The sequence below is a fragment of the Janthinobacterium sp. AD80 genome, assembly GCF_002878455.1.
In the GTDB taxonomy this organism is placed as follows: Bacteria; Pseudomonadota; Gammaproteobacteria; order Burkholderiales; family Burkholderiaceae_D; genus Janthinobacterium.
Genome location: NZ_NRDQ01000020.1, coordinates 55,911 through 171,253 on the forward strand (window position 1 = coordinate 55,911; position 115,343 = coordinate 171,253).

Annotated in this window: 99 protein-coding genes and 4 pseudogenes (2 of these 103 cut by a window edge); 53 read left to right on the plus strand and 50 right to left on the minus strand. The window is 63.5% G+C overall.

Annotation, left to right across the window (positions count from 1 at the left end; translation table 11 throughout):
• From JaAD80_RS04925 to JaAD80_RS04940, 4 genes are all read right to left on the minus strand, one after another.
• Positions 1–1,009, minus strand: the 5' portion of a protein-coding gene (locus tag JaAD80_RS04925) for a sensor domain-containing diguanylate cyclase (RefSeq protein WP_258002811.1). The gene continues 551 nt to the left of window position 1, outside the view; the window shows 1,009 of its 1,560 coding nt (coding positions 1–1,009); the start codon lies at positions 1,007–1,009; its stop codon lies beyond the left edge, outside the window.
• 194 nt (positions 1,010–1,203) lie between these two features.
• The gene (locus JaAD80_RS04930) at positions 1,204–1,761 is read right to left on the minus strand and encodes an NADPH-dependent FMN reductase (RefSeq protein ID WP_102293145.1); all 558 of its coding nucleotides are present in this window, start codon (positions 1,759–1,761) and stop codon (positions 1,204–1,206) included.
• A gap of 84 nt (positions 1,762–1,845) precedes the next feature.
• Positions 1,846–2,961, minus strand: a complete 1,116-nt coding sequence (gene alr / locus JaAD80_RS04935) for an alanine racemase (RefSeq protein WP_258002812.1) — start codon at positions 2,959–2,961, stop codon at positions 1,846–1,848.
• Between the two features lie 13 nt (positions 2,962–2,974).
• Entirely contained in the window at positions 2,975–4,264 is a 1,290-nt protein-coding gene (locus tag JaAD80_RS04940; protein WP_102293147.1) for a D-amino acid dehydrogenase, read from the minus strand.
• Positions 4,265–4,368: 104 nt separating this feature from the next.
• On the opposite strand from JaAD80_RS04940, the gene JaAD80_RS04945 reads away from it, so the two are divergent.
• The 3 genes from JaAD80_RS04945 (at position 4,369) to JaAD80_RS04955 (ending at position 6,062) form a co-directional block, all read left to right on the plus strand.
• Positions 4,369–4,869 carry an Lrp/AsnC ligand binding domain-containing protein gene (locus JaAD80_RS04945; protein ID WP_102293148.1) on the plus strand — a complete coding sequence of 167 codons (501 nt, stop codon included), beginning with the start codon at positions 4,369–4,371 and terminating at the stop codon, positions 4,867–4,869.
• Between the two features lie 148 nt (positions 4,870–5,017).
• A complete protein-coding gene (locus JaAD80_RS04950) occupies positions 5,018–5,365 on the plus strand; it encodes a hypothetical protein (RefSeq protein WP_102293149.1) in 348 nt (115 codons plus the stop codon).
• Between the two features lie 130 nt (positions 5,366–5,495).
• Positions 5,496–6,062: a carboxymuconolactone decarboxylase family protein gene (locus JaAD80_RS04955; RefSeq protein ID WP_102293150.1), complete on the plus strand. Its 567-nt coding sequence runs from the start codon at positions 5,496–5,498 to the stop codon at positions 6,060–6,062.
• An 89-nt stretch (positions 6,063–6,151) separates the two neighbouring features.
• On the opposite strand, the gene JaAD80_RS04960 is transcribed toward JaAD80_RS04955, so the two are convergent.
• The gene (locus JaAD80_RS04960; protein ID WP_102293151.1) at positions 6,152–7,816 is read right to left on the minus strand and encodes a methyl-accepting chemotaxis protein; all 1,665 of its coding nucleotides are present in this window, start codon (positions 7,814–7,816) and stop codon (positions 6,152–6,154) included.
• A gap of 26 nt (positions 7,817–7,842) precedes the next feature.
• Positions 7,843–9,003 (minus strand): GGDEF domain-containing protein, encoded by a 1,161-nt coding sequence (locus tag JaAD80_RS04965; RefSeq protein WP_180979304.1) that lies wholly within the window; start codon positions 9,001–9,003, stop codon positions 7,843–7,845.
• Between the two features lie 326 nt (positions 9,004–9,329).
• On the opposite strand from JaAD80_RS04965, the gene JaAD80_RS04970 reads away from it, so the two are divergent.
• Positions 9,330–11,246 (plus strand): sensor histidine kinase, encoded by a 1,917-nt coding sequence (locus JaAD80_RS04970; RefSeq protein WP_180979305.1) that lies wholly within the window; start codon positions 9,330–9,332, stop codon positions 11,244–11,246.
• Positions 11,239–11,883, plus strand: coding sequence for a response regulator transcription factor (locus tag JaAD80_RS04975; RefSeq protein WP_102293154.1), 645 nt, complete (start codon positions 11,239–11,241; stop codon positions 11,881–11,883). Before JaAD80_RS04970 ends, JaAD80_RS04975 begins: the two co-directional genes overlap by 8 nt.
• On the opposite strand, the gene JaAD80_RS04980 is transcribed toward JaAD80_RS04975, so the two are convergent.
• Together JaAD80_RS04980 and JaAD80_RS04985 are read right to left on the minus strand one after the other, a co-directional pair.
• Positions 11,884–12,822 carry a DMT family transporter gene (locus tag JaAD80_RS04980; RefSeq protein WP_102293155.1) on the minus strand — a complete coding sequence of 313 codons (939 nt, stop codon included), beginning with the start codon at positions 12,820–12,822 and terminating at the stop codon, positions 11,884–11,886.
• A 58-nt stretch (positions 12,823–12,880) separates the two neighbouring features.
• Positions 12,881–13,645 carry an AraC family transcriptional regulator gene (locus JaAD80_RS04985; protein ID WP_102293156.1) on the minus strand — a complete coding sequence of 255 codons (765 nt, stop codon included), beginning with the start codon at positions 13,643–13,645 and terminating at the stop codon, positions 12,881–12,883.
• 150 nt (positions 13,646–13,795) lie between these two features.
• Here JaAD80_RS04985 and JaAD80_RS04990 point away from each other — a divergent pair, with 150 nt between their 5' ends.
• Positions 13,796–14,656 carry a tetratricopeptide repeat protein gene (locus JaAD80_RS04990; RefSeq protein WP_146012257.1) on the plus strand — a complete coding sequence of 287 codons (861 nt, stop codon included), beginning with the start codon at positions 13,796–13,798 and terminating at the stop codon, positions 14,654–14,656.
• Here JaAD80_RS04990 and JaAD80_RS04995 read toward each other — a convergent pair.
• Positions 14,633–15,630: pseudogene (locus tag JaAD80_RS04995) on the minus strand (GlxA family transcriptional regulator). The gene JaAD80_RS04990 and the pseudogene JaAD80_RS04995 sit on opposite strands and share 24 nt — an antisense overlap.
• A gap of 112 nt (positions 15,631–15,742) precedes the next feature.
• Here JaAD80_RS04995 and JaAD80_RS05000 point away from each other — a divergent pair.
• Entirely contained in the window at positions 15,743–16,378 is a 636-nt protein-coding gene (locus tag JaAD80_RS05000; RefSeq protein ID WP_102293158.1) for a cysteine hydrolase family protein, read from the plus strand.
• 8 nt (positions 16,379–16,386) lie between these two features.
• Here the strand turns inward: JaAD80_RS05000 and JaAD80_RS05005 are convergent, their stop codons facing one another.
• Complete coding sequence (locus JaAD80_RS05005; protein WP_102293159.1) at positions 16,387–16,896, minus strand: hypothetical protein; 510 nt, start codon at positions 16,894–16,896, stop codon at positions 16,387–16,389.
• A gap of 153 nt (positions 16,897–17,049) precedes the next feature.
• On the opposite strand from JaAD80_RS05005, the gene JaAD80_RS05010 reads away from it, so the two are divergent.
• On the plus strand, positions 17,050–17,616 hold the full coding sequence (locus JaAD80_RS05010; protein ID WP_102293241.1) for a YdcF family protein: 567 nt from the start codon (positions 17,050–17,052) through the stop codon (positions 17,614–17,616).
• Positions 17,613–17,975 (plus strand): hypothetical protein, encoded by a 363-nt coding sequence (locus tag JaAD80_RS05015; RefSeq protein WP_146012258.1) that lies wholly within the window; start codon positions 17,613–17,615, stop codon positions 17,973–17,975. Before JaAD80_RS05010 ends, JaAD80_RS05015 begins: the two co-directional genes overlap by 4 nt.
• A 4-nt stretch (positions 17,976–17,979) precedes the next feature.
• Here the strand turns inward: JaAD80_RS05015 and glpK are convergent, their stop codons facing one another.
• From glpK to glpD, 8 genes are all read right to left on the minus strand, one after another.
• On the minus strand, positions 17,980–19,473 hold the full coding sequence (gene glpK / locus JaAD80_RS05020) for a glycerol kinase GlpK (RefSeq protein WP_102293161.1): 1,494 nt from the start codon (positions 19,471–19,473) through the stop codon (positions 17,980–17,982).
• A gap of 86 nt (positions 19,474–19,559) precedes the next feature.
• Complete coding sequence (locus tag JaAD80_RS05025) at positions 19,560–21,287, minus strand: ABC transporter substrate-binding protein (protein ID WP_102293162.1); 1,728 nt, start codon at positions 21,285–21,287, stop codon at positions 19,560–19,562.
• A gap of 71 nt (positions 21,288–21,358) precedes the next feature.
• Entirely contained in the window at positions 21,359–21,634 is a 276-nt protein-coding gene (locus JaAD80_RS05030) for a DUF2160 domain-containing protein (protein WP_180979313.1), read from the minus strand.
• 31 nt (positions 21,635–21,665) lie between these two features.
• A complete protein-coding gene (locus tag JaAD80_RS05035; protein WP_374755226.1) occupies positions 21,666–22,472 on the minus strand; it encodes a carbohydrate ABC transporter permease in 807 nt (268 codons plus the stop codon).
• The gene (locus JaAD80_RS05040; protein ID WP_102293165.1) at positions 22,469–23,356 is read right to left on the minus strand and encodes a carbohydrate ABC transporter permease; all 888 of its coding nucleotides are present in this window, start codon (positions 23,354–23,356) and stop codon (positions 22,469–22,471) included. Before JaAD80_RS05040 ends, JaAD80_RS05035 begins: the two co-directional genes overlap by 4 nt.
• Positions 23,353–24,456: an ABC transporter ATP-binding protein gene (locus JaAD80_RS05045; protein WP_102293166.1), complete on the minus strand. Its 1,104-nt coding sequence runs from the start codon at positions 24,454–24,456 to the stop codon at positions 23,353–23,355. The genes JaAD80_RS05040 and JaAD80_RS05045 overlap by 4 nt, the downstream gene beginning before the upstream one ends.
• A gap of 1 nt (position 24,457) precedes the next feature.
• Positions 24,458–25,561, minus strand: coding sequence for an ABC transporter ATP-binding protein (locus JaAD80_RS05050; protein WP_102293167.1), 1,104 nt, complete (start codon positions 25,559–25,561; stop codon positions 24,458–24,460).
• An 81-nt stretch (positions 25,562–25,642) separates the two neighbouring features.
• Positions 25,643–27,211, minus strand: a complete 1,569-nt coding sequence (glpD, locus tag JaAD80_RS05055) for a glycerol-3-phosphate dehydrogenase (protein WP_102293168.1) — start codon at positions 27,209–27,211, stop codon at positions 25,643–25,645.
• A 194-nt stretch (positions 27,212–27,405) separates the two neighbouring features.
• Between glpD and JaAD80_RS05060 the strand changes: the two genes are divergently transcribed.
• Positions 27,406–28,167 carry a DeoR/GlpR family DNA-binding transcription regulator gene (locus JaAD80_RS05060; protein WP_102293242.1) on the plus strand — a complete coding sequence of 254 codons (762 nt, stop codon included), beginning with the start codon at positions 27,406–27,408 and terminating at the stop codon, positions 28,165–28,167.
• 365 nt (positions 28,168–28,532) lie between these two features.
• Positions 28,533–29,036 (plus strand): MarR family winged helix-turn-helix transcriptional regulator, encoded by a 504-nt coding sequence (locus JaAD80_RS05065; RefSeq protein WP_102293169.1) that lies wholly within the window; start codon positions 28,533–28,535, stop codon positions 29,034–29,036.
• A 55-nt stretch (positions 29,037–29,091) separates the two neighbouring features.
• On the opposite strand, the gene JaAD80_RS05070 is transcribed toward JaAD80_RS05065, so the two are convergent.
• On the minus strand, positions 29,092–29,427 hold the full coding sequence (locus tag JaAD80_RS05070) for a hypothetical protein (RefSeq protein WP_102293170.1): 336 nt from the start codon (positions 29,425–29,427) through the stop codon (positions 29,092–29,094).
• A gap of 152 nt (positions 29,428–29,579) precedes the next feature.
• Between JaAD80_RS05070 and JaAD80_RS05075 the strand changes: the two genes are divergently transcribed.
• Positions 29,580–30,497, plus strand: coding sequence for a pyridoxal-phosphate dependent enzyme (locus JaAD80_RS05075; RefSeq protein ID WP_102293171.1), 918 nt, complete (start codon positions 29,580–29,582; stop codon positions 30,495–30,497).
• Between the two features lie 3 nt (positions 30,498–30,500).
• On the opposite strand, the gene JaAD80_RS05080 is transcribed toward JaAD80_RS05075, so the two are convergent.
• The 7 genes from JaAD80_RS05080 to JaAD80_RS05110 form a co-directional block, all read right to left on the minus strand.
• Entirely contained in the window at positions 30,501–32,510 is a 2,010-nt protein-coding gene (locus tag JaAD80_RS05080; RefSeq protein ID WP_102293172.1) for a diguanylate cyclase domain-containing protein, read from the minus strand.
• Positions 32,507–33,043, minus strand: coding sequence for an adenylyl-sulfate kinase (gene cysC, locus JaAD80_RS05085; protein WP_102293173.1), 537 nt, complete (start codon positions 33,041–33,043; stop codon positions 32,507–32,509). Before cysC ends, JaAD80_RS05080 begins: the two co-directional genes overlap by 4 nt.
• A gap of 62 nt (positions 33,044–33,105) precedes the next feature.
• Entirely contained in the window at positions 33,106–35,775 is a 2,670-nt protein-coding gene (locus tag JaAD80_RS05090) for a nitrate reductase (protein ID WP_102293174.1), read from the minus strand.
• A gap of 22 nt (positions 35,776–35,797) precedes the next feature.
• Complete coding sequence (locus JaAD80_RS05095) at positions 35,798–37,036, minus strand: NAD(P)/FAD-dependent oxidoreductase (RefSeq protein ID WP_258002813.1); 1,239 nt, start codon at positions 37,034–37,036, stop codon at positions 35,798–35,800.
• The gene (nirD, locus tag JaAD80_RS05100; protein ID WP_102293176.1) at positions 37,033–37,386 is read right to left on the minus strand and encodes a nitrite reductase small subunit NirD; all 354 of its coding nucleotides are present in this window, start codon (positions 37,384–37,386) and stop codon (positions 37,033–37,035) included. The genes JaAD80_RS05095 and nirD overlap by 4 nt, the downstream gene beginning before the upstream one ends.
• A gap of 12 nt (positions 37,387–37,398) precedes the next feature.
• Positions 37,399–39,951, minus strand: a complete 2,553-nt coding sequence (gene nirB / locus JaAD80_RS05105; protein WP_102293177.1) for a nitrite reductase large subunit NirB — start codon at positions 39,949–39,951, stop codon at positions 37,399–37,401.
• A 10-nt stretch (positions 39,952–39,961) separates the two neighbouring features.
• Positions 39,962–41,257 (minus strand): MFS transporter, encoded by a 1,296-nt coding sequence (locus tag JaAD80_RS05110; protein WP_102293178.1) that lies wholly within the window; start codon positions 41,255–41,257, stop codon positions 39,962–39,964.
• 467 nt (positions 41,258–41,724) lie between these two features.
• Between JaAD80_RS05110 and JaAD80_RS05115 the strand changes: the two genes are divergently transcribed.
• Positions 41,725–43,509 carry a CehA/McbA family metallohydrolase gene (locus JaAD80_RS05115; RefSeq protein ID WP_102293243.1) on the plus strand — a complete coding sequence of 595 codons (1,785 nt, stop codon included), beginning with the start codon at positions 41,725–41,727 and terminating at the stop codon, positions 43,507–43,509.
• Here JaAD80_RS05115 and JaAD80_RS05120 read toward each other — a convergent pair.
• Positions 43,451–44,446 (minus strand): LysR family transcriptional regulator, encoded by a 996-nt coding sequence (locus JaAD80_RS05120; RefSeq protein ID WP_102293179.1) that lies wholly within the window; start codon positions 44,444–44,446, stop codon positions 43,451–43,453. The two genes, JaAD80_RS05115 and JaAD80_RS05120, sit on opposite strands and share 59 nt — an antisense overlap.
• Before the next feature lie 144 nt (positions 44,447–44,590).
• On the opposite strand from JaAD80_RS05120, the gene JaAD80_RS05125 reads away from it, so the two are divergent.
• The 3 genes from JaAD80_RS05125 to JaAD80_RS05135 all read left to right on the plus strand — a co-directional run bounded on the left by JaAD80_RS05125 (position 44,591) and on the right by JaAD80_RS05135 (position 48,638).
• A complete protein-coding gene (locus JaAD80_RS05125) occupies positions 44,591–45,016 on the plus strand; it encodes a RidA family protein (RefSeq protein ID WP_102293180.1) in 426 nt (141 codons plus the stop codon).
• 215 nt (positions 45,017–45,231) lie between these two features.
• Positions 45,232–47,337 carry a prolyl oligopeptidase family protein gene (locus tag JaAD80_RS05130; RefSeq protein WP_102293244.1) on the plus strand — a complete coding sequence of 702 codons (2,106 nt, stop codon included), beginning with the start codon at positions 45,232–45,234 and terminating at the stop codon, positions 47,335–47,337.
• A gap of 341 nt (positions 47,338–47,678) precedes the next feature.
• A complete protein-coding gene (locus JaAD80_RS05135) occupies positions 47,679–48,638 on the plus strand; it encodes a transposase (protein ID WP_102293181.1) in 960 nt (319 codons plus the stop codon).
• A gap of 101 nt (positions 48,639–48,739) precedes the next feature.
• Here JaAD80_RS05135 and recG read toward each other — a convergent pair whose 3' ends face one another.
• Entirely contained in the window at positions 48,740–50,842 is a 2,103-nt protein-coding gene (recG, locus tag JaAD80_RS05140) for an ATP-dependent DNA helicase RecG (RefSeq protein ID WP_102293182.1), read from the minus strand.
• A 199-nt stretch (positions 50,843–51,041) separates the two neighbouring features.
• Here recG and queA point away from each other — a divergent pair, with 199 nt between their 5' ends.
• From queA to JaAD80_RS30565, 9 genes are all read left to right on the plus strand, one after another.
• Positions 51,042–52,097 (plus strand): tRNA preQ1(34) S-adenosylmethionine ribosyltransferase-isomerase QueA, encoded by a 1,056-nt coding sequence (gene queA, locus JaAD80_RS05145; protein ID WP_102293183.1) that lies wholly within the window; start codon positions 51,042–51,044, stop codon positions 52,095–52,097.
• A 1-nt stretch (position 52,098) separates the two neighbouring features.
• Entirely contained in the window at positions 52,099–53,238 is a 1,140-nt protein-coding gene (gene tgt, locus JaAD80_RS05150) for a tRNA guanosine(34) transglycosylase Tgt (protein WP_034745502.1), read from the plus strand.
• A 195-nt stretch (positions 53,239–53,433) separates the two neighbouring features.
• Positions 53,434–53,763, plus strand: coding sequence for a preprotein translocase subunit YajC (gene yajC, locus JaAD80_RS05155; RefSeq protein WP_102293184.1), 330 nt, complete (start codon positions 53,434–53,436; stop codon positions 53,761–53,763).
• Between the two features lie 103 nt (positions 53,764–53,866).
• Positions 53,867–55,732: a protein translocase subunit SecD gene (secD, locus tag JaAD80_RS05160; RefSeq protein WP_102293185.1), complete on the plus strand. Its 1,866-nt coding sequence runs from the start codon at positions 53,867–53,869 to the stop codon at positions 55,730–55,732.
• Between the two features lie 90 nt (positions 55,733–55,822).
• Complete coding sequence (gene secF / locus JaAD80_RS05165) at positions 55,823–56,845, plus strand: protein translocase subunit SecF (protein WP_102293186.1); 1,023 nt, start codon at positions 55,823–55,825, stop codon at positions 56,843–56,845.
• A gap of 73 nt (positions 56,846–56,918) precedes the next feature.
• A complete protein-coding gene (locus JaAD80_RS05170; protein ID WP_146012259.1) occupies positions 56,919–57,668 on the plus strand; it encodes a hypothetical protein in 750 nt (249 codons plus the stop codon).
• Positions 57,665–58,366, plus strand: coding sequence for a YafY family protein (locus tag JaAD80_RS05175; RefSeq protein WP_180979306.1), 702 nt, complete (start codon positions 57,665–57,667; stop codon positions 58,364–58,366). The genes JaAD80_RS05170 and JaAD80_RS05175 overlap by 4 nt, the downstream gene beginning before the upstream one ends.
• Positions 58,367–58,453: 87 nt before the next feature.
• Complete coding sequence (locus JaAD80_RS05180; protein ID WP_102293188.1) at positions 58,454–59,080, plus strand: glutathione S-transferase family protein; 627 nt, start codon at positions 58,454–58,456, stop codon at positions 59,078–59,080.
• Positions 59,081–59,294: 214 nt separating this feature from the next.
• Positions 59,295–59,459, plus strand: a complete 165-nt coding sequence (locus JaAD80_RS30565; RefSeq protein WP_180979307.1) for a hypothetical protein — start codon at positions 59,295–59,297, stop codon at positions 59,457–59,459.
• On the opposite strand, the gene JaAD80_RS05185 is transcribed toward JaAD80_RS30565, so the two are convergent.
• From JaAD80_RS05185 to JaAD80_RS05195, 3 genes are all read right to left on the minus strand, one after another.
• Complete coding sequence (locus JaAD80_RS05185) at positions 59,456–60,304, minus strand: HDOD domain-containing protein (protein WP_102293189.1); 849 nt, start codon at positions 60,302–60,304, stop codon at positions 59,456–59,458. The two genes, JaAD80_RS30565 and JaAD80_RS05185, sit on opposite strands and share 4 nt — an antisense overlap.
• Before the next feature lie 198 nt (positions 60,305–60,502).
• The gene (locus tag JaAD80_RS05190) at positions 60,503–60,787 is read right to left on the minus strand and encodes a hypothetical protein (RefSeq protein WP_034778933.1); all 285 of its coding nucleotides are present in this window, start codon (positions 60,785–60,787) and stop codon (positions 60,503–60,505) included.
• Positions 60,784–61,263 (minus strand): MarR family winged helix-turn-helix transcriptional regulator, encoded by a 480-nt coding sequence (locus JaAD80_RS05195; RefSeq protein ID WP_180979308.1) that lies wholly within the window; start codon positions 61,261–61,263, stop codon positions 60,784–60,786. Before JaAD80_RS05195 ends, JaAD80_RS05190 begins: the two co-directional genes overlap by 4 nt.
• Before the next feature lie 130 nt (positions 61,264–61,393).
• On the opposite strand from JaAD80_RS05195, the gene JaAD80_RS05200 reads away from it, so the two are divergent.
• The 10 genes from JaAD80_RS05200 (at position 61,394) to JaAD80_RS05245 (ending at position 76,401) form a co-directional block, all read left to right on the plus strand.
• Positions 61,394–62,338 (plus strand): GlxA family transcriptional regulator, encoded by a 945-nt coding sequence (locus JaAD80_RS05200; protein WP_102293191.1) that lies wholly within the window; start codon positions 61,394–61,396, stop codon positions 62,336–62,338.
• A gap of 140 nt (positions 62,339–62,478) precedes the next feature.
• Positions 62,479–63,720 carry an acetylornithine/succinylornithine family transaminase gene (astC, locus tag JaAD80_RS05205; protein WP_102293192.1) on the plus strand — a complete coding sequence of 414 codons (1,242 nt, stop codon included), beginning with the start codon at positions 62,479–62,481 and terminating at the stop codon, positions 63,718–63,720.
• Between the two features lie 85 nt (positions 63,721–63,805).
• Entirely contained in the window at positions 63,806–64,837 is a 1,032-nt protein-coding gene (locus tag JaAD80_RS05210) for an arginine N-succinyltransferase (protein WP_102293193.1), read from the plus strand.
• A gap of 12 nt (positions 64,838–64,849) precedes the next feature.
• Complete coding sequence (astA, locus tag JaAD80_RS05215; RefSeq protein ID WP_102293194.1) at positions 64,850–65,914, plus strand: arginine N-succinyltransferase; 1,065 nt, start codon at positions 64,850–64,852, stop codon at positions 65,912–65,914.
• Positions 65,907–67,403, plus strand: coding sequence for a succinylglutamate-semialdehyde dehydrogenase (gene astD, locus JaAD80_RS05220; RefSeq protein WP_102293195.1), 1,497 nt, complete (start codon positions 65,907–65,909; stop codon positions 67,401–67,403). Before astA ends, astD begins: the two co-directional genes overlap by 8 nt.
• Before the next feature lie 25 nt (positions 67,404–67,428).
• A complete protein-coding gene (gene astB / locus JaAD80_RS05225; RefSeq protein WP_102293196.1) occupies positions 67,429–68,769 on the plus strand; it encodes an N-succinylarginine dihydrolase in 1,341 nt (446 codons plus the stop codon).
• A gap of 148 nt (positions 68,770–68,917) precedes the next feature.
• On the plus strand, positions 68,918–73,630 hold the full coding sequence (locus tag JaAD80_RS05230) for an NAD-glutamate dehydrogenase domain-containing protein (protein ID WP_102293197.1): 4,713 nt from the start codon (positions 68,918–68,920) through the stop codon (positions 73,628–73,630).
• Positions 73,630–74,655 carry a succinylglutamate desuccinylase gene (locus JaAD80_RS05235; protein ID WP_102293198.1) on the plus strand — a complete coding sequence of 342 codons (1,026 nt, stop codon included), beginning with the start codon at positions 73,630–73,632 and terminating at the stop codon, positions 74,653–74,655. Before JaAD80_RS05230 ends, JaAD80_RS05235 begins: the two co-directional genes overlap by 1 nt.
• 150 nt (positions 74,656–74,805) lie before the next feature.
• Positions 74,806–75,792, plus strand: a complete 987-nt coding sequence (locus tag JaAD80_RS05240) for a DUF2167 domain-containing protein (protein WP_102293199.1) — start codon at positions 74,806–74,808, stop codon at positions 75,790–75,792.
• A 99-nt stretch (positions 75,793–75,891) separates the two neighbouring features.
• Entirely contained in the window at positions 75,892–76,401 is a 510-nt protein-coding gene (locus tag JaAD80_RS05245) for a DUF1993 family protein (RefSeq protein WP_102293200.1), read from the plus strand.
• A 6-nt stretch (positions 76,402–76,407) separates the two neighbouring features.
• Here JaAD80_RS05245 and JaAD80_RS30570 read toward each other — a convergent pair whose 3' ends face one another.
• Entirely contained in the window at positions 76,408–76,527 is a 120-nt protein-coding gene (locus JaAD80_RS30570; RefSeq protein WP_180979309.1) for a glycine zipper 2TM domain-containing protein, read from the minus strand.
• 269 nt (positions 76,528–76,796) lie between these two features.
• A pseudogene (locus JaAD80_RS31350) lies at positions 76,797–77,117 on the minus strand (carboxymuconolactone decarboxylase family protein); the annotation flags it as partial.
• Between the two features lie 104 nt (positions 77,118–77,221).
• Here JaAD80_RS31350 and JaAD80_RS05260 point away from each other — a divergent pair.
• Entirely contained in the window at positions 77,222–78,709 is a 1,488-nt protein-coding gene (locus tag JaAD80_RS05260) for a PLP-dependent aminotransferase family protein (protein WP_102293201.1), read from the plus strand.
• Here the strand turns inward: JaAD80_RS05260 and JaAD80_RS05265 are convergent.
• The 5 genes from JaAD80_RS05265 to trxC all read right to left on the minus strand — a co-directional run bounded on the left by JaAD80_RS05265 (position 78,678) and on the right by trxC (position 81,465).
• Positions 78,678–79,271, minus strand: a complete 594-nt coding sequence (locus tag JaAD80_RS05265; protein ID WP_102293202.1) for a DUF1287 domain-containing protein — start codon at positions 79,269–79,271, stop codon at positions 78,678–78,680. The genes JaAD80_RS05260 and JaAD80_RS05265 overlap by 32 nt on opposite strands.
• Before the next feature lie 64 nt (positions 79,272–79,335).
• A complete protein-coding gene (locus tag JaAD80_RS05270; protein WP_102293203.1) occupies positions 79,336–79,671 on the minus strand; it encodes a DUF6616 family protein in 336 nt (111 codons plus the stop codon).
• A gap of 18 nt (positions 79,672–79,689) precedes the next feature.
• Positions 79,690–80,436, minus strand: coding sequence for a HEAT repeat domain-containing protein (locus JaAD80_RS05275; protein ID WP_258002815.1), 747 nt, complete (start codon positions 80,434–80,436; stop codon positions 79,690–79,692).
• Positions 80,433–80,942 (minus strand): MarR family winged helix-turn-helix transcriptional regulator, encoded by a 510-nt coding sequence (locus JaAD80_RS05280; RefSeq protein ID WP_374755227.1) that lies wholly within the window; start codon positions 80,940–80,942, stop codon positions 80,433–80,435. The genes JaAD80_RS05275 and JaAD80_RS05280 overlap by 4 nt, the downstream gene beginning before the upstream one ends.
• A gap of 70 nt (positions 80,943–81,012) precedes the next feature.
• Positions 81,013–81,465 (minus strand): thioredoxin TrxC, encoded by a 453-nt coding sequence (gene trxC, locus JaAD80_RS05285; RefSeq protein ID WP_102293205.1) that lies wholly within the window; start codon positions 81,463–81,465, stop codon positions 81,013–81,015.
• Positions 81,466–81,604: 139 nt separating this feature from the next.
• Between trxC and JaAD80_RS05290 the strand changes: the two genes are divergently transcribed.
• Positions 81,605–83,041 (plus strand): coniferyl aldehyde dehydrogenase, encoded by a 1,437-nt coding sequence (locus JaAD80_RS05290; protein ID WP_102293206.1) that lies wholly within the window; start codon positions 81,605–81,607, stop codon positions 83,039–83,041.
• Here the strand turns inward: JaAD80_RS05290 and JaAD80_RS05295 are convergent, their stop codons facing one another.
• The gene (locus tag JaAD80_RS05295) at positions 83,042–83,647 is read right to left on the minus strand and encodes a LysE/ArgO family amino acid transporter (RefSeq protein WP_102293207.1); all 606 of its coding nucleotides are present in this window, start codon (positions 83,645–83,647) and stop codon (positions 83,042–83,044) included.
• A 203-nt stretch (positions 83,648–83,850) separates the two neighbouring features.
• Here JaAD80_RS05295 and JaAD80_RS05300 point away from each other — a divergent pair, with 203 nt between their 5' ends.
• Complete coding sequence (locus JaAD80_RS05300) at positions 83,851–84,768, plus strand: LysR family transcriptional regulator ArgP (RefSeq protein WP_102293208.1); 918 nt, start codon at positions 83,851–83,853, stop codon at positions 84,766–84,768.
• Between the two features lie 93 nt (positions 84,769–84,861).
• On the plus strand, positions 84,862–85,824 hold the full coding sequence (locus JaAD80_RS05305) for an alpha/beta hydrolase (RefSeq protein WP_102293209.1): 963 nt from the start codon (positions 84,862–84,864) through the stop codon (positions 85,822–85,824).
• Between the two features lie 370 nt (positions 85,825–86,194).
• Here the strand turns inward: JaAD80_RS05305 and JaAD80_RS05310 are convergent, their stop codons facing one another.
• The 6 genes from JaAD80_RS05310 to JaAD80_RS05335 all read right to left on the minus strand — a co-directional run bounded on the left by JaAD80_RS05310 (position 86,195) and on the right by JaAD80_RS05335 (position 90,781).
• Positions 86,195–86,848, minus strand: coding sequence for a phasin family protein (locus JaAD80_RS05310; RefSeq protein WP_102293210.1), 654 nt, complete (start codon positions 86,846–86,848; stop codon positions 86,195–86,197).
• A 272-nt stretch (positions 86,849–87,120) separates the two neighbouring features.
• Positions 87,121–87,459, minus strand: coding sequence for a hypothetical protein (locus JaAD80_RS05315; protein WP_102293211.1), 339 nt, complete (start codon positions 87,457–87,459; stop codon positions 87,121–87,123).
• Between the two features lie 36 nt (positions 87,460–87,495).
• Positions 87,496–87,867, minus strand: coding sequence for a VOC family protein (locus JaAD80_RS05320; protein ID WP_180979310.1), 372 nt, complete (start codon positions 87,865–87,867; stop codon positions 87,496–87,498).
• A gap of 72 nt (positions 87,868–87,939) precedes the next feature.
• Positions 87,940–88,545: a pyridoxamine 5'-phosphate oxidase family protein gene (locus tag JaAD80_RS05325; RefSeq protein WP_102293212.1), complete on the minus strand. Its 606-nt coding sequence runs from the start codon at positions 88,543–88,545 to the stop codon at positions 87,940–87,942.
• A 12-nt stretch (positions 88,546–88,557) separates the two neighbouring features.
• Positions 88,558–89,832 carry a YncE family protein gene (locus tag JaAD80_RS05330; protein WP_102293213.1) on the minus strand — a complete coding sequence of 425 codons (1,275 nt, stop codon included), beginning with the start codon at positions 89,830–89,832 and terminating at the stop codon, positions 88,558–88,560.
• A 55-nt stretch (positions 89,833–89,887) separates the two neighbouring features.
• Complete coding sequence (locus JaAD80_RS05335; protein WP_102293214.1) at positions 89,888–90,781, minus strand: creatininase family protein; 894 nt, start codon at positions 90,779–90,781, stop codon at positions 89,888–89,890.
• Between the two features lie 427 nt (positions 90,782–91,208).
• Here JaAD80_RS05335 and JaAD80_RS05340 point away from each other — a divergent pair, with 427 nt between their 5' ends.
• Together JaAD80_RS05340 and udk are read left to right on the plus strand one after the other, a co-directional pair.
• Positions 91,209–91,868, plus strand: a complete 660-nt coding sequence (locus tag JaAD80_RS05340) for a hypothetical protein (protein ID WP_258002816.1) — start codon at positions 91,209–91,211, stop codon at positions 91,866–91,868.
• Positions 91,869–91,953: 85 nt separating this feature from the next.
• Positions 91,954–92,595, plus strand: coding sequence for a uridine kinase (gene udk, locus JaAD80_RS05345; RefSeq protein ID WP_102293216.1), 642 nt, complete (start codon positions 91,954–91,956; stop codon positions 92,593–92,595).
• A 173-nt stretch (positions 92,596–92,768) separates the two neighbouring features.
• Here the strand turns inward: udk and JaAD80_RS05350 are convergent, their stop codons facing one another.
• The 3 genes from JaAD80_RS05350 to JaAD80_RS05360 form a co-directional block, all read right to left on the minus strand.
• Positions 92,769–94,415 (minus strand): methyl-accepting chemotaxis protein, encoded by a 1,647-nt coding sequence (locus JaAD80_RS05350; RefSeq protein WP_102293217.1) that lies wholly within the window; start codon positions 94,413–94,415, stop codon positions 92,769–92,771.
• 97 nt (positions 94,416–94,512) lie between these two features.
• Entirely contained in the window at positions 94,513–95,634 is a 1,122-nt protein-coding gene (locus tag JaAD80_RS05355) for a patatin-like phospholipase family protein (protein ID WP_102293218.1), read from the minus strand.
• 313 nt (positions 95,635–95,947) lie between these two features.
• A complete protein-coding gene (locus JaAD80_RS05360; protein WP_102293219.1) occupies positions 95,948–96,880 on the minus strand; it encodes a LysR family transcriptional regulator in 933 nt (310 codons plus the stop codon).
• A 211-nt stretch (positions 96,881–97,091) separates the two neighbouring features.
• Between JaAD80_RS05360 and JaAD80_RS05365 the strand changes: the two are divergent.
• The 11 genes and pseudogenes from JaAD80_RS05365 to JaAD80_RS05420 all read left to right on the plus strand — a co-directional run bounded on the left by JaAD80_RS05365 (position 97,092) and on the right by JaAD80_RS05420 (position 112,602).
• Positions 97,092–98,566, plus strand: a pseudogene (locus JaAD80_RS05365) (MFS transporter).
• A 277-nt stretch (positions 98,567–98,843) separates the two neighbouring features.
• Complete coding sequence (locus tag JaAD80_RS05370) at positions 98,844–100,061, plus strand: carbohydrate porin (protein WP_102293220.1); 1,218 nt, start codon at positions 98,844–98,846, stop codon at positions 100,059–100,061.
• A gap of 440 nt (positions 100,062–100,501) precedes the next feature.
• Positions 100,502–101,514 (plus strand): annotated as a pseudogene (locus JaAD80_RS05380) (substrate-binding domain-containing protein).
• Positions 101,515–101,805: 291 nt separating this feature from the next.
• Entirely contained in the window at positions 101,806–103,446 is a 1,641-nt protein-coding gene (locus JaAD80_RS05385) for an alpha-amylase family glycosyl hydrolase (RefSeq protein WP_102293222.1), read from the plus strand.
• Between the two features lie 220 nt (positions 103,447–103,666).
• Entirely contained in the window at positions 103,667–104,752 is a 1,086-nt protein-coding gene (locus tag JaAD80_RS05390; RefSeq protein WP_102293223.1) for an ABC transporter ATP-binding protein, read from the plus strand.
• A gap of 110 nt (positions 104,753–104,862) precedes the next feature.
• Complete coding sequence (gene malE / locus JaAD80_RS05395) at positions 104,863–106,083, plus strand: maltose/maltodextrin ABC transporter substrate-binding protein MalE (protein ID WP_180979311.1); 1,221 nt, start codon at positions 104,863–104,865, stop codon at positions 106,081–106,083.
• A 162-nt stretch (positions 106,084–106,245) separates the two neighbouring features.
• On the plus strand, positions 106,246–107,757 hold the full coding sequence (gene malF, locus JaAD80_RS05400) for a maltose ABC transporter permease MalF (RefSeq protein WP_102293224.1): 1,512 nt from the start codon (positions 106,246–106,248) through the stop codon (positions 107,755–107,757).
• A gap of 10 nt (positions 107,758–107,767) precedes the next feature.
• Positions 107,768–108,658, plus strand: coding sequence for a maltose ABC transporter permease MalG (gene malG / locus JaAD80_RS05405; RefSeq protein WP_102293225.1), 891 nt, complete (start codon positions 107,768–107,770; stop codon positions 108,656–108,658).
• A gap of 1 nt (position 108,659) precedes the next feature.
• A complete protein-coding gene (locus JaAD80_RS05410) occupies positions 108,660–110,312 on the plus strand; it encodes an alpha-amylase family glycosyl hydrolase (RefSeq protein ID WP_102293226.1) in 1,653 nt (550 codons plus the stop codon).
• Complete coding sequence (locus JaAD80_RS05415; RefSeq protein WP_102293227.1) at positions 110,309–111,220, plus strand: carbohydrate kinase family protein; 912 nt, start codon at positions 110,309–110,311, stop codon at positions 111,218–111,220. The genes JaAD80_RS05410 and JaAD80_RS05415 overlap by 4 nt, the downstream gene beginning before the upstream one ends.
• Positions 111,221–111,315: 95 nt before the next feature.
• A complete protein-coding gene (locus tag JaAD80_RS05420) occupies positions 111,316–112,602 on the plus strand; it encodes an O-acetylhomoserine aminocarboxypropyltransferase/cysteine synthase family protein (RefSeq protein WP_102293228.1) in 1,287 nt (428 codons plus the stop codon).
• Here the strand turns inward: JaAD80_RS05420 and JaAD80_RS05425 are convergent.
• Positions 112,599–113,408 (minus strand): SDR family oxidoreductase, encoded by an 810-nt coding sequence (locus JaAD80_RS05425; RefSeq protein ID WP_102293229.1) that lies wholly within the window; start codon positions 113,406–113,408, stop codon positions 112,599–112,601. The two genes, JaAD80_RS05420 and JaAD80_RS05425, sit on opposite strands and share 4 nt — an antisense overlap.
• A 241-nt stretch (positions 113,409–113,649) precedes the next feature.
• Here JaAD80_RS05425 and JaAD80_RS05430 point away from each other — a divergent pair, with 241 nt between their 5' ends.
• Positions 113,650–114,207, plus strand: coding sequence for a TetR/AcrR family transcriptional regulator (locus tag JaAD80_RS05430; protein WP_102293230.1), 558 nt, complete (start codon positions 113,650–113,652; stop codon positions 114,205–114,207).
• A 121-nt stretch (positions 114,208–114,328) separates the two neighbouring features.
• Here JaAD80_RS05430 and JaAD80_RS05435 read toward each other — a convergent pair whose 3' ends face one another.
• On the minus strand, positions 114,329–115,343 hold the 3' portion of the coding sequence (locus JaAD80_RS05435) for an AAA family ATPase (protein WP_102293231.1). Its footprint extends 26 nt past the window's final position; the window shows 1,015 of its 1,041 coding nt (coding positions 27–1,041); the start codon falls outside the window, past its right edge; it ends in the stop codon at positions 114,329–114,331.

Below are 115,343 nucleotides of genomic sequence, written 5' to 3' on the forward strand. Positions count from 1 at the left end.
TCTGCGCCGCTTCCACATACCAGGAGCGGATGGCGGCGATGTGCTCGGCCGTGCCGGGCGCATCCATGCGCCGCGCGCCCTCGGCCAGCTGCACCAGGGGCCGCGAAATCAGGTTCGCCAGCCACCAGATGAATGGCAAGCTCAGCAGGGCGATCGGCAGTGACTGCCAGACCGTATTGGCCATCAGCTGGTTCAGCGGCGCCAGGGTCATGGCCGTCGGGCGCTGCGCCACGATGCCCCAGCCCGTCGATGGCATGACGGCATAGCCGGCCAGCATGTCCACGCCCAGGCTGTTGTCCATGCGCCGGTTGCCGCCGCCCTGCCGCGCGATGATGGCATCGATGACTTCATTGCTGCCGGCCAGGTTGCCCAGGCGCGCCGGATCGGGGTGGTACAGCAGGCGCCGCTTCTGGTCCACCACATACAGGTAGGAACCGTCGCGGTAGTAATGCTGGCCCAGCATGGTGTACAGGATATTTTTCTGTTTCAGGTAGATGCTGCCCCCCACATAGCCGAGGTAGCGCCCATCCTTGCCGACGATGGGGTGCGAGATGAACACCACCAGGTTGCCTGCCGAGGAAATGTAGGGCTGCGTGACCAGGGGACGGCGTTCGCGCAGCGCCTGCGCGGCGCCGGCCGAATCGAGGTGGCGGTGCTTGAGGGCCAGGGTTTCCGGCGAGACGCCCAGCACCTTGCCCTGGGCATCGACGATCAGCACGGAATTAAAACTGTTGGTTTGCAGGCGCAGGCGCTGCGCCTCGTCCGTCAGCCAGGCGTCGTCGTCCATGCGCGACGGCAGGCTGCCTGCGCTATAGGCCAGCTGCTGGCGCGCCGACTGCAGAAAATCCTCGGCCGTGCTGGCCAGCTTGCTCGCGTACGCGTGGTTCGCTTCCAGCGTGGTATCGATCAGCAGCTGGCGCTGCACGCGGTAGCTGGCATAAAAAGTGTTCGCCAACGACACCAGGGCGCTGGCGAAGGCCACGAGCACGATCAAACGGCGCAAGTTCATGCGCAGAACAGGTTTAGTCCACATGGCGTCAGCAGAGAATGGAAAGTATTGCGCTAAAGAAAGGGCGCATTATACCGAGTAAAACGTGCCAAAATGGAAATTCTGACAGCCAGGCAAGAGGATTGTGTACAGGCGGCAACGGCATGCGTTGCCGCCTTGATATGCATCAAGGGTGACGCTTCAGGCTACCTGCATCAGGCGTGGATGGCATGCTTGCGCACCCAGTCGACATAGCGCTGCATCCAGCCCTGGAAGAAGCCCAGGCTGGCGGGGCCGATGTTGCCGTGCTCGTCAAACAGGCCATCCTTGGCCTGGATAAACATCTCCGGCTGGCCCAGCAGCGGCACGTCGAGGTAGGCCAGCACATTGCGCAAATGCTGCTGCGCCAGCGCCGTCCCGGTGGCGCCCACGGACACGCCCAGCACGGCGCCAGGCTTGCCGCCCCACACGCTCTGGCCGTACGGGCGCGAACCATGGTCAAGCGCATTTTTCAGCACGCCGGGAATCGAGCGGTTGTATTCGGGGGTGAGGAAAAGCAAGGCTTGCGAGGCGGAAATGTCCGACTTCAGGCGCAGCACCTGCTCTGCCTGCGCGCCATCGTCGTCCTGGTTATACAGGGGCAAATCGCCAATTTCAATATGCTTGAAGGAAAATTCGGGTGGCGCCAGCTTGACAAGCGCGTCGGCCAGTTTGCGGTTGAAGGAATCCTTGCGCAGGCTGCCGACGATGATTGCAACGTTATATTGACTCATATAAATCCCCGATATGGTGAAAAAATAGCCCTGGAGTGAAGCTCACTACAGGGCTATCTTGCCATACGCATCAGATTTACGCTTCTAGCGTGCGCCGGCCAGGCCCTGGTATTCGCGGTAATAGCGCCCGCCCAGGTTCGTCAACACCTCGTAGCCGATGGTGTTGGCCATGGCCGCCACGGCGTCGACCGGGTGTTCGGCACAGATCAGGTCGACCAGGCTGCCCGGCGCCACGCGTTCGCCGGCGATGGCGCTGACGTCCAGGGTGATGGAATCCATGGAAATGGCGCCGATCTGCGGCACCTTGACGCCATCGACGATGGCCAGGCCCTGGTTGCTCATGCTGCGCAGCCAGCCATCAGCGTAGCCGACGGAAACAGTGGCCACCTGGCGCGGTTCGCTGGCCGTGTAGCGGCGGCTGTAGCCCACGTGGTCGCCGGCGGCAATCGTGCGCGTCTGCAAGATCTTGCCCTGCAGGCGCACCACGGGACGCAGCGGATTTGGCGCGTCGGCGTGCGGCGCGATGCCGTACAGGGCCGCGCCCGGGCGCACCAGATCGAAGTGATAATCGGGCGACAAAAAGATGCCCGATGAATTGGCCAGGCTGGCGCGGTATTGCGGCAAACGGGCACGGATGGCCGTGAAGCGGGCCAGCTGCTCGCCATTCATCGGGTTGTGGCGTTCGTCGGCGCAGGCCAGGTGGCTCATGATGTAGCGCACCAAGATACCGTCAAGGAAATGTTCGTCGGCCAGCCAGCCATCGATTTCCCGCGGCGACAAGCCCATGCGCGACATGCCCGTGTCCACCTGCACGATGGCGTCCAGGGTCGTGCCCAGCGCCTGCGCATGCTTGCGCCAGCCCGCCACCTGCGGCTCGCTGTTGAGCACGGGTGTCAGGCCATGCGACGTGAATTCGCCTTCCGTATCGACGGGCGGACCATGCAATACGAAGATGGCCGCGTCGGGCGCCACGTGCGGACGCAGGCTGATGCCCTCTTCCAGGTGGGCGACGAAGAAATGGCGGCAGCCTTCTTCATACAGGGCCGCGCCCACTTGCGCGGCGCCCAGGCCATACGCGTCGGACTTCACGACGGCCGAACAGGCGGCCGGATGCGCCTTGTCGCGCAGCAAGCGGTAGTTGGCGCGCACGGCATCGAGATCCACCGTCAGGATGGCGCCGCTACGCTCTTTCGGAGGCATGCTGGCCGCCATCTCAGGCCACCGCGTGTTGCAGTTTGGTATTGCCCTGCGCGCCGCTGTAGCGGCTGACGGACAGGTCGTCGGCCAGGATGGCCGGCTTTTTCGACGACATCAGGTCTGCCAGCAATTGCGCCGAACCGCAGGACATGGTCCAGCCCAGCGTGCCGTGGCCCGTGTTCAGGAACAGGTTGCGCAGCGGCGTGCGGCCGACGATGGGCGTGCCGTCCGGCGTCATCGGGCGCAAGCCCGTCCAGAAGGTTGCTTCGGCCGTGTTGCCGCCGCCGGGGAACAGGTCGTTGACGACCATTTCCAGGGTTTCGCGGCGGCGCGGATTCAGGGCCAGGTTGTAGCCGGCGATTTCCGCCATGCCGCCCACGCGGATACGGTCGTCGAAACGCGTCACGGCGATTTTATACGTTTCATCGAGGATGGTCGACACGGGCGCCTTGGCCGCGTTGACGATGGGCACGGTGATCGAATAGCCCTTCAATGGATACACGGGAATGTCCAGCAAGGGCTTGATGAAGCCCGTCGAGTAGGAACCCAGTGCCACCACATAGGAATCGGCCTTGACGATTTCCGCGCCGCACTGCACGCCGGCGATCTCGTCGCCCTGCGTCAGCAGCGCATCAATGGACACGCCATAGCGGAACTTCACGCCCAGCGCCACGGCCATTTCCGACAGGCGCGTGGTAAACAGCTGGCAGTCGCCCGTTTCATCGTTCGGCAGGCGCAAACCGCCAAACAGCTTGTCCTTGACGGCTTCGAGGGCCGGTTCCGCGCGCGACAGCTCGTCGCGCTGCAGCACTTCAAACGGCACGCCCGCATCCTTCAGCACTTCGATGTCTTTCGACGCGTCGTGGTACTGTTTTTCGGTACGGAACAATTGCATCGTGCCTTGCTGGCGGCCTTCGTAGCTGATGCCCGCCTCGGCGCGCAAGACCTTGAAGCAGTCGCGGCTGTATTCGGCCAGGCGTACCATGCGTTCCTTGTTGACGGCGTAGGCTTCCGGTGTGCAATTACGCAACATCTGCCACATCCATTTGAGCTGGGCGGCGCTGCCGTCGAGCGAGATGGCCAGCGGCGCGTGGCGCTGCATCATCCACTTCACGGCCTTCAAGGGAATGCCGGGGGCGGCCCACGGCGAAGCGTAGCCGGGCGAGATCTGCCCTGCATTGGCGAAGCTGGTTTCCAGTGCCGGGCCGGGCTGGCGGTCGATGACGGTCACTTCATGTCCTGCCTTGGCCAGATAGTAAGCACTGGTGACGCCGATGACGCCGCTACCCAGAATCACAATACGCATAGTTTCCTCAATTATATTTATGGCTAGTGCCAGATTAACCGCTATCATATTGGGAAAGAGCCAGTATTTGTTCACGTATAAATCGAGATATTCAGCAATAAATCATGAGAATCCTTAAAGAATCGGCACGTGGCCTCGACAAGCTGGACCGCCACATCCTGCGCATCCTGCAACAGGACGGCCGCATCTCGATGAAAGACCTCGGTGAACAGGTAGGCTTGTCCATCACGCCCTGCATCGAGCGGGTCAAGCGCATGGAGCGCGACGGCGTCATCACCGGCTACCACGCCAAGGTCAACCCGGCCGCGCTGGGCGCCAAGCTGCTGGTCTTTGTCGAGATTACCTTGAATCAAAAATCCGCATCCGCCTTCGAGCAGTTCCGCCGCGAAGTGCTGCAGATTCCCGAGGTGCAGGAATGCCACCTGGTGTCGGGCGACTTCGATTACCTGATCAAGGCGCGCATCCACGAAATGGCCGAGTACCGCAAATTGCTGGGCGACATGCTGCTGCAGCTGCCCGGCGCCGCGCAATCGAAAAGCTATGTGGTAATGGAAGAAATCAAGGAAACGCTGGCGCTCTCGACCGAGGTGCTGCAGAAGCGCTGAACGTACCGTCTGCCAGTACCGATGGCATCGCATTTTGCGACTTTGTATAATCTGGTAGCACATTGCCTGCTTCGCAAGCACACTCCAGTCCTGACATCACGCCCGTCCCCTCTGAGATTGGAAGCAGTGATGCACACTGGGAGTCCGTATGAACACATTCATGAAACTGGCATTTTCCTGCCTTGCGGGCCTGGCTGTTGCCATGTGCACCGCCAGTGAATACAAAGTCAACCGCGCGCCGGACAATGGCGCCATCTATCAGAACATTACCGTCGGCAAGACCACCCGCCTCGACCTCGATGCGGCCCTGGGCAACGCCACCGTGGTCAGCTTCGATCCCGGCTATGAAGTCTGGGTCTACAAGAACCAGCTGCAAACGCCCAACGTGACGCGCCTGATCCCCCTGCTGGGCCAGAAAGGCACGCGCGAAGTGGCCGTCATGTTCGACCAGGCGGGCATCGTCAGGAAATTCCGCATACACGAGCCGAGAAAGTAGCTGCCCATCGGCGCAGGCCTGGGGCGGGCGGTGGTCCGCGCACGACAGCGCAAGCACGCTGCCAGCCAGGCTGGCTATACTGGTTGCGGCTCCGGCGTCCCGCCGTCCACCACCCCAGCAAGGAGTTTGCATGCGCCTGCCCCTGATCGCTCCGCAAGACCTGACACCAGAACAACAGCCGCTGTATGACGCCATGCGCCTGGGCATCAGCAGCAATTTCAACGATTTCATCGCCGTGCGCGACGACGGCGCCCTGATGGGTCCGTGGAATCCGTGGCTGCACGAACCGGCCATCGGCAAGGCCATCTGGGACCTGACCCTGGCCATGACGGCCAATGCCAGCTTGCCCGAGAAGGTGCGCCAGATCGCCATCCTGGTGGTGGGCGCGCGCTACAACGCGGCCTATGAAATCTATGCCCACATCGCCGTCGCGGAGCGCGAAGGCATGCCGGCCGAACGCCTGGCCACCTTGGTGGCCGGCGTCAAGCCGGTCGACCTGGACAAGCAGGAAAGCATCGCCTACGACCTGGCCTATGCGCTCAGCGGCGGCGGCACCTTGCCGGAGCCGCTGTACCGGCTGGCACTGGCGACCTTTGGCCAGCACGGCACCAACGAGCTGATCTATCTGGTGGGCCTGTATGCGCTGGTCTCGACCACGCTGAACGGTTTCAACGTGCCGGTGCCGGAGCGCGACTGAAGCGTCTCGCCCTTCCCCCGCCACGACAGGGCCAGCAGCGTCGCAAGCGCCCGGGTCGTCGCCGCGCCGGCCAGCAGCGTCCATGACAATCAGCCAGCCTGTGGCGCGGCGACGGCGCCAAGCCCGAGCTGGCGCGCGCCACTGCTCCTGGCAACCGCCTTGAGCGCCCCGCCCTTCCCATCATGCACATCGTCGCCGATCCTGAACGTGCCAACCAGCGCCGCCATCTGTATGGCCTGGTCCTTCAGCTGATCGGCGGCCGCCGCCGTTTGCTCCACCATCGCCGCATTCTCCTGCGTCATGCGGTCGAGCTGGCTCACCACCACATTGACCTGGCCGATGCCATCGCTCTGCTCGCTGGCAGAAGCGCTGATTTCGCCGATGATGGCCACCACATGGCCGACGCTATCGACGATTTCATCCATTGTCACGCCTGCGTCCTGCACCAGACGGCTGCCAGACGCCACGCTGGCCACGGAGGCGTCAATCAAGACCTTGATTTCCTTGGCTGCCACCGCACTGCGCTGCGCCAGGTTGCGCACTTCGCTGGCGACCACGGCAAACCCCCGTCCTTCCTCACCCGCGCGGGCCGCCTCGACCGCAGCATTCAAGGCCAGGATATTAGTCTGGAAGGCAATGCCGTCGATGGTACCGAGAATATCGGCAATGCGTTGCGAGCCAGCATTGATCGCAGTCATGGTCTGCACCACCCGGGCGACCACGTCGGCACCACGGCTGGCCACTTGCGATGCGGACGTGGCCAGTTCCGCAGCCTTGCTGGCCGCGTGCGCAGTGTTGCTGACCGCGCCCGTCAATTCCTCCATTGACGCCGCCGTCTGCTGCAGGCTCGATGCCTGCTCCTCGGTACGCAAGCTCAGGCTGGTATTGGCCATGGCGATTTCCGCGGACCCCGTAGAGATCGTCTGCGATGCCTGCCGCACCTGCCCCACCATCGCCGCCAGGGCAGCCTGCATCGCCACCAGCGAATGCATGACGCTGCCGGCCGGTGCCACGGCATGGTCAACGGCCAGGCGCAAATCGCCGTCGGCGACCTTTTGCGCCGCGGCGCCCAGCAGTGCCGGCTCGCTGCCCAGCGAGCGGAACAAGGTGCGGGCGATCCACACGCCAGCGGCGCCGGCGGCAATAAATGCCAGCAGGCAAACGCCCACGAGTATGTTGCGCTGGCTGGCAAACGCCTGCTTGCCTGCCAGCAAGCGCACTTCGGCCCGGCTCTCGGCATAGCGCGCATATTCACCGGTAGTCTTTTCCAGGCGCATGAGCAGCGGCTGGCATTCGCGGTTCAGCTTGTCGATGGCGGCAGCCTGCTGGCCCGTTAAGGCCAGCTCGACAATGGACAGGGCCACCGGGCCATACTGGGCTTCCACCGCTTCCATTTCGCGTATCAGCCGGGTAGCTGTCTCTGTAATTTCCGTCGATTGCGCCGCACTGCGCTGCAATTGCCCCAACGACGCTTGCACCCGGGCATGAGCGTCGGCAACCCGATCTTTTTCCTGTGCGATATCTTGCGCATTCGTAAACAGCAGCAGATTGCGCGCGGAAATCGCCCGGTTGTCGACCGCCTCCTGCAATTTGGTGACCAGCACCGAGCGGGCATTCGTTTCGCTCAGGTAGGAATCAAAACGCGCATTCGCATCGAGCAGCGATGTGATGGAAAGCCCGGAAACGGCCAGCACCATCAGCGCCAGTCCGGCGAACGCCATGGCCAATTTACCCTTGATCGTACGGATGTTCATATCATTTTCCCTGTGTGGAGCGGCGGTTACCCGCCTGATTTCTGATGCATTTCCCTGCCTGCGCTGGCCTGCCCCTGGCCGGACGCGCCGCCATGAAAGACGACGCAATCCTTGCCGGACAATTTCGCTTCATACAGCGCCTCATCGGCGTGCCGGAAGCTGTCCGCCAGGACAGGCCCCTGTACACGCGCGATGCCGACGCTGATGGTCACGCCCCGCTGGACCACGGCCAAGCGCCGCACCGCCTCCAGCAGCTGTTCCGCCACGCGCGCCACGCAGGCCAGGTCGCCATCGATGAGCATGGCAAACTCCTCGCCGCCGATGCGCCCGTGCGGAAAAGTGCCCGCCGCCGCGGCAATAATCTGCCCCAGTTCGCGCAAGACGATATCGCCTGCCTCGTGTCCCAGTTCATCGTTGATCTTTTTAAAATCATCGACATCGGCCATCAGCAGATAACCGTGCGGGGGCTTGCCATCATTCATGACCGCATGCAGCGCATCGAGAAAACAGCGGCGGTTCGGTATGCCTGTCAGATAATCGCGGTAAGCCATATCTTCGAGGCGCGCCGTGGCGACATGATTCGAATAGCGCAATCGAAAAAAACAGCTGCTGAAAAGCAAACCGGTCACCACCGCCGCTGCCGCATACAAGAGCGACCAGTCGCCGCTGGCCAGCAGCGCCTGCTCGAAACCACCCAATCCCAGTAACAGCCACGCCACCAGGATCAGGATCAGATAGGTCAAGGGATCGCTGGCGATGGCGGAAATGGACAAGGTCATCAGTACACCCAGGGGGAAGACCCAGTAATCGCCGAGACCGCTGGCCGACAGCAGCATGCGAAAAGCGATGGATGAAAAAATGGTGGTCACCAGTCCGCCGACATTCAAATAACGCAAATTGCGCGCCATGCTGCTGATTGCAATTCCCAGCAAAACACCGGTGACACAGACAACAAATTCCATTCCCAGCGCATACAACAAGCTGCTGGCCATGGCATAAGTTGCCAGCACGCCAATCAAGGCCATGCATTGCAATGCAAGACTCGGCGACTTTAATTCCCGATGAAAATATCGTTGCTGCGAAGTATCATGTGCGCCGGCATGTACCACCCTGCCTATTTCCGCCATCTTCCTGTGCAATGCACGCATCCCAACTCCCCGCATGGTCATGATCGATAACAAAGCCATACTTCCCATTTAAGCAAGCATGTATTTAAGTAAATTAAATTTTATTAATATTTTCTTATTCACCATAGCCAGAAAATATTTCCACTTGGAAATTCAATTACTACACGGTACATTTGTCATCAATTAAGTGGTACTACACCTTGGTTCTATTGATAAAGGCACACGGAAGCCGTACGATCACACGCTGAGCTTTCAGCTAAATCGCTTCATGCATGGGAATAAATACAATGTTGCTTTTTAGGGAATGCAAGGAAAATACCTGCAATAAAAATTACCGCCTGCTTATTCGTTGCTTCATCTTTTATCTACTGATCGGCATATGCGCTTTGGCGGCGCATGGCCGGGTGCCGGAAGCGGCCTCGCTGGATGTCGCGCAAGCGGCGGACCTGGGCAGGCTGCGGCATTACCAGGTGCTGGAAGACAAAACATGCGAGCAACAATTCGATGAGACCAGGCACAGCGCCCACTGGACCACGGTGACGGGCCAGGCGTCCAATTTCGGCTTCACCGGCGCCTGCTGGTGGATCAGGTTCAATCTGGACAACTCAGGCCAGCAGGCGCTGCCAGTGACCATCGACCTGGGCACGCCCCTGCAGGACTACGTAGACTGGCATGTGCTGGACCGGACCGACGGGCGGCTACTGACAAGCGTCCGCAGCGGCGACAGGCGCGATTTCAATTTCCGCTATCAAAAATCGCTGACCTTGTCACTGCCCTTGACGATGGCGGCCGGGCAACGACTGGCCGTATATGCGAGGCTGGCCAGTTTTGACGGCTTTCAGGAACCCCTGAACCTTGCCGTGCAGACCAGCGATGCGTTTTCCCTGGAAAAGTCCAGGGAGCACCTGTTGACAGGCATGTATTTTGGCTGCCTACTGGCCTTCTGCATTTACAGCGTGTTTCTATTTATTTCAACCAAAGAGAAAATCCACATTATCTACGCAGTGTTTCTCATGCTGCTGATTATTAACACCTGCGTTTATTATGGCGTCAGCACGGAATTCATTCATCCAAAACAACCGGATTTCAATAATCCCCTGCTGCCATTCTCCTTTGCGCTATGCATGTTCTTCTTTTTTGTTTTCGCAAAAATATACCTAAAAATGTCGGAGCAGCCGCCCAACATTCTGATGGAAATTTATCACATCATTACCATCATACTGTTGCTCATCTCCCCGCTGGCATTCCTGCTTGGCCATGCGGCGGGCCATGCTGCCAATGCCGTGCTAGTGCTATTTAATATCGGCATCTTGCTGATACTCACCATACGCCTGTGCCTGGATAAAAATACGCATGCCATTTTCTTGCTGGTCGCCTTTTTGCCGCTCGGCACTTCGCTGTCATTAAAACTGCTCAGCCTGGATAATCTCTTCAGCTCCCAGCATTTGTTTGAACGTAATTTCTACCTGGCGGAAAGCACGATTTTTTCCGTGGTCGCCCTGAGTTTCTCCATCGCCCATGCCATGAAAACCATGCGGCGGGAGATGGAACTGGCCAGGTCGCGCGAACTGGAATCGACCATCGCGCTGCAGGACAACGAACTCAAGCTGCTGCACCTGTCGCGCGTCACCCTGGCCGGTGAATTGTGCGGCGCCATCGCCCACGAGTTAAGCCAGCCGCTCACGGCGATCCTCAGCAATGCCCAGGCGACCGAGTTCATGCTCAGGAACCGGCATTTGAATGAATCGGCGCAGCTGGCCATCACGCGCGACATCATCGACCAGGCGAAGCTGGCTGCCACGGTGATCACGAAAATCAGGCGCCTGCTGTACCCCGGCAAACGCGTGACCGGCAGCATCCCTGTCAATGATGTGCTGGCCAGTGCGCGCCAGTTTCTGCAGCATGACTTGCGCCTCAAAAACATCCGCCTGAGCGAATATGGCGACCATGCGCTCTCCATCAGTGGCGACCTGGTGCAGATTCAGCAAGTCATGATCAATTTGCTGTCGAATGCGATTGAAGCGGTCAAGGACCAGCCGGACGAACGCAAATGCGTCTACCTGTCGGTCCGCCGCTATCTGGGGAAATATGCGCTGTTTACCGTCAGCGATACGGGCGTCGGCTTGCCGCCCGAACATCACGAGAAAATATTCGATGCCTTCTACACCACCAAGGAGGGCGGCATGGGGCTGGGCCTGAACATCTGCAAGAAAATCATCGTGGCCCATTATGGCGAGATCTGGGCCCGCGCCTCTTACCCCTTCGGTTCCATCATTGAATTCACCATTCCCACCGATGAATAACGCCGCCACCGCCACGCCCTGCGTTTTCCTCGTCGATGACGACCCGTTCATTTTGCGGGCGCTGGAAAGAATCCTGTCGTGCGGCAGCTACCATGTCCAGGCATGTTCTTCGGCGGAAGATTTTCTCGCGAGCGCCGACTTGCAGCAAGCGGGCTGCATTGTGCTTGACCTGTCCATGCCCGCCATGTCCGGTTCCCTGTTGCAAGAACACCTGCTACGTTGCGAGTCGCTGCTGCCGGTCATTTTCCTGACTGGCGATGGCGACGTGGCCAGCAGCGTCAAGGCCATGAAACTGGGCGCGTTTGATTTTCTGACCAAACCCGTCGACGCCCTGCGCCTGCTCGACGCCGTGAAACTGGCGCTGGCGCTAAACCGCAGGCTGATCGCGGATCAGGCGCTGCTGCGCTCGATCGAATTGCGGCTGGGCAGCCTGACAAAGCGCGAACGCCAAGTCATGGAACTGGTGGTATCCGGCCGGCTGAACAAGCAGATCGCAGCCGAACTGGGCACTGTGGAGCATACGGTCAAATTGCACCGCGCCAGCGTCATGCGCAAGATGCACGCCGAGTCCTTCTCCGACCTGATGACCACCATCACGACGCTGCGCCTGCTGAACGCGCATGGCAGCGGACGCTGATCACGGGCAGACAGCTGCGGCCGGCTGCTCCACCCGATGCGCCAGCGCGCACGCCAGCACGCCCGCCAGCAGCAGCATCGCCGCCGCCGCTTCCACCGGCGTGGGCCAGCGCTGCTCCCAGACATAGCCATACAGCAAGGCAAACAGGAATTCGAAGACGATCATCTGCCCCACCATCGTCAGCGGCAGCAGGCGGCTGGCATGGTTCCACAAGCCGTTGCCGACCACGGAACACAGCAGCGCCACGCCCATGACGACACCCGTAAACCGCAGCCAGGCCGTGGCGCCATGCTGGCCGGTGGCCGCCATGGAGACAGGAATGGCCAGCAGCAGCGCCACGGCGCCCGTGACCACGCCCGTCAACAGATTCCATTCCTGCGCCGAGACCGCGCGCAGCTGCCCCAGCCAGCGGCGATTGCCGACCGCATACACCGTCCACGACAGCAACGCCGCCAGCGCGCACAGCAGCCCCAGCCAGGATGCATGGCCGGGAGCGGCCAGCGACTGCCAGCTGATGCAGGCCAGCCCGCCCGCGCTCAGCAACAGCGAAGGGATCAGTTTGCTCAGCGGCACGGCATGGCGCTCGCGGCTGCCGACCACGGTGACGACCAGCGGCAGCAGGCCGATCACCATCGACGTCATCGCCACCCCGCCCGTCTGCACGGCGCTGGCCAGCAGCACGTAATACACGATATTGCCTGTCAGGCTGAGCCAGACCAGTGCGCGCCACTCGCGCCAGGTCAATGTGCGCAGCAGACGCCGCCATGCCGGCGCGATCAGCGCGGCCGCGATCAGGCCGTACGCCAGGTAGCGTCCCACCGATAATTCCAGCGGCTGGAAGGCGGGAAGCAGTGCCGGCGCCAGGAACACCAGTCCCCACAGCGCGCCCGCGCCGATGCCGGCCATGATTCCCAGCCCGGTCTTGTTCTCTTGAATCATTTTCTATCTCCTGAAAAGGAGATTGTGGCGGGTCCGGCGCGCCGTTTCTTGGCGGAGTCTACTGCGTTTTTGACGGCGTCTCGCGAGATTGGCGCCGGTAGGCGGCCGGCGTGGCATCGATGCTGTCGCGCATGGCCCGCGTCAGCGCGCTCTGCTCGGAAAAGCCGGTGGCCAGCGCGATCTCGGCAATGCTGGCGTCGCTTGTCGCCAGCAAGTCGCAGGCGCGCGCGACGCGCTGCTGTTGCAGCCAGGCATGCGGACTGGTATCCATTTCCTCGCGGAACAGTGCATGCAAGCGGCTAATACTGAGGTTGGCGAAACGCGCCATCGATGCCGTCGACCACGGCAAGCCCGGCTCGGCCTGCACGCGAACCATCAGCGCAGCCAGCCGCGAGCGGGCCTGCGGCCCTGGCAGCAGCAGGGTATCGAGCAGCAGCGGCGTCCAGCCATGGATGACGGCCGGCGTCAGCGCCTGCTGCTGCGCCATCAGGCCCAGATATTCGATCAGCTTGCGGGCGCCTGGCCCGATCGCCGTGTAGGGCCCCTCCAGCAAGCGCTGCCAGCCGCCGCGCGCCACGGCCGCCGCCCCCACGTCGAGGATGATGGAGTGGTTGGCCACCTGGCTATGCTGCGCGTGCCAGGTGCTGGCGGCGATCACCACGCCCCGCTGCGCATCGATTTTCCCCTGCCTGCCGTCGATGTCCAGCTGCAACTGGCCGTACACGGGCAGCACCAGTTGCACGAAGTCATGCCGGTTCGGCGCGCCGATGTCCCGATAGCTGCGAAAGCTGAGGTCAATTGCTGGGTGTGCTGTGCTGGACATGGGGAATTCGCCTGGCGCGAAGAAGCCCGTATTTTAGCAGTTCAGCCATCGGCCATCGGCGCGGCGCCGCATGCCGCCATGCCTTGCCATGGGGAACGCCGGTGAGCGCGCACTTGTTTTACACTGGCATTTTTTTCACACCCGACCTCCATGCAACTCCCTGCAAACCTGGCCCACATTTCGTTGGAGCAAGACTGGCAATACAGCACCGCCTACCCGCCGCTCGGCTTCATTCCCTTTGCCGAAGGCGCACTGGGCAATGGCGACACCTTCGGCCTGTACTGGCCCATCGGCCGCGAGGCCAGCGAACCGATCGTGGTCGAAACGTGGCACGACGAATGGCGGCTGCAGCCGCATTTTTCCAGCCTGGCCGCCTTCCTGCAAGGCTATGCGGCAGCGGACGACGAGTATGTCGGCACGCCAACGCTGGCCGACGACCCCGCCTCGCCGCGCGGCGCCTGCCTGGCAGCGAAAGAATGGATTGCGCAGCAAAACCCGGCAGCCGCCATCGCGCTGCTGGAAGCGGCGCTGGCCATCTTGCCCGAATACACGGAAGCGCTGGTGCTGCTGCACGGCCAGTACGTGCGCGCGGGAAGAATGGATGACGCCGTCAGGGTAGCCATCCAGGCCATCATTTCCCCCCCATCGTTTGGCGGCCCGCCGTTGAAAGCCCTGCAATGGCTGCGCACGCAAACGTTGCCGGACACGGCGACTGATCCCATCTGGCGCGCCTGCGGGCAGCTGTCGTTCCACTTTGGCGGCAGCAAGGAAAACGCGGAGTATCGCGTGCTGCTGGCCGCCATCGACACCTATCTAGAGCAAAACAATGTGCGCTGCGCCTTGACCCTGATGCAAACCTATGCGGAACTGATGGGCGCGGAAACTGTCTCGTTCCAGGAACGCTACGGCTACGATGCGGCCACCTTCCTCGCGCGCCAGATCGCGGTCAGCGCGCAGCTGGCCGAAGGCGGCCGTGACCCGGCACGGCTAGCTTTCCCCGACCGGCCCTAGCTGCTGCCGGAACAGCTTGCGGTAGGCCGACGGCGAGGTCTGCAAGTGCGCGCGGAAATGCTGGCGCAGCGACAGGGCCGTGCCGAAGCCCGCCTCCTGCGCCACCACATCGATGGAGGCCGCGCTTTTTTCCAGCAGGCCCTGCGCATGCGCCAGGCGCTGGTTCAGCAGCCATTGCTTGAAGGACGTGCCCGTCGCCTGGCGGAAATGGCGGGTAAAGTTGCGCCGGCTCATGGCGGCCCGCTCGGCCAGCGCATCGATGCTGTGCGCCTGGCCCAGGCTGGCCGTCACGCCGGCCAGCACCTCGGCGAAGCGCCCTTCGCTGCCGGACACGGGCAGCGGCGCTCGATGAACTGCGCCTGTCCGCCCTGCCGGTGTGGCGCCACCAGCAAGCGCCGCGCCACCCGGTTGGCCACCTCGGCGCCGGCCAGCTGGCGCAGCAGGTGCAGACAGCAATCGAGGCCGGCGGCCACGCCAGCCGACGTCAGCACGCCGCCATCGTCCACGTACAGCACCTGGCGCGCGACCTTGACTTTCGGATAGCGTGCCGCCAGCTGATCGGCCATGCCCCAGTGCGTAGCCGCGCTCTTGCCGTCCAACAAGCCCGCCTGCGCCAGGGGAAACGCCCCCAGGCACAGGCCCACCATGCGCGCACCGCGCGCGCTGGCCGCTTGCAAGGCCGCGACCAGGGCTTCCGGCGCCGCGCTGCAATCGTCGCGCCAGGCCGGCATGATGACGATATCGGCGCCATGCAAGCCTTCGAGGCCGAACTCGGGCGTGATGTTGAAACCCGCAGGCGTGCGCAGCGGCAAGGCATCGGCCGCGCACACCCGCACGCTGAAGCGCGGCAAGCCAGGCTCGTCAAATTGTTCGCCGAACACCAGGCAAGGCACGGACAGATGAAATGGCGTCATTCCGTCGAAGGCGATCACGGCCACGGTCAGGGGGGCGCTAGGGGCAAGAAAGGTAGGCATGGCCCAATTTTATCGCAGATAGGCCTTCGGGCCACTTTTTGTTTGCGCCGCGCGGGCCGAAAATGGCTGTATCGAGGAGCTGTTTCCTCTTTCAACCACTCAAGGAGAACCCATGTCCAGCACCCCACGCCGCGCCCTGCTCGTCATCGACGTGCAAAATGAATACTTCACGGGCGACATGCCCATCGAATATCCGTCCGTCGACATTTCCCTGCCCAACATTGTGCAAGCCATGGCCGCCGCGCGCGCCGCCGGCGTGCCCGTGATCGTCGTCCAGCACGATGCGCCGGAAGCCTCGCCCATCTTTGCCAAAGGCAGCGATGGCTGGCAGCTGCACCCGCAAGTGGCCGCCTTCCAGGCTGACCACCACATCAACAAGGCCATGGGCAGCGCCTTTGCGGGCACGGACCTGCGCGCCTGGCTGGAGGGCCGCGGCATCGACACATTGACGGTGATCGGTTACATGACGCACAACTGCGACGCTGCCACCATCTACCAGGCCGCGCACGATGGCTTGCAGGTGGAATTCCTGCAGGACGCCACGGGCACCCTGTCGTACGCGAATGCGGGCGGCACGGCCAGCGCCGAAGACATCCACCGCGTGTTCAGCACCGTATTCCACTCGAATTTCGCCGCCGTGGCCAGCACGCAGGACTGGCTCGTTGCCGTGCGCGAAGGCAAGCCGCTGGAAATGGACAATATTTATCTGTCGAACCAGCGCGCGCGCAAGGCTGCTTCCGCTGTCTGATAGCGTGACTAAAAGCGCCGGTGCCCGTCATCGGCGTCGCAGCGCCCGCTGAACTTGATCATGCCGTCGACCGTGATCACGCCGCTGCGGCGGTTGATCACCACGGTGGGACGGTTCAGGCTATTGAGCTGGAAACGGCCACGTATCTCGTCGTGGCCGACGACCAGGTCCATCAAGTCCCACCAGCCATTGTTGCTGTCGCCGTGGATAGGCGGCACCAGCTGTTTCGGCAAGCGGATCTGCGCCGCGCTGCCCTGTACGCTGACATTGACGGCCGTATCGAAATGACTCTTGCCTGTCTCCAGGGTGGATTTCTGCACATACTTGTGCTTGTCGTCATCCCATTCCATGCCGGAATGGTTTTCCAGTGTGGTCTTCTCCGCCTCGCCGTAACACACAAGCTGGATATCCTCGCCACGCTGCGCCCGCTCCTGGCGCTCATCCTGGCCCGCAGCTTCGTACTGGCCCGACTGTGCGGCAAAGGCCATGGCGATCAACAGGCTGGAAATGGCTGTCATGCGGGTTCTCCAATGCTGGGTGGGCAGGCCAAGCTTGCCTGATCACCAAGCTTGGCACGGAAGGCAGGCCGTTTGCGCCGGCTTGGGAACAGTCAAACCGGCACGCGATCTGCTACAGTCGCGCTCACGAAAAAACTTGCCGGATGCATGACGATGCGTAGATTGATAATAGGCGCCCTGCTGGCGCTAATGATTTTCCTGCTGGCCACCGCCACCCTGGTGCTGGCAGGACTCAACGACAAGGAAGCCCCCGCCGACGTCATCGTCGTGCCGGGCAACACCATCATGCCGGACGGCACGCCCAGCCCCCGCCTGCAGGCGCGGCTCGACGCGGCTGTAAAGCAGTTCCAGGAACACAGGGCGCCGCGCATCCTCGTCAGCGGGGCGACGGGCAAGGAAGGGTTCGACGAGGCCGCTTCCATGGCGCGCTACCTGCGGTCGCGCGGCGTACCGGCCAGCGCCATCATCGAGGACAATCAAGGCTGGACCACGGAAGCCACGGCGCACAACGCGGCCATTCTGATGCGCGCGCAGGGCTGGCGGACGGCCATGGTGGCCACGCAGTATTTTCACGTCCCACGCTTCCGGCTGGCCTTGGAACGGGCCGGCATCGCCGTCAGCGGCAACGTGCACGCGCCCTACTTCGAACTGCGCGACCTGTATTCCGTGCCGCGCGAAACCGTCGGCTATGCCGTCTACTATGTGAAAGCAGGAAGATGAGACCACTGTTGTTTGCCGCCGGTTTTGCCGTGGTAGCGGCCTGCGCCGTACCGTCGATGGCCGCCACCGATGCGGAGCCGATCGGCGCCGCTGCCACCCTGTATCTATTTGGCGCGCTGGTGCTGGGCATATGCATCGCCGCCTTTGGCACAGTGGCGCAGCGCCGAAATGCAACAATCGGCCGCCTGCCATCGGCCTGCGCCGGTGCGCTGTGCGGCGTGGTGCTGTACGGCAGTTTCGTGCTGGCATTTGCCACGCCGTCGATCACGCCGATCCTGGCCTACGCCGCCAGCGCTCTGTGCGCCAGCGGCGCGGCCCTGCTGCTGCCGCGCCTGTTAAAAGCCGTGGCACGCCAGTAAGCTGTCACTCGCTCCAGTCGCGCGAGCGTTCCACGGCGCGCTGCCACTTGTGCAGCCGGCTCAAGCGTTCGTCGGCCGCCATGGCCGGTTCGAAACGGCGGCCCACCTGCCATTGGGCGGCGATTTCTTCTTCCGACGCCCAGAAGCCCACGGCCAGGCCCGCCAGGTAGGCGGCGCCCAGGGCCGTCGTTTCCGTCACCACGGGGCGCACCACGGGCACATTTAATATGTCGGCCTGGAACTGCATCAGCATGTCGTTGCGTGCCGCGCCGCCATCGACGCGCAGTTCGGAAAGCGCGATGCCCGCATCGTCCTGCATAGCGGACAAGACGTCGACGTTCTGGTAGGCCACGCCTTCCAGCGCCGCGCGCGCGATGTGCGCCTTGCCCGTGCCGCGCGTGATGCCGATCAGGGTGCCGCGCGCATACGGGTCCCAGTACGGCGCACCGAGGCCAGCGAACGCCGGCACGAAAACCAGGCCGCCCGAATCGGGCACGCTGGTGGCCAGCGCTTCCACTTCCGACGAATCGCGGATGATGCCGATACCGTCGCGCATCCATTGCACGGCGGCGCCGGCGATAAAGGCGCTGCCTTCGAGCAAGTAATCGGTCTGATTGGCAGCGGCACCCAGGCTCCAGCCCACCGTCATCAACAGGCGGTTTTTCGACTGCAGGGGCCGCTTGCCGACGTTCATCAGCATGAAGCAGCCCGTGCCGTAGGTATTCTTGGCCATGCCCGGTTTCAAGCAGGCCTGGCCGAAGGTGGCCGCCTGCTGGTCGCCCGCGATCCCGGCAATGGGCACGGACACGCCCAGCAAGGCCGCATGCGTGTACGCGGCCACGCCGCTCGATGGCACGACGTCGGGCAGCAAGGACGCGGGAATGTCCAGCAGCGCCAGCAAATCCGTGTCCCACTGCAGGGTGTGGATATTGAACAGCATGGTGCGCGCCGCGTTGCTCGTGTCCGTCAAGTGGGCGCCGCTCATCTTGTATATCAGCCAGCTATCGACGGTGCCGAAGGCCAGCTCGCCCCGTTCGGCGCGCGCGCGGGCGCCGGCCACGTTGTCGAGCAGCCATTTGAGCTTGGTGGCGGAAAAATACGCGTCCAGTACCAGGCCCGTCTTTTGCTGGATCAGCTCCACCTTGCCCTGTTCGACCAGCTGTTCGCAGAAGGCGGCATTGCGGCGGTCTTGCCAGACGATGGCGTTGGCGACGGGTTCGCCCGTGGCACGGTCCCACAGCACCGTCGTCTCGCGCTGGTTGGTGACGCCGATGGCGGCCACGTCGGCTGCGGCCACGCCGCTGTCGCGCAAGACCTGGTGCAGCACGCCCTCTTGCGAGGCCCAGATTTCAGCGGCGTCATGCTCGACCCAGCCCGGCTGGGGGAAAATCTGGCGGAACTCGCGCTGTGCGCTGGCGTGCGGCCGGCCCGCATGGTCGAACAGGATGGCGCGCGAACTGGTGGTGCCCTGGTCTAAAGCAAGTATGTATTTGGTCATGGTCTGGTGATGCGGGATTCGGTAAAAACAGGCACGGAGCCATAGCGCTCCGTGCCTCAGGACAACGGCGGCAGAAGTTTACACGACTACCGCACCTTGCCTTCCTTCCAAGCCTGCAATAATTTATCGTAGGCAATCGTTTCACCCTTCGGCTTTTCATTCGCCAGCTTTTTCCATGGGGCGTGCTGGTCCGACAGATACTGATTCGGATCAACCTTCGGATTGAGCTTGGGCGCGCACGCCTTCATGCCGGCCCGCTGCAGCCGCGCCATGACCTGGTCCATTTCCTCGGCCAGGTTGTCCATGGCGGCCTGCGGCGTTTTTTCCGCCGTGATGGCCGTGGCCACGTTTTTCCACCACAGCTGGGCCAGCTTCGGATAGTCGGGCACGTTGTTGCCTGTCGGCGTCCACGCCACGCGGGCCGGGCTGCGGTAGAACTCGATCAAGCCGCCGTATTCGTTCGCATGTTTCGTGAAGTAATCGTGGCGGATGTCGGAATCGCGGATAAACGTCAGGCCGACAATCGATTTCTTCAGCGACACGGTTTTCGACGTGACGAATTGCGCGTACAGCCAGGCGGCGGCCTTGCGGTCATCCGGCGTGGACTTGAACAGGAACCAGGAACCCACGTCCTGGTAGCCGTTCTGCATGCCCTCTTTCCAGTACGGACCGTGCGGCGACGGCGCCATGCGCCATTTCGGCGTGCCGTCCTTGTTCACCACCGGCAAGCCCGGTTTCGTCATGCCGGCCGTAAATGCCGTGTACCAGAAAATCTGCTGGGCGATTTCACCCTGCGCCGGCACGGGACCCGATTCCGAGAAATTCATGCCGTTCGCCTGCGGCGGCGCGTATTTCTTCATCCAGTCGATATATTTCGTCAGCGCAAACACGGCCGCCGGCGAATTGGTGGCGCCGCCGCGCGACATCGAGGCGCCAACGGGCGTGCACTTGTCGGCCGCCACCCTGATGCCCCATTCATCGACAGGCATGCCGTTCGGAATGCCCTTGTCGGCCGCGCCAGCCATCGACAGCCACGCATCGGTGAAGCGCCAGCCCAGCGACGGATCTTTCTTGCCGTAATCCATGTGGCCATAGACTTTCTTGCCGTCCAGTTCCTTCACGTCATTCGTGAAGAAATCGGCGATATCTTCATACGCGGACCAGTTTTGCGGCACGCCCAGCTCGTAGCCGTACTTGGCCTTGAACTTGGCCTGCAAATCCTTGCGCGCGAACCAGTCGGCGCGGAACCAGTACAGGTTGGCGAATTGCTGGTCGGGCAATTGATACACCTTGCCATCGGGCGCCGTGGTAAAGCTGATGCCGATGAAGTCCTTCAGGTCCAGGCCAGGATTGGTAAATTCCTTGCCCTTGGCGGCCATGTAGTCGGACAGCGGCTCGACGGCGCCGTAGCGGTAGTGGGTGCCGATCAGGTCGGAATCGGAAATCCAGCCGTCATAGATGCTCTTGCCCGACTGCATGGAGGTCTGCAGCTTTTCCACCACGTCGCCTTCCTGGATGATGTCGTGGCGCACCTTGATGCCCGTGATTTCCTCGAATGCCTTGGCCAGGGTCTTCGATTCGTAGACATGGGTGTCGATGGTTTCCGAGACAACAGAAATTTCCTTGATGCCCTTGGCCTTCAGCTTGGCGGCCGCATCAATGAACCACTGCATTTCAGCAAGCTGTTGCTGCTTGCTCAGGCTGGATGGCTGGAATTCCTTGTCGATCCAGGTTTGCGCCTGCTTGGCGTCAGCCAGGGCCGCACTCGACACGAGCATGGCCGCAGCCGCGAAGACCGTGAACTTCAATTTCATCGTGAATCTCCCTTATAGTTATTGCCGGATGCCTGCTGGCGATCCGGCCTCCATCAACACCGGCAAGCCGGTCATCCCCAACGCATCAAAATCAACAGCAGCACAAAACTGATGGCGGCACCTATCGACTGCTGCATTTCCGTGAATCCCGCCCACGCCAGGTTCACATACGCCGCCGTGAGCAGCCCGATGAACAGGCGGTCGCCGCGCGTCGTCGGCATCGGCAGGAAACCCTTGCGCTCGATGCTGGGCGAGCGGATTTGCCAGATCGTCATGCCGGCCAGCATCAGGCCGATGCAAATGAAAAAGACGGCCACTTCCGGCGTCCACGCCATCCAGCCGAACAGGCTGGCTGTGCTATCCGTATTGTTTTCCATGTCACACCCTCCCCATCGCGAAACCCTTGGCTATGTAATGCCGCACGAACCAGATCACCAGCGCGCCAGGCACGATAGTCAAGACGCCGGCCGCCGCCAGCACGCCCCAGTCCATGCCGGCCGCCGATACCGTGCGCGTCATGGTGGCGGCGATCGGCTTGGCGTTGACGGATGTCAAGGTGCGCGCCAGCAGCAATTCCACCCAGCTGAACATGAAGCAGAAGAAGGCCGTCACGCCCACGCCCGACTTGATCATCGGCAGGAAGATGCGGATGAAAAAGCGGGGAAAGCTGTAGCCGTCGATATACGCCGTCTCGTCGATTTCCTTCGGCACGCCGGACATGAATCCTTCCAGTATCCATACGGCCAGCGGCACGTTGAAGACCATGTGCGCCAGCGCCACGGCCAGATGCGTATCCATCAGGCCGACAGTCGAATACAGCTGGAAGAAGGGCACGAGGAAGACGGCAGGCGGCGTCATGCGGTTGGTCAGCAGCCAGAAGAACAGATGCTTGTCGCCGACAAAGTTGTAGCGCGAGAACGCATACGCGGCCGGCAATGCCACCGTGACCGACATGACCATGTTCAGCGCCACGTAGATCATGGAATTGATGTAGCCGCTGTACCACGACGGGTCCGTAAAGATGGTCTTGTAGTTGGCGAACGTCAGCTGCTCGGGCCACAGGCTCAGCACGCCGACGATTTCCTCGTTGGTCTTGAGCGACATATTGAGCATCCAGTAGATGGGCAGCAAGGAACCCAGCAGGAAGACGATCAGGATGACGCCACTGATTTTGCGGTTCATCATTTCTGGTCTCCCGTGCCGACGCGCTGCATCCACGTGTACAGCACAAAGCAGAACAGCAGGATGATGAGGAAATAGATCAGCGAGAAGGCCGAGGCCGGTCCCAGGTCAAACTGGCCTACGGCCTTTTGCGTCAGGTACTGCGACAAAAAGGTGGTGGCATTGCCCGGACCGCCGCCCGTCAGCACGAATGGCTCCGTGTAGATCATGAAACTGTCCATGAAGCGCAGCAAGACGGCGATCATCAAGACATTGCGCAGTTTCGGCAGCTGGATGTAGCGGAACACGGCCAGGCGCGAGGCGCCGTCGATGCGTGCCGCCTGGTAATACGCGTCGGGAATGGCGCGCAAGCCCGCATAGCACAGCAGCACCACCAGCGGCGTCCAGTGCCAGATATCCATCACCATCACCGTCAGCCACGCGTCGAGCGAATTGCCGTTGTAGTTGTAGTCCAACCCCAGCTGGTTCAGGGTATAGCCCATCAGGCCGATGTCGCCGCGGCCAAAGATTTGCCAGATGGTGCCAACCACGTTCCAGGGGATCAGGAGGGGCAGCGCGATCAGCACCAGGGCCAGCGACGCCTTCCAGCCATCGGCCGGCATGCACAGGGCGATCAGGATGCCCAGCGGAATCTGGATCGCCAGCACGGAACCGGAAAACAGCAGCTGGCGCAGCAAGGCGCTGTGCAGGTCGCCATCGAGCATGACCATGCGGAACCACTCGGTGCCGACGAAGACCTTTTGCGTGGGGCTCAAAATATCCTGCACGGAATAGTTCACCACCGTCATCAGCGGCAGGATGGCGGAAAAGGCCACGCACAGCAGCACGGGCAAGATCAGCAGCCAGGCGCGGCGGTTGTTATCGGTTTTACCGTTATTGATCATCATGCCACCCGCTTATCGTTGACGTAGTACAAGGTGCGTTGCTGGGGAAAGCGCAGCCGCACATCCGCGCCCGCCACGGCATCGATGGCGCGCAGCTTGGCCGCCACGGTGGCACCGCCCAAGCGAAACTCGGCCAGGTAGTGCGTGCCCATGTTGCGCACGGCGCTGACGGTGGCGGCCAGGGTATTTTCCGCATCCGCTTCGCCGCCCTCTCCCGTCGCCAGGCATTCGACGAATTCGGGCCGCACGCCGACCGTGATTTTGCCTTGCGCGCCCGACAGCGCCGCGCGGGCGGCAGCGGACACGGCCAGCAGTTGCCCCGCCACGCGCACGCCGCCATCGTCCACCGTGCAATCGAGCAGGTTCATGCCCGGATTGCCGATGAAATAGCCGACAAACGTGTGTTCGGGTTCTTCGAACAGCGCCTGCGCGCTGCCCGTCTGCACCACTTCGCCCTGCGTCATGACGACCACCTGGTCGGCAAAGGTCAAGGCTTCCACCTGGTCGTGCGTGACGTAGATCAGCGACAGTTTCAGTTCGTGATGGATTTCCTTTAACTTTCTGCGCAACAGCCATTTCAGGTGCGGGTCGATCACCGTCAGCGGTTCGTCGAACAGCACGGCGGCCACGTCGGGACGCACGAGACCGCGTCCCAGCGAAATCTTTTGCTTCGCGTCCACGGACAGGCCGCTGGCGCGCAGCTTCAGGTCGCCCGTCAATTCCAGCATCTGCGCCACCTGCTGCACGCGCTTGCGCACTTCGGCCTCCTTCCAGCCGCGATTGCGCAGTGGAAACGCCAAATTATCATGCACGGTCATGGTGTCGTAAATGACGGGAAACTGGAACACTTGGGCGATATTGCGCGCTTCCGTGGGCAGTTGCGTCACATCCTTGCCGTCGAACAGCACCTTGCCATGCGATGGTTTCACCAGGCCGGAAATGATGTTGAGCAAGGTCGTCTTGCCGCAGCCGGACGGCCCCAGCAAGGCATACGCGCCACCGTCATGCCACGCCATGCTCATCGGCCGCAGCGCGTAGTCGGCCGGTGCCGCCGGGTTCGGTTTGTAGGCGTGGGCCAGGTCGAGCAGTTCAATTCGCGCCATGTCAGGCTCCCCCTGCCGTGGCGTGCACGGGCGCATACAGGAGCGCGCCATCGTCGCCGAAAATCAGCAAGGCATGCGGCTGGCAATACACGGTGCAGGCGCTGCCGATTTCCAGGTTGTGCACGCCACCGAGCTGGGCCACCAGCGCCAGCTCGCCACGGCGCGCATGCACATAGGTTTCCGAGCCGCTGATTTCCGCCAGGTCCACCTGCGCGGCGATGGGCACGTCGCCATCGGACTGGGGCGACAGATGCAGGCTGTGCGCACGCACGCCGAGGATCACGTCTTGCCGCCCGCCCAGGCGCGCGCGCTGTGCGCCGCTCAAGTGGATTTCCAGGCCGTCCGCCGCCTGCGCCACGCCGTGCGCATCGACGCGCGCGGCGATCAGGTTGATGGGCGGATCGCTGAAGGTGCGCGCCACGGCGATGGAATTGGGCGCATTGAAGACATCCAGGGTCGGCCCCTGCTGCAGCAAGCGGCCTTCATGCAGCACGGCAACGTGGCCGCCCAGCTGCAGTGCTTCCAGCGGTTCCGTGGTGGCGTACACGACCGTCGTGCTGCCACTGGAAAACAGTTCCGTCAATTCGCGGCGCAATTCCTCGCGCAATTTGTAGTCGAGGTTGACCAGCGGTTCATCGAGCAGCAGCAATGACGCATCCTTGATCAGCGCGCGCCCCAGCGCCGTGCGCTGCTGCTGGCCACCGGACAGCTCGCCCGGCGTGCGCTGCAGGTACGGCGTGATATGCAGGCGCTCGGCCAGCGCCTGCACCTTGCTGCGGATCTGTTCCTCGGGGACCTTGCGCAGGCGCAAGGGCGAGGCGATATTGTCGTAGACGGTGAAGGCCGGATAGTTGATGAATTGCTGGTACACCATGGCCAGGTTGCGTTTGCTGACGGGCACGCCCGTCACATCCACGCCATCGGCCGTGACCGTGCCGCTGCTGGGCTTGTCCAGGCCCGCCATCACGCGCATCAGGGTCGTCTTGCCGGCACGCGTGGTACCCAGCAGCACATTGATGGCGCCCGGCACGAGGGCCAGCGACATCGGATATAAATAGTCGTCAGCACCCTGCTTCCTGCTGATCTTGTCCAGTACCAGTTGCACGCGCTTCTCCTCCAGTGATGTGTTCTTATTCTTCGCCGCGTCCTCTGCGGGAAGCGGTCGCCAGCACGATCTTTTCTCGGGCTACAACGGGTGCCGCGCCAGCCAGGCATCGAGCGTGTCCGCCGTCGCGCGCGGCAGGTGCAGGCCCAGCTTCGAGCGCCGCCACAGGATGTCGGCCGCGCTGACGGCCCATTCATGGCGCCGCACATAATCGACTTCCGCCGCGTACAGCCCGGTGGCGATTTCCTCGCCCATGGCCGCCACGTCCTTTCGCCCGTCCAGCAGCACGTGGATGCGCGTGCCATACGCGCGCGCATAACGGGCCACCAGCGGCGCCGGCAGCCACGCGTATTGGCGCTGCACGCCTTGCACGAACTGGCCGAATTCGCGCACGGCGCGGTTTTGCGGCGCACTGCCGAACAGGTCGCCGCCAGGCAGGCAAGCCTTGGCCGTCCACGCGCCCCGCGTTGTACCCTGCTGCAACAGCGGTGCCAGCACATCCACCGCCTCCTCGGCCAGCTTGCGAAACGTGGTGATCTTGCCGCCGAAAATGCTCAGCAAAGGCGCCCCATCCTGCTCCAGCTCGAAACGGTAATCGCGCGTCACGGCCTTGGCATCGGCCGCCGCATCTTCCACCAGCGGGCGCACGCCCGCATACGTCCAGACCACGTCGGCAGGATCGACAGGCTTGCTGAAATAGTAACTGGAAAGTTCGCACAAGTAACGAATTTCCTCGTCGTCAATTTCCACCTTGCCGCTGTCGCCCTGGTAATCGAGGTCGGTGGTGCCGATCAGGGTGAAATCGTGCTCATAGGGAATGGCAAACACGATGCGGCCATCGGGATGCTGAAAAATGTAGGCATGATCATGCGCGAACAGGCGCTTGACGACGATATGGCTGCCCTTGATCAGGCGCAAATGCCGGTGCGGCGCGGCGGGCGCCGCCTGGCGCAGGAATTGCGCCGTCCACGGCCCGGCCGCGTTGACGACGCTGCGCGCGCGCACGGCCGTTTGCTTCCCGTCGGCATCTTGCAAGGTGGCCAGCCAGGAAGCGCCCTCCCCCTCGCCTTCGCGCGCCAGGGTCGTGCAGCGCGTGCGCGTCAGGATGGTCGCGCCGTGCTCCGCCGCATCGATGGCATTGAGCACCACCAGGCGCGCATCGTCGACCCAGCCATCGGAATACACGAAGCCGCGCTTGAACTTGGGTTTTAAGGGTTGGCCCGCCGCATGGCGCGCGAGGTCGATGCCGCTGGAGGCGGGCAAGAGTTCGCGCCGCGCCAGCATATCGTAGAGAAACAGGCCGGCGCGTATCAGCCAGGCGGGACGCTGGCCTTTGGCGTGCGGCATGACGAAGCGCAGCGGCCACATGATGTGCGGCGCCGAGCGCAGCAGCACTTCGCGTTCGATCAGCGCCTTGCGCACGAGGCCGAACTCATAGTATTCGAGGTAGCGCAGGCCGCCGTGTATCAGCTTGGTCGAGGCGGACGAGGTGTGCGCGGCCAGGTCATCCTTTTCGCACAGCAGCACGGACAGGCCGCGCCCGGCCGCGTCGCGCGCGATGCCGGCGCCGTTGATGCCGCCGCCCACCACCAGCACGTCGCATGCGAGCGTGCCGCCTGCCGCTTCCTCGTCCTGCAGTGCTGCCGCCATCGGGACTCCGTCACTGTGAAGTACCGGTGCGCCAGGAAAGACTAGGCACTGCCGGCAACTGCCGTTAAGATCAAGTTTGATGTGATACGCATGCAATATGAATAAGGTTACGCCAGAATACGAAAACATAGCAACATATTTTCAATACTATTTGTTCGTTTCTGTTCGTTTATGATTTTAAAAGAGACATGCCCATGAATTTGAATCCCCGCCAGCGCCGCCTGCTTGAAGTGGTGCGCCAGAAGGTCACGATGTCCGTCGAAGAGCTGGCCCAGCAGCTGGAAGTGACGCCGCAGACCGTGCGCCGCGACGTCAAGCAGATGGAGGCAGCGCGCCTGCTGGCCCGCTACCACGGCGGCGTGGGCTTGCCCTCGTCCGTGGAAAACATCGATTACAGCCAGCGGCAAGTGTTCAACAGCGAGGCCAAGCGGCGCATCGCCGCCGCCGTCGCCGCGCAAGTGCCGCACGGCTGTTCACTGCTGATCAATATCGGCACGACCACCGAGGAAGTGGCGCGCGCCCTGGGCCGCCACACGGGCTTGCACGTGGTGACGAACAACCTGAACGTGGCCGCCATCCTGGCTGACAACGCGGCCTGCGAAGTGATCGTGGCCGGCGGCGTGGTGCGCGGGCGCGACCGCGGCATCGTGGGCGAAGCCACCATCGACTTCATCCGCCAGTTCAAGGTCGACATCGGCATCATCGGCATTTCCAGCATCGACGAAGATGGCAGCCTGCGCGACTTCGATGCGCGCGAAGTGAAGGTGGCGCAAGCGATCATCGAGCAGTCGCGCGAAGTGTGGCTGGTGGCCGACCAGCATAAATTCGGCCGCAAGGCACTGGTACGCCTGGCCGACCTGGCGCAAGTGGACATCCTGTTTACAGATGCGCCGCCGCCGCCCCGCTTTGCCGAAGTATTGCGCGACGCGCGCGTCAAGGTGCTTGTCGCGGCGTGAGGCGCACCGGGGCGGCGTGGCACGGCAGCTGTCGCGAGGGCAAGACGCCTTATGTGGGAAAGCACACTGAATGATATGAAATATTTATCTATTCACCAGAAATGCTGTTACCATTGATGCAACATGCGTTATTTTTTTAATCTTCCTCTCCGGCAGTACGATTATTCGCCTGATATTGCTTTTTATGCACTTAAAGCAATAGAATGAAGAAGACCGCGAAGACGAGCGCATTGCAGCTAAATGATTTCCAGTGAAAACAGTGTTAGAACTACCTCACGCAAGACGATTATTCCCCAACAAACCACTCGACAGCAAGCGCCAAGGCCTTAACCATGCCGGCAGCGCCGCCCAGTGAAGGAAAAGAAATGAGCCATAATTTTGAAGCGGCCGCCATGCCGCAAGCCTCCCATCCCAACAGCGCTCACGTCAGCGAACTGGAAGCACATCTCGGTTACTGGCTGCGTTTCGTTTCCAACCATGTTTCTCACAGCTTCCAGAAGAAGGCCGAAGCCAATGGCGTGACGGTATCCGAATGGGTGGTGCTGCGCGAAATGTTCCGTCTCGGCTGCACCTCGCCCACCGTGCTGGCGCAGGTAGCCGGCATGAGCAAGGGCGCCGTCTCGAAACTCATCGACCGCCTGGAAAGCAAGGGCATGGTCAGCAAATCGATCCTGCTGGCCGACCGCCGCCAGCACTCGATCGAGCTGACCACCGAAGGCGAGGCCCTGGTGCCCGTACTGGCCGGCATGGCCGACCAGAACGACGAGGAATTCTTCGGCAAGCTGCCACGCCAGCTGCGCGACGACTTGCTCGAAGCCATGAAGGAAGTGGCGCGCGCACATCAGCTCAAGAGCGCGCCGCTGAACTGACGGGCGATAAAAAAAAGGCGCCGCAGCGCCCTTGGAGGAATCGCCAGCCGATGGCTCAGGCAGTCGGCGATGGCAGGGCGATGCCGATGGCAGCGGCCGCTTCTGCATTTTCGCTTGGCGAACCTGCCAGCACGTAGCCGCGTTCCAGCAGCTTGCCCGTGTAGTATTTGTTGTACAGGAAGGCCCACACCACGCCGACGAGGAACATGCCGAAGCCGGCGGTAAACAGGCCGATGATCACCGTGACGACAAAGGCGCCGATAAAAGTAATGAAATCGCCGCGGAACAGGGCAGGGAAAAAGCCGAAGAAGAACGTGGTCCACGAAAAGCCGTAAAAGCCGTCTTTCATCAGGCCCGTGTCCTTGTGTTTCATTGCAATACGAGTTGCCATTACTTTTCCTTTGTTTTTTAAAGTAGAAAAAAATCTAATTTATTTTATCAACTTTGCAAATTGTCGTGTGGAAATTTTTCATGCTCAGCGGGACACCGCCATGACTGTCATCCGGGCTAAGATACTGGTCTGATTGTCTACATGGAATACGCATGGCCCTGCACATCGAAACCCCTCTGCTCAACTCGCGCGCCCTGAGCCTGCACAGCGAGCGCGCCGTCTGGCTCAAGCTGGAAGCCTTGCAGCCGCCGGGCTCCTTCAAGATCCGCGGCATCGGCCTGGCGTGCGAGGAATATGCGCGCCGTGGCGCCAGCCGCTTCATCTCTTCCTCGGGCGGCAATGCCGGCATCGCCGTCGCGTATGCGGGCCGCCAGCTGGGCATCCCCGTCATCGTGGTCGTACCGGAAACCACCAGCGCCAGGGCCAGGGCCCTGATCGCGCAGGAAGGCGCGGAAGTCATCGTGCATGGCGCCGCCTGGCAGGAAGCCAACGCGCTGGCGCAGTCGATGCTCACGCCACAAGACGCGTTTCTGCACCCGTTCGACGACCCGCTGCTGTGGCAAGGCCACGCGGGCATGATCGACGAAGTGGCGCAGGCGGGCCTGAAACCGGACGCCGTGGTGCTGTCGGTGGGCGGCGGCGGCTTGCTGGCCGGCGTGGCGCAAGGCTTGCAGCGCAATGGCTGGGATGATGTGGCCCTGGTCGCCGTGGAAACGCAGGGCGCCGCCTCGCTGGCGGCCGCCGTCGCCGCGCGCGAACATGTGGCCCTGCCCGCCGTGAGCAGCATCGCCACCTCGCTGGCCGCGCGCCAGGTCTGCGCCCAGGCTTTCCACGTCAGCCAGACACGCCGGCTGCACAGCGTGGTGGTCTCGGACCAGGCCGCCGTCGACGCCTGCCGGCGTTTCATCGGCGACCAGCGCCTGGTGGTGGAGCCGGCGTGCGGCGCGGCCCTGGCGGCCGTCTACGGCAACGTGCCGCAGCTGGCGCCGTACCGCAACGTGCTGGTCATCGTCTGCGGCGGCGTTACCGCCACCACGCAGCAGCTCGACCAGTGGGCCGCCAGCCTGTAAGGGCTACTGCGGCGTGGCCGCCTCGATCAGCGCCACGCCATCGCGGCCCTGCCCCTTGGCCTGGTACAGGGCCTGGTCGGCCAGGTCCAGCAGCTGCGCCGGCGTGAGTTCGCCGGCGCGGAAAATGGCGATGCCGATGCTGGTGGTGACGGGCAGCGCGCCGCTGGCCAGGTCGAATGGCGCGCGGATGGCATCGATGATCTTGGCGCCGATCTGCCGCACTTCGGCCGCGCTCTTCACGCCCTCGAAAATGATCACGAATTCATCGCCTGCCAGGCGCGCCACCAGGTCGCTGGCGCGCACGCTGCGTGCCAGGCGGCTGGCAAACTCCTTGAGTACCTCGTCGCCCGCATGGTGTCCCAGGCTGTCATTGATGGCCTTGAAGCGGTCGATGTCGAGGTAGGCCAGCGCCATCGGCGCCTGCGTGGCGCGCGTGCGCTGCATGCTCTGCGCCAGCTGTTCGTCGAAGCGGCGGCGGTTGGCGATGCCCGTCAGGATATCGGTGGCGGCGGCAAACTGCAGCGCCGTGTGCACCGCCTTGACCTTGGTGATTTCATGGATCAGGCCATACACGCCGGCCACCACGCCGCTCTCGTCCACGTCGGGCACGTAGCTGGTCTGGAAGGCGCGCCGCGCGGCGCCCGCTTCGCCCTCGATGGTAAATTCGTACTCGACTTCCTCGCCCGCGAAGGCGCGCAGCAGGTACTCCTCGCGCAGCTGGTACGCTTCCTCGCCCAGCACGTCGCGGATCGACTGCATCATGCTTTCCTGCCGCGACCTGCCGAACCATTTTTCAAACGTCGCGTTGATGAACTGGTAGCGGTGCTCGCGGTCGATATACACGATCACCACGGGCACGTGGTCCGTCAGCAGCTTCAGGCGCCGTTCGCTGTCGCGCGTCTGCGCCTCGGCGATTTCGCGCTCGGCCACCAGCGAGTAAAAGTCGCGGCTCAAGTCGCCGATCTCGTCGCGCCGTTCGATCTGCAGCGCTTCGATGCCCAGGCGCTGGCGGCGAATCTGGTGTACCTGCCGGCGCAGCCGTTCCAAAGGCTGCAACAGGCGCAGCACCACGCGCCAGCCGGCCAGGCCGGCCAGACCCGCCAGCAGCACGGCGGCCAGCAGGATCTTGCTGCGCATCGCATGCAAGGGTGCGAACGCCGCGTTCATCGGATACACGGAAGCCAGTATCCAGCCCGTGCCGGCGATGCGATGGTAGGCGAACAGCGCATCGATGCCCTGGGCCGTGGTGCCCGCCATCCAGCCTTCGAAACCCTGCATGGCGCGCCGCGTGGGCAGGCTGATCGGACCATTTGCCTCGATATGCTGCATGATGCGCGACTTGTCCGGATGCTCGACGATGACACCCTCATTCGTCATGATGTACAGATAGCCGCCCTTGCCCGGCTTGAGCGCGTCCAGGCGTCCCAGGAAATCGGGCTGGCGCAGGTTCACGCTGGCCGCCAGCACATAGCGCACGCCGCCGTGTGCGTCAAACACGGGCTGCGTCACGACGACGATGGGCATGCCCGAGATGCTGCCGTTGAGCGGCGCGGAGATGACGGAGCGCCTGGTTGCCAGCGTCTGCTCGAAATACGGCCGGCCTTTCAGGCTCATCCCCGCCTGCGCCTTGAACGGGCTCACGCTGGCCAGCAGGACGCCGTCGGCCGCCACCACGCCGGCCGAATAAAACTCGCTGGCCAGCACCGTTTGCGCGGCCAGGAAGCGCTGCAGGCTGGCTTCATCGTGCGCGCCGCCAGCCGCCAGGCTGTCGGCGACGACGCGCAGCACATTGCGCTTGGCATCGAGTTCCTCGTCGATGAAGACGGCGGCGCTGGACAGCGACACATATTGCTGGCGCCCCGTGACGTCGCGCATGCCCCGTTCGGCCACGGCCAGGGTGGCCAGCGCCAGCAAGGCGACGGCGCCCAGCACCAGCAGGAAGACGACCACGCTCATGCGCGCCTTCAGGCTGGCGGGCAGGCGCCGGCGCAGCCGTTTTCGCCAGCTCGTCACTGCTGCTGCCTTTGCCACAGATACTGGCAGATGCGTTCGACCGACTCCTCGAGTGCCAGCGCCTGCGTATCGAGCGTCAGGGCGGCATGCAGCGGCGCTTCATACGGCGCCGATACGCCCGTAAATTGCGCGATCTGGCCCGCGCGCGCCTTGGCATACAGGCCCTTGACATCGCGCGCCTCGCACACGGCGACAGGCGTGCTGACATGGATTTCGATGAATTGGCCGGCACCGATGACCTGCGCGGCCATGGCGCGGTCGGCGCGGTACGGAGAAATGAAGGCGGCGATGACAGTCAGGCCCGCGTCATTCATCAGGCGCGCCACTTCGGCCGTGCGGCGGATGTTTTCATGCCGGTCTTGCGGCGTAAAACCCAGGTCGCGGTTCAGGCCATGGCGCAACTGGTCGCCATCGAGCACCGTCACGGCCCTTCCCTGCGCCTTCAGCGTCTGCGCCAGTGCCAGGGCGATACTGGTCTTGCCTGCGCCGCTCAAGCCCGTCAGCCAGAGCGTCGGGTGTTGTGCTGCTGTCATCACACTGCCTCTCCCTTATAGAGCTGGCAATATAGCAAAGCCGCGCGGGAAAGGACAGAATATCAGGCCGCGCTGCGCGCCTCAAGCAGCAACTGTCGTATCTCCGGTACGCAGGAGCCGCAATTGCCGCCCGCCTTGAGGCAGGCCGTCACCTGCGCCGTTGTCGTCATGCCTTGCTCGCGGATGGCCGCGCAGATGCTGTTGCGTCCCACGCCAAAGCACGCGCACACGGTGGGGCCGGCATCCGCGCCCTTGCCGATGGGCTGGCCCAGCAGCACGCCGGCGCGGTCCGCCGCATCAAGCTGCGCATGCGCGAACAGGCCGGCCAGCCAGCTGCGCGACGGCAGGTCGGGCCGCGGCGACACATACACGCATTGCGCGATGCGTCCGTCTTCCAGGTGCACGGCGCGGTACACGCCGGCGCTGGCGTCCGCGTAATCGAGCCAGTCGGCGTTGTCGTCCGTGGCGCCCAGCAGCGCGCGCGCCCAGGCGCCCAGGTCACTGATGCGCTGGCGGCCAGCCAGCTCGTAGCGCAGGAACTGTTCGCCCTGGATGCGCGTCCAGTGCGCCACGCCGTCCAGGTTCAAGGGCGTGCGGCTGAGCACAAATGCATGCCAGTGCACGCGGAACTGCTCGATGCGTACGGGCGTGTGCTTGAATTCCGGTTCGCCCGAGACGGGATCGACCACCGGGTTGACGACGGCGCCCACGCGCGCGTCGGACGCATTCGCGCCGCTCCAGTGGATCGGCACGAAGACCTGGCCGCGCGCGATGCCGCCGCCATGCACGACCCGCGCCACCATCGCGCCCCAGGCGCTGGAAACGCGCGCCAGCTCGCCTTCGCGCACGCTGTACAGCAGCGCGTCCTGCGGGTGGATGTCGATGAAGGCTTCGGCGACGTGGCCCGATAGTTTTGCCGCCTTGCCCGTGCGCGTCATGGTATGCCACTGGTCGCGCACCCGGCCCGTGTTGAGGATCAGCGGATAGTCTTCGTCGGGCACGTTGCGCGGCGCGCGCGGCGGCGTGGGAATGAAACGCGCGCGCCCGTCCGCATGCGCGAAACGGCCGTTGCCGAACAGGCGCGCCTGGCCCTGCGGCCACTGCTGCGGCGGCAAGGCATCGTACTGCGCGCCATTCAGCGCCACCAGGTGCGACAGATTGAACAGGCGCTTTGTGGCTGCCGCGTTGCGGAAGGCGGACAGGCGCGCGTGTTCATCGAAAATGGCGTGCGGCGAGGTGAATGCAAAGCCCGCATAGCCCATGCGCGTGGCTACCTGGCACAGCACTTGCCAGTCGGCCCGCGCTTCGCCCGGCGCCGGCAGGAATGCGCGCTGGCGCGAAATGCGCCGCTCCGAGTTCGTCACCGTGCCATCCTTCTCGCCCCAGCCCAGCGCTGGCAGCAGCACGTGCGCATGCGCATTCGTGTCCGACTGCGCGCTGATGTCCGACACCACCACCAGCTCGCACTGATCGAGCGCGCGGCGCACCTGGTCGGCGTCCGGCATGCTGACCAGCGGATTGGTGGCGATGATCCACACGGCCTTGACCTTGCCCGCTTCGATGGCCTGGAACAGCTCCACCGCCTTCAAGCCTGGCTTGCTGGCGATGCGGGGCGCATCCCAGAACGCTTGCACGGTATCGCGGTGCAGTGGATTATCCAGCTCCAGGTGGGCCGCCAGCATGTTGGCCAGGCCGCCCACTTCGCGCCCGCCCATGGCGTTCGGCTGGCCCGTCAGTGAAAACGGCCCCATGCCCGGCTGGCCGATGCGCCCCGTTGCCAGGTGGCAGTTGATGATGCTGTTGACCTTGTCCGTGCCGGCAGACGACTGGTTCACGCCCTGCGAAAAAGCCGTCACGACCTTGCGCGTGGCGGCGAACGCCTGGTAAAACGCCAGCAAGGTGTGCGGGTCAACCTTGCAGATGGCCGCCACCTGCAAGGGATCGCCGCAATCGACATGCGCGGCGGCCAGCGCCGCATCCAGCCCGGAACTGTGCTGCGTGACGAAGGCGTCGTCGATCACGCCCTCTTTCGCCAGATGACACAACAAGCCGTTGAACAGCCACACGTCCGTGCCCGGCTTCACGGGCAAATGCATATCGGCCAGTTCGCAAGTGGCCGTGCGGCGCGGGTCGATCACCACCAGTGTCATTTCCGGCCGGCTTTCCTTGATGCGGGCGATGCGCTGGAACAGGATGGGGTGGCACCAGGCCGTGTTCGAGCCGACCAGCACGATCATGTCGGCCAGTTCCAGGTCTTCGTAGCAGCCGGGCACGATATCCTCGCCAAATGCGCGCTTGTGGCCGGCCACGGCCGACGACATGCACAGGCGCGAATTGGTGTCGATATTCGCGCTGCCCACATAGCCCTTCATGAATTTATTGGCGACATAATAATCTTCCGTCAGCAGCTGGCCCGAGACATACAGGGCCACGGCGTCGGGGCCGTGTGCATCGATGATGGCGCGCAGGCCGCCAGCCACGTGCTCCAGCGCCGCATCCCAGGAAGACGGCTGCAGCACGCCGTCGACGCGCACCTGCGGTTGCAGCAGCCGCTTGTCGAGGCCCAGCGTATCGCCCAGCGCAGAGCCTTTCACGCACAGCTTGCCCTGGTTGGCCGGGTGGCTGGCATCGCCGGCGATGCGGATGGCGCCACCGGGCAAGGTTGTGGCTTCCACGCCGCAGCCGACGCCGCAATACGGGCAAGTGGTTTTCACGGGTGTGCAGCTAGTCATGAAAGTGTCCTGTTGGTGGCTGTCAGGCGGCCTGGGCGCACAGCGCCTGGCCAAACAGCAAATGAGAGCGCAGCTTGCCGATATCGCGGCGCTGCTGGATCAGGTCGAAATACCAGGGGCCATCCTGCACCTCGCCATACAGCACGGCGCCGACCAGGCGGTTGCCCTGCACCACCAGGCGCTTGTAGATGCCGCGGCGCGGGTCGCGCAGCACCAGGTCTTCGCTGCCTTCGCCGCCGAGGATGTCGCCGGCCGAGTACAGGTCGATGCCCGTCACTTTCAGTTTGGTGGCGCTGGCCTGCTGCACATAGCGGCGGTGGCCCGCGCCCGCCAGGTGCGCGCCGCACACGCGCGCCTGCTCCCATATCGGTGCCACCAGGCCAAACGTGGCGCGCCGGTGCTGCACGCATTCACCGACGGCATACACGCGCGGATCGTAGCTTTGCAGGCAATCGTCGACGACGATGGCCCGTTCGCAATGCAGGCCGGCCGCTTGCGCCAGCGCGATGTTGGGGCGCACGCCGGCCGTCATCACCACCAGGTCGGCGGGGATCGACGTGCTATCGGCAAAGCGAACTCCCTGCACGCGGTCGCTGCCGAGGATTTCCGCCGTCTGCGCGTGCATCAGAAAGCGCAGGCCGCGCGCTTCCAGCGCCGTTTTCAGCAGCATCGAGGCGGGCGCGTCGAGCTGCTGGTTCATCAGCGAACCGCTCATGTGCACCACCGTCACATCCATGCCCTGACGCTGCAAGCCATTGGCCGCTTCCAGCCCCAGCAAGCCGCCGCCGATGACCACCGCGTGGCGGTGCTGGCGCGCCGCCTGCAGCATGGTGTCGACGTCGCTGATGTCGCGAAAACCGATCACGCCCGGCAGTTCGTGGCCCCGCACGGGCACGATGAAGGGCGTGGAACCGGTGGCCAGCAGCAGGCGGTCGTAGGCAACCGTGATGCCCGACAGCGCCTGCACGGTGCGCGCCTGGCGGTCGATGCGCACCACCGGGTCGCCCGCGTGCAGGGTGATGCCGTTGTGCGCATACCAGTCGCGCGTGTGCAGCATGATGTCGTCCACCGACTTTTCGCCGGCCAGCACTGGCGACAGCAGGATGCGGTTGTAATTGCCATGCGGTTCGGCGCCAAACACCGTGATGTCATACAGGTCCGGCGCCAGTTTCAGGAGTTCCTCGACCGTGCGCATGCCGGCCATGCCGTTGCCGACCACCACCAGCGAGGGACGCGCACTGGGCTTGCCCGGCGTGCTCACAGCGCCACCCACACCATGTCGGCAAACACGCGCGCGGGCCAGGTGGCCACCGAGTGTTCGGGCGCTTCGATGCATTCGCCGCTGGCCAGATCGAAGTGCTGCTTGTAGATGGGCGAGGCGACGACGATGCGCTCGCCGATGCTGCCCACGAGGCCGCGCGACAATACGGAGGCACCCGCGTTCGGGTCGACATTGTCGATGGCGAAGACTTTTGGGCTGGCATCGCCGACGCGAAACACGGCCACGTGGCGGCCACCCAGCAATGCACACACGCCCGTGTCGGGCACGATATCGTTCAGCGGGCAGATGGCCACCCAGTTGTCGGCGCTGGCGCCGGAAAGTTCATTCATCGCATTCATGGCTCACGCCTCCACGGCAAGGATGGGGATCACGGGGCTGCGGCGTTCAGTTTCAGTGGCAGGCCGGATCTGGCCCCGCTCTTCGACGAACACCACGTTTTCATCGTTCTTCTCGCTGTTGACGAAGTGGCGGAAACGCTGGCGCACGGCGGGGTTGGACACGGCTTCCTTCCATTCGCAGGCATAGGTGTCGACCACGTGCTGCATGTCCGCTTCCAGTTCCGCCGCCAGGCCCAGGCTGTCGTCGATGATGACGCGCTTGAGGTAATCGAGGCCCCCTTCCAGGTTGTCGCGCCACACGCTGGTGCGCTGCAGGCGGTCGGCCGTGCGCACGTAAAACATCAGGAAGCGGTCGACATAGCGCACCAGGGTCGCTTCATCGAGATCGGAGGCGATCAGTTCCGCATGGCGCGGCTTCATGCCGCCATTGCCGCACACGTACAAATTCCAGCCCTTTTCCGTGGCGATCAGGCCGATGTCCTTGCCCTGCGCTTCGGCGCATTCGCGCGTGCAGCCGGAGACGCCGAACTTGATCTTGTGCGGCGTGCGCAAGCCCTTGTAGCGGTTTTCCAGCTGAATCGCAAAGCCCACGCTGTCGGCCACGCCATAGCGGCACCAGGTGGAACCGACGCACGATTTCACCGTGCGCAAGGATTTTCCGTAGGCGTGGCCCGACTCGAAGCCTGCCGCGATCAGTTCTTCCCAGATGGCCGGCAACTGGTCCACGCGCGCGCCGAACAGGTCGACCCGCTGGCCGCCCGTGATTTTTGTATATAAACCGTATTTTTTCGCCACCATGCCCACGGCGATCAAGCCGTCGGCCGTCACTTCGCCGCCCGGCATGCGCGGCACCACCGAGTACGTGCCATCCTTCTGGATATTGCCAAGGAAGTAGTCGTTGCTATCCTGCAGGCTGGCGTGGACGGGAGAGAGCACGAAATCGTTCCAGCACGAGGCGAGGATATTCGCCGCCACTGGCTTGCACACGTCGCAACCGAGACCCTGGCCATGCGCCGCAAGCAGCGCGCCGAAGCTGCGGATTTTGCCAACCCGCACCAGGTGGTGCAGTTCCTGGCGCGAGTAGGCAAAGTGTTCGCACACGTGATTATTCACGGCCAGGCCCTGCTTCTGCATCTCCGCCTTCATGATCTGCGTCACCAGCGGCACGCAGCCGCCGCACGCCGTGCCCGCTTTCGTGCAGGTCTTCAAGGCGCCGATGGTCGTGGCGCCATCGGCGACGGCCGCGCACAACGCGCCTTTCGAGACGTCGTTGCACGAGCAGATCTGCGCCGACTCGGGCAACGCATCCACGCCCAGGCCCGCCTTTTGCTGGCCATCGGCCTGCGGCAGGATGAGGAACTCGGGGAACTCCGGCAGCTCGATTTTATTGAGCATCATCTGCAGCAAGGTGCCGTATTCGCTGGCGTCGCCCACCATCACGCCGCCCAGCAAATACTTGCCGCAATCGGAAACGACGATTTTCTTGTAGATCTGCTTGCGCTCGTCCATGAACTGGTAGGAACGGCTGCCCGGCGCATTGCCGTGCGGGTCACCCAGGCTGGCCACGTCCACGCCCATGAGTTTGAGCTTGGTGCTCATGTCGGCGCCCTTGAACGATGCTTCACCCTCTTCCTGCAGCACATGGCGCGCCGCGATGCGGGCCATTTCGTAGCCGGGCGCCACCAGGCCGAACACCAGGCCGCCCCACAGCGCGCATTCGCCGATCGCGTAAATATCCGGGTCGGAGGTGACGCAGCTGTCGTCGATGGCGATGCCGCCGCGCGGTCCCACCTCCAGGCCGCAGGCGCGCGCCAGTTCGTCGCGCGGACGGATGCCGGCCGAGAAGACGATCATGTCCGCTTCCAGGTGGCTGCCGTCGGCGAACTGCATGCGGTGCGTGGCCGCTTCGCCGTCGACGATGGCCAGCGTGTTCTTTTGCGTGTGCACGGTCACGCCCAGTTCCTCGATCTTGCGGCGCAGGACGCGCGCGCCGCCTTCATCGACCTGCACGGCCATCAGGCGCGGCGCGAATTCCACCACGTGGGTGTCGAGTTTCAGGTCGCGCAAGGCCTTCGCGCATTCGAGGCCCAACAGCCCGCCGCCGATCACCACACCCGTTCTGGACTTTCCACCCCAGGCCAGCATGGCTTCCAGGTCTTCGATGGTGCGGTAGACGAAGCAGCCGTCGCGCTCCTTGCCCGGCAGCGGCGGCACGAACGGCGTCGAGCCGGTGGCGAACACCAGCTTGTCGTAGGCCAGCACGTCGCCCGTGCTGGCGGTGACGGTTTTCGCCGTCCGGTCGATGGACACGGCGCGCGCGTTGAGCTTTAGAACCAGGTTGTCCTTGTCGAAGAATCCGGGCGCCACCAGCGACAGCTCGTCCGCCGATTTGCCGCTGAAAAATTCGGACAGGTGCACCCTGTCGTAGGCGGGGCGCGGCTCTTCGCACAGCACGGTGACGCGCAGGCGCGTGTTGTTCTCCAGCGCCAGCCGTTCGAGGAATTTATGCCCGACCATGCCATGGCCAAGGACGACGATGTTCAAAGGGTGAGTCATTACTGTCTCCTCAGGCCGCGGCCATGCTTGGTTCGGCCGCCTCGCGGGTAAAACGCACGGCGATGGCGCACAGGGCCGAAATCACCACCAGCACGCTCAGGATGATCAGGGTCTGGCGGATGTCGCCCGTGCCCTTCATCAGGAAACCGGCCGCCACGGCGCCCACGTTGCCGCCGGCGCCGATAATCCCTGCCACGCCGCCCAGCGCGCGGCTGTCGATGAAGGGCACCAGCGCATAGGTCGCGCCGCACGCCATGTGGGTGAACAGGCCGAAGACCAGCATGGCGATGACGGCCCAGGTGACGCTGTCGACCTTGGCAAACCACAGCAGGCCAACGCCTTCGCCGATCATCAGCATGAACAGCAGGGTGACGCGGCTGTTCAGGTTGCCGCGCAGCGCCAGCTTGTCGGACATCCAGCCGCCCAGGGCGCGGGCAAACAGGGCCAGCAAGCCGAAGCTGCCGGCGGCCAGGCCGGCCGATTTCAGGGACAGGCCGAAATGGTCGACGTAGTACACGGCGGCGATATTGTGGATGAAAATCTCGATGCCGAAACAGGCGCCGTAGGTGACGAACAGCAGCCACACGCGGTAGTTGGAACTGGCCGCCTTGAAGCTGTCCCAGCCCCCCTTCTTGCCACCTTCGATGGCGGTGCCGGCGGCGCGCAAGTCCGAGTAATTACCTTCAGGGCAATCCTGCGTATAGCGCCAGTAGAGGGCCGCCATCACCAGCATCAGTACGCCCGGTACCAGCAAGGCCACGCGCCAGCCCATCGATTCGGACACGCCCAGCATCAGCACGGCGCCCAGCAATAGCGGCATCAGCGCCTGCGCCGCGCCGCCGCCCGCATTGCCCCAACCGGCGGCGGCCGCATTCGCCGTGCCGACGACACGCGGGGCGAACATCACGGAGGTGTGATATTGCGTGATGACAAAGCTGGCACCGACGGCGCCGATGCCCAGGCGAAAGAACAGAAAGCTTTCATAGCTCTGCGAAGCGGCCACGCCCAGCACGGGGATGGCGCCCAGCAATAGCAAGCCCGTGTAGGTCTTGCGCGGGCCGTAGCGATCGCACAGCGGCCCCACGATCAGGCGCACGAGGATGGTGATGGCGACGGCCGCGATATTGATATTGGCCACTTGCGCCAAGGAAAGACCAAACTCGCCCTTGATGACCGGCATCAGCGGCGCGCAGGCAAACCAGGCGAAGAAACACACGAAAAATGCCATCCACGTCAGGTGGAATGCGCGCATGGGCGGCGTGGCGAGGGAGAAGAGCGCGATGCGCGTTGCTTTTTGGCTGGCCATGATTGGTTCCCGAAGTATCCCGTTGATAAAACAAAACGCGCCCGCCCCTGCCGATGAAAAATCAGCCAGGGCGGACGCCGTTGTCCAGGTGGTCCGTCGTTGGACCGTTGTGCGTTTATTCAGGGGATCGCCGTTGATCCGTACCTCCTGTGTAGCAAACGCCGTGCCAGCTCACCGCAGGGGCTAGGGTCCTTATCAGCACGGCCTTTGCGCCAGATCATGGTAGCTGACGGTGCACGCACGCCACTTCCTGGTGCAAGCGGGAACTGGCGGGGTTGCTGGCTGGTCTAAATAGTTATTGGATAACTTGCCGGGAGGATCAGGTGAGCGATCAGAGCGGCGATCAAGCAAGCAATCGAATGCGCGAGCCAGTAAAGAGGCGAATCAGCAAGCGCATGAGCAAGCCGTCAGAAGGCATGTCCTGGCGGCAAGCTTGGCAGCAGCATCGGCGCCAACATTACCGCCAAATGCCATGGATGGCATGCGCGTGCGTCGGCGCCGTCCTGTTTGCCTGGAGCAGCAGCGCGGCAGCACAAGCCCAAGCCGGTGCCGAGCCGAAGGAACACAGCGAACTCGATGCCACCGTGCAAGCGCCATTCCGCGCCACAGCCGGTGCACGGGCAACGCAGGCACGCACCTTTATCGTGCGCCTGGACTTTCCCGATGGCGGGCGCCTGCATGCGGTGCGCTGGAGCCTGACCTTGTCCGGTCCCGGTCCGCAAGGCGCCGTGCTGCGGCGCTGGTCGGGCACGGAGCAGGTGGGCGCCAGCGGCCGCAGCATCCGCCTGCCCTGGGATGGCCGCGCGGACGCCGATGCGCGCGAACGCCGTGCCTTGGTCCCTGACGGCATGTACCAGCTGCGCTTGCTTGCCGTGGCCGATGCGGGCACGCCGCAGGGGACGCATGAGGAGCAAGGGGAGCAAGGGGAGCAGGCGGCGCAAGCGGAGCAAGTGGAGCAGCGATGGCAAATCCAGGTGCAGCGGGAGCGCAGCGCGGCGCCCAGCGTTCCCGCCTTCCAGGCCGGCATGCAGCAACTGCCGGGCCTTGAGGGCCAGGCCGACTACCGCATCGTTCATGCCAACCTGCACAGCCAGACGCGCCACAGCGATGGCGGCGCGGCGCTGGACGCTTGCCGTGGCGCGCAGGAACCGCAAACAGCGCCGTTCGGTCCCATCGATGCCTATCGATATGCGCAGCAGCATGGCCTCGACGCCCTGCTGACGTCCGAGCACAATCATATGTATGACGGTTCCGACGGCACCAACAGCGCGGCGGAACCGTCTGAAGCGAAGGCCCTGTACCAGACTGGACTGGCCGAAGCGGCCGCGTATTCGGCCGCCCACCCTGGCTTCCTGGCCCTGTACGGCATGGAATGGGGCGTCATCAACAAGGGCGGGCACCTGAATATTCTGAACAGCGACCAGTTGCTGGGCTGGGAAAGGAACGGGCGCGGTGAACTGCTGGCCGATATCGACACGCCGAAGGGCGACTACGCCGCCCTGTACAGCTTGATGCGCACACGGGGCTGGCTGGGCCAGTTCAACCATCCTGCGTCTGCGGGACAGTTTCTCGTGAATGGCCAGCCGCTGGGTTTCACGGCCGATGGCGACGCGGCCATGGTCTTGTGCGAAGTGATGAACACGTCCGCGTTTTCCACCAACGACCACGAAACGGAAACACGGCACAGCAATTACGAGGCGGCCTGCAACCGTGCGCTGGCGGCCGGCTACCACGTGGCATTCAGCAGCAACCAGGACAATCACTGCGCCAACTGGGGCGCCGCGTATGGCAACCGCACGGCCGTGCTGGTGTCCAGCATGCCAGCGGGCGCCACCGGCACCGCTACGCCGCAGGCATTGACACGCGACAGTTTCCTGGAAGCGCTGCGCGCACGCCGCGTGTTTGCCACCATGGACAAGCATGCACAGCTGCTGTTCACGGCCAACGGCAAACTGATGGGCGAACGCTTCGACAACCGGGGGCCGTTGCACCTGGCCACCCATTTCAGCAACAGCGCCGGACGCGAGGCGGCGGCCGTCGCCATCTTCCACGGCGTACCGGGCGGCAACGGTTCCGTCACGGCCATCGCCGACCAGGCCAGCGTCACCGTCACGCCGGCGCCCGGTCCGCATTTCTATTATGTACGCCTGACGCAGGACGACGGCAATCTCGTCTGGTCGGCGCCCGTCTGGGTCAATCAGCTGCCTGTTCAGCGGTCTGATCAGCAGCCGTGGAAGGAGCCGCCGATGTAGCACGCGAGGCCACGGCGGGCGGCAACTGCGACACTAGCGGCGCATGCTCTGCCATCAATTCCAGTACCCAGTCGATGAAGACGCGCAGCTTCTTGCTGACGTGGCGCTTGGGCGCATACGCCAGATACAGCGGCATCGGTGCAATCTGCCACTCCGTGAACAGGGGTAGCAAGGCCCCGGTTGCCACATGGGGCTTGGCCATGTAGTCGGGCAGCCATAACGCGCCCAGGCCCGCCAGCCCTGCCGCCAGATAGGCGTTACCATCGTCGATGGACAGAATGTGCTGGCCTGCTATCGTTATCCGCGTGCCGCCGTGCTGCATCACGGCAGGGAAAGTGCCATCGCGTCCCCAGCGAAAGCGCACGATGCGGTGCTGTGCCTCGTGCAGCTGCTCCGGATGGATAGGCGTGCCTGCTCTTGCCAGGTAGGCGGGCGCCGCATACACGGCCAGTTGCAAGTCGCCGATCTTGCGTGCCACCAGCGACTGGTCGCGTATCTCGCCGCCACGGATCACGCAGTCGACGTTGTCGCCAATCACATCGACCATGCGGTCGCTGGCCCCCAGGTCCAGCTGGATGTCCGGGTAGCGTGCATGGAAGCGCGGCAGCGCCGGCACCAGCAGCAGGCTGGCGAACGGACTGGGCACATCTACGCGCAGCTGGCCACGAGGCAGCGCGGCGGCGCCGGGCAAGGTGGTTTCAATCTCGTCCAGGGTGGCCAGCACGGGGACGATGCGCTCGTAATAGGCAGCGCCATCGGCCGTGACGTTGACCTTGCGCGTCGTGCGGTTGAGCAATTTCAGGCGCAGCCGCGCCTCCAGCTGCTGCACCAGCTGCGTCACGCTCGTGCGGCTCATGTGCAAGGTCTGGGCCGCGCGGGTAAAGCTGCCCGTCTCGACCACCCGCACGAACACCCGCATCGCATCCAGTTTATCCATCGCCACCTCCTTCACTCGATTGTTTGGATTATACAAACAGTCTTGAGGGCACTTGCCTGTTTATCTGCACGGTGCGGAAGGCTACAGTGTGCTCCAGGCGGCCGGTCTGGCCGCAGACCATCGCCATCACACAGGAGCAATGCAATGAACGATAGCAAGACAAACACGCGCAACACGCAGCAACGCGACGTGGTGTTCCCGCCAGGCCGCCAGGCCTTGTATGAAAAGAACCGCTATTCGCCCGCCGTGCGGGCCGGTGGCTTGCTGTTCGTCTCGGGCCAGGTGGGCAGCCGCGCGGATGGTTCGCCGGAACCGGAACTGGAAGCGCAAGTCCGGCTGGCCTTCGAGAACCTGAACGCCATCCTGCACGCCGCCGATTGCACCTTCGACGACGTGGTCGACGTGACGGTGTTTATCGTCAACCCGGAAGCGACTTTCCAGCGCATCTGGGATATCGTGCAGGCCGAATACTGGGGCGTGGCGCCGCATCCCGCCGTCACGGCCGTGGGCGTCACCTGGCTGTACGGTTTCCAGTTCGAGATCAAGGTGGTGGCCAGGCTGCCGGGCTAGTACTTTCCTGTAGGCACGAAATTAACATACGCCGCCTGCGCCCCTTGCCGCAGAAAATACGGCCTGGCGCAGGCATGGCGAATATTATAGGAAAAACATGCCACTCCTTTACTGATATCCACCTGACACTGGTTCCCTTGAGCAATCCATGGCACCATGAATGCGCCGTTTTGATCAGCAACACGGCTTCCACCCGGACCATCAAGGAATCCTACATGTCGTCATATCGTACCTTCGCCAGCAGCATGCTGCTCGGCCTGGCCGCAGCGGGCATTGCCCACGCACAAGCCCCCTCCCCCGCCGCCGCCAATACCGATCCCCATCAATGGCTGGAAGAAGTCCTCGGCGACAAGCCGCTGGCCTGGGTCAAACAGCACAATGCCGTCACCGTCAAGGAACTGGAAAGCCAGCCTGGTTTCGCGGCGCTGCAGGCGAGTCTGAAAACCATCCTCAATTCAAAAGAGCGCATTCCCTTCGTCAGCAAGGAAGGCGAGTATTACTATAATTTCTGGCGCGATGCCCAGCACGTGCGCGGCATCTGGCGCCGCACGACCCTGGCGCAGTATCAGCTGGCCGAGCCAGCCTGGGAAACCGTGATCGACCTCGACCAGCTGGCCGCCGGCGAGAATGAAAACTGGGTCTGGGGCGGCGCGTCATGCCTGTATCCGAAGGGCGAACGCTGCCTCATTTCCCTGTCGCGCGGCGGCGGCGACGCCAAGGTGGTGCGCGAATACGACGTGGCCAAGCGCGCCTTCGTCGATGGCGGCTTCACCTTGCCCGAAGCGAAAGGCAGCGTCAGCTGGATCGACCAGGATACCCTGTTCGTCTCCACCGATTTCGGCCCCGGCTCGATGACCAGCTCCGGCTATCCGCGCATCATCAAGCAGTGGCAGCGCGGCACGCCACTGCCGCAGGCGCAAACCGTATATGAAGCCAAGGCCGACGACTTGAGCGCGGCAGCCTACAAGGATTTCACGCCCGGCCACGAACACCAGTTCATCGAACGGCAGATCGATTTCTACAGCGGCGAGATGTTCCTGCGCGACGGCGCCAAGCTGACAAAAGTGCCGAAGCCGGACGATGCCACGGCCTTCACCGTGCGCGACCAGCTGATCATCACCTTGCGCTCGGACTGGAAAGTCAACGGCAAGACCTATCCGCAAGGCGCCCTGCTGGCCACCGATTTCAAGGCCTTCATGCAGGGCAAGCAGGATCTGGAAGTGCTGTTCGCGCCCACCGCGACGACGTCGCTGGACAATGTCACGCCGACCAAATCGGCCATCCTCGTGACCATCCTGGATAAAGTGAAAAACCGCCTGACGGAACTGCGCCACGTGAACGGCAAGTGGCTGCGCCGCGAGGTCGACGCGCCGAAACTGGGCACCCTGGCGACGAACGCGCTCGACCCGGTCGATTCGGACCAGTACTTCCTGACGGTGACCGACTTCCTCAACCCCACCACCCTGTACCTGGGCACGGCGCAGAGCGACAAGCGCACGAAAATCAAGTCGCTGCCGGCCTTCTACGACGCCACGCCCTACAAGGTGGAACAGTTCGAATCGACGTCGAAGGATGGCACCAAGGTGCCGTATTTCGCCATCATGAACAAGAAGACGAAGTTCGACGGGAGCAATCCCACCGTGCTGTATGGCTACGGCGGCTTTGAAGTGTCGCTGAAACCAAGCTACAGCGGCACCACCGGCGTGGCCTGGCTGGAAAAAGGCGGCGTGTACGTGCTGGCGAACATCCGCGGCGGCGGCGAATTCGGCCCCCGCTGGCATCAGGCGGCGCTGAAGGAAAACCGCCAGCGCGCCTATGACGACTTCATCTCCGTGGCGCAGGACCTGATCGCCCGCAAGATCACCACCCCGCGCCACCTGGGCATCATGGGCGGCAGCAATGGCGGCCTGCTGACGGGCGCCGTGCTGACCCAGCGTCCCGACCTGTTCAACGCCGTCGTCAGCCAGGTGCCGCTGCTTGACATGCGCCGCTATAAGAAGCTGCTGGCGGGCGCCTCGTGGATGGGAGAATATGGCGACCCGGACGTGCCGGAACAATGGGCGTACATCAGCAAGTACTCGCCGTACCAGAACGTCTTCAAGGACAAGAAATACCCGCGCGTGCTGTTTACCACATCCACGCGCGACGACCGGGTCCACCCCGGCCACGCGCGCAAGATGGTGGCCAAGATGGAAGAGCAAGGCCACGACGTGCTGTACTGGGAAAACACGGAAGGCGGCCATGCCGGCGCCGCCAACAACGACCAGCAGGCGCTGATGTGGGCACTGACCTACACCTTCCTGCAGGAGCAACTGAAGTAAAGCGGTGGATCGCCATCGGTAGGCGTAGGTCGACATAAGCCGACAACATTGTTGGCCTGCGCCCGTGGTGCTGTCGGATTACGCAGCTACGCCGCTAATCCGACCTTGTATTATTCCTTTCATGCCGTTCGTGATATTGCGAACGGTATCGACCGCTGTCAAAATCTTGGTAAGCATATCAAGACCGGGTAACTGGATGCCGTATCCGCCCTTAGGCTTCGAGCCAGTTTCGTAGATCTCGCACCAGTTACCCATCCTCAATGTCAAGATCGGACAGTATCTTTGGCACCGGCATGCCGGTTAGCCCGCATTCACAAGGTAGATCGCAAGAGGACCACAGCATGTTTAATTTAGGAATCGACGTTGCCAAGGCGAAGCTCGACTGCGCGCTGCGCCTGCCCAACGGAAAACACCGTAACAAAGTAGTAGAAAACAATCACAAAGGATTCATTGCACTTAGCGAATGGCTGCTCAAGCAGGATGCCGGCAGCCCGCGCGTATGCATGGAAGCGACCGGTACCTACTGGGAAAAGGTGGCCGAATATCTGGCAGGATGTGGCATGCTGGTCAGTGTCATCAATCCAGCGCAGATCAAGGCCTTCGGCGCTTCGCGCCTGGTGCGCACGAAAACGGACAAAGTCGATGCGCAGCTGATCGCCGACTTCGCCCATGAACGCCAGCCCGAGCCGTGGCTGGCGCCGTCGCCCGCCGAACAGGCACTACGCGCCATGGTGCTGCGCCTGGAAGCCTTGCAAACCATGCGCCAGCAGGAATGCAACCGGCTCGATGTGGCACGTGAAGCCGTGCGCCAAGGCATCGTCGATCACATTACCTGGCTCGATGGCCAGATCAAGGAGCTGATCCAAGCCATCAAACGGCATATCAATGACGACCCGGATTTACGCGGCAAGAGTGAGCTGCTCGACACCATTCCTGGTCTGGGCGAGCGGTCGATTCCGGTGCTGCTGTCCTACTATGCCAATCCCGAGCGCTTCGACAGCGCCAAGCAAGCCGTGGCGTTTGCGGGACTCGACCCGCGCCAACACGAGTCGGGTTCCAGCGTGCGTGGCAAGCCACGCATGTCGAAGGTCGGCCACAGCTTCCTGCGCAAAGCGCTATACATGCCAGCCATGGTGACCGTGTACCGGACAGCCTGGGGCAAGCGCTTTGGCCAGCGCCTCCGTGCTGCTGGCAAGGCAAAGAAACTGATCATCGGCGCCATGATGCGCAAGCTGGTGCACGTAGCATTCGGCGTGCTCAGGTCGGGCAAAATATTTGATCCGACCCTCCATGCCGCTTGACGGGGATAACAGTATCTACCGTTTGCCTATGTGCGTAGGCGTAGGTCGGATTAGCGCGCAGCGCGCAATCCGACAACATCCGCAAGCCTGCGATACCTGACCTATACTTTCAAAAATTCCTCTTTGCCACCCAGCCAGCGCGCCAGGTGCGCTTCCACGGTGCTTGCGGCGGCCGCCGTGGTGGCGTGCAGCAGATCGTGCGCCACGTCGCGCGCCTGATCTACCAGCCATTGATCCGTTTCCAGGTCGGCGAAGCGCAGCATGGCCTGGCCGGACTGGCGCGCGCCAAGGAACTCGCCGGGGCCGCGGATTTCCAGGTCGCGGCGGGCGATTTCAAAGCCGTCGGTGGTTTCGCGCATGGTCATCAGGCGCTGGCGCGCCACGCCGCCCAGCGGGCCCTGGTACAGCAGCAGGCAGACGCTGGCCGCCGTGCCGCGTCCCACCCGCCCGCGCAGCTGGTGCAGCTGCGACAAGCCGAAACGCTCGGCGTGCTCGATCACCATCAGCGAGGCGTTCGGTACGTCGACGCCCACCTCGATGACGGTGGTGGCCACCAATACGTGGATATGCCCGGCGATGAAGGCATCCATCACTTCCTGCTTTTCCGCCGGTTTCAAACGGCCATGCACCAGGCCCACCTGCAGCGCGGGCAGGGCTTCGGCCAGCATCATGCAGGTGTCGGTGGCCGTCTGCAGCTGCAGCGCTTCCGATTCCTCGATCAGCGGGCAGACCCAGTACACTTGCCGGCCTTCCAGCGCGGCCGCATACACGCGGGCGATGACTTCATCTCGCCGGTTCTGGTCGATGGCGCGCGTGACGATGGGGCTGCGACCTGGCGGCAGCTCGTCGATCACCGACACTTCCAGGTCGGCGTAATACGTCATGGCCAGGGTGCGCGGGATCGGCGTGGCCGACATCATCAGCTGGTGCGGCACGGCCGCGCTGTCGCCCTTGTTGCGCAGGGTCAGGCGCTGGCCCACGCCGAAGCGGTGCTGCTCGTCGACGATCACCAGGCCCAGTTTGGCGAACAGCACGTTGTCCTGGATCAGCGCGTGCGTGCCGATCACCAGCTGCGCTTCGCCCGATTCGATCAGGGCCAGCGCCGCCGTCTTTTCCTTTTTCTTCAGGCTGCCCGTCAGCCATGCCACCTTCACGCCCAGCGGCTCCATCCAGGCGGCAATCTTGCGGAAGTGCTGCTCGGCGAGGATCTCCGTGGGTGCCATCAGCGCGGCCTGGTAGCCGCTGTCGATGGCTTGCGTGGCCGACAGGGCGGCGACCACCGTCTTGCCGCTGCCGACGTCGCCCTGCAGCAGCCGCTGCATCGGGTAGGGCTGGCGCAGGTCGGCGCGGATCTCGTCGAGCACGCGCGCCTGCGCGCCCGTCAGCTTGAAGGGCAGGGCCGCGCCAAAGGCTGCCGAGAGGCTGCCGACGATGGGCAGCGAGGCGGCGCCTTTCGAGCGGCGCGCGCGCTGGGCGCGTTTCAGCGACAGCTGCTGCGCCAGCAATTCATCGAACTTCATGCGCACCCAGGCTGGATGCGAGCGGTCCATCAGCGCGCTTTCATCGATGTCCTGCGGCGGATAGTGCAGCAGGTGCACGGCGGCGCGGAACGGCGACAGCTGCATCTCGCGCAGCAGCTGCTCGGGCAGGGTATCCTGCCAGTCGATGCGGCGCATGGCGTCGGCGATCTCGCGCCGCAGCACGTGCTGCGACAGGCCTTCGCCGGACGGATACACGGGCGTGAGGGCCGTGGGCAGCGGCGCGCCTTCGTTGACCACCTTATACGTCGGGTGCACCATCTCGGCGCCAAAAAAACCGTGTTTGAGTTCGGCGCGCGCCCGCACGCGCGTGCCTTCGGCCAGCTGCTTGACCTGGCTGCCGTAGAAATTCATGAAGCGCAGCAGCAAGTTGCCCGTTTCGTCGGCGATCGTCACCAGCAATTGCTTGCGCGGCTTGAAATTGACTTCGCACTTGGTGACGATGCCCTCGACCTGCCACGACTCGCCGCCGCGCAGGCAGGCGTCGCGGATGGTGTAGACCTTGGTTTCGTCCTCATAGCGCATCGGCAAATGCAGCACCAGGTCCATATCCGTGCGCAAGCCCAGCTTGGCCAGCCGGCTTTCCGTACTGACCACCTTTTTGGCGGCTTTCGGCTTTGCGGCAGGCTTGGCGGCAGGTGGAAGATCAGGCTTTGGATCAGGCATATGCAAGGTTTTGGTGCCATTAGCGCAGGTTTTTATGCCGCTAGCGTAAAATAGAGGGTTGTCCGGCACACCCTGTGCGTACCGCAGTTGTAAATTGCTGCGGCGGATTATTGTAATGCCTGTATAGGCGCACAGTATAGTGCCAGATGTTTCATTGCGCACTCCTAATCATTTTTGACGTACTTTTGAAGCAAAACGCATGTATTCGCTTTCCGATTTCGATTTTAATTTGCCGCAAGAAAACATTGCGCAAACTCCGCTGGCCGAGCGCAGCGCCTCGCGCCTTTTGCACCTGGACGGCGATGCCCTGGTCGACCGCCAGTTCGCCGACATCGTCGGACTGTTGCAGGCGGGCGACCTGCTGGTGATGAACGACACGCGCGTGCTCAAGGCGCGTTTCTTTGGTGTCAAGGAAAGCGGCGGCAAGATCGAGGCGCTGGTCGAGCGCGTACTCGACGAGCGTACCGTGCTGGCCCAGGTGCGCGCCTCGAAGTCGCCGCCGCCCGGTTGCCGCATCCGCCTGGCCGACGCCTTTGACGTCACGGTAGGCCAGCGCGCCGGCGAATTCTTTACCCTGCACTTCGAGGCCGACGTGTTCGAACTGATCGAGGCGCATGGCCGTTTGCCGCTGCCGCCCTACATCGAGCACGATGCGGACGAATTCGACGAAACGCGCTATCAAACCGTCTTCAACAAGGTACCGGGCGCCGTCGCCGCGCCGACGGCCGGCCTGCATTTCGACCAGGCCCTGCTTGATCAATTGAAGGCCAAGGGCGTCAATTTTGCCTATGTGACCCTGCACGTGGGCGCCGGCACCTTCCAGCCCGTGCGCACGGAAGTACTGGCCGAACACAAGATGCATACCGAGTGGTACACCATGCCGCAGGAAACCGTCGATGCCGTACGCGCCGCGCAACTGGCCGGGCGCGACGTCGTGGCCGTCGGCACGACCAGCCTGCGCGCGCTGGAATCGGCCTCGCAAAGCGGCCGGCTGGTGGCGGGCAGCGCCGATACGGCCCTGTTCATCACGCCCGGCTATGCCTTCAAGACGGTGACGCGTTTGATCACCAACTTCCATTTGCCGAAGTCGACCCTGCTGATGCTGGTGTCGGCCTTTGCCGGCTATGAGCCGATCCGCAGCGCCTATGCGCATGCGATCGCGCAGAATTACCGTTTCTTCAGCTATGGCGATGCGATGCTGCTCACCACGCAATCGCGCGCTGCGTTGAACCTTGATACTCCCGTGAAGGACTGACATGCTGGAATTTACATTACTCAAGACCGACACGAGCGGCCTGACCAAGGCACGCCGCGGCACCTTGAAACTCAACCATGGCGTCGTGCAGACGCCGATCTTCATGCCAGTGGGCACTTACGGCTCCGTGAAAGCCATGTCGCCGCTGGAACTCAATGAGATCGACGCGCAGATCATTCTGGGCAACACTTTCCACTTGTGGCTGCGTCCAGGCAACACCGTCATGGAGAAATTCGGCGGCTTGCATGGTTTCATGGGCTGGAACAAGCCGATTCTGACGGATTCGGGCGGCTTCCAGGTGTTTTCGCTGGGCGCCATGCGCAAGATCACGGAAGAGGGCGTGCATTTCAATTCGCCCATCAACGGCGATAAATTATTCCTCTCGCCGGAAGTATCGATGCAGGTGCAGCGCGTCCTGAATTCGGACATCGTCATGCAGTTCGACGAATGCACGCCGTACGAGATTCAAGGCCGCCCGGCCACCATCGAGGAAGCGGCCAAGTCCATGCGCATGTCCTTGCGCTGGGCGCAGCGCTCGAAGGACGAGTTCCACCGCGGTGAAAATCCGAATGCGCTGTTCGGCATCGTGCAGGGCGGCATGTTTGAAATGCTGCGCGACGAGTCGCTGGCCAAGCTGGAAGAGATCGATTTCCCCGGCATCGCCATCGGCGGCCTGTCCGTCGGCGAGCCGAAGGAAGACATGATGCGCATGCTGGCCCACGTGGGTCCGCGCCTGCCGGCCAACAAGCCGCATTACCTGATGGGCGTGGGCACGCCGGAAGACCTGGTGGCCGGTGTGTCGAACGGCATTGACATGTTCGATTGCGTCATGCCGACGCGCAACGCCCGCAATGGCTGGCTGTTTACCCGTTTTGGCGACATCAAGATCAAGAATGCCAAGTACAAGGAAGACCAGGCGCCGCTGGACGAGACCTGCAGCTGCTACGCCTGCCGCAATTTTTCGCGCGCCTATCTGCACCATCTGCACCGCTCGAAGGAAATCCTCGGCGCGCGCCTGAACACCATCCACAACCTGCATTACTACCTGGACCTGATGCGCCAGATGCGCGAAGCGCTGGATGAAGACCGTTTCCACGCGTTCACCCTGCAATTCCACGCGGAACGGGCACGGGGAACTTAAGAAATGCTTAGGTTCATGGGCCGCGAGGCCCTGGGCCGATGTTTTCGAGATTGGTGCTTGGACGGGGCGATAAAGCATTGCATAATGCTTTTTTAGCCCCATTTGGAGCTGCCATGCCTGCATTTCGGGGGATGGCCTTTTGCCAATGCTAGAATACAGCGCTGTTTTTTCAAACTGATTAGAACTGGAGTCACCGTGTTTTTCATTTCCAACGCTTACGCGCAATCGACCGATGCCCTCGGCCTCGGCGGCAACCTGACCAGCTTCCTGCCGCTGGTATTGATGTTCGTGGTCATGTATTTCCTGATGATCCGCCCACAGCAAAAACGCGCCAAAGAACAAAAGGCGATGATGGATGCGCTGACCAAGGGTGACGAAGTCGTTACCGCTGGCGGCATGCTGGGCCGTGTTGTCAAGGTAGTGGATGCTTACGTCACCATCGAAGTGGCCAGCGGCACCGAAATCACGGTGCAAAAGAGCTCCATCACGACCTTGCTGCCTAAAGGCACCCTGAAGGCGCTGTAATTCCTCGCCGTCGCTACCTGCTACCTGTGTAGCGACTGACCGGGGCGGCTATCGGCCGCCCTTCGCGACGCCTCCGACGCTCAACACTGAACGCTGAATCAATATGAATCGCTATCCTGCCTGGAAATACATCATCATCGTCGTCGCCTTATTGCTGGGCGCACTCTATACGGCGCCCAATTATTTCGGTGAATCACCGGCGCTGCAAGTAACCAGCGGCAAATCGACCGTCAAGGTGACGAGCGAGCTGATGACGCAAGTCGATCAAATATTGACGAAAGAGAACGTCAAGTCGGAAGGTGTCACCATGGATGGCGCCGGCAACCTTGCCTCTGTGCGCGTGCGTTTCGCCGATCCCGATACCCAGTTCAAGGCGAAACTGGTGCTGGAAAAGGACCTGAATACCGATCCGAGCGACCCTGCCTACATCGTGACGGTCAACCTGCAAGCCAATACGCCGATGTGGATGCAAAAACTGCATGCCTTGCCGATGTTCCTGGGCCTGGACTTGCGCGGTGGCGTGCACTTCCTGATGCAGGTCGATGCCAAAGCCGTATTGAACAAGAAAGTGCAAGGCATCCAGTCCGCCGCGCGTAGCGTGCTGCGCGACAAGAATATCCGCCACGCCGGCATCGAGCGCGTGGGCGACAGCGTGCAGATCAACTTCCGCGACGCGGAAACGCGCCTGAAGGCCAAGAATGTGCTGTCCGACCAGATGACGGAACTGGCGTTCGCCGATGCGGGCGAAGGCAACGACCTGAAACTGAACATCACGCTGAAACCGGCGGCCCTGAAAGCCACCATCGATGAAGGTGTGAAACAAAACATCTCCACCCTGTCCAAGCGCGTCAACGAGCTGGGCGTGGCCGAGCCGCTGATCCAGCAGCAAGGTCCTGACCGCATCGTGGTGCAATTGCCGGGCGTGCAGGACGTGGCGCGCGCAAAAGCCATCATCGGCCGCACGGCCACCCTGGAAGTGCGCCTGGTCGATGAGACCATCGTGCCGGGCACGGAACTGTCGAGCGCCATCCCGTTCAACTCGGAACTGTTCACCGTCGGCAAGGGCGTGCCTGTCGTGCTGTCGAAAGACGTGATCCTGACGGGCGACTATATTTCCAGCGCCACGGCCAGCTTCGACCAGAACCAGCAAGCGGCCGTGTCGATCGACCTGAACGGCGACGGCGGACGCAAGATGCGCGAAGCGACGCGCGAACGCGTGGGTAAACGCATGGCCATCGTGCTGTTTGAAAAGGGCAAGCCGGAAGTGCTGTCGGTTGCCACCATCCAGCAGGAACTCGGTTCGCGCTTCCAGATCACCGGCATGGGCGGCGCGGAAAACGCCAACGAACTGGCGCTGCTGCTGCGCTCGGGCGCCCTGTCCGCACCGATGACCGTCATCGAAGAACGCACGATCGGACCGCAGCTGGGCGCGGAAAACATCGCCAAGGGTTTCCATTCGACCCTGTATGGCTTCATCGCCATCGCCATCTTCATGATCGCCTACTACATGCTGTTCGGCGCCTTCAGCGTGCTGGCCCTGGCGGCCAACCTGCTGTTGCTGATCGCCTTGCTGTCGATGATCCAGGTAACTCTGACACTGCCAGGTATCGCCGCGATCGCGCTGGCGCTGGGTATGGCGATTGACGCAAACGTGCTGATCAATGAACGTATCCGCGAAGAGCTGCGTGCCGGCAATACGCCGCAAGCGGCCATCGCCGCCGGCTTCGACCGCGCCTGGGCCACGATTCTGGACTCGAACGTGACCACCCTGATCGTTGGCCTGGCGCTGCTGGCCTTCGGCAGCGGTCCGGTGCGCGGTTTTGCCGTCGTGCATTGCCTGGGCATCCTGACCTCGATGTTCTCCTCCGTGTTCGTGTCGCGCGGCGTGGTCAACCTCTGGTATGGCCGCAAGAAAAAGCTGACGACCTTGTCGATCGGCACGGTGTGGGTGCCGGGCGCGAGCAAATAAGCGACGACCCAGCCTGACCCAATAGCGTCAATAGCGATAGCATCCGGTGGCACTGCCACCGGATGTACAGAATAGAACTTAGAGGATTTCATGGAATTTTTCCGGATCAAAAAAGATATTCCCTTCATGCGCCATGCGTTGATTTTCAACGTCATCTCGGCCGTGACCTTCCTTGCCGCCGTCTTCTTCCTGTTCCACAAGGGCTTGCACCTGTCCGTGGAATTCAAGGGCGGTACCCTGATGGAGGTGAAGTACCCGAAAGCGGCCAACCTGGAAGGCATACGCGGCACCCTGATCAAGATGGGCTATGAAGAGCCGGGCGTGACCAGCTTCGACACGGCGCGCGACGTCATGATCCGCCTGCCGGTGGAAAATGGCGTCAGCGCCGCCAACACGTCGCAGCGCGTGTTTGACGCGCTGTGCAAGGCCGAGCAAGGCACGGCGAAGGCCATCGACACCGTTACCGAGAAGGGCGAGCATGTGCTCAAGAGCGCCTGCATGGATGCCGCCGGCAATGAAGCGGTGGTACTGCAGAAAGTCGAATTCGTCGGCCCGCAAGTGGGCGAGGAACTGGCGCAGAATGGCTTGAACGCGCTGGTGATGGTGATCCTGGGCGTGATGGCTTACCTGGCCGTGCGCTTCGAGTGGAAATACGCTGTCTCGGCGATTATCGCCAACTTGCATGACGTGGTCATCATCCTGGGCTTCTTCGCCTTCTTCCAGTGGGAATTCTCGCTGACGGTACTGGCGGCGATCCTCGCGGTGCTCGGTTACTCTGTCAACGAATCGGTGGTGATCTTTGACCGTATCCGCGAAAACTTCCGCAAGCAGCGCAAGGCAACCGTGCATGAAGTGATCGACAGCGCGATCACCAGCACCATTTCGCGTACCATCATCACCCACGGCTCGACCCAGATGATGGTGCTGTCGATGCTGATCTTTGGCGGCCAGACCCTGCACCACTTCGCCCTGGCACTGACCATCGGTATCTGCTTCGGTATTTACTCGTCCGTGTTCGTCGCGGCATCGATCGCCATGTGGCTGGGCGTGAAGCGCGAAGACTTGATCAAGCCGGTCAAGGAAAAAGACGAAACCGACGGCGCCGTGGTGTAAGCGCAGTTTGTTGCATGACGAATTCAAGAACGATCACCCGCGCGGTGGTCGTTTTTTTTTGTAACGGATGACGATGAAGCGTTTGATAGTGTTGGGCATGATGGCGGGCGTGGGCGCGCTGGCCGCTGCCGCGGAGTTGCACCGTGTGGACCGCGATACCATCGTCCTGCGTGGCGTGATCGCCGACGGTGACGTGGACAGGCTGCGGCAGCTGGCCACGCCGGCAACGTCCATGCTGCGCGTAAACAGCGGCGGCGGCGACCCGCAGGCGGCGATGCTGCTGGGACGCTACCTGCGCCAGCAGCGATGGGATGTCGCCATCGATACCGTCTGCGCGGGCAGCTGCGCGCTGTATGTGTTTCCGGCCGCGCGCCACAAGCGGATCCCTGGCGATGCCGTGCTGGCCTTGCAGGCCTCGGCCTTCCAGCGTGCGCAGGCGGACCAGGGGCAGATGCGGCGCACCCTGGTCGAGGCGGGTGTGGCGGCCGAAGACCTCGCTGTGGAAACGGCGGCGCTGGCGGCGCAGCTGGCGCACGTGGCGGCGCTGGAAGCGGTCTTTGCCCGGGAACTGGGTATCGCTGCCGCCTTTTACCGCGATTTCAGCCTGGTGGCGGCGCAGGCGGATAGCGTGCGCCAGCGCTTCCCGGACCAGGAGGCGGCCGTCTTCTGGTGGCCGGCTGCGGCGCGCCTGCAGCGCTGCTACGGCATCGCCGGCGTGGCCGAGGGCACGCGCGCGGCGCGCCTGCTGCCCGACGGCTACGTGTATATCCCCGCCTTGTCGGCCCTCGTCATGGGCGACCAGGCGTTGGCGGATTGCCCATGAGCCGCAGCGGCAGGCTGTTCCTGCTGATGGACGCCATGCGCGCCAAGCGCGTGCCCGTCACGGCGGCCCAGCTGGCGCAGCAGCTGGGGGTATCCGAGCGCACGATTTATCGCGATATCCAGACCCTGGCGGAACTGGGCGCGCCGCTGCAGGGAGAGGCGGGGATCGGCTATGTGCTGCGCCGTGGCAGCTTTTTGCCGCCGCTGATGTTTGGCCCCGACGAGCTGGAAGCGCTGGTGCTGGGCGCGCGCTGGGTGCGCCGCCAGGGCGATGCGGGCCTGGCGCAGGCGGCGGAAGCGGCGCTGGCGAAGATCGCGGCCGCTTCGCCGCGCGACCTGCGCGACAGCATGGCCGAGACCAGCCTGTGGGTGCCGCTGGGGCGTCCCGCCGATGGCACGCAGCCGGCCGACCGCCATGTGCAGCCGGTGCGCGAAGCCATCCGCTACGAACAGAAACTCACCCTGGGCTACCAGGATGAACACGGCAGTGCCACCTTGCGCACGGTATGGCCGTTCGCCCTGGCTTTTTTCGAGGGCAAGCGCCTGCTGGCCGCCTGGTGCGAGCTGCGCGGCGACTACCGGCATTTCCGCATCGACCGCATCGCCAGCGTGCAGCAGCATGCGGAACGCTATGCCACGCGGCGCCATGTGCTGCTGGACGCCTGGCGCAAGGCGCACGATATTGATCCGGAATCCTGACAGCGGCTCCTGACAGCGGCTCCTGACAAAAACTGTCAGTGACTGGTTTTACGATGGCGGCTTATTCACTCACCGGAGTTATCCGCCATGCGCCTGTACCACCACCCCATGTCCTCGAATGCCCGCCGCGCCCTGATGACGGCAATCCACCTCGGCCTGACTCTGGAGCTGGCCGAAGTCGACCTGATGAATGCCGATGACCGCCGCCGCCTGGGCGAACTGAACCCGAACGCCAAGCTGCCCGTGCTGGCCGATGGCGCTTTCCTGCTGTGGGAATCGTGCGCCATCATGCAATACCTGGCCGAGCAGGCGCCTGGCCAGACTGTCTATCCGTCGGCACCGCAGGCCCGTGCCGACGTCAACCGCTGGCTGTTCTGGGCCGCACAGCATTTCTCTCCAGCCATTGCCGTGCTGGCCTGGGAACGCGCGTGGAAGGGCATGACGGGCAATGGCGCGGCCGATCCGCTGGAAGAGGCGCGCGGCGAGCATGAATTGCACGCGTGCGCCGTGGTGCTCGATGCGCACCTGGCGCGGCGCGAATGGCTGTGCGGCGAGGCCCTGAGCCTGGCTGATTTCGCCGTGGCCGCGCCGCTGATGTACAGCGAGGCCGTGCGCTTGCCGCTGGCGCCATATGCGCATATCGAGGCCTGGTATGCCCGCGTGCGCCAGCTGCCTGCCTGGCAGCAAACGCATGTGGATTTGGGTGCCGGCTGAATGTGAGCGCTGAATGTGCGCGCTAAGTGTGCCAACGCACGGAGCCGGCGCGGCGCAGCGCATAAGATAGGGCTGTCTCTTTCAGGACATCCCTAGCTTTGGACTTTACCCGCTTTCAAGCGGGTTTTTTTTACCTGGATTTTTGCCCGGGAAGCTTGAAAAATTGACAATGGCGCCGCAAATGGCTTGCAATCCACCGCCCAGAAGGTATGCCATGTTTACGCCACGCCATCCGAAACCGCTGCTGAGTACCCGCGCCATCGCCATGCAAGTGGTCAAGCAGGAGCAGGCCAGCCTGGCCGTGGACAAGCACGTGCTGATCGTCGATGCGGTCAAGCCGGCGGCGCCGCCGCCAGTGGGCAAGAAGCCCGCAGGCTAGTGCACCAGCACCTTCAGCAGCGACTGCACTTCATCGTCCGATTCTTCCAGCAGGCGTGACAAGGTGGTGTTCTCGCCGATGACGCAATCGATGCTGCGCGCGGCGCGGGCGGCACGCACGGCGATGGCGGCCGGGCTTTCGTTCAGCGGGGAGGCCACGGGCGCCAGGTCGTTCGCCAGCAGCAAGGTGTCGCCCAGCGATTCAGGCGGGATGGCGCGCAAGCCTTCCCACAGCGACCCGATGGCTTGCATCACCGCTTCCGGCACCTTCAGTTTCGTCAGCACGCCGTGGCCGATGGCTTGCTCGCCATGTTCGACCCAGTCCTGCGGCTCGCCATCGAGGATGCCGGGAAACTCGGCCGCACGCGACAGCATGTAAAAGCCGCCCACCTCATGCATGATGCCGGCAAACAGGGCCGTATCGGGATCGACCTTGGTGACGCGCCGCGCGATGACCTGCGCCAGCGCCGCCACGTGGGCCGTGTGCTCCCACAACTGGTTGGCCTTGGCTTGCAGCAAGGGATCGGTGATCGTGCTGCCCAGCTGGCGCACGATCAGCGACGCCACCACGGATTGCAAGGTGCGCACGCCGAGGCGCTGCACGGCGTTGCGCACGCTGGTGATTTCATTGCCGGACCGGTTAAATGCCACGGAATTGGCGATGGCCACCGTGCGCGCCGCCAGCAGCGGGTCGGCCTGCACCAGCTTGGCAGCGGCCTCGATATGGCAGTCGGGGTCGGCCAGCGCCTGCTGCAGCTTGAGCGAAGCGTCCACATTGGCGGGAAAAGTCAGTTCGCCACGACCGGCAAGTGCAGCGATACTTTTAAAGGCGTCGAGTCTGTTCATTGAAAAAATTATACTCGCAATATTTCCATGCGGAACTTTTTAACCGTGATCTTTTCGCAAACAGGCAAGGAAAAGGCAAGCAACTGCCCTGTAAACGCAAAAAGGGCACGCCACTGTATCAGCGGCGCGCCCTTTCAAGGACAGCGATTGTCACGGCGCTGGACAGGACCGCCGCGCAGCAGGTCTTGTCAAGCGCGACTACAGCGATTCGCTGAAGATGGCATCACAGCCTTCGACCAGCTCGTCGCTGTCTTCCAGTTCATCCGTCAGGCCCAGGTCGAAGAGTTCCTCGACGGCGTTCATGAAGCTGTTGTGCTTGGTTGCGCCGATCAGGCGGTAGATTTCACCGTCTTCATTGCGCACGCCGATGATCAGTTTTTCCTGGCGCACCAGTTCCGGCGTGCTGGCGTTGAGCAGCAGGTTGCCGATGATGTGTTTATCGAAATGAGCGGGCTTTTTGCCTTCGAGCAATGAGGTTTTCAACTTGTTTCCTTTGTCTTGTTTGAATGTGTGCTGGATGAATCGTTGGCTGGAGCGTTGGCAATGGTCTGTTTCAGGCCTGCCAGGGTCGCTTCCAGCCGACTGAAATCGTCGTCCGTGTAATTGGCAAACAGCTGCCGGCCTTGCCTTGTCAGCTTGGGGAACACGTCCTGGAACAGCTGTTCCCCCTCTGCACTCAGGCGTACATAATAGGAGCGCTTGTCGCGTGGGCAACGTTCGCGTATCACCAGCCCCTTGTGTTCCAGCCGTTCCACCACGCCCGTCAACGTGCCCTTGGTGATCAGGGTTTTCTGGCCCAGTTCCTTGTAGGACATGCCAGAGGTGTTGCCGAGCGTGGCAATGATGTCGAATTGCGCATGCGTCAAGCCGTACTGGCGCACGAAGTCGCTAGAAAACCGCTCGAAGTCCTGCATGCATTCGGCCAGCAGCCGGATACTTTTTAAATATCGTTCACCCATGGCAGTGATTATATCCTTCTGTCCCGCTTTTTTCCGCCGCGTCGCATGCGCTGTCGCATCAGGGTCTGGATGGGGCCGAAGTCCGGTATCATGTGTGCAACTCAGCCCTTGCCCCGATTCCGCCCCGCCGATGTCTTTCGCTAATCTTTCCCGTATCGGCCTCGACAAACCGCTGCGCCTGCTGCTGGTCCACGCCGGCGATGCCGAGTCGATCACCTGGGCCGGCCTGGTGCAACCGCTGCGCCTGTGTGCGCGTGCGCTGGGGCCGGATGCCCTGCGGCTGGACGTGCGCACGCCCGAGCAGGTGGCGCAGCAGGGCGGCAACTGGCATATCGCGCTATTGGTGGCCGATGAAACGGAAGCGCCGCTGCGTGCCGAGCTGTGCCGCGCGGTGATCGAGCGTTGCCGCTCGGCGCCGTTCTGGGGCGGCGTGGGCGCGGCCGTGCTGTGGCTGGCGGACGCGGGCGTCATGGATGGCGTGCGCATCGCCTTGCCCTGGGCCCTGTACGCGGATGCGGAAGCCAAGGCCGAGCGCGCCATCCTGACGCCGCATTTGTTCGACATCGACGGCCCGCACATCACCTGCTGCGGCGGCGCGGCCAGCATCGATTTCTCGCTGACCCTGATCGAGACCATCTTTGGCGCTGACGTGCAGGCGCTCGTCAAGGAAGCGCTGTGCGTGGACAAGGTGCGCGGCAAGGAGGAGCGCCAGAGGGTGGCCCTGCAGGCGCGTTTTGGCGTGCTGCAGCCGAAACTGTCCGAAGCGGTGACCCTGATGGAAGCCAACATCGAGGAACCGCTGTCGACCGACGATATCGCCAGCCTGGTGGGCCTGTCGCGGCGCCAGCTGGAGCGGCTCTTCAAGCAGTACCTGGGCAGCCTGCCGTCGCGCTACTACCTGGAGCTGCGCCTGCAACGCTCCCGGCAACTATTGCTCGATACTCATTATTCCATCGTGCAAGTGGGCCTGATGTGCGGCTTTTCCTCCGGTTCGCACTTTTCCACGGCCTTTGGCACCCTGTTCGGCAATACGCCCCGTGAAGAACGCCAGAGAAAGCTTATGCCGCCAGCGTAAGCAAGGCAGGCACAGCTGTGATGAATTGTGAAAATCCTTGTCGCAGATTCAAAAGAGTTTTAGCATCCCGCTTTTTATAATGCTGTACACACGTAGCTGTCGTAGCTGCGGAGTACCTAACATATTGATGGGGAAATGCTATGAATGCCAAGCTTGATTCGACCGTAACGGCTCGTCCAGTCACCCGGGAAACCTTTGACCAGGTACTCGTTCCTACCTACGCTCCCGCTGCCATGGTGCCTGTACGTGGCGCCGGCCTGGATCTGTGGGACCAGTCCGGCAAGCATTACCTCGATTTCACCTCCGGCATCGCCGTCAACAGCCTGGGCCACTGCCACCCTGCGCTGGTCGATGTGCTGACCAAGCAGATCAACAGCCTGTGGCATTTGGGCAACGGCTACACCAACGAGCCTGTGCTGCGCCTGGCCCTGGCATTGACGGAAGCTACTTTTGCTGACCGCGCCTTCTTCTGCAACTCTGGCGCGGAAGCCAATGAAGCGGCCCTGAAACTGGCGCGCAAGTACGCGCACGGCAAATTCGGCGCGCACAAGTCGCGCATCATTTCCTGCTTCAGCTCCTTCCATGGCCGCACCCTGTTTACCGTCTCCGTCGGCGGCCAGGCCAAGTACACGGAAGGCTTCGAGCCGCTGCCGCCATCGATCGACCACATCGCCTACAACGACATCGAAGCGGCGCGTGCCGCCATCGGCGATGACGTGTGCGCCGTGATTGTCGAGCCGGTGCAAGGCGAAGGCGGCGTGGTGCCAGGCAATCCGGAATTCCTCAAGGAATTGCGCGCCCTGTGCGACAAGACCGGCGCCCTGTTGATTTTCGACGAAGTCCAGTGCGGCATGGGCCGCACTGGCGCGTTGTTCGCGTACATGGGCTATGGCGTCACGCCGGACATCCTGACGGCCGCCAAGGCCCTGGGCAACGGCTACCCGATCGGCGCCATGCTGACCACCAATGAACTGGCGCAAACGCTGGCCGTCGGCACCCACGGCACCACCTACGGCGGCAACCCGCTGGCCGCCACCGTGGCCCTGACCGTGCTGGAGACGATCAATACGCCAGCCTTCCTGGCGCGCGTGAAAGAAGCCAGCGTCAACACCATCGCCATGCTGCAAGGCCTGATCACGGATTACCCGCAAGTGTTCTCCGCCGTGCGCGGCAGCGGTTTGCTGCTGGGCCTGGTAGTCAGCGATGCCTACAAAGGCCGCGCGAAAGACATCCAGAAGGCGGCCGAAGCGCAAGGCCTGATGGTGCTGATCGCCGGCATGGACGTGGTGCGCCTGGCGCCGGCCCTGATCGTCTCGGACGAGCAGATCTTTGAGGCGGGCCGTTTGCTGCGCGTGGCCATCGACGGCTTGCTGAAAGCCTGAAGCTAGCTTCGCTCCCTGTTTGTTCACCGGCCCGCCGCCTTTGCCGCGGGCCGGCTTGGTTCTACCCAGCATTGAAGGAGTACCCATGTATGTTGTCCGTCCGGTAGAAATTGCGGATATTGCAGCCCTCGAAGCGCTGGCCGCGGTAACCATGCCGGGTGTCCATACCCTGCCGAGGACGCGCGAGAAAATCGCCGCCTCCGTCGAGCGCTCCATCGCCTCGTTTGCCGCCCACGTCGACATCCCCAGCGAAGAGTCGTATCTCTTCGTGCTTGAATCCCTGCTCGACAAGAGCATCTTTGGCACGGCCGCCATCTTCGCCTCGGCCGGCTCGAACGGCACCTATTTTTCCTTCCGCAACGACGTCATCCAGCAAGTCTCGCGCGACCTGAACATCAGTCACAGCGTGCATGCGCTGACCCTGTGTTCCGAGCTGACGGCGTACTCGCAGCTGTCCGGCTTCTATGTGCGCAACATGGAGCAGGCGGGCCTGGAAGCGGCCTTGCTGTCGCGCGCGCGGCTGCTGTTCGCCGTGCTGGCGCCGCACCGCTTCGGCGACCGTTTCTTCGTGCCGCTGGCCGGCATCACGGACGCCAACGGCCAGTCGCCATTCTGGGATGCGCTGGGACGCAAGTTCTTCCAGATGGATTTCCTCGATGCCGAGAAAGTCATCGGCGGCGCGCGCAACCGCACGCTGATCGTCGAACTGATGCCGCATTACCCCGTCTACGTGCCGCTGCTGCCCGGCGACGCGCAGGCGGCCATGGGCCAGATCCACCCGAGCGGTGAACTGGCGTTCAATTTGCTGACGGAAGAAGGCTTCGAAGCCGACGACTACATCGACATCTTCGATGGCGGCCCGATCCTGCAGGCGCACAAGCATGCGCTGCGCTCGTTTACGGGCTCGCTCACGCGCCGCGTGGTCGCCGGTGTCACGCCCAGCCGCACGGGCCTGAAAGTGCACTACGCGGTCGCTTCCGGCGCCGAGCGCAATTTCCGCGCCGTCACCTTCACCTGCGATGCGCTCGAAGCGCAGGACAGCATCGGCTTGCCGGCGGAACTGCTCGAGGCGCTGGCCGTGGCCGAAGGCGACAGCGTCATTTGCGTGCGTATCTAAGGAGTTAATTTTATGCTAGTAGTACGCGCCATCAACGCCAACGATCTCGATGCCCTGTATGGCCTGGCCAGCCAGGTCGGCACCGGCATGACCACGCTCAAGCCGGACATGAAAATGCTGGGCGACCGCCTGGCCATTGCCTGCGCCTCGTTCGCCGAAACCATCCCGCCCGAAAAGCGCGACTACATGTTCGTCATGGAGGATACCGATACGGGCCGCCTGGCCGGCGTGTGCGCCATCAAGGGCGCCGTGGGCCTGGACGAGCCGTTCTATAACTACCGCATCGGCACCCTGGTGCACTCGAGCCGCGAGCTCGATGTATTTACGCGCATGGAAACGCTGTACCTGTCGAACGACCTGACGGGCAGCACGGAACTGTGCTCGCTGTTTTTGCATCCCGATTACCGCAGCGGCAACAACGGCAAGCTGCTGTCGAAAAGCCGCTTTCTCTTCATCGCCCAGTTCCCGCACCTGTTCACGGAAAAGCTGATCGCGGAAATGCGCGGCTACCAGGCGCCGGACGGCAGCTCGCCGTTTTATGAAGGCCTGGGCCGCCACTTCTTCAAGATGGATTTCCACCACGTCGACGACCTGACGAGCCTGGGCAAGAAATCCTTCATCGCCGAACTGATGCCGCGCCAGCCCATGTACGTGGCCTACCTGCCCGACGAGGCGCAGGAAGTCATCGGCAAGGTGCATCTGAGCACGGCGCCCGCGCGCCGCCTGCTGGAGCAGGAAGGCTTGCACTTTGAAGGCTATGTCGATATTTTCGACGCCGGTCCCGTGCTGCAGGCGCGCGTCTCCGAGCTGCGCGCCATGCGCGACAGCATGCCGGCCGTGCTCGACGCCGCGACTGTGCCAGTGCCTGCGCCGGAAGCGTGCGGCGACGCCGCGCAAGCCGAGCCATACCTGGTGTCGAACACCGACCTGAAAGATTTCCGCATGATCGTCACCAGCGCCAATCCGCACAGCGGCAAGATTGCGCTGGACGACGCTGAACTGCATCTGCTGCGTAGCCACAACGGCGACACCGTGCGCACCTTGTCACTCAACCCGAGGAAGCATCCCCATGTCTAAATCGTCCAACCTTCATTCATCTACCGCAGCATCGAACTGCATCAACGGCGCCTGGCTGCCAGGCACGGGCCGTGAACTGATCACCATCGATCCGTCGAACGGCAAGCAGACGTGGGCCAGCCTGGAAGCGACGCAAGACGAAGTCGAACAGGCTTGCCAGGCCGCCCGCGCCACGTTTGAAGCGTGGGCCGACACGCCCGTCGAAGAGCGCATCGCCATCTGCGTGCGTTTTCGCGAGCTGCTCAAGGAACATGCGGAAGCGCTGGCGCTCCTGATCTCGGAAGAAGTGGGTAAGCCGCTGTGGGAGTCGCGCACGGAAGTGGCCACCATGGCCAACAAGATCGATATCTCGGTACAGTCGTACCACGCGCGCACGGGCATCACGCAAAGCAAGATCGCCGATGGCGACGCCGTGCTGCGCCACCGCCCACATGGCGTGTTCGGCGTCTTCGGTCCTTACAATTTCCCCGGCCACCTGCCGAACGGGCATATCGTGCCGGCCCTGATCGCCGGTAACACCATCGTCTTCAAGCCCAGCGAATACGCACCGCGCACGGCCATCAAAACCGTGCAACTGTGGCAGCAGGCAGGCTTGCCCGATGGCGTCGTCAACCTTGTCAACGGCGGGCGCGACACGGGCGTGGCGCTGGGTGCGAACGCCCTGCTCGACGGCGTGCTGTTTACCGGTTCCTGCCAGACGGGCATCAGCCTGCACCGCCAGTTCGGCGGCCAGCCGGGCAAGATGCTGGCGCTGGAAATGGGCGGCAATAACGCCCTCGTCGTGTGGGACGTCAAGGACGTGGACGCGGCCGTGCACCACGCGATCTTCTCCGCCTTTGTCTCGGCCGGCCAGCGCTGCACCTGCGCGCGCCGCCTGGTGGTACAGGATAATGCCGCCGGGGTGGCTTTCATAGCGCGCCTGGTGGAAGTGGCGGCGAAACTGGGCATCGGCGCCTCCGATGCGCAGCCGCAGCCGTTCATGGGCCCTGTCGTGTCGAGCGCCGTGGCCGCGCGCCTGGTGCAGGCGCAGGCGGACATGGTCGCCAAGGGCGGCACCACCTTGCTGCAGATGCGCCAGTTGAATCCCGAGGCGGGCTTTGTCACGGCCGGCATCGTCGACGTCACCAACGCCACCGGCATCCCCGACGAGGAATGGTTCGGTCCTTTGCTGCAGGTGATACGCGTGGCTGATTTCAATGCCGCGCTGAAGGTTGCCAACGCCACCGAATTCGGCCTGGCCGCTGCGCTGCTGTCCGACGACCCGGCCCTGTGGCAGACTTTCCAGACGCGCGCGCGGGCCGGCATCATCAACTGGAACCGTCCGACCACGGGCGCGGCCAGCACGGCGCCGTTCGGCGGCGTCGGCAAGTCGGGCAACCACCGTCCGAGCGCCTACTACGCGGCCGACTACTGCGCCTATCCGGTCGCTTCGATCGAGAACGGCGCACTGGAAATGCCGGCCAAGCTGTCGCCCGGCCTGAATTTTTAAGATCAAGGTTTATCAAGGAATCCCCATGCACAGCACGCGCGAATACAACTTTGACGGCCTGGTTGGCCCATCGCATAACTATGCGGGACTATCGTTCGGCAACGTGGCCTCGTTCAGCAATGTGAAAAGCGCCTCGAATCCGAAACAGGCCGCCTTGCAGGGCCTGGCCAAGATGCGTGCCCTGGCCGCGCGCGGTTTTGCGCAAGCCTTGCTGCCGCCGCAGGACCGGCCGAATTTCCGCCTGCTGCGCTCCATCGGTTTCACGGGCACGGATGCCGAAGTGCTGGCGCGCGCCTACAAGGAGTCGCCGGTGATCCTGGCCTGCGCGTATTCCGCCTCTCCCATGTGGACGGCGAATGCCGCCACGGTCAGCCCGTCGGCCGACACGCAGGATGGCCGCGTGCATTTCACGGCCGCCAACCTGAATAACAAGCTGCACCGCGCCTTCGAGCACGCGCAGTCGGCGCGCAGCCTGCGCGCCATTTTCAAGGACGAGCAGCACTTTGCCGTGCACGACGCGCTGCCGTCGACGCCTGCCTTTGGCGACGAAGGCGCGGCCAACCACACGCGCCTGGGTGCCAGCCACGGCGCGCCATCCGTTGAATTGTTCGTGTATGGTCGCGTGGAGTTCGATCCGTCGGCACCGAGTCCGAAGCGCTACCCGGCACGCCAGACCCTGGAAGCGTCGCAAGCCGTGGCGCGCCTGCATGGTCTGAATGCCAAGCGCACGGTGTACGTGCAGCAGAACCCGGATGTGATCGACCAGGGCGTGTTCCATAACGACGTCATCGCCGTCGGCAACGGCAATGTGCTGTTCTATCACGAGCAGGCGTTTGCCGATGAAGAGGCCAGCCTGTCGCAGCTGCACCGCGCCGTCGCCGCCACGGGCGCCGAGTTGCACGCGCTGCGCGTGGACACGGGCCAGGTGCCGATCGCGGACGCCGTCAGCAGCTATCTGTTCAACAGCCAGTTGCTGACCAGGGAAGACGGCAGGATGGCGCTGGTGATTCCACAGGAATGCCAGGAAAACCGCGCCGTGTCGCGTTACCTGGAAGGCCTGGTGGCCAGCGGCGGCCCGGTCGATGAGCTGATACATTTTGATCTGCGCCAGAGCATGCGCAACGGCGGCGGGCCTGCCTGCCTGCGTTTGCGCGTGGCCCTGACGCAAAGCGAAGCGCTCGCCATGCACCAGGGCGTGATCATGACGGAAGCGCTGTACCAGCGCCTGGTGGCCTGGGTCGAGAAGCACTACCGCGACCATCTGGAGCCGAGCGACCTGGCAGACCCGCAGCTGGCGCTGGAAGTGCACGCGGCGCTTGAAGAATTGACGATCATCCTCAACTTACCTGGATTGTACGACTTGTAGGCGACAGAAAAACACAGAAAAAATCCGAGACTGACCTTCCGTAGCACAGAATTGGACGGGTGACCCCCGTCTCTTGACACCGCTGCCGCCCAGCCACAAGCCCGAACGACAGCGTTGGACATTCACATTACCGTAATGGAGATGCAAGATGAATCAAACGCCACAAGATTTGCGTACACAAACGCTGGAGCTGATCAAGGGCAAGGCGGCAGCGCCTGTCGTCGAACTGGTGCAAGCCTGGCTCGATTCGCTCGACGCCGAAGACCTGGCAGATATCGCTCCCGATAGCCTGGCGCCCGTGCTGGTGGAGGGCTTTACGCAAGCGGCCAAGCGCACCGGCAACGGCTGCCAGATCGCCAGCCTGCGCTATGCGGATGGCCGTGGCGGCATGGCGAGCGCCTTGCTGATCCTGAACGAAGACATGCCTTACCTGGTCGATTCCATCGTCATGGCCATGCGCCGCCAGCACCTGGTCGCGCGCGGCGTGATGAATACCGTGCTGCCAGTGCGCCGTGCCGTCGACGGCAGTGTGGAAGCGGTACGCCAGGCTGGCGATCCGCTTGAATCGTATGTGCTGGTGCTGCTCGATGAAGAGCTGGCGCCCGACACCCTGGCCGCGCTGGTCGCCGCCATCGACATGGTGGCGCGCGACGCCTTTGTGGTGCGCCGCGACAGCGCCGCCATGAGCGAACGCCTGGCCGCCGTGGCGACGGCTGCCGCCCAGCATGGCGAAGAGGGCGCGGAAGTCGCCGCCTTCCTTGAATGGGCCCGCAGCGGCGGCTTTGAAGTGTTTGGCTATGCGTATTACCGCGTCAAGCCGGGCGTGCGCGAACTGGAACGCGACATTCCTAGCCGCGTCGGCGTGCTGCAGGATACGGCGCACCCGGTCTATGGCACCTGCCTGGCGAATATCCCGGGCGACTTCGACACCCTGGCCAAGCGCGAATCGGCGCTGTCCATCGTCAAGGCCGACGTCGCCGGCACCTTGCACCGCGACCAGCAGCTTGACTTCATCGGCGTGCGCGACACGGACGCGCAAGGCGCGATCCTGGGCGAGCATTGCTTCGTCGGCTTGTTCACCCGTGCCGGCAATTCCACGCCGCTGGCGGCGCTGCCCTTTGCGCGCGGCCGCGTGGCCAAGGTACTGAGCCTGGCCGGCGTGCGCCAGCAAGGCTTCCGCGCAGAGAAATTCCGCGAAATCCTCGAATCGCTGCCGCGCACCGAAGCGCTGGAAGCGGATCTCGACTGGCTGGCGCAAGTGTGCGGTGCCGTCGTCTCGCTGTACAAGCAGCCGCGCACCAAGGTCTTCGCGCGCCGCGACGTGTATGCGCGCCATCTGAACGTGCTGGTCTACCTGCCGCGCGAGCGCTATAGCGCCAGCGTCGCATCGAGCCTGGCGAAAGCCCTGCAAGCGAGTTCCGGCGCCACCCACGTCAGCACGCAAACCCTGGTGGCCGACGGCCCCCTGGCGCGCGTCTACCTGATCGCCCACGCCGCGCGCTACCCGCTGGACCTGGAAACGGATATCGAACAGCCGCTGCTTGGCGTGCTCGATGGCTGGCATAACGGCTTTGCCGCCGTGGCCGACGCCGTGCCCGACGTGGCCTTGCGCACCAGCCTGCGTAAACTCTGCGCTACCTTGCCGCTCGACTATGTGGCCGCCACCGCGCCGGCAGTCGCCTTCCGCGACCTCGACACCATCTTGCGCAATACCGATCCCGCGCACGTTGCCGTGCGCATCGAGACGGGCGCCGTCACGACGATCCGCCTGTACTCGGCCAACAAGGTGCCGCCGCTGTCGACCATCCTGCCGGCCCTGCACAATGCGGGCGTGGCCATCGACCGCGAACAGGCATACTCGATTTCGCCCGCCGAAGGCACGCGCTATTTCGTCACCAGCCTGACGGTCGATGCCGCCAGCGCGGCGAAACTCGCGCAGCCGGAAATCGTCGCCGTGGCGCAGGAACTGTTTGCCGCGCTGTTCAACGACACGGCCGAAGACGGCCGCCTGAATGGCCTGGTCATCGAAGGCGGCCTGTCGACGCGCGAAGTGCAACTGGTGCGCGCCTACACCAGCTACTGGCGCCAGACGGGCAGCCGCTTCTCGGTGCGCTACATTGCCGAAAGCCTGCGCAAGCAGCCGGCCCAGGTCAAGGCCCTGGTCGAGGCATTCCTGCAGCGCTTCGACCCGTCGCTGTCCGACGCGCAGCACGCCGCCGCCCTGGAAAGCATCGCCGCCATCAAGGCTGGCCTGCCTTCCGTGAACCACGCGGACACCGAGGAAATCCTCGGCGCGCTGGCCGACCTGATGGCCGCCACCCTGCGCACCAGCTACTTCCAGAACAATCAACAAGGCGACAAGATCATCTTCAAATTCGACACCAGCAGCCTGGCGCTGGTGCCGGAACCGCGTCCTTACCGCGAGATTTTCGTCTTCTCGCGCCGCTTCGAAGGCGTGCACCTGCGCGGCGGCCCCGTCGCCCGTGGCGGCTTGCGCTGGTCGGACCGCATGGAAGACTACCGCACCGAAGTGCTGGGCCTCGTCAAGGCGCAGATGGTCAAGAACGCCGTCATCGTGCCGGCCGGCGCGAAGGGCGGTTTTGTCTGCAAGATGATGCCGAAGGACGCCGTGCGTGAAACCATCGCGGCCGAAGGCGAAGCCGTCTACCGCCTGTTCATCTCCAGCCTGCTGGAAGTGACGGACAATCGTTCGCTGGGCAATATCGTGCCGCCGGTCGACACCGTGTGCTTCGACGATGCCGACCCGTACCTGGTGGTGGCCGCCGACAAGGGCACGGCCACGTTCTCGGACATCGCCAACGGCATCGCCGTGCAGCGCGGTTTCTGGCTCGGTGACGCGTTCGCCTCGGGCGGCTCGAATGGTTACGACCACAAGAAGCTGGGCATCACCGCCAAGGGCGCGTTCGAAGCCGTGAAGCGCCACTTCTATGAAATGGATCACGACCTCAATACCACGCCGATCACCATGGTCGGCGTGGGCGACATGTCGGGCGACGTGTTCGGCAACGGCGTACTGCTGTCGCGCCAGCTGAAACTGGTGGCCGCGTTCGACCACCGCCACATCTTCCTCGACCCGACACCGGACGTCGCCGTCTCGTTCGAAGAACGCGCGCGCCTGTTCGCCTTGCCGCGTTCCTCGTGGGATGACTACAACAAGGACTTGATTTCGGCGGGCGGCGGCGTGTATCCGCGCTCCGCACGCTCAATCGAGCTGTCGCCGCAGATCCGCGCCGCGCTCGATATCGCAGAAACTGCGCTGCCACCGGAAGAACTGATGCACCGCATCCTGAAGTCGCCTGTCGACCTGTTCTACAACGGTGGCATCGGTACCTACATCAAGGCTTCCACCGAGACGCACGCGCAAGTGAAGGACCGCGCGAACGACCATATCCGCGTGAATGGCAATGAGTTGCGCGTGAAGGTCGTGGCCGAAGGTGGCAACCTGGGTGCGACGCAGGCGGGCCGCATCGAGTTCGCGCTGGCGGGCGGGCGCATCTTCACCGATGCGATCGACAACTCGGCCGGCGTGGATTGCTCGGACCATGAAGTCAACGTGAAAATCTGGCTGGACGTGGAAGTCAACGCCGGCAAGCTGACGGAAGAAGAACGCAACCGCGAGCTGTATGCGATGACGGACGACGTCGAGCGCCTGGTCTTGCGCGACAACACGCAGCAGACGCATTTGCTGGTGCGCGAATTGCAGGCGCAAAGCGAGAGCGCCGTGCAGGATGGCTACGCCGCGCTGATCGCCAGCCTGGAAGAAGAGGGCGCCCTGTCGCGCGAACTGGAGCAATTGCCGACGGTGGCCGAACTGGCACGCAGGAAGAGCGACGGTCGTGGGCTGACCACGCCGGAACTGGCGGTGGTGATCGCCAACGTGAAGAACCGCTTCAAGCGCATCCTCTCCGCTTTGCCTTTGATCGATGAAACCTGGGCCGAGCCGGTGCTCAAACCGTACTTCCCGTCCCTGCTGGTGGAAACCCGTTCGGCGCTCGACCACCCGCTGGCCAACGCCATCCTGGCGACCGTGCTGGCCAATGAAGTGATCAACCGCTGCGGTCCATTGATGATCCGCGACCTGGCGGCGGAACACGGCGTGGACGAGTCGGCGGTGATCCTGGCCTGGGGCCAGGCATGGGTGGCCTTGAACCTGGCGCCCGTGTTCGATGCGCTCGATGCGGATGCCTTGACGATTCCGCGCGACGTATCGATCAAGGTCGATGCGCAAACGCGCGTGCTGCAGCAGACGATGATCGCCGGCGTGCTGTCCGTGCCGGCCGAGCAGTTGCGCGGCGCCGGCCTGGCCGAGCTGACTGGCCTGTTTGGCGCGGAATCGAAGCGCGAACTGCTGAAAGCCGTCGGCATCAAGTCGGAAGCGGCGCTGGTGCCTGGGCTGAGTCCGGCCTTCGTGCAGGCATGGGACGCGGTCGACGCGCTGGAAATCGTTGCCGGCTTCCTGTTCCCGGCCCTGTCCGTGCCGCGTCCTGCGGCGATGGACCTGGCCTCCTTCCTGCAAGTGGGCCTGGCCCTGCGCAGCCAGGCGGGCATCGATACGCTGGAACGTGGCCTGAAGCTGGCCGCGCAAGGCAAGTCGCAGGAACAGTTGCGCAACTACGCGCAGCAAGCCCTGCGCCGCACGCAACAGCGCCTGCTGACGCAAGTGCTGGCGCGCGCCGGGCAAGGCAATGCTGGCCAGGCGGTCGACGCGGTGACGGGCGCGCTGGGCCTGTCGGCCTACGTGGTGGCGACGGAACTGGAGCAAGCCATGCTGGACGTGTGGACCTTGTCGGAAGCCGTGAATAAAATCACGGCCAAACCCACAGCGGAAGCGGCGGTGTAATGACGCAAGAAGCTCCACAGCTAGTAACACCGGTAGTGCAGGGCGCTGGCGGCTTGCCGCCAGCCGTGCAGGCGCTGGCGCAGGCTGATTTCAGCGCCGTGGCGCAGCTGTTCGCCAAGGCCGGATTCACGGTGGCCTTGCCGGCGCCCGGCATGCTGCAAGTGCTCAAACCGGGAGACGGCCGCGCCAGCGTGGTCGTTTCGGTGGGCGTGCATGGCGACGAGACAGGACCGATCGAAGTGCTGGCACATCTGCTCGACGCCCTGTCGCGCGATGCGTCGGCCCTGGCCGTCGACCTGCTCGTTTGCGTGGGCAATGTCGATGCGATCCGCGTCGGCAAGCGCTTTATCGACGCCGACCTGAATCGCATGTTCCGCCCCGTGCGGGGCAGCCTGGCGCAAGCGGCGGAAAGCGCGCGCGCCGATGAAATGATCGCGGCGACCAAGGCGTTCTTTGCGGCGGCCGGTCCCGAGCGCTGGCACCTGGATTTGCACACGGCCATCCGGCCTTCCGTGTATCCCACGTTTGCCATCGTGCCGGACCTGGTGGCCGATGCGGCCAAGGCGCAGCTGATAGCCTGGCTGGGCCAGGCCGCCATCGGCGCCATCATCATGAACCCGCAATCGGCCGGCACCTACAGCTACTATTCGGCCGAGCATTGCGGCGCGGCCGCCAGCACGGTGGAGCTGGGCCGCGTGGGCACCCTGGGGCAGAACGATTTGTCCCTGTTCGACGAGGTGTCGCGGGCGCTGGATGGCCTGCTGTGCGGGCTGCCGGCGCAGCCCGTCAAGGCGCAACCGCACGTGTTCAAGGTGGCGCAGGAAATCATCAAGCACAGCGATGAATTCCGCATGGCCTTCGACCGTAGCACGCAGAATTTCACGTCCTTGCCGCAGCATGCGGTGATCGCCAGCGATGGTGACCACGTCTACACGGTGCGGCACGCGGAAGAGCTGGTGGTGTTCCCGAATCCGGACGTGCGCGTGGGTTTGCGCGCGGGGCTGATGGTGGTGCGCGTGTCCTGAACGTGTGTTGTTTGCTATGGCATTGCATGGCGCCAGCCGGGGAAACCCGCCTGGCGCTTTTTCATGTAAAAAATTCTGCACGGAAATAATTATGCATTAGGCAATCATTTGGTTTAGAATATTTGCCCTTTAACAATTTCTGGACCGATCATGTTGAAACGCCTGTTGGCCGCCGTGCTGTGCCTGACCCTTTCCAGCCTGCTGTCTGCCGCCCATGCCGGGGACAAGGCCGAGGCCGGCGACACGTCCGCCGCATCGACGATGACAGCCGAGCAATTCCTGGCGCAGTTGCATTTCCAGCGCGGCAAGATCACCTTGCCCGGCAGTATCGCCACCCTGGATTTGCCGGACAATTTCCGCTATCTGGCGCCCGCCGACGCCGAGCGCGTGCTGGTCGATGCCTGGGGCAATCCGCCCGGCTTCCAGACCTTGGGTATGATCGTGCCGGCCAGGACCAGCGTGCTTGAGCGTGACAGCTGGGGCGTTATCGTCACATACGAAAAGGAAGGGCATATCAAGGATGACGATGCGGACAGCATCCAGTACGACGAATTGCTCAAGGACATGCAGGCGTCCGTGCTGGAAAACAATGCGGAGCGCAAGAAGCAGGGCTATCCCGGCATCCATTTGATGGGCTGGGCGGAAAAACCCAGTTATGCCAAGGATACGCACAAGCTGTACTGGGCCAAGGACTTGATGGTCGATGGCGGCGCGCATTCCCTCAACTACAACGTGCGGGTGCTGGGCCGTGAGGGCGTGCTGAACCTGAATGCGATTGCCGGCATGGAGCAGATCGAGGCGATCAAGAAAGAAATGCAGCAGGTGACGGCGTTTACGGAATTTACCGAGGGTAACCGCTACACGGATTTCGACAGCAAGACGGACAAGGTGGCCGAGTATGGCCTGGCGGCGCTGGTGGCGGGCGGCGTGGCCAGCAAGCTGGGCCTGTTTGGCAAACTGCTGGCGCTGCTGCTGGCCTTCAAGAAAGTGCTGCTCCTGGCCGTGGTAGGCGGCGGCGCCGTCATCGTCAAGTTTTTCACTGGCAAGCGCAAGGACCAGCCGGCGCCGGTACCGCCGCAGCAGTCCGTTGAGCAGCCAGCGCATTTACCGGACGGCAAGGTCAACCTGGACAAGTAAGCGCAACTGGGCCGCAAGGTGCGCTGACGCACACGGGCGCGCCGCCGGAAAACAGCGCCTCGGGTACACTGGCTCATCGTTCACTATCAGGAGTCCGCCATGTCCGTGTCCATGTATCAGGCAACCATTCCCGTCTTCATCCGCGGCTTGCGGGTCGTCTCGGCCCTGCTGGAAAAAGCCCAGGCCCACGTCGAGGAAGATGGCATCGTGCCCGAGATTTTGCTGGGCGCGCAACTGGCGCCCGACATGCTGGACCTGGCGGCGCAGGTACAGCGCGCCAGCGATACCTCGAAGATGTCGGTCGAGCGCCTGAGCGGCGTGCCGGCGCCCAAGTTCGAGGATAACGAAGCGTCGTTCGAGCAATTGCAGGAACGCATCGCCAACACCATCGCTTACATCGACGGCGTCAGCGCAGGGCAGATGGCGGGCAGCGCGCAGAAGGAAGTGGTGTTGAACTGGACCGACGAGGGGACGAAATTCTCGGGCGATAACTACCTGCTCAGCTTTGCCTTGCCGAATTTCTATTTTCACGTTTCCATGGTCCACGCCATCCTGAGAAACAATGGCGTGGCCGTGGGCAAGCTTGACTATCTGGGACCGTACGACTGAGATTGATTAGCGTTGTGGCTGCTGCACCTGGTTCTGCACCGCATTGCCCAGCATGCCGCCGCCGATGACGCCTGCCACGGTCGCCAGCGCCTTGCCGCGACCGCCGCCCACCTGATTACCGATCAAGCCGCCGATGACGGCACCCGCGCCGATGCCAACGTAGTTGGGCTGTGCCGGTGCCGGCGCAGGTACTGGCTGCTGGCGCACGGGTTCGCGGTAGGCCGTCTCGCGGTAGCCATCATTGTTGTCGTTGTAAGCAGGGCGCGCTTGCGCCACTTGCGTGTGGTGCACGACGCGCTTGTGCACGACGGGGGCTGGTGCAGGTGCTGGCACGGCCTGTGCCACGACAGGCGCAGCCAGCGGCGCGGCGACAGGCGCCGCCAGGGCCGCTRCRCGTCATCCGGCGCCTGGCTTTGCGGCAACAGGGTCAGCGCTTCAGTCCAGGCCAGCACGGCACGCTCGCGCGCCGTGAAGAATGGCGTTTCGCGCCAGACGGACACGGCGTACAGGCGGCGCTCCGTTTCGCCCGCCTTGCGCGCATCGGCCGTGTGCATGTCCACGCAGAACGCGCAGCCATTGATTTGCGAAGCGCGCAGACGGACCAGTTCGAGCAGTGAGTGTTCCAGGCCCAGCTTGGCGATGGCCGCTTCCAGCGCGTACATGGCCTTGACCACGTCGGGCGAGGCTTGTGCGAAATCGAGTCGTTGCTGTGTCATGATGCATTCCTTGATAAAGTAGAGATGCATGATTGTAGAAGCGCAAGCATCACGTCACGCAGACCAATCCCGCCGAAAACCGGCAGACCACCAGCAGGCACAACATGGAATTACATATCCTGATCGACGGCACGCGCGACCTGGGCGGACAGCTGTACCGCCAGCTCAGCGAGGCCATCCGCTCGGGCCGGCTGGCCGATGGCCAGCAATTGCCGCCCTCGCGCCTGCTGGCCAGCCAGCTGGGGCTGTCGCGCAAGACGGTATCCGACGTCTATGACAAGCTCGGTTATGAAAAGCTGCTGGCAGGTAAGGTCGGCGTGGGCAGTTTCGTGCAGACGCCGCACGCCTCGCCGCAGCGCCGCCATGCCAGCACGCCGCTGGCCAGCGCCCCGCGCATTGCCCGCTGGGAAACCACGCCCACGCCCTTGCGCCGGGCCAGCCAGGAAATGCCGGCGCGCTATGCGTTTATCGGCGGGCGCGCCACGCCGTCGCACTTCCCGCAGGACGAATGGCGCGCCTGCGTGCTGCACGCGTTGCGCCAGGATGGCCAGGCGCGCGGCCGCTATGCGCCGGTGGCCGGCTTGCCAGCCTTGCGCACGGCCATCGCCGGCCATGCGGCCTTCAGCCGCGGCATCCATTGCACGCCAGAACAGGTCGTCGTCACCAGCGGCGCGCAACAAGCGCTGTACTTGCTGGCGCACACCTTGCTGGAACCTGGCGATACGGTTGCTGTCGAGGAACCCGGCTATCCCGTTGCACGCGCCGTGTTCGCCAGCATGGGCGCGCGCGTGGCGGGTGTCGCCGTGGACGAGGATGGCCTGGTGGCCGAACAGATTCCCGACGGCACGCGGCTGATCTATGTCACGCCCGCACACCAGTTCCCGCTCGGCATGCCCATGAGCATGGCGCGCCGCCACGCCTTGCTGGAGCGGGCGCACCAGCTGGGCGCCATCATCATCGAAGACGATTACGACAGCGCCTTCCGCTACGAAGGCCGGCCCGAGGATTCCCTGCAAAGCATGGACCGCTACGGCATCGTGGCCCACGTGGGCAGCTTTTCCAAGATCATGCTGCCGGAATTGCGCCTGGGCTACGTCGTCCTGCCGCAAGCCATCGTGGCCGCCGTGGAAACGGTGAAGTACCTGAGCGATTGCCATACGGCCAGCCTGGGCCAGCATGCGCTGGCCAAGTTCATCGGCGATGGCCACTTGCTGCGCCACATACGCCGCTGCCACGATATCTATGCGGGACGGCGCGAGCGCCTGCAGCACTGGTTCAATGGTCCGCTGGCGCCATGGTTCCGCCTGGTGCCGGCCAGCGCCGGCTTCCACGTGGCAGCCCTGGCGCAAGCGCCGCTGGACATCGCCGAACTGCTGCGCCGGGCACGGCTGGCCGACATCAGCCTGTATGCGCTGGCCAGCTTCTATCACGGCGAGGCGCGCCACGAAGGCTTGTTTCTCGGCTATGGCGCCATCGACAAGGTCGATATCGACACGGCGCTGGCCAAGGTGCTGGCCATCTTGCAGGACATGACGCCCATCAGGACGGCGCCTGCGCACATCAGCGCGGCTGCCAGCGGTAGTGTCCCGTGATCGGATAGCTGAACAGGATGTTTTCCTCGCGCGCGCCCGCGCCGATGTTATGGATGATCAACGGCACGCCATTCCACGCTTGCCTGTCGCTGACGATGCCGATATGCGTGAGGTTGCCCGGCAAGCGCCAGGTGACGATGTCGCCCCCGCGGTAAGCGCCCGCTTCCTTGCTCAGCGGCAAACTGGTGCCGTGGCGTGCAAAATAAGTGCCCAGGTTGGGCACGCGGCGGTGGTCGATATTGCGGTCCGGCCCCTTCATCTGCCAGCGCCCTTGCTGCTGGTACACGGCCCACGCCTTGCGCATGTCCTCGTGCACCAGCACCTGCAAATCCTGGCCCAGCTTGCGGTAGGCGCGCACCACCACGTCCGTGCACACGCCCCGTTCCAGCGGCACGTCGCCACCCGGATACGCGAGGCGTTCGTAGCGCGGATCGTACTGCAGCGTCACGCCGACCTGGCTGCGGGCGGCGGCAACCAGGGCTTGCGGCGTGGCCGCCGCTGCGGCGTGCAGCGCCAGCGGCAACAGGGAAAAAAGCAGGATGGGAAGCTGTTTGAACGGCATGACAGTCAGGCAATGGTGGCAATACGCCAGACTTTACCTGATGCGGGCGAAAAACGCCGTTTCCTCACAGCGCGGCCAGTTGCGCCAGGTGGGCGGGAAAATCCACGGACGGGCCGGCCGCGTTGATGGTTTCGAAGTAATCATGCCAGCCCGTGGCGGCAATACCGGCCAGCAAGGCATCGAGCGCCGCGTCGTCAGGGAAGCGCCACACGGCATACAATTGCTGCGGCGCTGCATGCAGCTTGCCGCCGTCGATGGCGCCCATGGCCAGTGCTTCCGCTCCCATGGCGGACAAAGCCGCCATGCCTTCGCCCACGGTGGCGAAATATGCCTGGCGCGCGGCGACGTCAAGGGCCAGCCAGGCTGGTTTCGGGCTATACAGTTCCAGCAGATAATGCATATAGTTTCCTCCAAAGAATCACGAAATCGAACGCTGGGCGCGCTTGCAAATGCGCACGGTGGCGGCATGGGGGCTTTCCGCCAGCCATTGCGCGCACAGGGCGCGCACCCAATCCGGCTGGCTCTTGGCCGCGTCGTTGAGCCAGTTGGCGACGGAATCCTGCACGTAGTTGGCCGGATCGGCGCGCAAGGGCTGCAGCAGGGGCAAGGCCAGCTGTGGCTGCTGTTTTAGCTCGGCAATATGCGCGCACCACACGCCGCGCGGGCGCAGCGCTTCGCAGGCAAAACGGCGCAGGCGTTCCGATGGATCCGCCGTCCAGGATGCCAGCAGCGCGATGGACTGTGCCAGATTTCCGGCCAGCCGGGGCCGCAGCGCCAGCCAGGCCCATTCGCGCACGCCGAAATGCCCGTCGTCGGCCAAGGGCCGCATGGCGGCCAGCTGCCGCGGCAAATCCAGATCAGCTTGCGCAGCGATGGCGAAGCAGACCCAGCCGCGTACCGTATCGGACGCGTGCGCCTGCAACGGCGACAGGTCCATTTCGGCGTCCAGCAGCAGTTGCGCCGCCAGCGCCATGCGCCGGGTGATGCCGGCATCCGCTTGCGCGCGCATGCAGGCAAGCCGGGCACTGCCGACGGCAGGCGCGGCAGCTTCCAGCAACACGGCAAAATCGATGGCCAGCCCTTCCGTCAGGGTGGTGCTGGGCACGCTGCCCTGGTTCAGCAAAGCCAGCCGTGCGGGATCGATATCGGCGACGCCCCTGCTCACGCCTGGCTCCGGTCCGTCTTGCGCCAGGCTTTTTCCAGTAACGAACTCAGCAACTGCATTTCTTCCGCCGTGAAGTCCGCAAACAGGCTGGCGATCCATTGCGCATGTTCATCCACCAAGGTGGCGGCGACGCTCTCACCCTTGACACTCAGGCGTACCAGCAGCTTGCGCCGGTCGAGCTGGTCCGCGTGGCGCGTGAGGAAGCCGTCACGTTCAAGGCCGTCGAGCAAACCCGTGACGGTGCCGCGCGTCACGCCTGCCCGTTCAGCCAGCACATGCGGCGGCAAGCCCTGCGGCTCGCCGCGCAGCAGGAACAGCAGGACGAACTTGCCTTCCGACAAACCATACCGGCCCAGGCGCGTGGCGCAATCGCCATCGATGGCCGATGCCAGGCCCAGCACTTCAAAGCACAGGCGCAAGCGCGCCGTGGACTGTGCCATGTCGAGGCCGCTGGCACGGCGCTGCACGTCGCCCAGCAGGGCCGTATATTTCTGTTCAAGTTTTATCATATGGCGCAATATAATATGGCGCCATATTAAATGTCAAATGGAAAACCTCAGCGGTTTTCCTGCCGCTTCAAAGGCGGGCCTTGTCCCTGGCCCAGGCAATGATGCCGTTCGCATCGGTGGCACCCGGCTGGCGCGCCACTTCCACGCCACCCACGAACAGGGCCAGCGTGGGAATGCTGCGGATATTGAAGCGGGCGCCAAGGTCGGGCGACGCTTCCGTATTCACCTTCACCACGCGAAACGCGGGTTCCAGGGTCTTGGCGGCCTGGGCATAGAATGGCGCCATGCTGCGGCACGGTCCGCACCACGGCGCCCAGAAATCCACCAGCACGGGGATATCGCTGCGCTCGACATGCTTGAGGAAACGCGCGCTGGCCAGGTCCACGGGCTGGCCCGTAAACAAATCCTTCTGGCACTTGCCGCACGCAGGCTGTTCGCGCAGACGGCTCTGCGGCAGGCGGTTGACGGCGTCGCAATGGGGGCACACGATGTGCAGGGAGTCTGTAGTGGCAGTGGTCATGGTGATCCTGGTAAGCGTGCCGGAAAGTGCATGCGGAATATTTTACGGCGTAACGCCGCGCGCCGTTGGCACGCTTGCAAATACTCCACTATAGTAGCCCGCAACGGCTTGCGGTTTGCTGAGCCGGCAAAGGAGAAACATGCACGCTGTCGCACACGACTTGCCCGACCGCCCGCCACACGCGCAACTGGACGCCACCCTGGCCGCGCAGCGCGCCGCCTGCCTGGCCCACCCCGCGCCCACGTTCGCCGAACGCAAGCGCGACTTGCTGGCCTTGCAGCGCTTCATCCGCGATCATGCCGAGGCCTTGTGCGAGGCCATCAGCACTGACTACGGCAACCGTTCCAGGCACGAAACCTTGCTGGCGGAGATCTTTCCCGCTATCGATGGCATCGACCATGTGCTCAAGCACTTGAAAAAATGGATGCGGCCGCAGCGGCGTAGCGTGGACTGGCGCAACTTTCCCGGCGCCCGCAACCGCGTCATCCCACAGCCGCTGGGCGTGGTCGGCGTCATCGTGCCATGGAATTTTCCAGTGAACCTGAGTCTGGTACCCTTGAGCTACATCTTCGCCGCCGGCAACCGCGCCATGGTCAAGATGAGCGAGAATTCACGCCACCTGGCCCGCTTGCTGATCGAAAAGATGCCCGCCTATTTCGCGCCGGAAAAGCTGCAGTTTTTTGATGAGACGGGTGGCGTCGGCATCGCGTTTTCGCAACTGCCTTTCGACCACCTGCTGTTTACGGGCTCCGGCCAGACGGGACGCGCCGTCATGGCGGCCGCCGCGCAGAATCTGTGCCCCGTGACACTGGAACTGGGCGGCAAGGCGCCGGCCATCGTCTGCACCGACTTCGACGTGCGCACGGCAGCCGAGCGCATCTTGTACGTGAAATACATGAACGCCGGGCAAATCTGCACCAGCGTCGACCACGCCTGGCTGCCCAAGGCAAGCATCGCCGCCTTCGTCGCGCATGCCCGCGCCATCATGCCGGCACGCTACCCTCGGCTGGACACGCCCGACTACACGTCCATCATCGACCAGCCTGCGTTCGAGCGCCTGCTGCAGGCACTCGACGAGGCGCGCGGGCGGGGCGCAGAAGTGATTTCACTGCTGCCCGGCCCGGCATATGACCGCGCCACGCGCAAGATCGCACCGCACATCGTGCTCGGCGCGCCCGAGGACAGCCTGCTGCTGACGCGCGAAATCTTCGGACCCATCCTGCCGCTGCGCGCGTACACCGATTTGCAAAGCGTGATCGATAGCATCAACGCGGGACCGCGTCCGCTGGCCATCTATCCATTCAGCAACGATGCACGGACGGTGCAGCGGCTGATCGACCGGGTAATGTCGGGCGGCGTCTCCGTCAACGACGCCCTGTTCCACGTAGGCCAGCACGACTTGCCGTTTGGCGGCGTGGGCGAGTCCGGCATGGGCCACTACCACGGCGTCGAAGGTTTCCACACGTTCAGCAAGCTGCGGCCCGTGTTTTACCAGGCCCGTTACAGCCCATTGACGCTGCTACGGCCGCCATATGGCAAGCTGGCCAGCCGCATGCTGGCCTTCCTGACCCGCTGATTACAGGAACAGCGAGGCTGCAATGGCCCACATGACGAGCGCGATGATGCCGTCGAGCACGCGCCAGGCCATGGGCTTGGCAAACACGGGCGCCAGGTAGCGGGCGCCAAAGCCCAGCAGGCAGAACCACAGGGCCGAGGCCATGATGGCGCCGCCGGCAAAGTAGAAGCGTCCCATGCCTTCATGCTGGCCGCCGATCGAACCGAGCAGTATCACCGTGTCGAGGAAGGCGTGCGGGTTCAGCAAGCTGAACGCCAGTGCCGCGCCAATCACGGCCCAATAGCCTTCCGGCGATTTGGCGGCCGAGACCGTCATGGCCGATGGACGCCAGGCCGATTTGGCGGCCCGCAAACCGTACGCGATCAGGAAGGTGGCACCGCCGGCCTTGGCCCACAGCAGGAAATTCGGGTTGTCGGCAATAAAGGTGCCCATGCCGGCCACGCCGGCCGTGATCAGGATGGCGTCGCACACCAGGCACACCAGGATGCAGGTGAGCACGTAATGGCGTTTCAAGCCCTGCTTGAGCAGGAAGGCGTTTTGTGTGCCGATGGCCACGATTAGGCTGGCCCCGAGTCCCATGCCTTTCAAGAAAATTGCGCTGTCCATATCGATTCCTTTCTATTGCTTTCCATCACGCGCACGGCCGCCCACGCTCTGCCGCGAACGGCAAAGTCATCAGAGGTAGGTGGAGGGTGTAGCGGTACCAGCAGGACCGCGCGAGGAGTGGAGTTGTTACCCTATTTCAACAGTGTAAAGAAAAAGTAAATATAAGTATAATGAATGATTCTAAACATATATAAGAGAAACTTATGCGCGTCGTGGACTACCGTGGATTGGCCGCCCTCGACGCCGTGATCGGCCTGGGCAGCTTTGAAAAGGCCGCGCATGCGCTGGCGATCAGCCAGCCGGCCGTGTCGCAGCGCATCCGTACCCTGGAAAACCTGGAAGGCACCTTGCTGATCATCCGCAGCCATCCGCCCGCGCCGACGGAGGCGGGCCAGCGCCTGATCGCCCATTACCGCCAGGTCAAGCTGCTGGAAGCGGCGCTCGACGCCCAGCCGGGACCCACCACCCAATTGCCGGAACTGGCCATCGCCGTCAACGCCGACAGCGCCGCCACCTGGATTCCGGAAGCGCTGGGGCCGCTGCTGACGCCGCCGTCCTGCCTGCTCGACATCCGCCTCGACGACCAGGACCACACCTTGAGCCAGCTGCGCGAAGGGCGCGTATTTGCCTGCGTCACCAGCGCCACCGACCTGGTGGCCGGCACCACGGCCACGCCGCTGGGCGGCATGCGCTATCTGTGCGTGGCCTCGCCCGCATTCGCGCAGCAATGGTTTCCGGAGGGTTTTACAGTCGAAGCCGTCAGCCAGGCGCCCGCCATCACCTTCGGCAGCAAGGATGCGCTGCATGAACGCTATCTGCAGCACCGCCTCGGTTATGCGGGACGTTATCCGCACCACGTGTTGGGCTCGGCGCGCGACTTCGTGCGCTTCATCGAAGCGGGTTTTGCCTATGGCATGGTGCCGCTGCTGCAGGCGGAAACGGCGCTGGCAGCCGGCCGGCTGGTCGATGTGGCAGCAGGCCAGGCGCTTGACGTGCCATTGATCTGGCATGCCTGGGATATCCAGACGCCGCTGACGCGCACCCTGTCGGACGCCGTCATCGCCACAGCCCGCAAATGGCTGCTGCAAGATGGCCAGAGCAAGCCGGATGTAACACTTTAACCAATTAAATATGCTTGAATACAACTTCCTCGTGCATACCCTGCCCTGCCTGGCCTACACTGCACACATCATCCATCCACACCAGGGGCAAGCATGACGATCCTGCGCACCACCTTGCTCGGTTTGCTGGCCAGCATTCCGCTGGCGGCCGGCCTGATTGCCTGCTCACCCTTGACGGCCATCAACACCCTGTCGTCGGGCAGCGCTTCGCAAGTGACCCACGGCCTCGCGTATGGCCCCCTGCCCCGGCAAAAACTCGATGTATATGCGCCGAAAATCCATGCGGGACCCGTGCCCGTGGTGGTTTTCTTTTATGGCGGAAACTGGACCTCGGGCAACCGGGCCGACTACGCCTTTGTCGGCCATGCGCTCGCATCGCGCGGCTATCTGGCCGTCATCGCCGACTATCGCCTGTATCCGGACGTGCACTATCCCGAGATCCTGCAGGATGCGGCCCGCGCCGTGGCCTGGGCCGCCATGGAATCGAGCCGGCATGGCGGCGATCCGGCGCGCCTGTTCGTCATGGGCCACAGCGCCGGCGCCTACAATGCGGCCATGGTGGCGCTCGATGCCAGCCTGCTGGCCCGCCACGGCATGCACCCGCACGACTTGCGCGGCTGGATAGGGCTGGCCGGGCCCTATGACTTCCTGCCCATTGAAAACCCGACGGCCCGCCCCGTCTTTTTCTTCCCGGATACGCCCACGTCTTCGCAACCCATCCACCACGTGACGGCCGAAGCCCCGCCCGCCCTGCTGATCGCGCCGGTACCGGGCAAGGATAAGCTGGTCAATCCGCAACGCAACACCGGCGGCCTGGCTGCCGCCTTGCGCGCCAGACAGCGGCCCGTGACGGAAACGTATTTCGATACCGTCAGCCACACCACCCTGGTCGCCTCGCTGGCCGGCCCCTTGCGCATGCTGGCCCCCACGCTCGATGCCGTAAGCGCTTTCATCGACGCCAACAGCGCGCCAGTCACCGCAAGCGCCTCGCCAAGGATCAGCGCCACCGGCAACACCACCATGCAAGCCACGGACAGCAAAACGCCCGTCCCCTGAGGAACGGGCGTTCTGCCCGGGCAAGTAACAAGCAGCAAGCAGCAAGTAACAAGTAGCAGTGACAAGTGACAAGTAACAACTAGCGGCAGGCTACAGGGGACAGGCAACACGCAAGCAGTGCGCGCAAGCAGTGCGCGCAAACGACGACCGGCAAGAACGGCATTGCCCGCCGCCGCGCAGGCTGAAAGACAGCCTGCCACCTGGTTTGAAACAGGGCCTGAAACATGCTCGGAAATACAGCCTGCCATGCAGCGCAAACCCCGCTCCGAGCCACTGCCTGCACTACGGCCAGCAAAGCGTTGCGCGGCACACTCGCCATCCCCCGAGGCTCGGCCCTTGGGGGACGGTTCAGGCGCCGGCAACGGCAGGCTTACTCTTTACGACTGGCGCTGCTGCTGCTTTTGCCTTGTGCGCCGCCTGCTTGCGTTGCGCTGCCGCTGGCCGAGCTTTCGCTACCGGCCGACTGGTGGCTACCTTGCTGGCTGCCTTGCTGGCCGGCACTTTGCAAGCTTTGGCCGTCACGGCTTTGCGCGCCGCGCTGCTGGTCGCGGTTGGCGCCGTTCTGGTGATACGACTGGAACGGTTCGGCGATGCGCTGCATGGCTTCCTGTTGCTTGCGCACGTTTTTCTCCGTTTCTTCCGACGCCGTGCGGGCCACTTCTTCAGCCAGTGCCTTGGCCGTGCGGCTCGTTTCATTCACATGCTGCTCGGCGACATTGGCCAGTTCGACCTGGGTATCGGCGGCCAGGCGCGACAGTTGCTGCTGGTACTTGCGCAGATGCTCGGCAGCCGGCTGGCCCGAGGCGGCCGCCACCTGGAACGCATCTTCCGCGCGCTCGACCGTCAGCAGGTTCTGGCTGGTGATCGAGCTTTCTTCCAGCAAGCCTTGCGCCAGCTGCATGTTCAGGTCATTGAATTGCTGTGCCGACTGGAACAGCGACTTCGACAGGCCGTTGAAAAAGGCCAGTTGGGCTTCCAGATGGTTTTTGGCGGCAGGGGTAACACTACGGGAATATGGATACATGGAGTTTCCTCATTAAAGAACAGTTGGGTGGACATAAAAATATATGGCGACACCACCGGCTGTCGAACGGTTGGGCAGACGGCCGGGCTGTGCCACGAGACGCGAAAAACATATCCGATTGGTGGAGAGATGCTTTGCAACGCGAGTCCCAAGGCTACGTGAGCACAGTCCGCGAGGGATGATCTGGATCAAAGGTGCGCGAGGCTGCGCAGAAAGTTTTGGCTGGACGGCCCGCCATTGGCGAGCGTCAGTATCAGAAGGAAAAAACTATGTCAGGAAAGGCCGGCATCGGTGGCCGGCACGACAGGCTTGTAGCCATGGCTGCGCAGCGACGCTTCCAGCCAGCGGTTGCCATACCAGCCGCGCGCCAGCAGGTAGCTGAGCTCCGCCGCCCCCATCAGCAGCACCATCGGGCCGATCTGCAATCCGCTTGCCAGCTGGCTGCCAAACCACAGGCAGACATCCATCGCCAGCATCAGCAGCAACAGCCACCAGCGGCGCTTGGCCACGGCCCAGAAGGAGCCCAGCAAGAGTGCCGGCCAGGAAAATCCGGATTTCACGTAGACATAGCCGCCAGCATCGTTGGCAAACAGGGTGGCGCCGTGCGTCATGCCGTTCTCTTCAGGTAATAAGTGGTGTAAGTGATGTCAGTCCTCGGCAAGGTGGCAGACGGCTTCGATATTGTGGCCATCCGGGCCCAGCACGAAGGCGCCGTAATAGTTCGGGTGGTAGATTTCACGGATGCCTGGCGGTCCATTGTCCGTGCCGCCGGCGGCCAGCGCCGCCGTGTAAAACGCGCGCACCTGCTCGCGGTTGCCTGCCGCAAAGGCGAGATGCATGCCGGCATGCGGCGTGCCGCCAGCACCGAACCAGAAATCAGGTTTGCCATCCTTGCCCAGGCCTACCCAGCCGTGCTCTTCCATGACGACCGAAACGCCCAGAGGCGCCAGAGCTGCTGCAAAGAAGGCCTTGCTGGCCGCCGTATCGCTGACGCACAAACCGATGTGATCAAGAATCATGATGAGTAAGGATGACAGTGTGTTAGAGGAAAGCATAGTATGCGCCAGCGCTGCATACTTGCCAAGAGAGCACTACAAATCGGCCGCATAGCGGGCCAGCATCTGCGCCTGGCTTTCCAGCGTCGCGCTGCCGCCCGTCTGATCGCTGATCATCTGGCCCATGCTCGGCAGCACTGAGCGTTCGACCTGCGCCGCACTGTCCCACAAGCGCGAACGCATGAGGGCCTTGGCGCAATGCAGGTAGGCTTCCGCCACGCGCAGGCGCATGACCAGGCGTGGCGGGTTGCGCTCACCGGCAAACAGCGCCAGCAGCGCGGCATCGTCGCTGAGGCTGGCCTCGCCGTTCACGCGCAAGGTTTCATCGACGCCGGGGATCATGAACAGCAGCCCTGCCCGCCCCGTTTCGGCAATATTGCTGAAGCTGTCGAGACGGTTATTGCCTTTGGCATCGGGTAACAGCAAGGTATGCCGGTCCAGCACCTGCACGAAGCCGGGCGCGCCGCCGCGCGGCGAAGCGTCCAGCTGGCCTGCAGCGCCGCCCGTCGCCAGCACGGCGAACGGCGACAGGCCGATAAAGGCGATGCAGTGCGGATCCAGGTGGTCAAGCTGCTTGCTCAAGGCCCGCCCCTGCGCGGGCGGATAGTGCTCGCGCAGTTGCTCCAAGGTATCGATGTCCATGCGCCTCCCGGCTTAGCGCAGGTTGCCCGTATGGCCCAGCGAATAGCGGCCCGGCTGCGGCCACACGGTCAGGCCGTGCGGCTCCTGTCCGACTTTCACCTTGGAGACGTCGCCCGTATTCGTGTCGATGCGGTACACCACATCGTCGAAACGGCCGGACAGCCACAGGTACTTGCCGTCGGCGGAAACGTTGCCCATGTCGGGGCTGCCGCCACCGGGAATCGGCCAGTTCGCCACGACTTTTTCCGTCGCGAAATCGATCACGCTGACGCTGCCCTTGCCCTTCGGCTTGCCATGGATGCGGTGCGTGCCGCGGTTGGCCACGTACAGTTTCTTGCCGTCACGGCTCGGATACAGGCCGTGCGCGCCCACGCCCGTCTGGATGAAACCGATTTCCTTCAGGCTGGCGCCATCGACGATGTGCACGCCGTCGGCGTCCATGTCGGCGATAAAGAATTTCTTGCCGTCCGGCGAGATGCGTATGTCTTGCGGCATGCCCTTCTTGACGCTGCAGATTTCATTTGCCGGGCCGCCCACGGGACCGGATTCGGCAAAGCGCTTGGCCGGCATCTGCAATTTCAGGTAGCCATCGACCTTGCGGCCCACCAGGTCGATCTTGGCGATGGTGCCGTCGAATTCGCAGGTAAACATGGCGTAGCGGCCATCGTTCGAGAAATCCGCATGGTTGATGCCGCCGCACTGGGGCGTATCGATCGAATACTGCACGGCCATGGTCTTCGGATCGCGGAAATCGAGGCGGTGGCGCGCTTCGGCCACGACGATGGCCGACTTGCCGTCCGGCGTGTAATACATATTGTAGGGATCATCGACCGGCACTTCCTTGCCCGGCTTGCCGCTCAAAGGGTCGATCGGCGTCAGGCTGCCCTTGTCCGTGCGCTCGGCATTATTCGCCACCCACAGGGTGCGCAAGTCCCACGATGGCACGACGTGCTGCGGGCCGCTGCCGACCTTGAACTTGTCCACCACTTTCAGGCTGTCCTGGTCGATCACGTAGACGTCGTTCGAGCGCAGGTTCGGCACATAGACTCTGCGCAGGTGATCCTTGACCACGGGACTCATGTTGCTGCTGGCAATGCTGCCATACACGTTTTTCGGGTCGACCAGCGGCGGCATGCCGGGCAGCGGCGAATACGCGGCGGCCGGTGCCGCGGCAGCGGCCGCAGCGGGTGTGCTGGCGCCGATGACCTGGCTGGCCACGCCCAGGCCGGCCAATGCGGCAGCCAGGGCGGACAAGGTGACGATGGTGCGTCGTTGAGATTTTTTCATGTGATTTCGCGTCGTTTCGTTGCAAATGCCGGAAGTTATACACTTCCAGCGGAAATTATTTATGCCGTTGCAGCCATTGCCTGATGGCCGCCACCGAGGTGTCGACCTGCAGCTTGATGCCGATCTGCCCCAGTTCCTTCGTCGCCCGCGTGGCATCGCCGCGCACGCCGTCCGCCACGCCTGGTTTCGCGCCGTGCGCCATGGCTTCGCTGCGTACCAGCGACGCATCGGTCGCCAGCATCAGGGCCGCGTCCGCCAAGCCCGCGTGCAGGCCGATCTCGGCGCCGCTGTAGCCACGCTTTTGCAGCTCGGCAACATATGCCGATTGCGTGATGTCATAGTAGTCGAGCAAGGCGTACGCGCGCGCATCCTTGCCAGCGGGCGTTTTATCCCAGGCGCGGTTGAGTTTGCTGGCCACGTTTTGTTCATTCTTTTGATAGCCGCCATGGTCACCGAGGAAAATGATGTCGCGGAAACCATGCTGGCGCAGGCTGGCCGCCGCCCCTTCCAGCACGGCCTCGAAAGCGGCCGGTGGAATCGAGATCGTGCCCGCGTGGCGCATGTGGCCGGCTGGCGGCGAGATGCTGCCCTCCGGCACGTAGGAAACAACGGGCGCGACAATCGTATTACCCAGATTTTGCGCGATCTGCCGCGCCAGGATGGCCGCGCGCACATTGTGCTTGCCCAGCGCGATGTAGGGCCCGCTCTGCTCCACGCCGCCAATGGGGATCAGCACGGTGGTGGCGCCATGCTCGATACGGCTGCGCAATTCCGTACTGGTCAGTTCTTCCAGCATGACACTGCCGCTGGCAGCCGTAGCGGCAATGGTAGGCGCGGCAGGCACCAGGCAGAACAGGGTCAGGGCAAACAGGGCGCCGAGCGGCAAGGACTGAACAGAGTGCGCGCGGGGCGCGGGTGACACATCCGGCAGGGGGAACTGCAGAGTCATAAGCAAACATCTTTCCGTGGTCGTCTAGCGTGACGCCGTACCCGGCCTGGCCAGGCAAGCTGGCTGCCACGCAAGAATTGTATTCCATCATGACGGGATCGGCACGTTAATTTGGCGCGCCGGCTGACAAAGAATTGACGGTGGGCGGCAAACCACAAAGCGCTGATCCGATGGCGACATGCCGGGACGGAACGGCGACGGCAGGAAGCAATGCGCTTGTTGTGCGCGCCAGATGATATCCTTGGCAATAAAGCATGGCTGTGCGGTGTCATTTCCGGAGCGTTCCATGTGCAGCGTGACAACGATTGCGCAATCTTGCCTTGCGTAGCACGCGGCAACGGGGCAATGCAAAGCGAGTCCATCACGCAATGCTGAACTCACTGGGCATCCGCATGAAAATGATTAAATTACAATTACGGAACTAAAAATGGGCGGAAGCAGCCTGCCGCCCTGTCATTTTGCGCAGTATCGCCTCGCCCGGCATGCCTGGCTCATGCACCGCGCGGTTCGCGCTTACCTCCTCATCCAAAGGGAACTTATGAAGTTTGCAGTCCACGCCGTACTCGGTCTCTCGCTGGCCTTCGCCGCCCCCGCCTTTGCCGCCACCACGACGCCCGCGGCGCCGGCAGCACAAGCTGCGGCACCCAGCCCGGCACATCTGAAAGCCGTGCAGGATTTGCTGGGCACGATGCAGATTGAAAAGGTACTCAATGGCGTCGCCGCCCGCAGCCGCTACGCCAGCGAAGCCCAGAAGCAGGCCGTGCTCGCCAAGCTGGCGAAAGTTCCGCCGGCAGAGATTTACCAGCGCCTGGCGCCCGCGTTGGCGCGCAGCATTTCCGCCGAGACGGCGACCGAAATGAGCCGTTTTTACAGCACGCCTTACGGCAAGCAGGTCATCCACAAGAAGTACAATTCCGGCGCCCAGCTCATCATGCCGGGCATGACGGCGGCCGTTTCGCCTGAGGAAAAGAAGGAGCGCAAGCGCGCCGCTTATGTCAAGGCAAGCAAGGAGCTGGCGGAAGCGGAAGCGGCGATCGAGCACGAAGCATTCAAGCTGCTGCAACAGATCAACAAGGAAAAGCGCTAGACGCACGGGTGCCGCCCGCTTGCCGAATGCCCATTGCGATCAGGCGCCCCCTGTCGGCCCGGGCGCGTTTCCGGTATCATTCGGCATGCATAATATTCCTTTCCAACCATTTGTCATTGGTGTCGCTGGCGGCAGCGGCAGCGGCAAGTCAACCGTATCCCAGCAAGTGCTCGCGTCGTTTGGCGCCGACATGGTCTCTGTCGTGATGCAGGACGACTACTACCGCGACCAGACCCACCTGTCCCCTGACGTCCGTCCCCAGCAGAATTACGACCATCCGCAGGCGTTCGAGTGGCCGTTGCTGGTGCAACATGTCCAGGCCTTGCGTAACGGCGAATCGATCGAGATGCCGGTGTACGACTTCACGCTGCACAACCGCTCCGACAAGACCATTTCCGTCAAGCCAGCCCCGGTGATCGTGATCGAAGGCCTGTTTGCCCTGTATGACGAAGACTTGCGCGACATGATGTCGCTGAAGATTTTCGTCGACACCGCCTCCGACGTGCGCTTCATCCGCCGCATGCAGCGCGACATTACCGAACGCGGCCGCTCCGTGGAAAGCGTCATCGAGCAGTACCTGGAAACAGTGCGCCCGATGCACAAGCAATTCATCGAGCCGACCAAGCGCAATGCCGATGTCATCTTGCCGCACGGCGCCAACGGCCCCGCGGTCGACATGATCACCGCCAAGGTGGCCAGCGTGATCGGCCGGATGCAGCGCCCCTGATGTCATGCCATGGCGGCCGGGCGCTGGCCCGGCTTGCCTGCTACCCGGTGCCGGGCGCAGGCGTTTGCCAAAGTAATCACTGAAGGCAACGCTGGCGGCGTTCCCACCATTGACCTATCCATCAGAAAAACCCCGGCATGCCGGGGTTTTTTCATGTTTCAGCGTTCAAGCGTTCAAGCGCTGGCGCTGCGGCCGGGCAGTGCCAGGCGTCGGCTGGCTGTCGCCGCTGCCGGGGCCGGCAAGCCGCCCGCCAGTTTCAAGGACTTGCCTTGCGCGTCGCCGCGCAGGCGGAAGACGGCCACCACATCCACCAGCTCCACGGCGCGATCCTGCAGCGAGGACGCCGCTGCGGCAGCCTCTTCCACCAGGGCCGCGTTTTGCTGCGTCACCTGGTCCATCTGCGAAATCGCCTGGTTGACTTGCTCGATGCCGGCGCTCTGCTCGTGGCTGGCGTTGGCGATGTCGCCCATGATGTCGGTGACGCGACGGATGCTGGCGACGATTTCTTCCATCGTCGCGCCTGCCTGATCGACCAGCACGCTGCCCGTGTTGACCTTGTCGACGGAATCCTCGATCAGCCCCTTGATTTCCTTGGCGGCTGCGGCCGAGCGCTGCGCCAGGTTGCGCACTTCCGTGGCCACCACGGCAAAGCCTCGGCCCTGCTCGCCAGCGCGCGCCGCTTCCACGGCCGCATTCAGCGCCAGGATATTGGTCTGGAAGGCAATGCCGTCGATCACGCCGATGATGTCGGCGATTTTCTTCGCCGATTCATTGATGGAACCCATGGTGCCCACCACCTGCGCCACCACGGCGCCACCCTTGCGGGCAACGTCCGAGGCGGACACGGCCAGGGTATTCGCCTGGCGCGCATTGTCCGTATTCTGGCGCACGGCCGAGGTAAGCTCTTCCAGGCTGGACGCCGTTTCTTCCAGCGACGAGGCCTGCTGCTCTGTGCGCACGGACAGGTCCGCATTGCCGGCGGAAATCTGCGCGGCCGCCACGCTGACCGTATCGGCCGAAGTGCGCACTGTAGCGATCACGTCGACGATGCGTTCGAGGAATTTATTGAACGCCGTGGCCGTGCGGCCCACTTCATCCATGCGCTCGACGGGCATGGCGGCGGACAGGTCCAGCGAGGCGCTGACACGCTCCAGCGTATGTTCGATATTGCCCAGGCCGCCGCTGATGGTGCGGTAGATATGCCAGGCCAGCGCGCCCGTCAGCAGCACGGCCACGCCCAGCACGGCCAGCATGGTGTTGAAGGCCGTGTCGTAGGCGGCCAGGCTCTCGGCCTTCACGTCATCGACCAGCTTGTTGTTGTAGGCGATATGGTCATCCATGCTTTTCTTGGCGGCGGCGGCCGTGATGGCCAGCGGCGTGCCAGCGAGCAAGGTGGCGCGCACGCCATCCATGTCGCCCGCGTAGGCGGCGGCAAAGAACGGCACCAGCGCGCGGCGGTAGGCTTCCATGGCGGCCTGGTCGGCGTCGAGCATCTTGCTGTCCGTGGCGTCGTACAGGCGCTCGGCGCGATAGGTGGCGATGACCTTGTCGAAATTCGTGTTGGCGTCGGCGACGGCCTTGTCCAGTGCCGTCTTGTCGGCCAGGTTCGAGAACACGGACAGGCGGTAGCCGGCCAGGCGCGAGTCGGCCAGGAAACCCTTGGCCGCATTCAAGCCCTGAATGCTGGGAATGATGCGGTTTTGCACGGTGTCAAAACGCTCCTGCGCGCGCTGCAGCTGCATGGCGCCGCCTGCCCCCAGTGCCAGCAGGGCCAGCAAGGCGATGGAAAGGGTCAGTATTAGTTGCTTGGTAATATTCATGGTGTTTCACAGTAAAAAGTAGCCTGGCAAGGCCAGGCAGGATAAAAGCTGCCGATCAGGTGGCCGGAAATCGCAGTTGGGAACCGGCCGGGCGGACTTACGCCGCCAGCGGCGCGGCGTCCGGCGTGCGGCGCAGCAAGTCGCCGTGCTGGCGGCAAAACGCCAGGCCCGCCTTGTGGCCCACGTCGAACAGCAGCTGCATGTTCGAGCTGGACCAGTCCAGGGTGTCGGGCCAGTGCTGCTCGGGAATGCCGCCCATCAGGTCGAGCTTCAGCAAACGCCGCTTGGGCTGGCCCGTGCGCGCATCCGTGTTGTGCTCGAGTTCGAACAGGCGCAGTTCGCTCTTGGAAATTTTCACCAGCGGCGTGATGATGGAACGCACCCAGGCGTCGTACAGGTTGCGCGGCTTGCGCAGCAGGCGCTCGTCGCCGAGGATGTCGAGGATGACCAGGGTGTCGGCGTCATGGTGCTCGCCCTTGCCTTCGATAAACGGCTCGAAATTGAGCGTGTCGAGGGCCGCGCCTTCGATGTAGTCCTCGCCATCGATGGTGGTGGGCGCGTACAGGAAGGGAAAGGACAACGCCGCGCGCACGTGGATGGGTTCGATCTCGTGCTTGCCCCAGATTTGCATGCGGTGCGCGCTGAGGTTGTAGGCGTTGATGTAGAAAGCGGGACGCATGTGCGCGACGCCCGAGAAATCCACGGCCTTTTCCAGGAACGGCAAATGCGCGCACAGGCCCAGGCTTTTCGCCGACAGGTCCGATGGCGACAGCGACGACACCATCAGCTTGCCCCAGTCCGACCAGGCCGTCGGTACGCCCGCAAACGTTTGCTTGAACGCCTGAAAGAAAGGATTGTTGGCCGGTGGCTGGAAGGCGTCGCGGAAGGTGCTCGCGTGCATGCCCGGCTTCTGGAACACCTTGTAGTTGATCGGGATCATCTTGTAGATGCTGTCTGCCACGCCCGTGTCCGCCCAGCTCTGCAGCGCCTGGCGCGGCGTCGCTTCGTGCGGCGTCGTGTAGAGCAAACCCATCAAGACACCCGCGCCGGAGGCGGAAATGACGTCGAACTCGATGCCCTCGTCGAGAAACGCCGCCAGGGCGCCCGCGATCAAGGTGGAATTTGGTGCGCCGCCACCGAGCAGCAAGCCCGTTTTGCGGGCTGGTTTTAGCGTCGCGGCGGCGGCCTGATGTGGCGGCGTCGTGGTGACTGTCTTCATGCTCACTCCCTGAATGGAACCGGGCTCGCGCCCCTAATTGTTGGTTACTACGCGCTTATGACGCTTAATCATCTTCATGTTCCCGCAACTGCCGCGTTGTTACAATGTTGCAGAAACAGATATGAAATTAACATAAATAAATGCCATATGGCAATTTCAATAACGCATAACGGGTATTCAGAAAGGCCATAAGCTGACAGCACGCGGCGTAGCGTGGTGCATCGCAGCAAATAAAAAATCCGCAATGTTAGGAAAAATCTCTTTTGGGGTAGGAATATTCCTCAACTGGCTGCCACGGCGGCGGCCAGAGCACTCAGGAGGCGGAGCGTGGCACAGGAAGTGGCGCGGAAAAATGCAGATGGGTACACACGTAGTCAACAAAGACGCGGATTTTCGGCGACAAATGGCGGCTTGACGGCCACAGCACCCAGAACTTGCTGGCCGCTTGCAGGTAGTCGCCCAGCACGGCTTGCAGCTCGCCACGGGCGATGGCGTCGCGCACGATAAAGTCCGGCAGATAGGCCAGGCCCACGCCCTGCGCGGCGGCGCCGATCAGGGCTTCGATATTGTTGCAGGTCAAGGCGGTCGGCAGGCGCGGCTCGCCGCCGACATCGCCCCCGCCCTCACCATGCTGCAGCACCCATTCCTGCAGCTTGCCCGTGGTGGGAAATTTATAGCGCACGCAGGCGTGCCCTTCCAGCGCCCGCGGCGTGGCCGGCACGCCGTGGCGGGCGAAATACGCGGGCGATCCCACGATGGCAAAGGCGAACGGCCCCAGTTCCCGCGCCATCAGCCGCGAATCGGTGAGCGTGCCGCTGCGCACGGCCACGTCCACGCCCTCTGCCACCACGTCGACCAGGCGGTCATTGAAGTCCAGATCGAGTTCGATCTCAGGATACTGCCGCGTAAAGTCCGCCAGCACGGGCAGGATGATGCGGTAGCCGATCACGGGCAAGCTCACTTTGAGCTTGCCGCGCGGCGCCTCGGCCAGGTGCGACAGTTCCGCCTCGGCATCGCCCAGGTCGGCCAGGATGCGCTGGCAGCGCTCGTAGAACAGTGCGCCCTCGTTGCTCAGGCTGATGCGCCGCGTGCTGCGGTTCAGCAGCCGCACGCCCAGCTTTTCTTCCAGCCTCGCCACGCTCTTGCCCACAGCCGAGGCCGACACACCGAGCAGCCGCCCGGCCGCCACATAACTGGAGGTTTCCGCCGCGCGCACGAAGGCGGTAATGCCGTTCAGATTATCCATGCCACCCCGATCGCTCAATTAAGGAATATTTGTCCGCTATGAGCGGCTTTTCAACCACTTTTTCACGCATTGCGTCCATATTATCATCGAATTCCCTCTTTCTGGAATCACTCCCATGGATACGAATCTCCCCGCAGCAAGCCCTGAACAGGGCCCGGCCCCGGCCCGGCGCGCGCTGGTCCTGGCCGCCGTCTGCCTGGCCGCCCTGTGCATGCCGCTCAGCTTTACGGGTCCGGCCATCGCCATTCCCGCCATCGCCGCCGAACTGCGCGGCAGCCCGCTGGCGCTGGCCTGGATCACGAATGCCTTCATGCTCAGCTTTGGCGGCTGCCTGATGGCCGCTGGCGCGCTGGCCGACCGCTATGGCCGCAAGCGCGTGTTTTTAATGGGCATGAGCGTATTTTCCGCCGCCGCGCTGGCCCTGGCGGCCGCGCCCTCCATCGTGCTGCTCGACGTGCTGCGCGCCGTGCAGGGACTGGGCTGCGCGATGGCCCTGTCCAGCGGCCTGGCGGCGCTGGCGCAGGAATTCGACGGCCCGGCCCGCGCACGCGCTTTCAGCCTGATCGGCACGGCCTTTGGCGTAGGCCTGGCCTTCGGCCCCTTCCTCGCGGGCGTGCTGATCGCCCGCACGGGCTGCGCGCCATCTTTATCGTGACAGCCGGGGCTGGCCTGGCCGCCCTGCTGGCGGCCGCGCGCGCCATGCGCGAATCGCGCGACCCGCAGGCGAGGGGCGTGGACTGGCCCGGCGCCCTGACATTTACGGGCGCCCTTTCCCTGTTTACCTATGGCTTGCTGCAGGCGCCCGACAGTGGCTGGAGCAGCGCGGCCAGCCTGGGGCTGTTCGGTGGCGCGGCCTTGCTGCTGGCCGCTTTCATTTATGTGGAGCGCCGCGCCGCGCGGCCCATGCTGGACTTGTCCCTGTTCCGCCTGCCCGCTTTTGCCGGCGTGCAGCTGCTGGCCGCCGCGCCCGCATTTTCCTTCGTCGTGCTGCTGGTGCTGCTGCCCGCCCGCTTCATCGGCATCGAGGGCTACAGCGCTTTTGATGCGGGCCGCATGATGATCGCCCTGTCCGCCCCCATGCTGGTGCTGCCCATGCTGGCCGGTCTGGCGGCGCAGCGCATCGCCGCCGCGCACATCTGCGCCAGCGGCCTGCTGCTGGCGGCGGGCGGCCTGTTGTGGCTGTCAATGTGCGCACCAGGCTTGCCCGCCGCAACCCTGCTGGGGCCGCTGCTGCTGATCGGTTGCGGCATCAGCCTGCCGTGGGGCTTGATGGATGGCCTGGCCATCAGCGTCGTGCCCGTCGAGCGGGCCGGCATGGCGGCCGGCATCTTCAATACCACGCGCGTGGCAGGCGAAGGCCTGGCGCTGGCCATCGTCAGCGCCCTGCTGGGTACGCTCACCGTGGCCGCGCTGGGCAAGGTTCCCGGCATCGCCGCGCAACAGGCGGCACTGGCCGCCCCCTTCCTGGCCTTGGGCGAACTGCGCCATGCGGGCGAACTGTTGCCGCAGGCCGGCGCCGCCGAGCTGGCACAAGCGTATGGCACGGCCTTCCGCCACTTGCTGTATGTGCTGGCCAGCATCACCACGGCGTCGGCCCTGCTGATCCTGGCATTCCTGCGCCATCCGGCCGGCAGCCCGTCAGCGGAGTCCACGTCGACCCTGCCCGCCTGCAAGACCTCCACCTGAGCGGCACGCGCCGCAACACCTCCCCCGCCGCGCTGAAAGCACGGCGCGGCTTCCCCGTCCCGTGCATGGCGGCGGCCACACGCCGCCCCCTGCCATTGATGTTTCTCCGCAACACCTTCGATGTCTCCGGAAGATGCAAGGAATAAAACGAGTTTACTTATCAAAGCGCTTTGAACTATACTCAAAGCGCTTTGAAACATAGTTAAAGCGCTTTGGTTGTGCAAAGTGATGCACGCCGATCCTGCGGTTATAAACCTATAAAAACACTGGAGACACAATGAACACATTTTTCTTGAAAGCGTTGCCAGCGGCAGTGCTCATGGCCTTGAGCGCGTCGGCCCAGGCTGCCCTGCCGATCGACTTCGGCGGCTATATCCGCTCGGGCTTCGGCACCAGCAGCGAAGGCGGCAAGGAAGCCTGCTTCGGCCTGGCCGGCGCCTCGTCCAAGTATCGCCTGGGCAATGAGTGCGAAACCTACGGCGAGCTGAAGTTCGGCGGCGAAGCGTTCAAGGCAGCCAATGGCACCACCTTCCGCATCAATACCCTGGTGGCGTTTTCCGTCAACCAGAACCAGGACTGGGAGCAGTCGGACCCGTCGTGGCGTGAAATGAACGTGGTGGCCGACAAGATCGGCACGGGCGCCTTCGCCGAAGCGCGCGCCTGGGTCGGCAAGCGCTACTACGACCGCCAGGACGTGCACATCACCGATTACTACTTCTGGAATAACAGCGGCCCTGGCGCCGGCCTGGAAAACATCGACCTGGGCGCCGCCAAGCTGGCCTACGCCATCGTGCGCACGGCCGATGACACGGACAGCAAGCGCATGGGCCTGTCCCACGACTTGCGCTTTTCCGGCATCAAGGTCAACCCCGATGGCGAACTGACCCTGGGCGTGCAGTACAACCAGAAGCGCAACGCGGACGGCGCCGCGCCCATCGCCAGCGGCCATTTGCTGACCATCATGCATACGCAAGGCAACCTGCTGGGCGGCTTCAACAAGGTGGCGCTGCAGTTCGGCAAAGGCAGCGGCGCCAACACGGGCGGCTTCAGCCTGGGCGCCAGCAAGGATGACAAGGTGGTGCGCCTGACGGAACAACTGATGATCCAGCCGAAAGGCGCCTGGTCGGGCATGGCCACCTTCGTCTACGAAGACAAGGAAACGGCGGGCGTCAGCAGCAAATGGACGTCGATCGGCGCGCGTCCCGTCTACCACTTCAGCGACAACTACAGCCTGGCAGTGGAACTGGGCCACGACATCGTCAAGCCGGAAGGCGGCGAAAGCCGCAACCTGACCAAGCTGACCTTCGCGCCGCAACTGTCGGCCGGCAACAGCTTCTGGTCGCGCCCCGTGCTGCGCGCCTTCTACACCTACGCCAAATGGAACAAGGCGGCCCAGTCGGCGGCCGCCGCGGAATCGGCGCTGTCGTCGACGGGCGTGTTTGGCGGCAAGACCAATGGCAGCTCGATCGGCGTCCAGGTCGAGTCCTGGTGGTAAGAGCACCGAAAACGTCGCTGGCGGCGTTGCACGGTCTTGCCGTACCGGCGTACTGTTTGCGACGGCGCGCCTTGCCCTGAACGTATTGCCGCACGCGCCTTTTCAGCGGCATCCAACACTGGCTGATGCCGCAAGGCAGCAGCCAATGGCAGCAACACCGCCTGCTTGCACAGGGGCAGGCAGTATCCGGACCCACCATCGCGCCGCTGCACGCGATGGCCGGCAGTTTCAATGTAGTGATTCAGCAGTATCCTCTTTTAGCGCGGGCGCCCCTGGGTTTGCCCGCGTATTTTTTTGGCCGCGCCGCCGGCGATCGTTAGCCTGATCGTCCTGGCATTTATCAGATAAACTACCCGACATCGCACCGCGCCGCCTCCGCCAACCCGCCGGACGCCGGCAGCGGCTGGACTCACCCAAGATAGCTCCCGACTGCAGCATCCATGAACCTCAAAAATCTCGCCAAAACGCTAGGAATTTCCGAAACCACCGTCAGCCGCGCCTTGAATGGCTATCCGGAAGTGAGTGAACGCACGCGCGAACGGGTAATGGCCGCCGCGCAGGCGGCCGGCTACCGGCCCAATCCCATGGCGCGCAGCCTGGCCGTGGGGCGCACGAATATCGTCGGCATCATCTACCCGCTGATGCCCAACGACCTGGCCGACCCGATGTTCATCGAGATCGTCGGCGGCATGTCCGAAGCGCTGGAGGCGCAGCAGATGGACATGATGATCGCGCCCGCCTCGGCCACCAACGAATTCCATACCTATGAGCGCATGGTCAAGGGCCGCCGCATCGATGGCCTGGTGGTCGGGCGCACGAAACCGTTCGACGAGCGCATCGCGTACCTGGCGCAGCAGGGCATGCCGTTTGTCGCGCATGGCCGCACGCAGCTGAACCAGCCGCACGCCTGGTTCGACTACGACAACGAGGCCGGCATGCGCCTGGCCGTCGAGCGCCTGGCGCAGCTGGGCCACCAGCGTATCGGCCTGATCAGCGCCACGCCGGACCTGAACTTCGTGCGCCAGCGCGTCGAGAGTTTCCAGAGCGCCATGCAGGCGGGCGGCCTGGCCGTCGATCCGGACAACCTGGTCGACAACGCGCACGACCGTCGCGCCGGCTACCAGGCCATGCAGCGCCTGCTGGCCCGCTCGCCCCGCCCCACGGCCGTCATCGTCGACAATCACATGTCCGGCGTGGGCGCCGTGCGCGCCCTGCTCGACGCTGGCATCGCCATCGGCAGCGAGATGTCGCTGATCGTCTGGGGCGTGATGGAAGATTCCCTGGCCGGCCACAACGTCACCACCGTGGTCCAGCCCGACCCGCGCGCGCCGGCGCGAAGATGATCCACATGCTGCTGGCCCTGATGGACGGCACGCCCGTCACCGAACTGCAGGAACTGTGGCCGTGCGAGCTGCTGCCGGGCGAGTCGGCCGGGCCTGTCCTCAGCACCTGATTTACCTCTTCATTGCGAAACCCGTCGACTACCGGGGTCAGACCCTGAGGCTCTGACCCCGGCCCTTGCATAGGGTTTCGTCTTCGCCCAGGGGATGCACATCCCTTCCCTGAATCACCCCCATAAAAAAATCGTATGTCTGGCGCGTGTATCGCTTTACTTTTCAAAGCGCTTTGAACTATACTCATTTCATACCCAAAGCGCTTTGAATTTTAAAATAAGACGTTCGCCTACCAACCAGCAGCGCCGTCCTGATAGCCAAGGCTACAGGCAACTTTTAAGAAATCATTCATGCCGACCATCCAGAACAATCTCGCTACCCTGCCCGCCGACTGGTGGCGCAGCGCCGTCATCTACCAGGTGTATCCACGCAGCTTCCTCGACAGCAATGGCGATGGCATCGGTGACTTGCCCGGCATTACCTCGAAACTCGATTACATCGCCGCCCTGGGCGCCGACATCGTCTGGATCTCGCCCTTCTTCACGTCGCCCATGAAAGACTTCGGCTACGACGTGGCCGATTTCTGCGACGTCGACCCCATGTTTGGTACTTTGGCCGATTTCGACCGCCTGGTGGCGCGCGCCCATGAGCTGGGCTTGAAAGTGATGATCGACCAGGTGCTGTCGCACTCGTCCGACATCCACCCGTGGTTCGTGGAAAGCCGCGCCAGCCGCGACAATCCGAAAGCCGACTGGTATGTATGGGCCGACCAGAAGCCGGACGGCACCGTGCCGAACAACTGGCTGTCCGTGTTTGGCGGCTCGGCCTGGCAATGGGAGCCGCGCCGTGGCCAGTACTATCTGCACGACTTCCTCGCCAGCCAGCCCGACCTGAATTTCCACAACCCGGCCGTACAGCAGGCGCAGCTGGACAACCTGCGCTTCTGGCTCGAGCGCGGCGTCGACGGTTTCCGCTTTGACTCGTGCAACTTCCCCTACCATGACCAGCTGCTGCGCGACAATCCGCCGGCCGCCCAGCGCGATGCCAGCAGCGTGTCGGCCATCAATCCCTACGGCATGCAGTCGCACCTGTACGACAAGACGCAGCCGGAAAACATCGCCTACCTGCAGCGCGTGCGCGCCGTGCTCGACGAATACAAGGCCATTTCCATCGGCGAAGTGGGCGACGACAACGCGCTCGCTACCATGGCCGCCTACACCACGGGCGGCGACAAGCTGCACATGGCCTACAGTTTCAACCTGCTGACGGCGGAATTCTCGGCCGGCCACATCCGCACCCAGGTTGAAGAATTCGAAGCCAAAGTGGCCGACGGCTGGGCTTCCTGGTCCGTGGGCAACCACGACAGCGTGCGCGTGATGACACGCTGGGGCGGCGAAAACCCGTCGCCATCCCTGGCCAAGGTCGTGCTGGCCGTGCAGGCGGCCCTGAAAGGCACGCCGTGCCTGTACCAGGGCGACGAGCTGGCCCTGACGGAAGCGGACATTCCTTTCGAAGCGCTGCAAGACCCGTACGGCATCCCGTTCTGGCCCCAGTTCAAGGGCCGCGACGGCTGCCGCACGCCGATGCCGTGGGTGGCCGACGCGCCGCATGGCGGTTTCAGCACGGCCAAACCCTGGCTGCCCGTGCCGCCCGAGCACCTGGAGCGCGCCGTTGACGCCGAGGAGCGCGATAGCGGCTCGCCGCTGCGCTTTGCCCAGAACATCCTCGCCTGGCGCCGCACCCAGCCGCAACTGCTGAGTGGCGACATCGTCTTCTTCGATGCCCCGGAACCCGTGCTGGCCTTGCGCCGCGACCTGCCAGGCCAACCATCCGTGCTTGCCGCCTTCAACCTGGGCACGCAAGCCGTCACCTTCGCCTGGCCGGACGCGGCGCAGGCGACCGGCCTGGCAGGCCACGGTTTGCCGGGCAGCCAGCAAGGCGGCAGCGTCACCCTGCCCGCCCATGGCGGCTGGTTCGGCAGCCTGGCGTAAATCGCAGGCTTTGGCGGCCATGCCGCCAATTACAATAACGAGCCCCGCGCATCAGCGGGGCCGAACAACAGAGTATCAGTGCTTGGCAAAATCGTAGCGAGCGGATGAAAATTGTGGCTGAGAAGCGCAGCTGTGCGAATGCACGGTGAGCATCGCCAGCCGCAAGTTCGACGCGCAGTAGATTTGGCCAGGCACATTCAGTGAGATTGAGGACGACGACATGGCTGGACTGAAGTTAACAGGCCTGAAAAAGGCATATGGCGACGTGCAAACCCTGCACGGCATCGACCTGGAGATCGCCGATGGCGAATTCATGGTCTTCGTGGGGCCATCGGGTTGCGGTAAATCTACTTTGCTGCGCAGTATCTGCGGCCTGGAAGAAATCAGCGGCGGCGATTTGTTCATCGGCAAGACCCGCATGAACGACGTGCCGCCGGCCAAGCGCGGCATCGCCATGGTGTTCCAGAGCTACGCGCTGTACCCGCACATGAGCGTGGCGCAGAACATGGCCTTCGGCCTGAAACTGGCCGGCATGAGCAAGGTGCAAATTGCCGATGCCGTGCAGCGCGCCGCACAAATCCTGCGCATCGAGCCTTTGCTGGAACGCAAACCCAAGGATCTGTCCGGCGGCCAGCGCCAGCGCGTGGCCATCGGCCGCGCCATCGTGCGCAAGCCCGACGTCTTCCTGTTCGACGAACCGCTGTCCAACCTGGACGCCTCGCTGCGCGTGCAAATGCGCATCGAACTGGCGAATCTGCACCGTGAATTGCGTTCGACCATGATTTACGTCACCCATGACCAGGTCGAAGCGATGACCCTGGCCGACCGCATCGTCGTGCTCAACGCGGGCCGCATCGAACAGGTGGGCGCGCCACTGGAGCTGTACCACCACCCGGCCAACCTGTTCGTCGCCGGCTTCCTCGGTTCGCCCCGCATGAACTTCCTCAAGGGCAAGATCCACAGCTACGCCGACGGCGTGGCCACCATCGCCACCAACGCGGGCGGCATGCTGCAGGCCGTGTTGACGCAACCATTGGCCAGCGGCACCCCCGTCACCATCGGCGCGCGTCCCGAACACGTGCAGGCGTGCGCGCCCGGCGCCACGGCCGCCATCACGGCCAGCGTGCAGGCGGTCGAGAAACTGGGCGACATCAGCTATCTGTACGTGCAGGTGCCGGGCGGCGACGAGCCGCTGGTGGTGCGCGCCGATGCCGAGACGGACTGGGCCATTGGCCAGTCCGTGGCCCTGCAAGTGGCGCCCGCGCGCGTTCACGTGTTCGACGAGCACGGCCAGACCCGCACCTGATCCACCCGTTTCAGGGGCCAGGCGCTACAGGCGCCGCCTGGCCTGGTTGCATGATTTCAGCCTTGATATTCAACATAAACTTAGCATAAAAAAAGATACTGGAGATTGACATGTCCTACACCCACACGAAACGCAGCTTCATCAAAACCACCGTGCTCGCCGCCGCCCTGGCCGGCATCGGCAACCTGGCCGCCGTCAGCCTGGCCAGCGCGGCCGAAGCGGGCACCCTGCTGATCTGGATCAATGGCGACAAGGGCTACAAGGGCCTGGCCAAGGTCGGCGAGGAATTCACCAAGAAGACGGGCGTCAAGGTCGTCGTCGAGCATCCGGAAGATGCGCCAAACAAGTTCCAGCAAGCGGCGGCCGCCGGCAAGGGTCCGGACATCTGGATCTGGCCGCATGACCGCATCGGCACCTGGATCGACGCCGGCTTGCTGCAGCCATTGACGCCAAGCAAGGAAGCGCGCGCCGCCATCCTGCCGCTGGCGTGGAATGCCTTCACGGTCGGTGGCAAGACTTGGGGCTATCCGATGTCCATCGAAGCCGTCGCCCTTGTCTACAACAAGGATTTGGTGCCGAACCCGCCGAAAACCTTCGAGGAAATCGCCGCGCTGGATAAGAAACTGTCGGGACAAGGCAAGAAGGCCATCCTGTGGGACTACACGAATACCTATTTCACCTGGCCTCTGCTGGGCGCGGGCGGCGGTTTCCCGTTTGAAGTCAAGGCCGACGGCCGCTACGATGCGGCGAAGACGGGCGTAAACAATGCCGGTTCGCAAGCCGGCGTGAATGCGCTGATGACCCTGATCAACAGCGGCGCCATGCCGAAGGGCGCCGGCTACGCGGAAATGGAAGCCGGTTTCAACCAGGGCAAGATCGCCATGATGATCAACGGCCCTTGGTCGTGGGACAACGCGCGCAAGTCGAAGATCAATTTCGGCGTGGCAACGATCCCGACCGTGGCAGGCAAGACGGCCACGCCATTCGTCGGCGTGCTGGGCGCGATGATTTCCAAGGCCAGCCCGAACAAGGACCTGGCGACGGAATTCCTGGAAAACCAGATGCTGCAGCTCAATGGCCTGAAAACCATCAACGCCGACGTCCCGCTGGGCACGCCAGCCAATAAAGTGCTGTTCGCGGAACTGAAAGCCAATCCGAACATCCAGGCGACGATGGAAAGCGCCCAAGCGGGCCGCCCGATGCCGAACAACCCGGAAATGGGCCGCTTCTGGTCGTCGATGCAATCGGCGCTGGAAAACATCACGCAAGGCCGCCAGACGACCAAGGATGGCCTGGATGCGGCGGCGAAGCGGATTACGACGGCGAATTAATCAGTATCGCGCTGCATCACGTGACTTCACGTAGGTCGGATTAGCGCTTGCGCGTAATCCGACATGTGCAGCCAACAATGTTGTCGGATTACGGCCCTTCGGGCCTGATCCGACCTGCACCACAACGCCTTCATCCAGCATCCATCTTCACAGGTATCCATCGTGCGCAAGTTTATCGGCCCTACGGTATTGACCATCAGCATGGCGCTGGGTCTGTATCTGCTTTTCATGTTGTACATTTCCGGCCAGACCATGCTGGCCGCCGTTTTCCTCGGCTTGCTGACGTTGACGACGTTTGTCTTCACGTCGCCGCGCGCCTATGCCTACCGTTATCTGTTTCCCGGCATCACGGCGGTCATCGTCTTCGTGCTGCTGCCGATGGTGTACACGGTGTCGATCGGCTTTACCAATTTCAGTTCGCGCAACCTGCTCACCTATGAGCGCGCCACGCAATACCTGCTGGACGAGACACAGCGCGTGGAAAGCACGGGCTACGCCCTGACCGTGCATCCGGACAATAAAGAATACCGCTTGCGCCTGGAAAGCCCGGACACGGGCGAAGTGCTGCTGACGGAAGCGCTGGCCCTCAAGCGCGCCGTACCGCTGAACGTGGAAGTGGCGCCGCTCGATCCCGTGCAGGCGCCCGTGCTGGCCCCGCCGCTGCCCATCAAGGACATCATCGCCCTGCAAAAAGACTTGAAACTGCTGACCATCGTGCTGCCGAACAAGATCGAGCTGCGCATGGTGGGCTTGCGCGAATTCGGCCCCGTCGCGCACGTCTACAAGCAATTGCCCGACAAGAACCTCAAGAAGATCGCCACCGGTGAACTGGTGACGCCGAACTTCAAGACGGGCTTTTATGAAATGCCGGACGGCACGAAACTGGAACCGGGCTTCAAGGTCAATGTGGGCTTCGCCAACTTCGTCAAGATTTTCTCCGATGAAGCGTTCCGCGGCCCCTTCCTGCGCATTTTCGTCTGGACCATCGTCTTCGCCCTGATCAGCGTGGCCACCACCACGGGCCTGGGCATGGTACTGGCCGTGCTGCTGAACTGGGATGCGCTGCGCTTCCGCGGCCTGTACCGCACCCTGCTGTTCCTGCCGTACGCCGTGCCCGGCTTCATTTCCATCCTCGTCTTCAAGGGCCTGTTCAACAATAACTTTGGTGAAATCAACCTGGTGCTCGATGCCCTGTTCGGCATCAAGCCCGCCTGGTTCTCGGACACCACCCTGGCCAAGGCCATGATTTTGATCGTCAATACCTGGCTGGGCTACCCCTACATGATGGTGGTGTGCATGGGCCTGATCAAGGCGATTCCGGCGGACCTGTACGAAGCGTCGGCCCTGGCAGGCGCCGGACCGCTGACGAATTTCTTCAAGATCACCCTGCCCCTGATCATCAAGCCGCTGGCGCCGCTGATGGTGGCCAGCCTCGGCTTCAATTTCAATAATTTCGTGCTGATCAGCTTACTGACGGGCGGGCGTCCCGATTTCCTCGACACCACCCTGCCTGCCGGCACGACGGACTTGCTGGTGTCCTACACCTACCGCATCGCGTTCGAGGATTCCGGCCAGAACTTTGGCCTGGCCGCCGCCATCTCGACCCTGATCTTCTTCCTCGTGGCCGCGATTTCGCTGGTCAACATGCGCCTGACGCGCATGAACAAAGCATAAAGGACAGACCATGGCTATCGTTGTCGACCGTTCCAACCGCTGGCGCATCCTGGCGGCCCACGTCGCCGTGATCGCGCTGATCGCGCTGGTGATGTTCCCCTTCCTGATGATCTTGTCGATCTCGCTGCGGCCCGGCAATTTCGCCTCGGGCAGTCTGATACCGCCCGAGATCAGCTTCGAGCACTGGCGTCTGGCGCTGGGCATGTCCTACCAGGATGCCAATGGCGCGCTGGTCGAGCCGGACTTCCCCGTGCTGCTGTGGCTATGGAATTCCATCAAGGTGGCCAGCATGAGCGCCACCGTGACCGTGCTGCTGTCGACCACCTGCGCGTATGCGTTTGCGCGCATGCAGTTCCGCTTCAAGTCGCAGACGCTGTCCGCGCTGATGCTGCTGCAGATGTTCCCCGCCGTGCTGGCCCTGGTGGCCATCTACGCCATCTTCGACGTGCTGGGCAGCTACGTGCCGTGGCTGGGCATCGACCACCACGGCAGCCTGGTGCTGGCCTACACGGGCGGCATCGCCCTGCACATCTGGACCATCAAGGGCTACTATCAAACCATCCCCGTGGAAATCGAGGAAGCGGCCAAGGTCGATGGCGCCACGCAGTGGCAGGCCTTTGTCTACGTGCTGCTGCCGATGACGGTGCCCATCCTGATGGTGGTGTTTTTGTTGTCCTTCATTGGCGCCATCATCGAATACCCGATCGCTTCCGTGCTGCTGCATGAACAGAACAACCTGACCCTGGCCGTCGGCTCCAAGCTGTTCCTGTACGAGCAAAAATACCTGTGGGGCGACTTCGCCGCGGCGGCGATTTTGTCCGGCCTGCCCATCACGGCCGTGTTCCTGCTGGCGCAAAAATGGATGATCTCCGGCCTGACGGCTGGCGGCGTGAAGGGCTGACATGCAGACCGTGCTGACCGCCCTCGCCGCTTTGCTCGTCAGCCTGCCGGCGCAGGCGGGCAAGGTTACAGATAAATTCGCGGATAACCCCATCGTCTACTTCGCCGTGACGGACCGTTTCGCCAACGGCAATCCCGGCAACGACCATTCCTATGGCCGCGCCGCCGACCCGCAAGGCGACGATATCGGCAGCTTCCATGGCGGCGATATCGCCGGCATCACGCAGCAGCTCAAGGCCGGCTATTTCCGCGAACTGGGCGTCAACGCCCTGTGGATCACGGCGCCGTACGAGCAGATACACGGCTGGGTGGTGGGCGGCAAGCAGCAGTTCCAGCACTACGCCTACCACGGCTACTGGGCACTCGACTACACCACCATGGATGCCAACATGGGCACGCGCGAGCAATTGCGCGAAATGATAGACACAGCCCACGCGCAAGGCATCCGCGTGCTGTTCGACGTGGTGCTCAATCACCCCGGCTACGCGGACCTGCGCACCCTGGCAGAGTACAAGGTGCCGGTTCTGTGGCCCGGCCATGAGAAAGCTGGCCTGCGCGATTACCACAGCTTCATCGACTACAACAACTTCGAGTTCACCCAGTGGTGGGGTCCGGACTGGGTGCGCGCCGGCTTGCCCGGCTATTCCGATGGCGGCAAGGACGACTACACGATGCAACTGGCCTACCTGCCCGACTTCCGCACGGAGAGCGGCAAGGCCGTGGGCTTGCCGCCCATCCTGCAACGTAAAAGCGACACACGTGCCGTGGCCCTGCCCGAGGCGACAGTGCGCACTTACCTTGTCAGCTGGCTGGCCGACTGGGTGCGAGAATTCGGCGTCGACGGTTTCAGGGCCGACACCGTCAAGCATGTGGAGCCGGCCAGCTGGCTGGCCCTGCGCGCGGCGGCCACCGATGCGCTCAAGGATTGGAAGGCGCGCCATCCGCAGCAGAAAATCGACGACTCGCCGTTCTGGATGACGGGCGAAGCGTGGGGCCATGGCCCCGAACGCAGCAGCTGGCACGACGCGGGTTTCGATTCGATGATCAATTTCGATTTCCAGAATCGCGCGGGCGGCGACTGGAAGAGCATCGACGGCGTCTACCGCCAGTACGCGACTTTGCTGGGCAAGCGCGCTGGCAATGGACCCCGCTACGACATCCTGTCGTATATCTCCTCGCACGACACCAGCCTGTTCCCGCGCGAGCAATTGAAGCACGGCTTGAGCGCCCTGCTGCTGGCACCGGGCGGCGTGCAGCTGTTCTACGGCGATGAAAGCGCGCGCCAGCCTGGCGCGGCGCCCGCCGGCGACGAGCAGCAGGCCACCCGCTCCGACATGAACTGGACCTCGCTGGACGCCGCCACCCTGGCGCATGCGCGCAAGCTGGGCCAGTTCCGCTTGCGCCACCCCGCGCTGGCGCGCGGCGAACATCGCCTGATCGAAGAAACACCATACGCGTTTGCCCGCGTGCTGGACGGTGATGCCGTCATCGCCGTGCCGGAAGCGCAGGGCACGGTTTCCTTGAAAGTCCACGGCGTGTTCGCCGACGGCACCCCGCTGCGCGACGCCTATACAAACCAAACCTACTTAGTCGAAGACGGTGCCGTCGCGGTACAGGCGGCAGGCACCGTTCTGCTGGAGAAAGCTGCACCATGAGTACCTATGACATGTTAGTGGTCGGCGGCGCCGGCATCGACACCATCGTGCGCGTCCCTGGCCTGCCCTTGCCGGTCGCCGATTCCGTGCACGTGCCGCCCATCCGCGACTACGTGGCGCACACGGGCAATGGCGTGGCGCTGGGCTGCCATGCGCTGGGCCTGCGCTGCAAGTTCATCGACTTCATCGGCGACGATGCGCAGGGCGCGGCCATCCTGCAGCGCTATAAAAATGCCCAGCTCGATTTCTCGCACATCGTCGAGCCGTCCGGCACGCGCCGCAGCGTCAACCTGGTCGACCCGCAAGGGCGCCGGCTGTCGCTGTACGATGGCCGCCACCCGCAAGACGTGCGCATGCCGGCCGCGTTTTATCTGCCCTACCTGGGTCCGGCGCGCCACGCGCACTTTTCCGTCATGGGCTGGGTCGCCGATTTGTTCGACGACGCGCTGGTATGCGGCACGACCGTATCGACCGACTTGCACGACTGGGATGGCGTCAACCCGCACCACAAAACCTTCGCGCTGCGCGCCGACCTGGTGTTCCTCAGCACGGCGGCACTCGGCGAACGTCGGGACGACGTCATGCGTACGATTCGTTCGGAAGGCCGCGCGCAGCTCGTCGTGGCCATGGCGGGCGCGCACGGCGCCTACCTGCTGGAACGGAATACTGATGTGGTGCGCCACTTCCCTGCGGCGCCACTGACACAAGCCGTGGTCGATACCAACGGCGCGGGCGATTCATTTGTCGCCGCTTTCCTGCACGCCTGGCTGGATGGACGGGCGCTGGACGAGGCCATGCACCGCGGCGCCATCGCCGGCGCGTTTGCCTGCACCCAGCATGGCACGCATGAACGGTTTATCGGACGCGAAGAACTGCATGACTTATATCAAGCCCGCACTAGCTTATGACTTAATATTCTATCAAGCGTAGCAACGCGCCAATGGTCGCATGGCACAATGGCTGCGGATTTCACCACCGCATACCATAGCAACCGGAGACCTTCATGAGAATCGAAACCCTGGCCGTGCACGCCGGCTACAGCCCCGACCCCACCACCAAGGCGGCGGCAGTCCCCATTTACCAGACGGTGGCCTACGCCTTCGACAACGCCCAGCATGGCGCCGACCTGTTCGACCTGAAGGTGGCAGGAAATATCTACACGCGCATCATGAACCCCACGCAGGACGTGCTGGAAAAGCGCGTCGCGGCGCTCGAAGGCGGCGTGGCGGCGCTGGCCGTCGCGTCGGGCATGGCGGCGATTACCTATGCGATCCAGACCATCGCCGAAGCGGGCGACAATTTCATCTCCGCCAGCCAGCTGTATGGCGGCACCTACAACCTGTTTGCCCACACCCTGCCGCAGATCGGCATCGAAGTGCGCTTCGCCGACGCGCGCCAGCCCGAGACCTTCGCCGCGCTGATCGACAGCCGCACCAAGGCCATCTTCTGCGAATCGATCGGCAACCCGCTGGGCAATGTGACGGACGTGGCCAAGCTGGCCGAGATCGCGCACGCGCACGGCATCCCGCTGATCGTCGATAACACGGTACCGAGCCCCTATCTGTTCCGCCCGATCGAGCATGGCGCCGACATCGTCGTCCACTCGCTGACCAAATACCTGGGCGGCCACGGCACCACCGTGGGCGGCGCCATCGTCGACAGCGGCAAATTCCCGTGGGCCGAACACAAGGAGCGCTTCAAGCGCCTGAACGAACCGGACGTGTCGTATCACGGCGTGGTCTACACGGAAGCCTTCGGCCCCGCCGCCTTCATCGGCCGCGCCAGGGTGGTCCCGCTGCGCAACATGGGCGCGGCCATTTCTCCGCTCTCCGCCTTCCAGCTGATCCAGGGCATCGAGACCCTGGCCCTGCGCATGGACCGCATCTGCGACAACACGCTGGCCCTGGCCAAGCACCTGAAAAACCATCCGAAAGTCGCGTGGGTCAACTACGCGGGCCTGGAAGACCATGCCGATTATGCGCTGGTGAAAAAATACATGGGGGGCCGCGCCTCGGGCATCTTGTCCTTCGGCCTGAAACTGGCCAGTGCGGAAGATCCGCGCGCGGCCGGCGCCCGCGTGCTCGATGCACTGCAGCTGTTCACGCGCCTGGTCAACATCGGCGACGCCAAGTCGCTGGCCACGCACCCGGCCTCCACCACGCACCGCCAGCTCAATCCCGAGGAACTGGCGAAGGCGGGCGTGTCGGAAGACATGCTGCGCCTGTCCGTTGGCATCGAACATATCGACGACTTGCGCGAAGACCTGGAACAGGCGCTCAACGCCGCTTAAACGCGGGCTTTGACGCCATAGCGCGATGCCGGCGTGCCGCGCATCGCGCCCGCGAACAGGGCCAGGCGGGCCGCGTCAAACTGCTCCCACAAGGCCTGCTCTTCCACGGAGGGCAAGGTCACCAGCTCGCCCTGGTCCAGGCCCGCCAGCGCCGCGTCGACGCAGTCTTCCGCGTGCATGATGGTGGCCTGGTCCAGTTGCGCCAGCGGCACGCCGCTCAATTCCCAGATTTCCGTCGCCGTCGACGCGGGCAGCACCAGCTGCACCGTGATGCCCGTGCCGGCCAGTTCCTGCTGCAAGCCGCGCGTGAAATTCATCACATAGCCCTTGGTGGCGCTGTAGACGGTGCTGACGGGCAGGATGTGGAATGACAGCACGGAACCGATGTTGATGATGGTGCCGCTGTCGCGCTGCTTGAACTGCGGCAGCACGGCGTAGCTCAGTTCCGCCACGGCCGTCACGTTGACCTTGTCCATGGTGGCGATATTTTCCGGGGAAGTATCGAGCACCGGCGCCAGGGTCGAGGCACCCGCGTTATTCACCAGCATGGTGATGGCGGGATTGGTGGCCAGTTCCGTGGCCACGCGCTGCAGGTCGCCTGGCGCGGACAGGTCCGCCGCCATGGCGCGCACGGACACGCCGTATTTTTCCGCCAGCGCCTTGGCCAGCACGCCCAGGCGCTCGACCCTGCGCGCCACCAGGATCAAATCAAAACCGCGCGCCGCCAGGCGGTCTGCGTAAATGGCGCCCAGGCCAGACGATGCGCCGGTGATGAGGGCCGTGCCTTGTGTGTTGCTTGTGCTCATGGTGATTCCTTTACTGAGATTTTTATTGTGTCCGCTTAAGCCCGCTGCAAAGACCGGGCCTGGCCCCTGAGGGTCCGACCCCGGATTCTGTTACTGGGTTTAGAAGAATCACGAATTAAACATGACAACCATCATGCTTTGAAACGACGCTAAACATGACGATCATCATGGATAGTGTCGCTAGCATGACGAACATCATGTATGATGTCAACAGAAATTATTTGAGCAAACGGAGAACAGCATGCGATACCCGGCAGCCGAAACGGCAGAAAAACACCAGCGCATCCTGACGGCAGCGGCGCGCCTGTTCCGCGAACAGGGCTTTGACGGCGTCACGGTGGGACAGATCATGCAGGCGACGGGGCTCACGCACGGCCCCTTCTACAACCACTTCGCCTCGAAGGAAGCGCTGATGGCGGAAAGCACCCTGCATGGTTCGGAACACTCGCGCGTGGCCCTCGATGCGGCCAGCGCCAGCCCGGAAGCCATGCGCCAGTATGTGCGCGATTATGTGAGCACGGCCCACCGCGATGCGCCCGGCGATGGCTGCCTGCTGGCCGCGCTGGCCGGCGATGTGCGCAAGCAGCCCGCCGTGCGCCCCGCTTTTACCTTTCACCTGAAAACCATCATCGGCAAGCTGGCGGCGCATTTCCCGTGGCAGAAAAAACGCGACCCGCGCCAGCAAGCCATCGTCATGCTGTCGGCCATGGTGGGCGCCGTGGCGCTGTCGCGCGCCGTCGATGACGACGCGTTTTCGGACGAGATACTGAAAGCGGTGAACACGGCTTTTACGACGTAGGTCGGATTAGCGCGCAAGCGCGTCATCCGACAACATTGTTGACGTATGCGGCAATGACGGATTACGCTGCGCTAATCAGACAACATTGCTGACGTATGCGGTGAGGTCGGATTACGCTGCGCTAATCCGACCTACGCGCGAGCAACTGGGCCACCTGCCCGATCCGATCGTCAACGGAACCGGACACATTGATAAAAGCAATACCCCGCCGTGCCAGTTCATGCTGATACCACGCATGCTGGCGCGCGCGGAAATTCTCGTCGCGGCGCGTGCCGTCCTGGATGAAGGGGAAGTCAGGCGCGCACAGCACCACCAGGTCGTAGCGGTGTTCGGCCAGCTGGGCCAGTTCCTGCTCGGCCTTGCCGAACATCTCGACGCAGTAGAAATACGTGGTCATGGGCGAAGTGTCGCAAAACAGCCAGCGCCGCGCCTGCCCGGCGGCGGCGGCTTCGCGCCGCAGCTGCTCCCGGCCGATCTTCAGCAGATCGTCGTAGGCCAGCACGCCGTCCTGGCGTTCCCACAGCTCGCGCCCATATTCGGCCACCCAGCCCGTCCCGAAATGCGCCGCCAGCGCGCCCGCCAGGGTCGTCTTGCCGCTCGACTCGCCCCCCAGCACGCACACACGCGTGACGAAACTGGCGCGCACAGACGGCGACAGGAAGGCGGCGTGGGCGTGCGGATCCTGTCTTACCCGCGTGCCGGAAACGGGGATCAAGGTCCTGGCCTGGTCCACGCTCACATGCGCGACGGCGCCCAGCGCATAATGCCGCTGCAGCAGCTGCGCAAAGCCGGGGCCATAGTCTTCGCTGCTGAACACGGCGTCGACGGGCAGGCCCAGCACCGTCCAGCACAGCCAGCCCATGAAGTGGCGATGCGCGTCGCCCGGATCGTCGTTGTGCGGCAAGGTCCGCGCCGGCACGCCGCGCGCGGCGCACAGTTCCGCCAGCCTGCCATCATCGAGCACGACGACCTGCGCCTGCGGGAAGCGCGTCCGCAGCCAGCCTTCGCGGCGCGCCGGTTCCAGGCCGGGAAACTCGGGCTTGGTATAGCTGACCACCAGCAGTTCTTCGCAGGCATCCATGGCCCGCTGTATCAAAAGTTCATGGCCCAGGTGCAGCGGGCAGAATTTACCCACC

Bases quoted from the DNA above. Each gene is read 5' to 3' on its own strand.
- JaAD80_RS04930 (WP_102293145.1), bottom strand. From the start codon at position 1,761: ATGAGTCAATATAACGTTGCAATCATCGTCGGCAGCCTGCGCAAGGAT.
- alr (WP_258002812.1), bottom strand. From the start codon at position 2,961: ATGCCTCCGAAAGAGCGTAGCGGCGCCATCCTGACGGTGGATCTCGAT.
- JaAD80_RS04940 (WP_102293147.1), bottom strand. From the start codon at position 4,264: ATGCGTATTGTGATTCTGGGTAGCGGCGTCATCGGCGTCACCAGTGCT.
- JaAD80_RS04945 (WP_102293148.1), top strand. From the start codon at position 4,369: ATGAGAATCCTTAAAGAATCGGCACGTGGCCTCGACAAGCTGGACCGC.
- JaAD80_RS04950 (WP_102293149.1), top strand. From the start codon at position 5,018: ATGAACACATTCATGAAACTGGCATTTTCCTGCCTTGCGGGCCTGGCT.
- JaAD80_RS04955 (WP_102293150.1), top strand. From the start codon at position 5,496: ATGCGCCTGCCCCTGATCGCTCCGCAAGACCTGACACCAGAACAACAG.
- JaAD80_RS04960 (WP_102293151.1), bottom strand. From the start codon at position 7,816: ATGAACATCCGTACGATCAAGGGTAAATTGGCCATGGCGTTCGCCGGA.
- JaAD80_RS04965 (WP_180979304.1), bottom strand. From the start codon at position 9,003: ATGGCTTTGTTATCGATCATGACCATGCGGGGAGTTGGGATGCGTGCA.
- JaAD80_RS04975 (WP_102293154.1), top strand. From the start codon at position 11,239: ATGAATAACGCCGCCACCGCCACGCCCTGCGTTTTCCTCGTCGATGAC.
- JaAD80_RS04980 (WP_102293155.1), bottom strand. From the start codon at position 12,822: ATGATTCAAGAGAACAAGACCGGGCTGGGAATCATGGCCGGCATCGGC.
- JaAD80_RS04985 (WP_102293156.1), bottom strand. From the start codon at position 13,645: ATGTCCAGCACAGCACACCCAGCAATTGACCTCAGCTTTCGCAGCTAT.
- JaAD80_RS04990 (WP_146012257.1), top strand. From the start codon at position 13,796: ATGCAACTCCCTGCAAACCTGGCCCACATTTCGTTGGAGCAAGACTGG.
- JaAD80_RS05000 (WP_102293158.1), top strand. From the start codon at position 15,743: ATGTCCAGCACCCCACGCCGCGCCCTGCTCGTCATCGACGTGCAAAAT.
- JaAD80_RS05005 (WP_102293159.1), bottom strand. From the start codon at position 16,896: ATGACAGCCATTTCCAGCCTGTTGATCGCCATGGCCTTTGCCGCACAG.
- JaAD80_RS05010 (WP_102293241.1), top strand. From the start codon at position 17,050: ATGCGTAGATTGATAATAGGCGCCCTGCTGGCGCTAATGATTTTCCTG.
- JaAD80_RS05015 (WP_146012258.1), top strand. From the start codon at position 17,613: ATGAGACCACTGTTGTTTGCCGCCGGTTTTGCCGTGGTAGCGGCCTGC.
- glpK (WP_102293161.1), bottom strand. From the start codon at position 19,473: ATGACCAAATACATACTTGCTTTAGACCAGGGCACCACCAGTTCGCGC.
- JaAD80_RS05025 (WP_102293162.1), bottom strand. From the start codon at position 21,287: ATGAAATTGAAGTTCACGGTCTTCGCGGCTGCGGCCATGCTCGTGTCG.
- JaAD80_RS05035 (WP_374755226.1), bottom strand. From the start codon at position 22,472: ATGATGAACCGCAAAATCAGTGGCGTCATCCTGATCGTCTTCCTGCTG.
- JaAD80_RS05040 (WP_102293165.1), bottom strand. From the start codon at position 23,356: ATGATGATCAATAACGGTAAAACCGATAACAACCGCCGCGCCTGGCTG.
- JaAD80_RS05045 (WP_102293166.1), bottom strand. From the start codon at position 24,456: ATGGCGCGAATTGAACTGCTCGACCTGGCCCACGCCTACAAACCGAAC.
- glpD (WP_102293168.1), bottom strand. From the start codon at position 27,211: ATGGCGGCAGCACTGCAGGACGAGGAAGCGGCAGGCGGCACGCTCGCA.
- JaAD80_RS05060 (WP_102293242.1), top strand. From the start codon at position 27,406: ATGAATTTGAATCCCCGCCAGCGCCGCCTGCTTGAAGTGGTGCGCCAG.
- JaAD80_RS05065 (WP_102293169.1), top strand. From the start codon at position 28,533: ATGAGCCATAATTTTGAAGCGGCCGCCATGCCGCAAGCCTCCCATCCC.
- JaAD80_RS05070 (WP_102293170.1), bottom strand. From the start codon at position 29,427: ATGGCAACTCGTATTGCAATGAAACACAAGGACACGGGCCTGATGAAA.
- JaAD80_RS05075 (WP_102293171.1), top strand. From the start codon at position 29,580: ATGGCCCTGCACATCGAAACCCCTCTGCTCAACTCGCGCGCCCTGAGC.
- cysC (WP_102293173.1), bottom strand. From the start codon at position 33,043: ATGACAGCAGCACAACACCCGACGCTCTGGCTGACGGGCTTGAGCGGC.
- JaAD80_RS05090 (WP_102293174.1), bottom strand. From the start codon at position 35,775: ATGACTAGCTGCACACCCGTGAAAACCACTTGCCCGTATTGCGGCGTC.
- nirD (WP_102293176.1), bottom strand. From the start codon at position 37,386: ATGAATGAACTTTCCGGCGCCAGCGCCGACAACTGGGTGGCCATCTGC.
- nirB (WP_102293177.1), bottom strand. From the start codon at position 39,951: ATGACTCACCCTTTGAACATCGTCGTCCTTGGCCATGGCATGGTCGGG.
- JaAD80_RS05110 (WP_102293178.1), bottom strand. From the start codon at position 41,257: ATGGCCAGCCAAAAAGCAACGCGCATCGCGCTCTTCTCCCTCGCCACG.
- JaAD80_RS05115 (WP_102293243.1), top strand. From the start codon at position 41,725: ATGCCATGGATGGCATGCGCGTGCGTCGGCGCCGTCCTGTTTGCCTGG.
- JaAD80_RS05120 (WP_102293179.1), bottom strand. From the start codon at position 44,446: ATGGATAAACTGGATGCGATGCGGGTGTTCGTGCGGGTGGTCGAGACG.
- JaAD80_RS05125 (WP_102293180.1), top strand. From the start codon at position 44,591: ATGAACGATAGCAAGACAAACACGCGCAACACGCAGCAACGCGACGTG.
- JaAD80_RS05130 (WP_102293244.1), top strand. From the start codon at position 45,232: ATGTCGTCATATCGTACCTTCGCCAGCAGCATGCTGCTCGGCCTGGCC.
- JaAD80_RS05135 (WP_102293181.1), top strand. From the start codon at position 47,679: ATGTTTAATTTAGGAATCGACGTTGCCAAGGCGAAGCTCGACTGCGCG.
- recG (WP_102293182.1), bottom strand. From the start codon at position 50,842: ATGCCTGATCCAAAGCCTGATCTTCCACCTGCCGCCAAGCCTGCCGCA.
- queA (WP_102293183.1), top strand. From the start codon at position 51,042: ATGTATTCGCTTTCCGATTTCGATTTTAATTTGCCGCAAGAAAACATT.
- tgt (WP_034745502.1), top strand. From the start codon at position 52,099: ATGCTGGAATTTACATTACTCAAGACCGACACGAGCGGCCTGACCAAG.
- secD (WP_102293185.1), top strand. From the start codon at position 53,867: ATGAATCGCTATCCTGCCTGGAAATACATCATCATCGTCGTCGCCTTA.
- secF (WP_102293186.1), top strand. From the start codon at position 55,823: ATGGAATTTTTCCGGATCAAAAAAGATATTCCCTTCATGCGCCATGCG.
- JaAD80_RS05170 (WP_146012259.1), top strand. From the start codon at position 56,919: ATGAAGCGTTTGATAGTGTTGGGCATGATGGCGGGCGTGGGCGCGCTG.
- JaAD80_RS05175 (WP_180979306.1), top strand. From the start codon at position 57,665: ATGAGCCGCAGCGGCAGGCTGTTCCTGCTGATGGACGCCATGCGCGCC.
- JaAD80_RS05180 (WP_102293188.1), top strand. From the start codon at position 58,454: ATGCGCCTGTACCACCACCCCATGTCCTCGAATGCCCGCCGCGCCCTG.
- JaAD80_RS30565 (WP_180979307.1), top strand. From the start codon at position 59,295: ATGTTTACGCCACGCCATCCGAAACCGCTGCTGAGTACCCGCGCCATC.
- JaAD80_RS05185 (WP_102293189.1), bottom strand. From the start codon at position 60,304: ATGAACAGACTCGACGCCTTTAAAAGTATCGCTGCACTTGCCGGTCGT.
- JaAD80_RS05195 (WP_180979308.1), bottom strand. From the start codon at position 61,263: ATGGGTGAACGATATTTAAAAAGTATCCGGCTGCTGGCCGAATGCATG.
- JaAD80_RS05200 (WP_102293191.1), top strand. From the start codon at position 61,394: ATGTCTTTCGCTAATCTTTCCCGTATCGGCCTCGACAAACCGCTGCGC.
- astC (WP_102293192.1), top strand. From the start codon at position 62,479: ATGAATGCCAAGCTTGATTCGACCGTAACGGCTCGTCCAGTCACCCGG.
- JaAD80_RS05210 (WP_102293193.1), top strand. From the start codon at position 63,806: ATGTATGTTGTCCGTCCGGTAGAAATTGCGGATATTGCAGCCCTCGAA.
- astA (WP_102293194.1), top strand. From the start codon at position 64,850: ATGCTAGTAGTACGCGCCATCAACGCCAACGATCTCGATGCCCTGTAT.
- astD (WP_102293195.1), top strand. From the start codon at position 65,907: ATGTCTAAATCGTCCAACCTTCATTCATCTACCGCAGCATCGAACTGC.
- astB (WP_102293196.1), top strand. From the start codon at position 67,429: ATGCACAGCACGCGCGAATACAACTTTGACGGCCTGGTTGGCCCATCG.
- JaAD80_RS05230 (WP_102293197.1), top strand. From the start codon at position 68,918: ATGAATCAAACGCCACAAGATTTGCGTACACAAACGCTGGAGCTGATC.
- JaAD80_RS05235 (WP_102293198.1), top strand. From the start codon at position 73,630: ATGACGCAAGAAGCTCCACAGCTAGTAACACCGGTAGTGCAGGGCGCT.
- JaAD80_RS05240 (WP_102293199.1), top strand. From the start codon at position 74,806: ATGTTGAAACGCCTGTTGGCCGCCGTGCTGTGCCTGACCCTTTCCAGC.
- JaAD80_RS05245 (WP_102293200.1), top strand. From the start codon at position 75,892: ATGTCCGTGTCCATGTATCAGGCAACCATTCCCGTCTTCATCCGCGGC.
- JaAD80_RS05260 (WP_102293201.1), top strand. From the start codon at position 77,222: ATGGAATTACATATCCTGATCGACGGCACGCGCGACCTGGGCGGACAG.
- JaAD80_RS05265 (WP_102293202.1), bottom strand. From the start codon at position 79,271: ATGCCGTTCAAACAGCTTCCCATCCTGCTTTTTTCCCTGTTGCCGCTG.
- JaAD80_RS05270 (WP_102293203.1), bottom strand. From the start codon at position 79,671: ATGCATTATCTGCTGGAACTGTATAGCCCGAAACCAGCCTGGCTGGCC.
- trxC (WP_102293205.1), bottom strand. From the start codon at position 81,465: ATGACCACTGCCACTACAGACTCCCTGCACATCGTGTGCCCCCATTGC.
- JaAD80_RS05290 (WP_102293206.1), top strand. From the start codon at position 81,605: ATGCACGCTGTCGCACACGACTTGCCCGACCGCCCGCCACACGCGCAA.
- JaAD80_RS05295 (WP_102293207.1), bottom strand. From the start codon at position 83,647: ATGGACAGCGCAATTTTCTTGAAAGGCATGGGACTCGGGGCCAGCCTA.
- JaAD80_RS05300 (WP_102293208.1), top strand. From the start codon at position 83,851: ATGCGCGTCGTGGACTACCGTGGATTGGCCGCCCTCGACGCCGTGATC.
- JaAD80_RS05305 (WP_102293209.1), top strand. From the start codon at position 84,862: ATGACGATCCTGCGCACCACCTTGCTCGGTTTGCTGGCCAGCATTCCG.
- JaAD80_RS05310 (WP_102293210.1), bottom strand. From the start codon at position 86,848: ATGTATCCATATTCCCGTAGTGTTACCCCTGCCGCCAAAAACCATCTG.
- JaAD80_RS05315 (WP_102293211.1), bottom strand. From the start codon at position 87,459: ATGACGCACGGCGCCACCCTGTTTGCCAACGATGCTGGCGGCTATGTC.
- JaAD80_RS05320 (WP_180979310.1), bottom strand. From the start codon at position 87,867: ATGATTCTTGATCACATCGGTTTGTGCGTCAGCGATACGGCGGCCAGC.
- JaAD80_RS05325 (WP_102293212.1), bottom strand. From the start codon at position 88,545: ATGGACATCGATACCTTGGAGCAACTGCGCGAGCACTATCCGCCCGCG.
- JaAD80_RS05330 (WP_102293213.1), bottom strand. From the start codon at position 89,832: ATGAAAAAATCTCAACGACGCACCATCGTCACCTTGTCCGCCCTGGCT.
- JaAD80_RS05335 (WP_102293214.1), bottom strand. From the start codon at position 90,781: ATGACTCTGCAGTTCCCCCTGCCGGATGTGTCACCCGCGCCCCGCGCG.
- JaAD80_RS05340 (WP_258002816.1), top strand. From the start codon at position 91,209: ATGGGCGGAAGCAGCCTGCCGCCCTGTCATTTTGCGCAGTATCGCCTC.
- udk (WP_102293216.1), top strand. From the start codon at position 91,954: ATGCATAATATTCCTTTCCAACCATTTGTCATTGGTGTCGCTGGCGGC.
- JaAD80_RS05350 (WP_102293217.1), bottom strand. From the start codon at position 94,415: ATGAATATTACCAAGCAACTAATACTGACCCTTTCCATCGCCTTGCTG.
- JaAD80_RS05355 (WP_102293218.1), bottom strand. From the start codon at position 95,634: ATGAAGACAGTCACCACGACGCCGCCACATCAGGCCGCCGCCGCGACG.
- JaAD80_RS05360 (WP_102293219.1), bottom strand. From the start codon at position 96,880: ATGGATAATCTGAACGGCATTACCGCCTTCGTGCGCGCGGCGGAAACC.
- JaAD80_RS05370 (WP_102293220.1), top strand. From the start codon at position 98,844: ATGAACACATTTTTCTTGAAAGCGTTGCCAGCGGCAGTGCTCATGGCC.
- JaAD80_RS05385 (WP_102293222.1), top strand. From the start codon at position 101,806: ATGCCGACCATCCAGAACAATCTCGCTACCCTGCCCGCCGACTGGTGG.
- JaAD80_RS05390 (WP_102293223.1), top strand. From the start codon at position 103,667: ATGGCTGGACTGAAGTTAACAGGCCTGAAAAAGGCATATGGCGACGTG.
- malE (WP_180979311.1), top strand. From the start codon at position 104,863: ATGTCCTACACCCACACGAAACGCAGCTTCATCAAAACCACCGTGCTC.
- malG (WP_102293225.1), top strand. From the start codon at position 107,768: ATGGCTATCGTTGTCGACCGTTCCAACCGCTGGCGCATCCTGGCGGCC.
- JaAD80_RS05410 (WP_102293226.1), top strand. From the start codon at position 108,660: ATGCAGACCGTGCTGACCGCCCTCGCCGCTTTGCTCGTCAGCCTGCCG.
- JaAD80_RS05415 (WP_102293227.1), top strand. From the start codon at position 110,309: ATGAGTACCTATGACATGTTAGTGGTCGGCGGCGCCGGCATCGACACC.
- JaAD80_RS05420 (WP_102293228.1), top strand. From the start codon at position 111,316: ATGAGAATCGAAACCCTGGCCGTGCACGCCGGCTACAGCCCCGACCCC.
- JaAD80_RS05425 (WP_102293229.1), bottom strand. From the start codon at position 113,408: ATGAGCACAAGCAACACACAAGGCACGGCCCTCATCACCGGCGCATCG.
- JaAD80_RS05430 (WP_102293230.1), top strand. From the start codon at position 113,650: ATGCGATACCCGGCAGCCGAAACGGCAGAAAAACACCAGCGCATCCTG.